At 71.8% G+C, this 109596-nt stretch carries 104 protein-coding genes and 1 tRNA gene (1 of these 105 only partly in view); 53 read left to right on the forward strand and 52 right to left on the reverse strand.

Going from position 1 to position 109596, the window contains the following annotated elements; all coding sequences use genetic code 11:
- The first annotated feature begins 65 nt into the window (after nt 1-65).
- Entirely contained in the window at nt 66-1073 is a 1008-nt protein-coding gene (locus ACSBPG_RS00005; protein ID WP_435535028.1) for a tyrosine-type recombinase/integrase, read from the forward strand.
- Nucleotides 1074-1230: 157 nt separating this feature from the next.
- Here ACSBPG_RS00005 and ACSBPG_RS00010 read toward each other — a convergent pair whose 3' ends face one another.
- A complete protein-coding gene (locus tag ACSBPG_RS00010) occupies nt 1231-1824 on the reverse strand; it encodes a DUF6988 family protein (protein ID WP_435535029.1) in 594 nt (197 codons plus the stop codon).
- Nucleotides 1825-2211: 387 nt separating this feature from the next.
- On the opposite strand from ACSBPG_RS00010, the gene ACSBPG_RS00015 reads away from it, so the two are divergent.
- The 4 genes from ACSBPG_RS00015 (at nt 2212) to ACSBPG_RS00030 (ending at nt 6132) form a co-directional block, all read left to right on the forward strand.
- Entirely contained in the window at nt 2212-3009 is a 798-nt protein-coding gene (locus tag ACSBPG_RS00015) for a BRO-N domain-containing protein (protein ID WP_435535030.1), read from the forward strand.
- Between the two features lie 664 nt (nt 3010-3673).
- Nucleotides 3674-4006, forward strand: coding sequence for a hypothetical protein (locus tag ACSBPG_RS00020; RefSeq protein ID WP_435535031.1), 333 nt, complete (start codon nt 3674-3676; stop codon nt 4004-4006).
- Nucleotides 4007-4172: 166 nt separating this feature from the next.
- Nucleotides 4173-4697, forward strand: coding sequence for a hypothetical protein (locus ACSBPG_RS00025; RefSeq protein WP_435535032.1), 525 nt, complete (start codon nt 4173-4175; stop codon nt 4695-4697).
- An 865-nt stretch (nt 4698-5562) separates the two neighbouring features.
- Nucleotides 5563-6132 carry a recombinase family protein gene (locus ACSBPG_RS00030; RefSeq protein ID WP_435535033.1) on the forward strand — a complete coding sequence of 190 codons (570 nt, stop codon included), beginning with the start codon at nt 5563-5565 and terminating at the stop codon, nt 6130-6132.
- A 268-nt stretch (nt 6133-6400) separates the two neighbouring features.
- Here ACSBPG_RS00030 and ACSBPG_RS00035 read toward each other — a convergent pair whose 3' ends face one another.
- From ACSBPG_RS00035 to ACSBPG_RS00050, 4 genes are all read right to left on the reverse strand, one after another.
- On the reverse strand, nt 6401-7408 hold the full coding sequence (locus tag ACSBPG_RS00035) for a DUF2971 domain-containing protein (RefSeq protein WP_435535034.1): 1008 nt from the start codon (nt 7406-7408) through the stop codon (nt 6401-6403).
- 217 nt (nt 7409-7625) lie between these two features.
- Nucleotides 7626-7716, reverse strand: a tRNA-Ser gene (locus ACSBPG_RS00040).
- Between the two features lie 45 nt (nt 7717-7761).
- Nucleotides 7762-7983 carry a DUF2061 domain-containing protein gene (locus tag ACSBPG_RS00045; RefSeq protein WP_435535035.1) on the reverse strand — a complete coding sequence of 74 codons (222 nt, stop codon included), beginning with the start codon at nt 7981-7983 and terminating at the stop codon, nt 7762-7764.
- Nucleotides 7984-8086: 103 nt separating this feature from the next.
- Nucleotides 8087-8860: an alpha/beta hydrolase family protein gene (locus tag ACSBPG_RS00050; RefSeq protein ID WP_435535036.1), complete on the reverse strand. Its 774-nt coding sequence runs from the start codon at nt 8858-8860 to the stop codon at nt 8087-8089.
- Between the two features lie 39 nt (nt 8861-8899).
- Between ACSBPG_RS00050 and ACSBPG_RS00055 the strand changes: the two genes are divergently transcribed.
- From ACSBPG_RS00055 to ACSBPG_RS00085, 7 genes are all read left to right on the forward strand, one after another.
- Nucleotides 8900-10120, forward strand: coding sequence for a glycosyltransferase family 4 protein (locus ACSBPG_RS00055; protein ID WP_435535037.1), 1221 nt, complete (start codon nt 8900-8902; stop codon nt 10118-10120).
- Nucleotides 10121-10303: 183 nt separating this feature from the next.
- Complete coding sequence (gene thrS, locus ACSBPG_RS00060; protein ID WP_435535038.1) at nt 10304-12253, forward strand: threonine--tRNA ligase; 1950 nt, start codon at nt 10304-10306, stop codon at nt 12251-12253.
- Nucleotides 12254-12340: 87 nt separating this feature from the next.
- A complete protein-coding gene (gene infC, locus ACSBPG_RS00065; protein ID WP_435535496.1) occupies nt 12341-12868 on the forward strand; it encodes a translation initiation factor IF-3 in 528 nt (175 codons plus the stop codon).
- Between the two features lie 125 nt (nt 12869-12993).
- Nucleotides 12994-14181, forward strand: coding sequence for an MFS transporter (locus ACSBPG_RS00070; RefSeq protein WP_435535039.1), 1188 nt, complete (start codon nt 12994-12996; stop codon nt 14179-14181).
- Between the two features lie 14 nt (nt 14182-14195).
- Nucleotides 14196-15347 carry an alanine racemase gene (locus ACSBPG_RS00075; RefSeq protein WP_435535040.1) on the forward strand — a complete coding sequence of 384 codons (1152 nt, stop codon included), beginning with the start codon at nt 14196-14198 and terminating at the stop codon, nt 15345-15347.
- Between the two features lie 30 nt (nt 15348-15377).
- A complete protein-coding gene (locus tag ACSBPG_RS00080) occupies nt 15378-16136 on the forward strand; it encodes an SDR family NAD(P)-dependent oxidoreductase (protein WP_435535041.1) in 759 nt (252 codons plus the stop codon).
- 60 nt (nt 16137-16196) lie between these two features.
- The gene (locus ACSBPG_RS00085) at nt 16197-17426 is read left to right on the forward strand and encodes a hypothetical protein (protein WP_435535042.1); all 1230 of its coding nucleotides are present in this window, start codon (nt 16197-16199) and stop codon (nt 17424-17426) included.
- A 134-nt stretch (nt 17427-17560) separates the two neighbouring features.
- Here the strand turns inward: ACSBPG_RS00085 and trxA are convergent, their stop codons facing one another.
- The 6 genes from trxA to tsaE form a co-directional block, all read right to left on the reverse strand.
- Nucleotides 17561-17884: a thioredoxin TrxA gene (trxA, locus tag ACSBPG_RS00090; RefSeq protein ID WP_435535043.1), complete on the reverse strand. Its 324-nt coding sequence runs from the start codon at nt 17882-17884 to the stop codon at nt 17561-17563.
- A 78-nt stretch (nt 17885-17962) separates the two neighbouring features.
- On the reverse strand, nt 17963-21487 hold the full coding sequence (addA, locus tag ACSBPG_RS00095) for a double-strand break repair helicase AddA (protein WP_435535044.1): 3525 nt from the start codon (nt 21485-21487) through the stop codon (nt 17963-17965).
- Entirely contained in the window at nt 21484-24474 is a 2991-nt protein-coding gene (gene addB / locus ACSBPG_RS00100) for a double-strand break repair protein AddB (RefSeq protein ID WP_435535045.1), read from the reverse strand. The genes addA and addB overlap by 4 nt, the downstream gene beginning before the upstream one ends.
- A gap of 123 nt (nt 24475-24597) precedes the next feature.
- Nucleotides 24598-25341 carry a nucleotidyltransferase family protein gene (locus ACSBPG_RS00105; RefSeq protein ID WP_435535046.1) on the reverse strand — a complete coding sequence of 248 codons (744 nt, stop codon included), beginning with the start codon at nt 25339-25341 and terminating at the stop codon, nt 24598-24600.
- A complete protein-coding gene (locus ACSBPG_RS00110) occupies nt 25338-26357 on the reverse strand; it encodes an aminoglycoside phosphotransferase family protein (RefSeq protein WP_435535047.1) in 1020 nt (339 codons plus the stop codon). The genes ACSBPG_RS00105 and ACSBPG_RS00110 overlap by 4 nt, the downstream gene beginning before the upstream one ends.
- A complete protein-coding gene (gene tsaE / locus ACSBPG_RS00115) occupies nt 26354-26836 on the reverse strand; it encodes a tRNA (adenosine(37)-N6)-threonylcarbamoyltransferase complex ATPase subunit type 1 TsaE (RefSeq protein ID WP_435535048.1) in 483 nt (160 codons plus the stop codon). Before tsaE ends, ACSBPG_RS00110 begins: the two co-directional genes overlap by 4 nt.
- Nucleotides 26837-26989: 153 nt before the next feature.
- Between tsaE and ACSBPG_RS00120 the strand changes: the two genes are divergently transcribed.
- Nucleotides 26990-28009, forward strand: a complete 1020-nt coding sequence (locus ACSBPG_RS00120) for an NAD(P)/FAD-dependent oxidoreductase (protein WP_435535049.1) — start codon at nt 26990-26992, stop codon at nt 28007-28009.
- Between the two features lie 99 nt (nt 28010-28108).
- Here ACSBPG_RS00120 and ACSBPG_RS00125 read toward each other — a convergent pair whose 3' ends face one another.
- Nucleotides 28109-28675 (reverse strand): Spy/CpxP family protein refolding chaperone, encoded by a 567-nt coding sequence (locus ACSBPG_RS00125; RefSeq protein ID WP_435535050.1) that lies wholly within the window; start codon nt 28673-28675, stop codon nt 28109-28111.
- Nucleotides 28676-28893: 218 nt separating this feature from the next.
- On the opposite strand from ACSBPG_RS00125, the gene ACSBPG_RS00130 reads away from it, so the two are divergent.
- Nucleotides 28894-29637 carry a response regulator gene (locus tag ACSBPG_RS00130; protein WP_435535051.1) on the forward strand — a complete coding sequence of 248 codons (744 nt, stop codon included), beginning with the start codon at nt 28894-28896 and terminating at the stop codon, nt 29635-29637.
- Nucleotides 29634-31007: an ATP-binding protein gene (locus tag ACSBPG_RS00135; RefSeq protein ID WP_435535052.1), complete on the forward strand. Its 1374-nt coding sequence runs from the start codon at nt 29634-29636 to the stop codon at nt 31005-31007. The genes ACSBPG_RS00130 and ACSBPG_RS00135 overlap by 4 nt, the downstream gene beginning before the upstream one ends.
- A gap of 7 nt (nt 31008-31014) precedes the next feature.
- Here ACSBPG_RS00135 and ACSBPG_RS00140 read toward each other — a convergent pair whose 3' ends face one another.
- The 3 genes from ACSBPG_RS00140 to ACSBPG_RS00150 all read right to left on the reverse strand — a co-directional run bounded on the left by ACSBPG_RS00140 (nt 31015) and on the right by ACSBPG_RS00150 (nt 33813).
- Nucleotides 31015-32193 (reverse strand): sensor histidine kinase, encoded by a 1179-nt coding sequence (locus tag ACSBPG_RS00140; protein WP_435535497.1) that lies wholly within the window; start codon nt 32191-32193, stop codon nt 31015-31017.
- A 138-nt stretch (nt 32194-32331) separates the two neighbouring features.
- Nucleotides 32332-33189, reverse strand: coding sequence for a fructosamine kinase family protein (locus ACSBPG_RS00145; RefSeq protein WP_435535053.1), 858 nt, complete (start codon nt 33187-33189; stop codon nt 32332-32334).
- Between the two features lie 150 nt (nt 33190-33339).
- A complete protein-coding gene (locus tag ACSBPG_RS00150) occupies nt 33340-33813 on the reverse strand; it encodes a low molecular weight protein-tyrosine-phosphatase (RefSeq protein WP_435535054.1) in 474 nt (157 codons plus the stop codon).
- Nucleotides 33814-33903: 90 nt separating this feature from the next.
- Between ACSBPG_RS00150 and cobB the strand changes: the two genes are divergently transcribed.
- From cobB to ACSBPG_RS00165, 3 genes are all read left to right on the forward strand, one after another.
- Nucleotides 33904-34617, forward strand: a complete 714-nt coding sequence (cobB, locus tag ACSBPG_RS00155) for a Sir2 family NAD+-dependent deacetylase (protein ID WP_435535055.1) — start codon at nt 33904-33906, stop codon at nt 34615-34617.
- 220 nt (nt 34618-34837) lie between these two features.
- The gene (locus tag ACSBPG_RS00160) at nt 34838-35167 is read left to right on the forward strand and encodes a hypothetical protein (protein ID WP_435535056.1); all 330 of its coding nucleotides are present in this window, start codon (nt 34838-34840) and stop codon (nt 35165-35167) included.
- A 151-nt stretch (nt 35168-35318) separates the two neighbouring features.
- On the forward strand, nt 35319-35735 hold the full coding sequence (locus ACSBPG_RS00165; RefSeq protein WP_435535057.1) for a hypothetical protein: 417 nt from the start codon (nt 35319-35321) through the stop codon (nt 35733-35735).
- Nucleotides 35736-35820: 85 nt separating this feature from the next.
- Here ACSBPG_RS00165 and acs read toward each other — a convergent pair whose 3' ends face one another.
- Nucleotides 35821-37764: an acetate--CoA ligase gene (gene acs, locus ACSBPG_RS00170; RefSeq protein WP_435535058.1), complete on the reverse strand. Its 1944-nt coding sequence runs from the start codon at nt 37762-37764 to the stop codon at nt 35821-35823.
- Nucleotides 37765-38100: 336 nt separating this feature from the next.
- On the opposite strand from acs, the gene ACSBPG_RS00175 reads away from it, so the two are divergent.
- A complete protein-coding gene (locus ACSBPG_RS00175) occupies nt 38101-38367 on the forward strand; it encodes a methyl-accepting chemotaxis protein (protein ID WP_435535059.1) in 267 nt (88 codons plus the stop codon).
- A gap of 45 nt (nt 38368-38412) precedes the next feature.
- Here the strand turns inward: ACSBPG_RS00175 and ACSBPG_RS00180 are convergent, their stop codons facing one another.
- From ACSBPG_RS00180 to ACSBPG_RS00195, 4 genes are all read right to left on the reverse strand, one after another.
- Nucleotides 38413-38826, reverse strand: a complete 414-nt coding sequence (locus tag ACSBPG_RS00180) for an EVE domain-containing protein (protein ID WP_435535060.1) — start codon at nt 38824-38826, stop codon at nt 38413-38415.
- 12 nt (nt 38827-38838) lie between these two features.
- Nucleotides 38839-39123 carry a YciI family protein gene (locus ACSBPG_RS00185; RefSeq protein ID WP_435535061.1) on the reverse strand — a complete coding sequence of 95 codons (285 nt, stop codon included), beginning with the start codon at nt 39121-39123 and terminating at the stop codon, nt 38839-38841.
- A 100-nt stretch (nt 39124-39223) separates the two neighbouring features.
- Nucleotides 39224-39616 (reverse strand): hypothetical protein, encoded by a 393-nt coding sequence (locus ACSBPG_RS00190; protein ID WP_435535062.1) that lies wholly within the window; start codon nt 39614-39616, stop codon nt 39224-39226.
- A gap of 7 nt (nt 39617-39623) precedes the next feature.
- The gene (locus tag ACSBPG_RS00195) at nt 39624-40631 is read right to left on the reverse strand and encodes an NAD(P)H-dependent glycerol-3-phosphate dehydrogenase (RefSeq protein WP_435535063.1); all 1008 of its coding nucleotides are present in this window, start codon (nt 40629-40631) and stop codon (nt 39624-39626) included.
- A gap of 141 nt (nt 40632-40772) precedes the next feature.
- Here ACSBPG_RS00195 and ACSBPG_RS00200 point away from each other — a divergent pair, with 141 nt between their 5' ends.
- Entirely contained in the window at nt 40773-41462 is a 690-nt protein-coding gene (locus tag ACSBPG_RS00200; protein ID WP_435535064.1) for an OmpA family protein, read from the forward strand.
- Nucleotides 41463-41464: 2 nt separating this feature from the next.
- Here the strand turns inward: ACSBPG_RS00200 and tsaD are convergent, their stop codons facing one another.
- Nucleotides 41465-42535, reverse strand: a complete 1071-nt coding sequence (tsaD, locus tag ACSBPG_RS00205) for a tRNA (adenosine(37)-N6)-threonylcarbamoyltransferase complex transferase subunit TsaD (protein WP_435535065.1) — start codon at nt 42533-42535, stop codon at nt 41465-41467.
- A gap of 71 nt (nt 42536-42606) precedes the next feature.
- Here tsaD and ACSBPG_RS00210 point away from each other — a divergent pair, with 71 nt between their 5' ends.
- A complete protein-coding gene (locus tag ACSBPG_RS00210) occupies nt 42607-43452 on the forward strand; it encodes a class I SAM-dependent methyltransferase (protein WP_435535066.1) in 846 nt (281 codons plus the stop codon).
- A 10-nt stretch (nt 43453-43462) separates the two neighbouring features.
- Here ACSBPG_RS00210 and ACSBPG_RS00215 read toward each other — a convergent pair whose 3' ends face one another.
- The 3 genes from ACSBPG_RS00215 to ACSBPG_RS00225 form a co-directional block, all read right to left on the reverse strand.
- Entirely contained in the window at nt 43463-43654 is a 192-nt protein-coding gene (locus ACSBPG_RS00215) for a hypothetical protein (protein WP_435535067.1), read from the reverse strand.
- On the reverse strand, nt 43651-43815 hold the full coding sequence (locus ACSBPG_RS00220; protein WP_435535068.1) for a hypothetical protein: 165 nt from the start codon (nt 43813-43815) through the stop codon (nt 43651-43653). The genes ACSBPG_RS00215 and ACSBPG_RS00220 overlap by 4 nt, the downstream gene beginning before the upstream one ends.
- A 149-nt stretch (nt 43816-43964) precedes the next feature.
- Nucleotides 43965-44225 carry an usg protein gene (locus tag ACSBPG_RS00225; RefSeq protein WP_435535069.1) on the reverse strand — a complete coding sequence of 87 codons (261 nt, stop codon included), beginning with the start codon at nt 44223-44225 and terminating at the stop codon, nt 43965-43967.
- A 336-nt stretch (nt 44226-44561) separates the two neighbouring features.
- Between ACSBPG_RS00225 and groES the strand changes: the two genes are divergently transcribed.
- The 9 genes from groES (at nt 44562) to ACSBPG_RS00270 (ending at nt 52773) form a co-directional block, all read left to right on the forward strand.
- Nucleotides 44562-44852, forward strand: coding sequence for a co-chaperone GroES (gene groES / locus ACSBPG_RS00230; RefSeq protein ID WP_435535070.1), 291 nt, complete (start codon nt 44562-44564; stop codon nt 44850-44852).
- Between the two features lie 57 nt (nt 44853-44909).
- Nucleotides 44910-46559, forward strand: a complete 1650-nt coding sequence (groL, locus tag ACSBPG_RS00235) for a chaperonin GroEL (protein ID WP_435535071.1) — start codon at nt 44910-44912, stop codon at nt 46557-46559.
- Between the two features lie 140 nt (nt 46560-46699).
- The gene (locus ACSBPG_RS00240) at nt 46700-47104 is read left to right on the forward strand and encodes a HEPN domain-containing protein (RefSeq protein WP_435535072.1); all 405 of its coding nucleotides are present in this window, start codon (nt 46700-46702) and stop codon (nt 47102-47104) included.
- The gene (locus ACSBPG_RS00245; RefSeq protein ID WP_435535073.1) at nt 47088-47474 is read left to right on the forward strand and encodes a nucleotidyltransferase domain-containing protein; all 387 of its coding nucleotides are present in this window, start codon (nt 47088-47090) and stop codon (nt 47472-47474) included. Before ACSBPG_RS00240 ends, ACSBPG_RS00245 begins: the two co-directional genes overlap by 17 nt.
- Nucleotides 47471-48700, forward strand: coding sequence for a TIGR03862 family flavoprotein (locus tag ACSBPG_RS00250; protein ID WP_435535074.1), 1230 nt, complete (start codon nt 47471-47473; stop codon nt 48698-48700). Before ACSBPG_RS00245 ends, ACSBPG_RS00250 begins: the two co-directional genes overlap by 4 nt.
- A 104-nt stretch (nt 48701-48804) precedes the next feature.
- On the forward strand, nt 48805-49470 hold the full coding sequence (locus ACSBPG_RS00255) for a sulfite oxidase-like oxidoreductase (RefSeq protein ID WP_435535075.1): 666 nt from the start codon (nt 48805-48807) through the stop codon (nt 49468-49470).
- A 152-nt stretch (nt 49471-49622) separates the two neighbouring features.
- A complete protein-coding gene (locus ACSBPG_RS00260; protein WP_435535076.1) occupies nt 49623-51341 on the forward strand; it encodes a 2-oxoacid:acceptor oxidoreductase subunit alpha in 1719 nt (572 codons plus the stop codon).
- A gap of 17 nt (nt 51342-51358) precedes the next feature.
- Nucleotides 51359-52243: a 2-oxoacid:ferredoxin oxidoreductase subunit beta gene (locus ACSBPG_RS00265; protein ID WP_435535077.1), complete on the forward strand. Its 885-nt coding sequence runs from the start codon at nt 51359-51361 to the stop codon at nt 52241-52243.
- Complete coding sequence (locus tag ACSBPG_RS00270; protein ID WP_435535078.1) at nt 52240-52773, forward strand: ferritin-like domain-containing protein; 534 nt, start codon at nt 52240-52242, stop codon at nt 52771-52773. The genes ACSBPG_RS00265 and ACSBPG_RS00270 overlap by 4 nt, the downstream gene beginning before the upstream one ends.
- A gap of 31 nt (nt 52774-52804) precedes the next feature.
- Here the strand turns inward: ACSBPG_RS00270 and ACSBPG_RS00275 are convergent, their stop codons facing one another.
- The gene (locus ACSBPG_RS00275) at nt 52805-53725 is read right to left on the reverse strand and encodes a helix-turn-helix domain-containing protein (protein WP_435535079.1); all 921 of its coding nucleotides are present in this window, start codon (nt 53723-53725) and stop codon (nt 52805-52807) included.
- Between the two features lie 169 nt (nt 53726-53894).
- Here ACSBPG_RS00275 and ACSBPG_RS00280 point away from each other — a divergent pair, with 169 nt between their 5' ends.
- From ACSBPG_RS00280 to ACSBPG_RS00305, 6 genes are read left to right on the forward strand one after another with little or no spacing between them, the layout of a single operon-like run.
- Nucleotides 53895-55040 carry an amine dehydrogenase large subunit gene (locus ACSBPG_RS00280; protein ID WP_435535080.1) on the forward strand — a complete coding sequence of 382 codons (1146 nt, stop codon included), beginning with the start codon at nt 53895-53897 and terminating at the stop codon, nt 55038-55040.
- Complete coding sequence (locus ACSBPG_RS00285) at nt 55037-55570, forward strand: MauE/DoxX family redox-associated membrane protein (protein WP_435535081.1); 534 nt, start codon at nt 55037-55039, stop codon at nt 55568-55570. Before ACSBPG_RS00280 ends, ACSBPG_RS00285 begins: the two co-directional genes overlap by 4 nt.
- A gap of 30 nt (nt 55571-55600) precedes the next feature.
- Nucleotides 55601-56209, forward strand: a complete 609-nt coding sequence (mauD, locus tag ACSBPG_RS00290) for a methylamine dehydrogenase accessory protein MauD (RefSeq protein WP_435535082.1) — start codon at nt 55601-55603, stop codon at nt 56207-56209.
- A 22-nt stretch (nt 56210-56231) separates the two neighbouring features.
- The gene (locus ACSBPG_RS00295; RefSeq protein ID WP_435535083.1) at nt 56232-56774 is read left to right on the forward strand and encodes a methylamine dehydrogenase light chain; all 543 of its coding nucleotides are present in this window, start codon (nt 56232-56234) and stop codon (nt 56772-56774) included.
- Complete coding sequence (locus ACSBPG_RS00300; protein ID WP_435535084.1) at nt 56771-57298, forward strand: c-type cytochrome; 528 nt, start codon at nt 56771-56773, stop codon at nt 57296-57298. The genes ACSBPG_RS00295 and ACSBPG_RS00300 overlap by 4 nt, the downstream gene beginning before the upstream one ends.
- A gap of 2 nt (nt 57299-57300) precedes the next feature.
- Nucleotides 57301-57777, forward strand: coding sequence for a c-type cytochrome (locus tag ACSBPG_RS00305; RefSeq protein WP_435535085.1), 477 nt, complete (start codon nt 57301-57303; stop codon nt 57775-57777).
- Nucleotides 57778-57957: 180 nt separating this feature from the next.
- Here ACSBPG_RS00305 and ACSBPG_RS00310 read toward each other — a convergent pair whose 3' ends face one another.
- The 3 genes from ACSBPG_RS00310 to ACSBPG_RS00320 are packed head-to-tail and all read right to left on the reverse strand — an operon-like array spanning nt 57958 to nt 60950.
- Nucleotides 57958-59337, reverse strand: coding sequence for a TRAP transporter large permease (locus ACSBPG_RS00310; RefSeq protein ID WP_435535086.1), 1380 nt, complete (start codon nt 59335-59337; stop codon nt 57958-57960).
- A gap of 3 nt (nt 59338-59340) precedes the next feature.
- Entirely contained in the window at nt 59341-59934 is a 594-nt protein-coding gene (locus ACSBPG_RS00315) for a TRAP transporter small permease subunit (protein ID WP_435535087.1), read from the reverse strand.
- A gap of 53 nt (nt 59935-59987) precedes the next feature.
- Nucleotides 59988-60950, reverse strand: coding sequence for a PDR/VanB family oxidoreductase (locus tag ACSBPG_RS00320; protein WP_435535088.1), 963 nt, complete (start codon nt 60948-60950; stop codon nt 59988-59990).
- 417 nt (nt 60951-61367) lie between these two features.
- Here ACSBPG_RS00320 and ACSBPG_RS00325 point away from each other — a divergent pair, with 417 nt between their 5' ends.
- From ACSBPG_RS00325 to ACSBPG_RS00350, 6 genes are all read left to right on the forward strand, one after another.
- Nucleotides 61368-62474 carry a TRAP transporter substrate-binding protein gene (locus ACSBPG_RS00325; protein WP_435535089.1) on the forward strand — a complete coding sequence of 369 codons (1107 nt, stop codon included), beginning with the start codon at nt 61368-61370 and terminating at the stop codon, nt 62472-62474.
- A 255-nt stretch (nt 62475-62729) separates the two neighbouring features.
- Nucleotides 62730-63824: a Rieske 2Fe-2S domain-containing protein gene (locus ACSBPG_RS00330; protein WP_435535090.1), complete on the forward strand. Its 1095-nt coding sequence runs from the start codon at nt 62730-62732 to the stop codon at nt 63822-63824.
- Nucleotides 63825-63901: 77 nt separating this feature from the next.
- The gene (locus ACSBPG_RS00335; RefSeq protein ID WP_435535091.1) at nt 63902-65074 is read left to right on the forward strand and encodes a CaiB/BaiF CoA transferase family protein; all 1173 of its coding nucleotides are present in this window, start codon (nt 63902-63904) and stop codon (nt 65072-65074) included.
- On the forward strand, nt 65064-65813 hold the full coding sequence (locus ACSBPG_RS00340; RefSeq protein WP_435535092.1) for an enoyl-CoA hydratase/isomerase family protein: 750 nt from the start codon (nt 65064-65066) through the stop codon (nt 65811-65813). The genes ACSBPG_RS00335 and ACSBPG_RS00340 overlap by 11 nt, the downstream gene beginning before the upstream one ends.
- A gap of 60 nt (nt 65814-65873) precedes the next feature.
- On the forward strand, nt 65874-66785 hold the full coding sequence (locus ACSBPG_RS00345; RefSeq protein WP_435535093.1) for a LysR family transcriptional regulator: 912 nt from the start codon (nt 65874-65876) through the stop codon (nt 66783-66785).
- Nucleotides 66786-66957: 172 nt separating this feature from the next.
- Nucleotides 66958-67212 (forward strand): DUF6455 family protein, encoded by a 255-nt coding sequence (locus ACSBPG_RS00350; RefSeq protein ID WP_435535094.1) that lies wholly within the window; start codon nt 66958-66960, stop codon nt 67210-67212.
- A 193-nt stretch (nt 67213-67405) separates the two neighbouring features.
- Here ACSBPG_RS00350 and ACSBPG_RS00355 read toward each other — a convergent pair whose 3' ends face one another.
- Entirely contained in the window at nt 67406-67990 is a 585-nt protein-coding gene (locus ACSBPG_RS00355; RefSeq protein WP_435535095.1) for a vitamin K epoxide reductase family protein, read from the reverse strand.
- A 220-nt stretch (nt 67991-68210) separates the two neighbouring features.
- Between ACSBPG_RS00355 and ACSBPG_RS00360 the strand changes: the two genes are divergently transcribed.
- On the forward strand, nt 68211-70484 hold the full coding sequence (locus tag ACSBPG_RS00360) for a sensor histidine kinase (protein WP_435535096.1): 2274 nt from the start codon (nt 68211-68213) through the stop codon (nt 70482-70484).
- Between the two features lie 167 nt (nt 70485-70651).
- Here the strand turns inward: ACSBPG_RS00360 and ACSBPG_RS00365 are convergent, their stop codons facing one another.
- From ACSBPG_RS00365 to ACSBPG_RS00380, 4 genes are all read right to left on the reverse strand, one after another.
- Complete coding sequence (locus ACSBPG_RS00365; RefSeq protein WP_435535097.1) at nt 70652-70996, reverse strand: hypothetical protein; 345 nt, start codon at nt 70994-70996, stop codon at nt 70652-70654.
- Between the two features lie 196 nt (nt 70997-71192).
- Complete coding sequence (locus tag ACSBPG_RS00370) at nt 71193-71354, reverse strand: DUF1289 domain-containing protein (RefSeq protein WP_435535098.1); 162 nt, start codon at nt 71352-71354, stop codon at nt 71193-71195.
- A gap of 92 nt (nt 71355-71446) precedes the next feature.
- Complete coding sequence (locus tag ACSBPG_RS00375) at nt 71447-72223, reverse strand: OmpA family protein (RefSeq protein WP_435535099.1); 777 nt, start codon at nt 72221-72223, stop codon at nt 71447-71449.
- Nucleotides 72214-72648: a DUF4398 domain-containing protein gene (locus ACSBPG_RS00380; protein WP_435535100.1), complete on the reverse strand. Its 435-nt coding sequence runs from the start codon at nt 72646-72648 to the stop codon at nt 72214-72216. Before ACSBPG_RS00380 ends, ACSBPG_RS00375 begins: the two co-directional genes overlap by 10 nt.
- 171 nt (nt 72649-72819) lie before the next feature.
- On the opposite strand from ACSBPG_RS00380, the gene ACSBPG_RS00385 reads away from it, so the two are divergent.
- Nucleotides 72820-73497, forward strand: a complete 678-nt coding sequence (locus ACSBPG_RS00385; RefSeq protein WP_435535101.1) for an NnrU family protein — start codon at nt 72820-72822, stop codon at nt 73495-73497.
- Nucleotides 73498-73508: 11 nt separating this feature from the next.
- Nucleotides 73509-74078 carry a DUF2249 domain-containing protein gene (locus ACSBPG_RS00390; protein WP_435535102.1) on the forward strand — a complete coding sequence of 190 codons (570 nt, stop codon included), beginning with the start codon at nt 73509-73511 and terminating at the stop codon, nt 74076-74078.
- Nucleotides 74079-74171: 93 nt separating this feature from the next.
- On the opposite strand, the gene ACSBPG_RS00395 is transcribed toward ACSBPG_RS00390, so the two are convergent.
- Nucleotides 74172-77624 (reverse strand): FAD-dependent oxidoreductase, encoded by a 3453-nt coding sequence (locus ACSBPG_RS00395; RefSeq protein ID WP_435535103.1) that lies wholly within the window; start codon nt 77622-77624, stop codon nt 74172-74174.
- Between the two features lie 126 nt (nt 77625-77750).
- On the opposite strand from ACSBPG_RS00395, the gene ACSBPG_RS00400 reads away from it, so the two are divergent.
- Nucleotides 77751-78839 (forward strand): COX15/CtaA family protein, encoded by a 1089-nt coding sequence (locus ACSBPG_RS00400; RefSeq protein ID WP_435535104.1) that lies wholly within the window; start codon nt 77751-77753, stop codon nt 78837-78839.
- A gap of 32 nt (nt 78840-78871) precedes the next feature.
- Here the strand turns inward: ACSBPG_RS00400 and ACSBPG_RS00405 are convergent, their stop codons facing one another.
- The 6 genes from ACSBPG_RS00405 to pip form a co-directional block, all read right to left on the reverse strand.
- A complete protein-coding gene (locus tag ACSBPG_RS00405) occupies nt 78872-79255 on the reverse strand; it encodes a response regulator (protein WP_435535105.1) in 384 nt (127 codons plus the stop codon).
- 187 nt (nt 79256-79442) lie between these two features.
- Nucleotides 79443-81851: a phenylalanine--tRNA ligase subunit beta gene (gene pheT / locus ACSBPG_RS00410; protein ID WP_435535106.1), complete on the reverse strand. Its 2409-nt coding sequence runs from the start codon at nt 81849-81851 to the stop codon at nt 79443-79445.
- Nucleotides 81852-81864: 13 nt separating this feature from the next.
- Entirely contained in the window at nt 81865-82935 is a 1071-nt protein-coding gene (pheS, locus tag ACSBPG_RS00415; RefSeq protein WP_435535107.1) for a phenylalanine--tRNA ligase subunit alpha, read from the reverse strand.
- 136 nt (nt 82936-83071) lie between these two features.
- The gene (gene rplT, locus ACSBPG_RS00420) at nt 83072-83440 is read right to left on the reverse strand and encodes a 50S ribosomal protein L20 (RefSeq protein ID WP_435535108.1); all 369 of its coding nucleotides are present in this window, start codon (nt 83438-83440) and stop codon (nt 83072-83074) included.
- A gap of 19 nt (nt 83441-83459) precedes the next feature.
- The gene (gene rpmI / locus ACSBPG_RS00425) at nt 83460-83660 is read right to left on the reverse strand and encodes a 50S ribosomal protein L35 (protein ID WP_435535109.1); all 201 of its coding nucleotides are present in this window, start codon (nt 83658-83660) and stop codon (nt 83460-83462) included.
- A gap of 189 nt (nt 83661-83849) precedes the next feature.
- Nucleotides 83850-84800 carry a prolyl aminopeptidase gene (gene pip / locus ACSBPG_RS00430; RefSeq protein WP_435535110.1) on the reverse strand — a complete coding sequence of 317 codons (951 nt, stop codon included), beginning with the start codon at nt 84798-84800 and terminating at the stop codon, nt 83850-83852.
- Between the two features lie 166 nt (nt 84801-84966).
- Here pip and bufA2 point away from each other — a divergent pair, with 166 nt between their 5' ends.
- From bufA2 to ACSBPG_RS00445, 3 genes are read left to right on the forward strand one after another with little or no spacing between them, the layout of a single operon-like run.
- Entirely contained in the window at nt 84967-85239 is a 273-nt protein-coding gene (bufA2, locus tag ACSBPG_RS00435; RefSeq protein ID WP_435535111.1) for a BufA2 family periplasmic bufferin-type metallophore, read from the forward strand.
- Nucleotides 85240-85243: 4 nt separating this feature from the next.
- Entirely contained in the window at nt 85244-86089 is an 846-nt protein-coding gene (gene bufB / locus ACSBPG_RS00440; RefSeq protein WP_435535112.1) for an MNIO family bufferin maturase, read from the forward strand.
- Nucleotides 86086-86874 (forward strand): HvfC/BufC family peptide modification chaperone, encoded by a 789-nt coding sequence (locus ACSBPG_RS00445; protein ID WP_435535113.1) that lies wholly within the window; start codon nt 86086-86088, stop codon nt 86872-86874. The genes bufB and ACSBPG_RS00445 overlap by 4 nt, the downstream gene beginning before the upstream one ends.
- A 91-nt stretch (nt 86875-86965) precedes the next feature.
- On the opposite strand, the gene ACSBPG_RS00450 is transcribed toward ACSBPG_RS00445, so the two are convergent.
- From ACSBPG_RS00450 to ACSBPG_RS00460, 3 genes are all read right to left on the reverse strand, one after another.
- Nucleotides 86966-88540 (reverse strand): DUF3369 domain-containing protein, encoded by a 1575-nt coding sequence (locus tag ACSBPG_RS00450; protein WP_435535114.1) that lies wholly within the window; start codon nt 88538-88540, stop codon nt 86966-86968.
- Between the two features lie 112 nt (nt 88541-88652).
- Nucleotides 88653-89600, reverse strand: a complete 948-nt coding sequence (locus tag ACSBPG_RS00455) for an SH3 domain-containing protein (RefSeq protein ID WP_435535115.1) — start codon at nt 89598-89600, stop codon at nt 88653-88655.
- Nucleotides 89601-89697: 97 nt separating this feature from the next.
- Nucleotides 89698-90567: a LysR substrate-binding domain-containing protein gene (locus tag ACSBPG_RS00460; RefSeq protein ID WP_435535116.1), complete on the reverse strand. Its 870-nt coding sequence runs from the start codon at nt 90565-90567 to the stop codon at nt 89698-89700.
- Nucleotides 90568-90881: 314 nt separating this feature from the next.
- Here ACSBPG_RS00460 and ACSBPG_RS00465 point away from each other — a divergent pair, with 314 nt between their 5' ends.
- Both ACSBPG_RS00465 and ACSBPG_RS00470 read left to right on the forward strand, forming a co-directional pair.
- Nucleotides 90882-91427, forward strand: coding sequence for an FHA domain-containing protein (locus ACSBPG_RS00465; protein ID WP_435535117.1), 546 nt, complete (start codon nt 90882-90884; stop codon nt 91425-91427).
- 171 nt (nt 91428-91598) lie between these two features.
- On the forward strand, nt 91599-92369 hold the full coding sequence (locus ACSBPG_RS00470) for a hypothetical protein (protein ID WP_435535118.1): 771 nt from the start codon (nt 91599-91601) through the stop codon (nt 92367-92369).
- A 28-nt stretch (nt 92370-92397) separates the two neighbouring features.
- Here the strand turns inward: ACSBPG_RS00470 and ACSBPG_RS00475 are convergent, their stop codons facing one another.
- The 7 genes from ACSBPG_RS00475 to glgC all read right to left on the reverse strand — a co-directional run bounded on the left by ACSBPG_RS00475 (nt 92398) and on the right by glgC (nt 105063).
- A complete protein-coding gene (locus ACSBPG_RS00475) occupies nt 92398-94098 on the reverse strand; it encodes a methyl-accepting chemotaxis protein (RefSeq protein WP_435535119.1) in 1701 nt (566 codons plus the stop codon).
- A 363-nt stretch (nt 94099-94461) separates the two neighbouring features.
- Nucleotides 94462-95148, reverse strand: a complete 687-nt coding sequence (locus tag ACSBPG_RS00480; protein WP_435535120.1) for a hypothetical protein — start codon at nt 95146-95148, stop codon at nt 94462-94464.
- A 100-nt stretch (nt 95149-95248) separates the two neighbouring features.
- Nucleotides 95249-97051 (reverse strand): translation elongation factor 4, encoded by a 1803-nt coding sequence (gene lepA / locus ACSBPG_RS00485; RefSeq protein ID WP_435535121.1) that lies wholly within the window; start codon nt 97049-97051, stop codon nt 95249-95251.
- A 69-nt stretch (nt 97052-97120) separates the two neighbouring features.
- Nucleotides 97121-98047 carry a diguanylate cyclase gene (locus tag ACSBPG_RS00490; RefSeq protein ID WP_435535122.1) on the reverse strand — a complete coding sequence of 309 codons (927 nt, stop codon included), beginning with the start codon at nt 98045-98047 and terminating at the stop codon, nt 97121-97123.
- Nucleotides 98048-98049: 2 nt separating this feature from the next.
- The gene (locus tag ACSBPG_RS00495; RefSeq protein ID WP_435535123.1) at nt 98050-102183 is read right to left on the reverse strand and encodes a response regulator; all 4134 of its coding nucleotides are present in this window, start codon (nt 102181-102183) and stop codon (nt 98050-98052) included.
- A gap of 103 nt (nt 102184-102286) precedes the next feature.
- Entirely contained in the window at nt 102287-103780 is a 1494-nt protein-coding gene (gene glgA / locus ACSBPG_RS00500; RefSeq protein WP_435535124.1) for a glycogen synthase GlgA, read from the reverse strand.
- Nucleotides 103780-105063, reverse strand: a complete 1284-nt coding sequence (gene glgC / locus ACSBPG_RS00505) for a glucose-1-phosphate adenylyltransferase (protein WP_435535125.1) — start codon at nt 105061-105063, stop codon at nt 103780-103782. The genes glgA and glgC overlap by 1 nt, the downstream gene beginning before the upstream one ends.
- A 574-nt stretch (nt 105064-105637) precedes the next feature.
- Between glgC and ACSBPG_RS00510 the strand changes: the two genes are divergently transcribed.
- Both ACSBPG_RS00510 and ACSBPG_RS00515 read left to right on the forward strand, forming a co-directional pair.
- Nucleotides 105638-106945 carry an ammonium transporter gene (locus tag ACSBPG_RS00510; protein WP_435535126.1) on the forward strand — a complete coding sequence of 436 codons (1308 nt, stop codon included), beginning with the start codon at nt 105638-105640 and terminating at the stop codon, nt 106943-106945.
- A gap of 163 nt (nt 106946-107108) precedes the next feature.
- Nucleotides 107109-107633 carry a DUF1003 domain-containing protein gene (locus ACSBPG_RS00515; protein WP_435535127.1) on the forward strand — a complete coding sequence of 175 codons (525 nt, stop codon included), beginning with the start codon at nt 107109-107111 and terminating at the stop codon, nt 107631-107633.
- A gap of 18 nt (nt 107634-107651) precedes the next feature.
- Here the strand turns inward: ACSBPG_RS00515 and ACSBPG_RS00520 are convergent, their stop codons facing one another.
- Together ACSBPG_RS00520 and ACSBPG_RS00525 are read right to left on the reverse strand one after the other, a co-directional pair.
- Complete coding sequence (locus tag ACSBPG_RS00520) at nt 107652-108878, reverse strand: methyltransferase (RefSeq protein ID WP_435535128.1); 1227 nt, start codon at nt 108876-108878, stop codon at nt 107652-107654.
- 108 nt (nt 108879-108986) lie between these two features.
- Nucleotides 108987-109596, reverse strand: the 3' portion of a protein-coding gene (locus tag ACSBPG_RS00525; protein ID WP_435535129.1) for an asparaginase. Its footprint extends 509 nt past the window's final position; only the last 610 of its 1119 coding nucleotides appear in the window; its start codon lies beyond the right edge, outside the window; the stop codon is at nt 108987-108989.

The following is a 109596-nucleotide window of genomic DNA, read 5'->3' on the forward strand; positions in this document are numbered from 1 at the left end:
CCGCTGTCCGCAGCCTCATCGACGGCGACTTCGCTATCGCCTGAACAACAGCTCGCGCCAACCCCGTGAGCAATTACCAGAAGGCAGCAGCGCGGGCCGGGATCGCCGATGAACGGGACCCCCGAATTGACGATCTCCCTGAGTACGAGGAAGCCCTGCGGTTCGTAAAGGTCGCCACAGGGCAGATCATCCGCACCGATGAACACCTTGAGGAATATCTGGCGACCCTCACGAACGAGGCAAAGACGGTGGATATGAAACGATCCACTATCCGCAAGTTCGCCGAGGTGTTCCCATACGTCCCCGACATTCAAAGAAAAGCTATTCAGCGATGGGTCAATAGCATGGCCCAAGAAGGAAAGGCCGGAAAGACCCTGCGCCGCATTCTGTCCGAAGTTCGAGGGTACTGGACCTATCTGATCTCCATCGAAGCGGCATCCGAGAACAATATGCCCTTTGAGAAGCTAACCATTCCCAAGGGGACGAAGGTGGAGACCGGCAACGGAAGCCGAAAACCCTTCACCCCTGCCGCTGTAGTCTCCCTTCTGAACGCCGCAATCACCAAGGAGGACGCGGCACTTGCCGACCTGATTCGGTTGGGTATGTGGACCGGGTGCCGCATTGAGGAGCTTTGTGCCCTGAAGGTCTCGAAGGTGGGGGATGGGTTCTTTGACGTGGAAGACGCGAAGACCGCGGCCGGATGGCGTCAAGTGCCGATCCACTCCAAGCTGTTTCCAACCATGACGCGCCTCATCCAGGCCAGTAAGAAGGCCGGTTCCCCCTATGTCCTCTCGGGGCTCACCGCGAACAAGTACGGGGATCGCAGCAACGCCGTGGGGAAACGATTCGGACGCCTGAAGTCGGATGAGGGGTTCACAGAGGCGCACGTCTTCCATTCCATCCGGAAAACCGTCGCCACCCTCTTGGACAACGCGGGTGTCCCTGAGAACGTCGCCGCGGACATCCTTGGGCACGACAAGCCCACAATGACGTATGGGCTGTACTCGGGTGGTTCATCGTTGGCCGTGAAGGCTGCTGCCCTGGAGAAGATCGGATATCCGGAGCCAAGCTAGTGCTCAGACGCATTCAGATAGTATACAACCCCAGTGGCAGCTCAGACAATTCAATCTATTAGATGAAGCTCGCGTGCACCTTCTGTCCGCGTCTGAACACTAACTCATGAAGGTCGGGACATTGTTAGGATTACCTGATATTAACCTCCAATAAACACTATCGGTCGTCTCCAAATTTGGAGAGTATCTTGAGCGCCACATCTCCATTTTCGGATATGTTACATATCCCTATGGCGGACAAAAAACTAAATTGTCGGACAAAATTCATAATCATAACAATTTCTTCCTCTGAATAGCTCAACTCCGTCGCACCTTCCTTATAGCGACGCAATATTGCTTGCATACCAGTATGGGCAAAACTGCACATGTCGTTCCATCGCGCAGCTTTTATCGCACTCAGCACATTTTGACTTGCCGTTACTTTCCCCTCAATAGCGCTTATCATATCACCTATGGGCAACGGTTTGTCATTTTTGAACCTAGAAATCTCATCTTCGGTTGCGCAGTGCTCCAACCACATACCCCTTATGGTAGATTCATATACGCTGCGATACAAAGAAAACGCAGATCCATACACCCCAGCCTTTACCAGCAAATGGATCGCCCCTTGATGCTCCATAGAAGCATGGTAACATCCAATAGCAAGTCGCTTTCTATCATTAACGCCATTCGCTTGAATGCCATCAATATGTTCCCAAATCCACCTATAATTCTTAAGAAACTTGTCACACTCTTCAGCAATACGATCCATTTCTCTCCCCCTTGTCTCATTATAAAAGCACAAGATTCTTCAGCATTTAGCCGACGTAACTGACAGCCTACAATCGGGCAAGCATTTACATACCGGGGGATCATACCAGCACCACGCTGCGTTTGGCCAGAGACGCGAAGCTCATCCGGAGAAGATCGGCTATCCGGAACCGTCCCCCTGGTGGCCCGTGCGTCAACGCCGTTCGTCGGCCCGGTGTAGCCACTATACCCAACGCACGGGCCATGGCAGGGCAACCGCCGTGCTCCCCGCCGTCAGCCGAGAGGGTGCCCCGCCCGTGGGTGCGCCGGGGACCGCTGGGTAAGTCGGTAGCGCCGGGAACCCGGAAGGCACTGGCGCGGCGAATGTGACCACGCCACGGCCAATCCCATGAACACCTTCACGACTTTCAACTTCCGGGACAACAGCGTCCGCGTGGTGACCCTCGACGGGAACCCGTGGTTTGTGGCGGCCGACGTGTGTAAAGCCCTTGGCTACAACGTCAAAGCTGATGGGAGCGTCAACGTCTCCCAAGCCCTGAAGCCGCTCCAGGCGGACGAGGTAACCACTACTCAGATTAGTGGTCAGCGTGGGCTTCCAATGAAGCTCATCTCCGAAAGCGGTCTCTACAAACTCGTCCTCCGGTCCGACAAGCCCCAGGCCCGCGCCTTCCAGGATTGGGTCACCCGCGAAGTCCTCCCCGCCATCCGCAAGGACAGGATGTATGTCGCTGGCGAGGAGAAGGTGCGGACGGGGGAGATGAACGACCTCATCCCCCTTCACGAAATCCAAGGTGAACCGCGGGTTCTGGATACGGAACTCGCAACGGCACTTGGGATGGCGAACGTCTACAAGATCCGCGGTCTTATCCGAGACCACGCCGACGAACTGGCATCGTTCGGGGACATTTCTCCCCGCCGAGGAGAAATCCGCGGACCCGGCCTTCCTTCCACCTTCTACTACCTCAACGAGGAGCAAGCCCTTCTCGTCTGCACCCTCGCCCGCACCGAGCGGGCCAAGCAAGTCCGCGCCATGCTCATCAAGGTCTTCGTGGCGTGGCGCCGCGGTGAACTGGTGGAGCCCGAGAAGCCCACCCTACCCGACTTCACCAGTCCGGCCGAGGCCGCCCGTGCTTGGGTGGCGGTGGCCTGTACCTGGCTCCCAGGTGAACCCCGCCGGGAGCTATGACGGTCCCGCCCGTGGACGCGGGGAGGCTACCGGGGCACCCCGATGTACCGGCCGAGGGTCAGAACGCACAGACGGAGGGAATGGGTACAGCTAACGGCGGTTTCTGTGGCAGTATCAGTCGAAGAAACGACAGTCGGTTAGGAAATCACGCGCCACTACCCCGATCACGTTTTGTTATATCCTGAAATATAGATCCCCATTAGCGGGACCGACTTGCTGTTTCCCGCGAAATTTACCTAGGCGGCAGCGACGGCATACCTACGTTCCCGTTGATCCATTGCGCGGTTCCATCGGTATAGTGACTACACCTGTGGCCTCCCTTCCTGGGAACCGGCAATCACCTGCTCCGTCTGTTGCGGCATCATGATCGCGGTTGGCGATTTGGGTGACCCTTTACAGAGACGAGACCGCCCATCTCAACGGACACGGCAATTAGGGACCGCCTTAAGAGGGACCCTAGGTCTCCTAGTATAGTGATCCATGGGGGACTATAGGGGGAAACTCAGGTTGTCATAAGTGACACTTACGTTTCCGCCTTACTTTATCCTCATCCATCTACCTAACTAGGTCTTCTTCAGGTGCAGTCACTGCACCAGGCCTATCCCAACCCATCCTCCCAGCAGCCAGCAATCTGCACCGCCTTCGGTGTCGGAAACGGAGAACCATGCTCATAGCTCAGCTTGAAGGGCCGACCTGTTCGGTTCCTTCCCTCGGGATGTCGGTCACCCGGAAATCGGGATGCCCGATCTTCTCCCTGTGTCGTGCCCTCATCAACGCCGGTCACCCTGACCAACCCTTGACCGTCATGCGTGGCGACAAGCCCGCCATGAACATCCGCAGCATCGCCCACACGGCAACCCGAACCGTCAAGGAAGGGATCGACGGAACCCCGCGGATCGTGAAATACAACCCGCCAGCGTTCAATAGGGGCGATGAAGAGGATGAAGTCGTGATCGAGAAGCACGACATCGACAAGGCTTGGTATGCCTCTGCCTGAGGCGTCTCTACGCCTCGCCATATCTTCTGCGGTGGTTGACAATCTCCCCTTCGATAAGATCGCAGACAGGTTATGGCGAGAAGATCAAGAGCGGGTTCGCCAGATCCATGACCAAGTTGTCATACAGCGCCTTGATCTGGCTTCCGTATCATTCTGGCACAGGAGGATGGAAAAAGAGCAGAGCAGGAAGCCACCGGTGCGGCTGAACAAGGTGGGGATGACAGTCAAGGACATCGCATCACTCCATTCCATCCGCAGTTCAACCCTCGTTGCCCTTCTGGAGCACCATGGGTTCCTTGAGTTGGCTCCCTATGGTGGACGGCAGAACAGGCGCTTAGTCACCGATGCTGCCTTCCGCGGAGAGTTCGGCCACAACGTCATTCCTGAGAACCGTATCGGTCACCTGGAGGGTTTCAACCGTTCCTGCGTCTTCCCGGTCTTCTACCCCGAGAGGATCGACCGCATTCTGTGGTGTCTCGACCTGGATGGGATCAAGAATGAGGCCGAAGCGCAGGGGACGAAACGCAAGCGCATGGCATGGTTGCTGGAGAACCATCCGTACCTGCCGAATGAGGAGATCGCTGACATTGCCAGATGTAGCGTCAGCGGTGTCAAGCAAGGGCGGAAAAGACGCTCTGCCCCAATAACTCCTGGGGACAGTTTTCCAGCCCTGGTCTCTCCCCCTCCCTGATAACTTACGAGGACACATTTGCCACCGGCAGGGTGATCCTCGCCGCGGCTCCTTTGGTTTCCTACGGGTTACCTGCGGGGCACGGCGGGGAACGCCATCAATGACCTGGCATCGGTGCAGTCACTATACCGATCTCCAGATGGCTCAGGGCTCGCTGGCATTTTCCTTTCGGGACGATCCTCGGGGCAACACTCACAGCCCGTGATGGCTTCTTGATGGACGAGCGGCGACCCGGTTTGTTTTCGGCAGAAATTTCTCAAGTGGCATCTGATATTAGAGGAAGCGCACATTCCCCCCGGTACCCCACCCGACCTACAGGCAGTGGCGGAACCGTGGACACCCCATGCCCGGTGCGCGGGTTGCCGTCGTCCATGCGTTCTGGCGGGTTGCCCTACCTCGTGGCCTTGGTGGACGCCCGGCGGTATTCGCTGGGGCAACCGTCATAGCCCGCCAGCATCGGGAGAGGATGCCGAGGAAGGACGAGCGAGGAGGACGTGCCCATCCGTTTCCCTGCGGTCCCCTACCGTCCCCAGCGCAGCGGCCAGAGATCCACGAAGGCGCTGTGCGGGATGCCCGTTGCCGTCTCCCATGCGTCCTGTCCGATGCCCCTATGCCGACACCAGCGGGAAGCCCGGCGGCATCCTGGAGGGGAACCGTCACAGCTCGCGGGGTCTCCAGTCGAGCGGTAGGGGAACGGTGGGGGTCAGCGCCGCACCATCCGTCCCATTGTCTCACAAGGCTTGGTCTAGCGAGTCGTTCCGCACTGGCAGCATCATTGTCTCACACGAATGGTGTTGACATATTTGAGACGGGAGAGGCATAACGTCTAAGGGTTCATTGAGACACCTGGACGACGGAGACACCCATGCTGATCGGCTACGCGCGCACCTCCACCCTGGACCAGAAGGCCAGCATAGAAGCCCAAGAGCGGGACCTTAAGGCCGCCGGGTGTGAGAAGGTGTTCCGGGAACAGGTGTCCTCGGTGGACGTAGTGAACCGGGAACAGCTTGCCGGTGCCCTGGAGTTCATCCGGGAAGGGGATACTCTGGTGGTCACGAAGCTAGACCGCTTGGCCCGCTCCGTGGCGCACCTTCTGTCCATCCTGGAGACCCTGAAGGGCAAGGGCGCCGACCTGCGCATCCTGAACATGGGCATCGACACCAGCACCCCCACGGGCAAGCTGATGCTGACCATGCTCGGGGGTGTGGCGGAGTTTGAGCGGGAGATCATGTTGGAGCGGCAGCGCGAGGGGATCGCCAAGGCCAAGGCCGAGGGGAGGTACAAGGGCCGGAAGCCCACTGCCCAGGCCAAGGCCGATGACGTGAAGGCCCTTGCCGCGGAAGGGGTGGGAGCCACGGAGATCGCAAGCCGACTCGGGATCGGCCGGGCCAGCGTCTACCGCATCCTTCAGGCGACCGACTGCATGGGGCGATAGGAGCGACGGAAGGGCAACGGCGGGGGAGACCAGCAGACCAGCGAGGGGCTTCCCCTTCCTGGTCCACCAGCGGAGCGCCCGCAAGGCCCTTGCCGTGTACCGCTGGCCCCGTGGATGCGTTCGGAGGGGTGGCCCGCGTCAACACCTACCGGGGAAGGCAGGGGCCACCTACGGGGGCAATGGGGAGGGAGGGGCAATCACCCCTTAATCTACACGTTCAATTCGTTTAATGAGGTGTATCTGTTGTTTTCCAACCCACGAACAGCTCTTAGCGTAGTCTACATTCAGACCGATCAATCTTCACATCCCCCAAACCCGCCATGTCTAGAGCCTCGCGCGCATCCTTCAAGTCATCCTCAGAGACACCGCTGCCAGCTATTACTCTGAAGATGGGGAGGTAAGTGTGCCCTGGAAACTTGTGATGGGTGGAATGCAATTGAAACCTGATTATTTCTCTTTTTTCTCCACGAACGTCCACAACATCTGTCGCCCACGGCCATACCCCAGGAACTACAACGGCTCGCCATTCTTTTTCATTAGCAAATGTTTGGTTTTTGTAAAATGGCAGGGTCGGCAAGGCGGAATAAAAGAACCGCTCCTCAGCCCACTCCATGCAGCCGCCAAAGTTGAGGCCACAAGACAGCATGTACCTTATGTATGATATGCATAGGTCAAGCGCGCCATCAACTATAGCTTGCTTCTCTCTTCTAGCATATCTACACGGGCCAAATCTGTAATTTAAGTAGTGGGATGCATTGTGCAGGTGGCGTGCTGAGAAGCCGATTGCAAACCCCCTCCCCTTTACAGACCTATGTTGCGATTGCTCCGAGTAGTTCAGCCATTGGCTGGAACTGTCACCGTCCTCGGAAAACGAAACGGTATAAATGTTGAATTTTTGCGGTGGGGTCCAACGGCTGTCGAAGTAAGAGCACATCAATTTTCTGAATACGTCGTCATCCTCAGCTTCACTACCCGGTTCCTTTGTAGCCTCAAGCCCCTCGCTGCCGATCCGAAGACACTCTTTAATCACTCGCGCGCCATCATGCATTTCGTCAAGATCATTGAGCGTGTGCGCAGGTGACGCCCACAGGCAACTGCTAGACAAAATCCCGTGAAATCCCTCAATACTACAATAATGATAGATTATGCCATCTTCTGGAAGATCACCTATGTTGCTTTTCCTGAAATAAGGCTCTAGTGGATCGCCGGCATATTCCATATAGCGTAAATGTCTATACAAATCTTCTCGGCTGTACGGAGCCAATGGATCTGCCATCGCTTCCCTCCCACGCTTCGCTTGGCAGATGCGCAGACCAGCGCCACAAGTGCTCTGCGTACGGCCACTGTGCTTCTAGGCATCAGCGAGAACAGACTAACCCAAGCTAGTCCCGCCTCCAAGGCGACAAAGCGTGTGTGGAAAGCGTGTGTGGAAGCCCACCGCAGCGGCCCGCTAAGGGGCTGATTTTGCTAACGATTTAGGGCTTGAAAGAGAATGGCGGAGGGAGAGGGATTCGAACCCTCGATACCCTTTTGGGGTATACTCACTTTCCAGGCGAGCGCCTTCGACCACTCGGCCACCCCTCCGCGGAGCCCGGAACATACCGATCCGGATGCGCCCGCGCAAGCCCTTTACGTCGCCGAGAAATGCAGGCCGCAACCGGCCGCCGGGGCGGCCTCGCGGCGCGTCGACAGGGCCGCCCACGCCTTCTCGTGCAGGTGATAGGCCACCGTGTTGACCAGCGGCTCGACCAGCGCCACCAGCCCGCCCACGGCGACGCTGCCGGTCAGCAGATAGCCGACGGTGAAGGCGACGGTGAAGTGCACGCACGCGAAGCTGACGGTCTTGGTCATGGCCCGATCTCCCCACCCGATGGCCGGTTCGTGATGGGTGAATCTTGGCAAGCCCGATCGCCGCGGTCCAATCGATTGTCCCGCCGGTTCCGATCGGCCCTGCCTATTCCGTCAGCTCGCCCACCGTGGCGGCGATCAGCGCCAGGTCGGCGTCGCGGGACAGGCGGTGGTCGCCGTCCTTCACCAGGGTGAGGCGCACGTCCGCGGTGGTCAGCGCCTCGGCCAGGCGGACGCTGGTCTGCCACGGCACGTCCTCGTCGCGCAGCCCGTGCAGCAGCCGCACCGGGCCGGCGAAGGGAATGGGGCCGCGCAGCAGCAGGTGGTCGCGGCCCTCCTCGATCAGCGCGCGGGTCACCGGCTTGGGCTCGCCGAAATACTGGGAGGGGCGGAACCACCGCCCCTCGCGCAGGATCACCTCCCGGGTGGCGGCGTCGAGGCGGCCCCAGATCAGGTCCTCGGTGAAGTCGGGCGCCGAGGCGATGCCGACCAGCCCGGCCACCCGCTGCGGCCGGCGCCGCGCCGCCAGCAGCATCATCCAGCCGCCCATCGAGGAGCCCACCAGCACCTGCGGCCCCCGGGTCGCCGCGTCCAGCACCGCCACCGCGTCGTCGGCCCAGGCGCCGACCGTGCCGTCCTCGAAGCGGCCGGAGGAGGCGCCGTGACCGCGGTAGTCGAAGCGGGTGAAGGCGAGGCCGCGCGCCACCGCCCAGGCCTCCAGGGCGCGCGCCTTGGTGCCGGTCATGTCGGACATGAAGCCGCCGAGGAACATCACGCCCGGCGACCGGCCGGGGGTGTGACGATAGGCTATGGTGGCGTCGCCACGCGACAGGCTATGGTGCGCGCCGCCTTCCGGAGCGGCCGCGGCGGTGTCGGTCATGGTCGGGTTCCGGACGGTTCAAACGACGCGAGCGCCTCCATGGAAGCGGACAGCCACCTTAGCACCGGCCCGGACGGGCGCAACCCGGAGGGCCCGCTGGCCGGCGTCTTCGGCGGCCCCGGCCGCCGCCCGCCGGTGGTGCTGCAGGTGCTGCCCAGCCTGGTCACCGGCGGCGCCGAGCGCGGCTGCATCGACGTCGCCCTGGCGCTCGCCGAGGCCGGCGCCACGCCGCTGGTCGCCTCGCAGGGCGGGCCGATGGTGCGCGAGCTGGACCGCGCCGGCATCCCCCACCTCGTCCTGCCGCTCGCCTCCAAGAACCCGCTGGTGATCCGCCGCAACGCGCGCCGGCTGGAGGGCATCATCGCCGACTTCGGCGTCGACATCGTGCACGCCCGCTCGCGCGCCCCGGCGTGGAGCGCCTGGCTCGCCTGCCGGCGCACGGGTGCCCGCTACATGACCACCTTCCACGCCCCCTACAACTATTCCAACCGCCTGAAGCGCTGGTACAACTCGGTCATGGCGCGGGGCGAGCGGGTGATCGCCATCTCCGAGTTCGTGCGCGACCACATCCTCGCCCACTACGCGGTCGACCCCGCGGTGATCCGCGTCGTCCACCGCGGCATCGACCCCGCGGTGTTCGCGCCCGAACGGGTCGGCGCCGCCCGCGTCATCCAGCTCGCCACGCAGTGGCGGCTGCCCGAGGACCGGCCGGTCGTCCTGCTGCCCGGCCGGCTGACCCGCTGGAAGGGGCAGACCGTGCTGATCGACGCCCTGGCCCGCCTGGGCCGGCGCGACGTCCTCTGCCTGCTGGTCGGCGCCGACCAGGGCCGCACCGCCTTCCGCCAGGAGCTGGTGGAGCAGGCCAGGCGCCTCGGCGTGGACGGCCAGGTGCACATCACCGACCATTGCAACGACATGGCGGCGGCCTACCGGCTGGCCACCGTCGTCGTCTCCGCCTCGCGCGAGCCGGAGGCCTTCGGCCGCGTCATCGTCGAGGCCCAGGCCATGGGCAAGCCGGTGATCGTCACCGCCACCGGCGCCTACAAGGAGACGGTGGTCGAGGGCGAGACCGCCTGGGTGGTGCCGCCCGACGACCCCGCCGCGCTGGCCGCGGCCCTCGACGAGGCGCTGTCCCTGCCGGACGCCGTGCGCGACGCCATCGGCGAGCGCGCCCGCGCCTTCGTCGCCGGCCGCTACACCCGGCAGCGCATGTGCGCCGACACCCTTGCGGTCTACGCCGAGCTGCTGCCCGCCGGGTGAAGGGGGCGGGGCGGTTTTCGGCTGGCGGGCCGGCGGCCGGGGCCCTAAATTGGCGGCATCCCGACCGTGCCGGAGCCGCCGGAAGCCGTGGCCGCTGCGCTTGACAGCGCGGGCAGCGCCTTTACAGTTCCCCGACCCGGCACGGCGCCGGGATGCGTTGCAACGGTGAATACGGTGAACCCGGTGTCGTCCAACATTGCCATCACGCTGCCCGACGGCAGCGTGCGCGAATTCGACCGTCCGGTCACGGGGGCGGAGGTCGCCGCCGCGATCGGCCCGCGCCTCGCCAAGGACGCGCTCGCCGTCAAGGTCGACGGCACGGTGCGCGACCTGACGGCACCGATCACCGGCAACGCCCGCATCGAGATCGTCACCCGCAGCCACCCCGACGCGCTGGAGGTGATCCGCCACGACGCCGCCCACGTGCTGGCCGAGGCCGTGCAGAGCCTCTACCCCGGAACCCAGGTGACCATCGGCCCGGCGATCGCCAACGGCTTCTACTACGACTTCGCCCGCGACGAGCCGTTCACGCCCGACGATCTGGAGAAGATCGAGGCGAAGATGCGCGAGATCGTCGCCAAGGACACCCCCATCGTCCGCGAGGAGTGGGACCGCGACCAGGCGATCCAGCACTTCAAGGACATCGGCGAGAAGTACAAGGCCGAGATCATCGCCGACCTGCCGGACAGCGAGGTCATCTCGGTCTACCGCCAGGGCCCGTGGCTCGACCTCTGCCGCGGCCCGCACGCGCCGTCGACCGCCCGGGTCGGCACCGCCTTCAAGCTGATGAAGGTGGCCGGCGCCTACTGGCGCGGCGACCACCGCAACGCCATGCTGCAGCGCATCTACGGCACGGCGTGGCGCGACGAGAAGGAGCTGAAGGCCTACCTGACCCAGCTCGAGGAGGCGGAGAAGCGCGACCACCGCCGGCTGGGGCGCGAGATGGACCTGTTCCACCTGCAGGAGGAGGCCGCCGGCTCGGTCTTCTGGCACGCCAAGGGCTGGCAGTTCTGGCGCACGCTGGAGACCTACATGCGCACCAAGCTGGAGCGCGCCGGCTACATCGAGGTGAAGACGCCCCAGCTCATCGACCGCACCTTGTGGGAGCAGTCGGGCCACTGGGAGAAGTTCCGCGAGAACATGTTCACGGTGGTGGCCGACGAGGACCGGACCCTCGCCGTCAAGCCGATGAACTGCCCCGGCCACGTGCAGATCTTCCGCCAGGGGCTGAAGAGCTACCGCGACCTGCCCATGCGCATGGCCGAGTTCGGCGCCTGCCACCGCAACGAGCCGTCGGGGGCGCTGCACGGCATCATGCGGGTGCGCGCCTTCACCCAGGACGACGCGCACATCTTCTGCTCGGAAGAGCAGATCACCGCGGAGAGCATCGCCTTCTGCAACCTGCTGCTGTCCATCTACAAGGACTTCGGCTTCGAGAACGTGCTGGTGAAGTTCTCCGACCGGCCGGCCAAGCGCGCCGGCTCGGACGCGACCTGGGACAAGGCGGAGGCCGGCCTCAAGGCGGCCTGCGAGGCGGCCGGGCTGGCCTACGAGCTGAACCCCGGCGAGGGCGCCTTCTACGGGCCGAAGCTGGAGTTCACGCTGGTCGACGCCATCGGCCGGCAGTGGCAGTGCGGCACCCTGCAGCTCGACTTCGTGCTGCCGGAGCGCCTCGACGCCTCCTACATCGGCGAGGACGGGCAGCGCCACCGCCCGGTCATGCTGCACCGCGCCGTCCTCGGCTCCTTCGAGCGCTTCATCGGCATCCTGATCGAGCACTACGCCGGCAAGTTCCCGCTCTGGCTGGCGCCGGTGCAGGCGGTCGTGGCGACCATCACCAACGACGCCGACACCTACGCCGGCGAGGTCCTCGCCGCCCTCAAGGCGCGCGGCGTCCGCGCGGCGCTCGACACCCGCAACGAGAAGATCAACCTGAAGGTCCGCGAGCACAGCCTGCAGAAGGTGCCGGTGCTCATGGTGGTGGGCAAGCGCGAGGCGGAGGAGCGCACCGTCGCCCTGCGGTACCTCGGCGGGAAAGACCAGGAAGTTCTTGCTCTCGACGCCGCTCTGGATAAATTGGTAGAGAGCGCGCGGTCGCCCGCCGGGGCGCCCTCGCTCGATTCGCCGTTCTGATGACCTCCTGCCTGCGAACGGGCCACCGCATGGGGCGGCGGCCTGCGCGGGCTGCAACCAGCTAAGGGAGAAGAGTCCATAGCCAGGATACCGACCGAAGCCGCTCCGACCCGCGAAGGGCCGCGGGTCAATCGGGAGATCACGGCGCGCTCCGTCCGTCTCGTCGGCGCCGACGGCGAGATGGTGGGCGTTGTTTCGCTGCGCGACGCGCTGCTGGCCGCCGAAGACGCGAATCTCGACCTGGTCGAGGTGGCGCCCCAGGCCGAGCCGCCGGTCTGCAAGATCCTCGATTACGGCAAGTTCAAGTTCGAGGCCCAGAAGAAGGCCGCCGAAGCCCGCAAGCGTCAGAAGATCATCGAGGTGAAGGAGATCAAGCTCCGTCCCAACATCGATGACAACGACTACGACGTGAAGATGCGGGCCGCCCGGCGCTTCCTGGAGGAGGGCGACAAGGTCAAGGTGACCATGCGCTTCCGCGGGCGCGAGATGGCGCACCAGGATCTGGGCATGAACGTGCTGATGCGCGTGCGCGACCAACTGGACGAGCTGGCCAAGGTCGAGCAGATGCCGAAGCTCGAAGGCCGCCAGATGGTCATGGTCATGTCCCCCCGGTAAGGGATGCGGCCTCGCCTCGACGCGCCTCCGCCCGGACCGGCCATCGGGTGTCCGGGCGTCCTGGCGTTCGGTCTGTTCGCAAGGAGCCCGCCCCCGCCGGCGGGCTCTTTTGCTGCGGGGAGCCCATGACACAGGAAGCCCGGACCGTCGCCCTGCTGGCGCTGTGCATGGCGCTCGGCATGAGCGCCACGGCGCTGATCTTCACCAGCGCCGCCGTCGCCGGCACGGTGATCGCGCCGGACCGCAGCCTCGCCACGGTGCCGATCGCGGCGATGATGCTGGGGCTGATGGCGACCACCCTGCCGGGGGCCTGGCTGGTGCGGCGACTCGGCCGGCGCACCGCCTTCGTCGCCGGCGCGCTGGCCGGGATGACCGGTGGCGCCGTGGCCTTCCTGGCCGTGCTGTGGGCCCAGTTCTGGCCGTTCTGCGCCGGCATGGCCCTGCTCGGCGTGTCGGCCGCCTTCACCCAGCAGTACCGGTTCGCCGCCGCCGAGGTCGCCGCCCCGGCGTGGCGGGCGCGCGCCATCTCGCTGGTGACCGCCGGCGGCCTCCTGTCGGCGTTCCTCGGGCCCAGCCTCGCCACCTGGACCAAGGACCTGTTCGCCCCGGCCCAGTTCGCCGGCACCTTCGCCATGCTGGTGCCGCTGCAGGCCGTCGTGCTTCTGATGCTGGCCTTCGTCCCCCTGCCCGAGCGCGGCGCCACGGCGGCCGACGGCCCCGCCCGGCCGCTGCGGCGCATCGCCGCACAGCCGGCCTTCCTCGCCGCCGTCGCCGGCGGCGTGGTCGGCTACGCCGGGATGAACCTGGTGATGACGCCGACGCCGCTCGCCGTCATGGACTGTGGCTACGGCTTCGCCGACGCCGCCTTCATCCTGCAATGGCACATCGTCGGCATGTACGTGCCGGCCTTCTTCACCGGCAGCCTGATCGCCCGCGTCGGCGCCATCCCGGTGATGCTGGCGGGGGCCGGCCTCTACGCCGCGTGCACGCTGCTCAACCTGGCCGGCGACGACCTGCTGCTGTCCTTCTGGCCGGCGCTGGTCGCCCTGGGGATGGGCTGGTCGTTCCTGTTCGTCGGCGGCACCACCCTCCTGACCGAGACCTGCACCCCGGCCGAGCGGGCGCGGGTGCAGGGGACCAACGACTTCGTCGTGTTCTCCGCCGTCGCCCTCAGCGCGCTGTCCGCCGGCGGCGTCTACGCCGGGTTCGGCTGGGCCGGCAACAACCTGGTGCTGCTGGCCCTGGTCCTGTCGGCGGCGCTGGTGCTCGTGTGGGCGCTGCGGGCGCAGGCACCGCTGCCGGCCGCCACCTGAGGGAAGGAGAAGGCATGGAACGCACGGGAGCGGCGGCGCTGAACGCCCCGCTGGTGGGCCGCCCCGGGTCGCGCTGGGAGCTGGAGACGCCGGCCCTGGTGCTCGATCTCGACGTGGCCGAGCGCAACCTCGCCGCCATGGCGGCGCGCGCCGCCGCCCGCGGCGTGGCGCTGCGGCCGCACGGCAAGACCCACAAGTGCCTGGCCCTGGCGCGCGCCCAGATCGAGGCCGGCGCCATCGGCCTGTGCGCCGCCAAGCTGGGCGAGCTGGAGGTCTTCCACGCCGGCGGCGTGCCGGGGCTGCTGCTGACGGCGCCACTCGCCAGCCCGCGCAAGATCGCCCGCCTCGCCGCCCTGGCGGCGTCCGGCGGGCGGATCACCGTGACGGTCGACCGCCTCGACCTGATCGAGGCGCTGGAGGTGGCGTGCGCCGCCGCCGGCGGGCAGCTCGACGTGCTGGTCGACGTCGACCTCGGCCAGCGCCGCACCGGCTTCGGCGATCCGGCCGCCGCCGTGGCGGCGGCGCGGCGGCTGGCGAGCTGCGGGCGCCTGCGCTACGCCGGCGTCCAGGCCTACGCCGGCCACCTGCAGCACGAGCCCGCCCTGGCCGATCGCCGGGCCCGCCTCGACGCGGAGATGGAGCGGCTGCGCGCCGTCATCGCCGCCCTGGCCGGGGCCGGCCTGCCACCCGCCATCGTCAGCGGCGGCGGCACCGGCAGCCACGCGCTGGACCTGGAGGCGGGCGTCTTCACCGAGCTGCAGGTCGGCTCCTACGCGGTGATGGACAACGGCTACGCCGCCGTCGAGCTGGACGGCGCGGCGGTCCCGCCCTTCGCCACGGCGCTGTTCGTCCACGCCACCGTCGTCGCCCACACCGGCGACGGGGCCGCCACCACCGACGCCGGCACCAAGAGCTTCGGCCTCGACGGGCCGCCGCCGCTGCCGGTGCACGGGGCGCCGGCGGGGTCGCGCTACGACTTCTCCGGCGACGAGTTCGGCCGGCTGACGGTGCCGGACGGCGCCGCCCTGCCGCCGGTGGGCGCGCGGATCGTCTGCACGGTGCCGCACTGCGACCCGACGGTGAATCTCTACGACGTGTTCCACACCGTGCGCGGCGACCGCCTCGTCGGCTTCTGGCCGATCGAGGCGCGCGGCCGCGCCGACTGACGACGGATCGCACCAAGGGAGGGACGGAGCATGAGCGAACTGGACGGCAAGGTGGCGCTGGTGACCGGGGCGTCGCGCGGCATCGGCCTGGCCGCCGCCGCGGCGCTGGCCGAGGCCGGGGCGACGGTGGTGGCGCTGGCCCGCGGCACCGCCGGTGCCGACGAGCTGCGCCGGCGCCTGGAGGCGGCCGGACGGCCGCACCGGCTGGCGGCCTGCGACGTCGCCGACTGGCCGGCGGTGGAGGCGGCGGTGCGCGACGCCGTGGAGGCGTTCGGCGGCGTCGACGTGCTGGTCAACAACGCCGGGGTGATCGCGCCGATCGGCCGCCTCGGCGACACCGACCCGGCGGAGTGGACGCGCAACATCGCCGTCAACCTGGGCGGCGCCTACCACATGGCGCGCGCCTGCCTGCCCAGCCTGCTGGAGCGGCGCGGCGCCGTCGTCAACATCAGCTCCGGGGCGGCCCACCGCGCCCTCGAGGGCTGGTCGGCCTACTGCAGCGGCAAGGCCGGGCTGGCGATGCTGACCCAGGCGCTGGCGCTGGAGTACGGCGGGGCCGGCCTGCGCGTCTTCGGCCTGCAGCCCGGCGTCGTCGACACCGAGATGCAGGTGGCCATCCGCGCCTCCGGCCTCAACGAGGTCAGCCGGCTGAAGCGCGAGACCCTGGCCCGGCCCGAGGACCCGGCGCGCGCCATCCTCTATCTCTGCACGGCCGCCGCCGCCGACCTCGCCGGCCAGGAACTGACCATCCGCGATCCCGACCTGCGGCGGCGCATCGGCCTCGACTGAGGCGCCGGGAAAGGGCTGGGAAAGCCGGGGCACCCGCGTATACTGGCGCCGATGTCACGCATGCTCTTCCTACGCGACATAGACGGCGACGTCCGCATCCGCTGCCTCTCCTGCGGACACGAGGGGCGGCTGCTGCGCGCGGATCTGGTGCGGCGGTTCGGGCCCGGCTATCCGGTGCTGTCGCTGGCCCCGCACTTCCGCTGCTCGCGCTGTCATTCCCGCGATACGGAGAGCCGGCCCTTCGCCGCCGCGGCCCCCCCTCAACCGGCCGCCGAACCGCCCGCCACGCCGGCCGCGGTGCCGTGGACCGCCGACACCTTGCTCAACAGCCTCCTGGAATCCCTGGACGAGCCGGACGTCCCGGCGCCGGCCGCCGCCGAGGACGAGGACGAGGACGAGGCGGAGGAGATCGCCGGCGAGGACGAGCCCCGCGACCTCCCCTTCGCCCGGCCGGCCGCCGCGGAGCCGGAGGGCGAGGAAGAGGATGAAAAGGAGGAAGAAGGGGAAGAGGGCGCGGAAGAGGACATCGCCGTCGACCGCACGCTCGCCGCCCTGCGCGCCTTCATCGGCGACGGGATCGGCGACGGCGTCGGCCCCGGCGACGTCGAGCCTTCCGAGGAGCCGGCGGCCGGCACCGGTGCGGTGGCGGCCGAGGGGCCCGCTGCCGAGGACGGCGGATTCCCGCCCGACGCCGACACGCCGGAGGCCTTCTTCCGCGGCCTCGGCCGGCAGGACGAGGGCGGGGCCGCGCCCGAGGAGAGCACCGCCGCCGCGGAGGCCGGGGAGCCGGTGGAGGGGGAGCCGGAGGCGGAAGAGGTGGAGGAGGTCACCGACGAGGAGATCCTCGACTTCGCCATCCGCGACCGCGAGGCGCCGCCGGCCGCGGACGAGGAGAACGAAGAGCCGCCGCTCGACCTCGTCGACGTGGTTCCGGAGGGGGAGGACGATCCCGCACGCCCCGACCTCTTCGCGGAGACGCTCGCCAACCTGCGCGACCTGGTCGGCGACGACGGCAAGGACGAGCGCAGGGACGAGCCGGCGCCGGGCCGCCCGGAAGAGGCGGAGGAGGTCCGGCCGGCGCCGGTGCGGGCCGCGCCGCTGTCGATGGCGGCCAGCCTCGCCGCCCTGCGCGAGCTGGTGGAGAAGGCGGCGCAGGAGGACGAGCCGCCGGCCCGGCCCCGCCGCCCGCCGCCGCCCAAGCCCCGCCCGCCGGAGCGCCCCTTCAGCGAGACCCTCGCCGCCCTGCGCGGCATGCTCGACCTCGACAGGGACGAGGAGCCGAAGCGGTAGGGCAAGATTCACGCTTTTGGCCGCTCCGGCATGACAACGCCCCGCCGGCGCCGGCGAGGCGTTGTCATGCCGGGAAACGCGCTTTGCCCCATCCGCACCCTCCCCCGCCTTCGCAGGGGAGGGGCATCGGTGGATCACAGCGAGCCCTGCACCCACTCCTGGAGCTGCTTCTTGCCGAGCGCGCCGATCTTGGTGGCGGCGACGTTGCCGTCCTTGAACAGCATCAGGGTCGGGATGCCGCGCACGCCGTACTTGTTCGGCGTGCCGGGGTTGTCGTCGATGTTGAGCTTGGCGACCGTCACCTTGCCACCGAACTCCGCCGCGAGCTCGTCCAGCGCGGGGGCGATCATCCGGCACGGGCCGCACCACTCGGCCCAGAAGTCGACCAGGACCGGGCCGGGCGCGTTCAGCACGTCCTGGTCGAAGCTGTCGTCGGTGACCTTGATGGTGTTGCTCATGGGACCTCTTCATGGGTTCAGGGCGGTTCGCCGGCGGCCTGCGGCCGGCCGGCCCTGACGCGATTTCGAAGAGAAAAGTTATGGCGTGTTTTGCGCGCCGGTCAAGCCGCCCGCGCGCAGGGCACCGTCCAGCATCGGCGATGGCAGTTCCATGGGGAACGGCCCGTCGGTCCACACCAGCACGCAGCGCACGGCACGGCCGGGATAGACCGCCGCCAGCGCCGCCCGGTAGGCCGCCATCTGCCGCACGTAGACCGCCGGCACGCCGTCCAGCGTGCGCGGCGGCGGCCGGTTGGTCTTGTAGTCGGCGATCCACACCGCCTCGTCGGTGACCGCCAGCCGGTCGATCTGGCCCGCCAGGGCGCGGCCGAGGACGACGCCGACCACCGGCACCTCGGCCCGGCTGCCCGGGCCGAACAGATGGCCGAAGGCGGGATCGGCCAGCACCGCCAGGGTCTCGGCGGCGATCTCCTCCTGCTGCGCCGGCGTCAGCTCGTGGGCCCGGCCGGCGAGATAGCGCCGGCAGGCGGCGGCGCGGGCGTCGGGCGCCAGCTCGGGCAGGGTCTGCAGCAGGCGGTGGACCAGGGTGCCGCGGCGGAAGTGCTGCCCGTCGTCGCCGCCGAGCGGCGAGCGGACCGCCGGCTCCGCCGCGTCGGGGCGCGACGGGGTCAGGGGACGGGACGGCTCCGGCTCCGCGGCGGCGGCGGCGGCGACCCAGGGCGGCAGGGCGTGGCCGCCCGCCTCCACCACGCCGCCCGCCCCGTCGTCGCGCGGCGGCACGATCTGCGCGTCGGCGAGGCGCCAGCCGGGGCCGGCCCAGCCGTCGGGGCCCAGCGCCGTGAAGTCGAAATCGTGCGGCGCGCCGACGTCGCGCATCGCCTCCTCGACCAGCCGGTACCAGCAGCCCTCCGACGGGTCCTTCTTGCCCTGCCAGCCGCAGACGTAGAGGCGGTCCTCGGCCCGCGTCAGGGCGACGTAGAGCAGGCGGCGGTACTCCTGGTCGCGCCGGCGGTTGGCGCGGCCGCGCACCTCGGCGCACAGCCCGTTCTCCTGGCCGCGGCGCGGCGCGAACAGCGGCACGGCGCAGCCGTCGTCGGGCCACAGGATGGGCGGGCTCTGGGTCGGCAGGCCGCAGGTGTCGGGCAGGAAGACGATGGGCGCCTGCAGCCCCTTGGAGCCGTGCACGGTCATGATGCGCACGTGCCCGCCGCCCTGCTCCAGCTCGCGCTTGATCTCCGCCTCGCTGGCGGCCAGCCAGGCGAGGAAGCGCTGCAGCGACGGCGCCTCGGTGCGCTCGTAGCCCAGGCACACCGCCAGGAACTCGTCGAGCGGGTCCTGCGCGTCGGGACCGAGCCGGCGCAGGATGGCGCGCCGCCCCGAGCCGGTGTCGGCCGGGCACGGCGCGCTGAGCACGCCGGCGAACAGCTCGTAGGGCGGCACGAAGTCGGTGCGCGCCAGCAGGTTGCCGAGGTAGCGCCGCGCCGGCCGGTAGGCGGGGTCCTCCTCCGCCCGGCGCACCAGCGCCGCCCACAGGGTGCCGCGCCGGCGGTGGGCGAGCGCGAACAGCTCCTCCTCGGTCAGGCCGATCAGCGGTCCCTTGAGCACCGTGGCCAGGGTCAGGTCGTCCTCCGGCAGCAGCAGGAAGTCGGCCAGCGCCATCAGGTCCATCACCGCGAGCTGCTCGGTCAGCACCATGCGGTCGACGCCGGCCACCGGCACGCTGCGCTCCTTCAGCGCGCGCACCAGCTCGCCGACGAAGCCGGTGCGGCGGCGCACCAGCACCATGACGTCGCCGGGCTGCACCGGCCGGCCGCGCGCCGCCAGGGTCTCGCCGCGCTCCAGCCAGCCGCGCACCGTGTCGGCGATCACCGCCGCCAGCCGGGCCGAGGGCGAATCCGCCGCCTCGCGGGCCACCGGCGGCGCCCAGGCCGGCGGGTCCGGCCGCTCCTCCGGCTTCACCGGCGGCCACACCTCCACCAGCCCGGCGTGGCCGCGGCGGAAGGCGCGGTGGCGGATCGTCGGGTGGCCGTCGGACGCCACGCCGTCGCGCGCCTGGGGCAGCGCGAAGACGGCGTCGACCGCCTGGAGGACGGCCGCCGTGGAGCGGAAGGAGATGTCCAGGTCGATCTGCGCCCAGTGCTTCTCCGCCGCCTCGACCTGCGCCTGGAAGTGCCGGCGCATGCGGGCGAACTCGGCGGGATCGGCGCGCTGGAAGCTGAAGATCGACTGCTTCTCGTCGCCCACGGCGAACACCGTGCGCACGGCACCGCGGGCCTCGCCCGCCCCCATCCCGGCGAAGAAGTCCTCGGCGATGGCGGCGACCGCCTGCCACTGCTCCGGGTTGGTGTCCTGCGCCTCGTCGATCAGGATGTGGTCGAGGCCGCCGTCCAGCTTGTAGAGCACCCAGGGCACCGCCGGCCGCCCCTCCTGCCCGCGCAGCAGGTGGTTGGCGTGCAGGATCAGGTCGTCGTAGTCGAGCAGCGCCCGCGCCCGCTTGCGCGCGGCGTAGGTCTCCACCAGCGCGTCGGCGAGCGTCAGCAGCGCCGTCGTCGACGCCGCCACGCCGGCCGCCTTGACCCGCTCCATCAGCACCACCAGCCGCGCCGCCTCCTCCTCCAGCGCCCGCAGGGCGTGGGGGAAGGTGGTGGCCGGCTTCTTGGTGAGCAGGGTCTTGCGCGGCTCGCCCTTGTCGGTGAGGAACAGGCGGACGTAGGCGTGGAAGGCGTCGACCCGGCGTTCCGCCTGGTCCAGCCATTGCTGGATGCCGATGCCGCGCTCCTGGTCGGTGGCCGAGCCGGCGGCCAGCGCGGCGCAGGCCTCGCGCAGGGTCGGCACGTCGAAGGCGTGGTCGTGACAGGCCGCGGTCAGGATGGCGGCCTCGCCGGCGCCGGGCGGGACGCCCAGCGCGTCGTGCACGGCGGCGATCGTGCCGGACAACCCTTTGTGCAACTCGAACAGCCGCTCCAGCCGGCCGCGCTCGCCGGCCAGCTCGGCCATGATGGCGGCGAAGTCCTCGGCGTTGAGGTCGGCGGTCAGGCGGGCGAAGGCGCGGCCGAGCGGCGTGTCCGGCTCCCGGCGGGCCTCCAGCAGCATGGTGTCGCGCGCCTCGTTCAGCAGGGCCGCGGCGGTGCGCTCGTCCATCACCTCGAAATGGGGGGCGAGGCCGGCCTCCAGGGGGAAGCGGCGCAGCAGCGACTGGCAGAAGGCGTGGATCGTCTGGATCTTCATGCCGCCGGGACAGTCGACCACCCGGGCGAACAGGCGGCGCGCCGCCGTCAGGGTGTCGCGCGACGGCCGCTCGCCGCAGAGGTCGGCGAGACGGTCCTCCAGGGCGGCGTCCGGCAGGGTCGCCCACAGGCCGAGCGTGCGGTTGATGCGGATCGCCATCTCCGCCGCCGCCGCCTTGGTGAAGGTCAGGCAGAGGATGCGGGCCGGCGCGGTGCCCGCCAGCATCAGCCGCAGCACCCGGTCGGTCAGCACCTTGGTCTTGCCCGAGCCGGCCGAGGCGCCGACCCACACCGAGGCCTGCGGGTCCGAGGCGCGGCGCTGCGCCACGTTGGGGTCGAGGGGCAGCTCGCCCTGCAGGGACATGGTCAGGCTCATTCACCGCCTCCCGAGCCGCCGGCCGACCATTCCTGGACGCGGGCGAGGTGCGCGTAGTCGGTGTAGCGCGGCGCCATGGCCGGCCGCGGGCAGGAGCGGTAGGGGGTCGCCGGGTCGTCGAAGGCGCGGATCAGCGCCTCCAGCCCGGCCCGCGCCGCCGCCGCCAGCGCCGCCACGTCGCCCTTGACTGGCCGCACCTCGCCCGCCGGATCGCCGCCGGTGAGGCGCCAGAAGGCGATCTCCGCGACCTCCCCGGCGGGCACGCCGGCGAAGCCGCCGGCCGCCGCGATGGCCGCCTCCAGCGGCAACTGCGGGGCGAAGCCCAGCTCGATCTCCCGCGCCGAGGGTGGCAGGCCGGTCTTGTAGTCGACGACGACCAGGCCGCCGGCGCCGTCGCGGTCGACGCGGTCGGCCTTGGCGGTCAGCGTGAAGGGCCCGCCGGGGCCGGCGAGCTCCAGGGTGCCCGACAGCTCGGTGGCCAGCGGCCGGACGGTCAGGCGGCGCTCCTGCTCCAGCGCCACGAACCAGGCGGCGATGCGCTCGAAGCGCGGCCACCAGAAGGCCCAGACGTCGGGGTGGGTGTGCAGCAGCTCGCCGAACGCCGCGCGCCCGCAGGCGAGGAGGCGCTGCAGCGCGTCCGCCGGCAGCGGGCCGGGGTGGTCGCGCACGAAGGCGTCGAGGGCGGCGTGGATGAACTGGCCGCGGTCGGCGGCACCGGGATCGGCGGCGATCGGATCGAGCTTGAACAGGCGCAGGACGTGCTGGGCATAGACGGCGTAGGGGTCGCGCATCCAGGTCTCGACCCGGGTGACCGACAGCTTGCGCGGCCGGGCGGCGAGCGGCGGCCGCGGCTCCGGCGGCGGCACCGGCCGCACCGCGTCGGGCTCGTCGAGGGCGCGGGCGTAGGCCAGCCAGGGCCGCCCCGCCGCCTCCACCCCGTCCTCCAGCCCGAGTGCCCGCAGCACCGTCTCCAGGCGCAGCAGCCAGCGCGACGGCACGGTCGGCGTGCCCTCCACCCGCTCGGCCCGGGTCAGCACCACCGCCGGCGCGCCGCAGGCCTGGGCGAAGTCGTGCGCCGACAGGCCGATCATGCGCTCCGGGCTGGGCAGGCCGAAGTCGCGGCGCATCGGCCGCGACATCCAGGGATCGGCCGCCGGGTCGGGCGGCCAGGTGCCCTCGTTGAGGCCGCCGAGGATGGTCAGGTCGTGGTGCTGCAGCCGCGCCTCCAGCGGCCCCAGGATGTCGAGGCGGGGGTGCAGGCCGAAGCGCGGGCGCACCGCCCTGCCGGCCATCAGCGCCTCCAGCAGCGCCGGGTACTCGGTCCCCGGCACCGCCGGAAAACCGCTGGCGGCGCGGCGCAGCTCGTCGACGAAGGCGGCGGCCGCCTCGCCGTCGTCGTGCCGCCACAGCCGGTCCGCCCCGGCCTCGCCGGCGCTGCGCGCGAGGTCCTCGGCGAAGCGGACGTGGGCGTCCAGCAGGTCCTTGAGGTCCGCCGTGCCGGCCAGCCGCGCCACCAGGGGCTCGGCCAGCGCGCCGATGCCCTCGACCCACTCCAGCAGGATGGCGCGCTGCTGCGGGTGCTCGAAGCGGTCCTCGGCGGCGGCGCGCAGGGCCGCGGCGATGCCTGCGAAGCCGTCGCCGGGGCGGGGGCCGCGCAGCAGGGTGCGCTCCAGCGCGCGGGCGGCGTGGCGGAAGTCCGACGGGTCGCGCCCGCCGGCCGCCAGCGGGTGCTTGGCGAGCGCCAGGAAGGCCAGGGGATGGGCGCGGCTGGCGGCGACCTCGGCGGTCAGGCGCAGGTAGGTGCCGACCGCCGTGTCGGCCAGCGGCCGCCCCGCGGAATCGTCGACCTCGACGCCCCAGCGGCGCAGCGCCATGGCGACGCGGCGCGCCAGGCTGCGGTCGGGGGTGACCAGGGCGGCCCTGCGCTCCGGCGTCTCCAGGGCGTGGCGCATGAGGAGCGCGATGGCCATCGCCTCCTCCTCCGGGCCGGCGGCGTCGATGCGGGTCAGCCCGTCGAGGGCGTCGGCCCCCAGCCCCTCCAGGACACGCCAGCCCTCGGTGGTGGCGGCGGGGCGCATCGCCTCGGCGATCAGCCGGCCGCGGGCGGCCCGGCCGTCCGGCGCCTCGGTCCACCGGCCGACCGCGGCGCGGGCGACCCCCAGCCGGTCGAGCAGACGGGACAGCCCGTGCTGCGGGTGGGCCTCGTCGGCCTTCACCGCCTCCCAGGTGGCGTCGTCGGAGCCCTGGTCGAGGCCGGGCAGCACCACCGCACCGCGCGGCAGGCCGGCGACCACCGCCAGCAGGTCGGCGGTGGCGGGGATCGAGCCGGTGGTGCCGGCGGCGATCACCGGCCCGGCCGGCGGCCGTTCCGCCCACAGGCGGGCCTGCGCCTCCAGCACCCGGTTGCGCCGCGCCGCCGGGTCGAGCGCGCCGCGCTCGGCGAGGATGGCCGGCCAATGGCCGGTGACGATCTCCAGGAACCGCAGCGTGATCTGCCAGTGCTCGGCGTAGTCCTCCGGCACCAGCCGGGCGAGCCCGTCGAAGGTCAGGCGCTCGGTCCACACCTGGTCGATCAGCCGGCCGAGGTCGGCGGCCAGCCGCACCGCCTGCGCCGTCGTCGCCGACACGCCCGGCGCCCGGAGGATCAGGCTGGCCAGCAGGAGCTGCCGCTCCGCCCCCGAGACCGCGTCAGGCAGGTCGAGGGTGGCGGCGAGGTCCGGCAGCTCCTCCGCGCCCAGCGCCAGCGCCTCGGCGTCGAGGTCGCCGAGCGGGCTGAGCCGCGGCAGCAGGGTCGGCCGGCCGCCGGAGCGGCGCAGGAACGCCTCGCGCAGCGCGCGGCAGGCGCGGCGGGTGGGCAGCAGGACGGTGGCCTCGGCGAGCGCCAGCGGCTCGTCGCCGACGCGGGCGGCGATGCCGGCGGCCAGGGCGTCGACGAACGGCACGCCGGGCGGGATCGTGAAGACGCTGCGCGACAGCGGCGCCGTCATCGCCGCCCCTCCGAGCCCGCGCGGCGGTCACCCGTACGGTCCCCCTCTCCCCGGCGGGGAGAAGGCTTTTCCAGCCAGGCATCCGGAGTGCATTCGCCGGTTCGCCGCACCTCCATCGACCCCTTACGGCCAGAGCCAGCGGACGCCGGCGGTGTCGAGCAGCGCCTCGGCCTCGTGCAGGCCGTCGGGCGTGCCGATGTGGAACCAGGCGCCGTCGTGGGCGAGGCCCCACAGCCGGCCGGCGTCGCGCGCGCGGTCCCACACCAGGTTGGTGGAGAAGGGCCCGTCGGGGCCGTCGCGGAACAGCTCGGGCTTGACGATCTGCACGCCGGCGAAGACGAAGGGGGCGATCTCGGACTCGCCGCGCCGCTCCAGGCGGCCCAGCGGGTCCATCTGGAAGTCGCCGCGCCCCTCGTAGCCGACCGCCCTGGTGGTCGCCATCAGCAGGAGCAGGGCGTCCATGCGCTCGGGGTCCCACTGGGCGGCGAGGCGCCCCAGCGCCGGCGTCGGCCCGTCCAGCCACAGGATGTCGGCGTTGACGGCGACGATCGGCTCCGTGCCGAGGTGCGGCAGCGCCTGGCGGATGCCGCCGCCGGTCTCCAGCGGCGTCTCCTCCATCGACAGGACGATGCGCGGCGCGGTGCGGCCCTTCAGGTGCTCCGCAATCATTTCGCCCTTGTAATGGGCGTTGACGACGGCGGTCCCGATGCCGGCCGCCTCGAGCCGGTCGAGGGCGTGGTCGATGAGCGCCCGGCCGCCGACCGGGATCAGCGGCTTCGGCCGGTGCAGGGTGAGCGGTCGCATGCGCAGGCCCAGGCCCGCGGCCAGCACCATCGCCGTCTTCGGCCTGTACGGTGCGTCGGTCATCGTTTCGACTCCGGAACTACGAACTCCGCGCGCGAGGGCGGCGGCAGGTGGCGGTCGAACCAGTCGGCCACCGGGGCAAGGACGGGGTCGCGCAGCCGGCGCTCCAGGAGGCGCCAGACCCGCGGCAGGTGGGCAAGGTAGGCGGGTTTGCCGGCGCGGGCCAGCCGCACGAAGATGGCGGCCACCCGGGCGTGCCGCACCGCCGCCAGCACCGCGTAGGAGCGGCGGAAGGCGGCCGGATCGGCCGGCGGGTGGGCGGCGAGGTAGCGGGCGATCATGCGCTCCGCCCGGTCGTCCGGGACGTCGCGCCGGGCGTCCTCGAGCAGCGACATCAGGTCGTAGGCGACCGGGCCGAAGCCGGCGCCCTGGAAGTCCAGCAGGCCGGCGGCGCGCAGGCCCGGCCGGTCGAGCCGCATCAGGTTGTCGACGTGGTAGTCGCGCAGCAGGATCGAGGACGGCCCGGCGCAGGCCGCCGGCAGCACCGCCCGCCACGCCGCCGCCAGGGCGTCGCGCTCGCCGCCGGCGAGCGGCCGGCCCGTCGCGGCGGCGGGACAGACGTCGGCGAACAGCATCACCTGGTCGAGGAACCGGCCGGCATCGTAGACCGGCAGGTCGAGGCGCACCGCCTCGGCCGGCGGGAAGCGGCGGTGCAGCTCCGCCAGCACGTCGGTGGCGAGCGCGTAGAGCGCCTCGGCGTCCTCGCCGGCGTCGAGCAGGCGCGTGAAGGTGGCGTCGCCGAAATCCTCCAGCAGCGCCAGCCCGGCCGCCTCGTCGGCGGCGAAAACCCGCGGGACGGAGAAGCCCAGGCGGGCGAGGACGGCGCCGATGGCGATGAAGGGGGCCAGGTCCTCGGCCGGGTGGGGCGTCTCGACGAGCAGGCGCGGCACGCCGTCGGCCCCCGCCAGCCGCGCGTAGCGGCGCGCCGAGGCGTCGCCGGCGAGCGGCCGCAACGCAGCGCCTCCCAGGCCGTTACGCTCCAGGAACAAATCGCGGGCCGCCGGGGCGTGGGCGCTCACGGCGCCGCTCCGAACGCGGCCAGCCGCGCCGCGGCCGCGCCGAAGCCGGCCAGCTCGGCGCGCCGGCTCCCCGCCGTCGGGCCGGCGGCCAAGGTCAGCTCGAAACGGTTGCGCGGCAGCAACGGTCCGAGACGGTCGGGCCACTCGACCAGCGCGACGCCGTCGGCGGCCTCGTCCCAGCCCAGCTCCTCGACCTCCTCCGGCCCCGACAGGCGGTAGAGGTCGAAGTGCCACACCGGGCCGGCCGGGGTGTCGTAGGTCTGCACCAGGGTGAAGGTGGGCGACGGCACCTCGGCCTCGCCGTCGCCGGCCAGGGCGCGGATCAGGGCGCGCGCGAAGGCGGTCTTTCCGGCCCCGAGATCGCCCTTCAGCAGCAGCACGTCGCCGCGCCCGAGATGGGGCGCGAGGCGGCGGGCGAGCGCCTCGGTGGCGGACTCGTCGGGCAGGTCGAAGGTGCGGTGGTCGGGCGGGTTCGGCATGGTCGCCGATTGTGGGCGAACCGGCCCCGGCCCCGCAAGGCCGCGTTGCGGCATCGCCCGCCGGGAGCGGTCCGTGCGGGCTTGATCGGGGACGCGAAACCGGACATGAAAGGCGCGTCCGGATTTTTCTTCTTGCGCCAGAACGGAGTCCCCATGTCGGCCATCACCCACCGCACCGATGTCGCCATCGTCGGCGCCGGCCCGACCGGCCTGTTCGCCGTCTTCGAATGCGGCATGCTGAAGATGAGCTGCCACGTCGTCGACGCGCTCGACATGGTGGGAGGCCAGTGCGCGGCGCTCTATCCGGAGAAGCCGATCTACGACATCCCCGGCCACCCCGCCATCGACGCCGCCGACCTCATCGACAACCTCGCCAAGCAGGCCGCGCCCTTCGCGCCGACCTACCATCTCGGGCAGCAGGTGCAGCGCCTCGCCCGCACCGAGGAGGGGCGCTGGCTCCTGGAGACCAGCATCGGCACCCGCATCGACGCCCGGGCGGTGATCATCGCCGCCGGCGCCGGCGCCTTCGGGCCCAACCGGCCGCCGCTCGACGGGCTGGAGGCCTTCGAGGGCACCTCCGTCTTCTACATGGTGCGCCGCCGCCAGGACTTCGCCGGCAAGCGGGTGGTGATCGCCGGCGGCGGCGATTCCGCGGTCGACTGGACCCTGTCGCTGGCCGACGTGGCGGAGAAGGTCTACGTCGTGCACCGGCGCCCCAAGTTCCGCGCCGCGCCCGAGAGCGTGGCGCGCATGGAGGCGCTGGCCCGCGAGGGCAAGGTGGAGATGGTGGTGCCCTACCAGCTCGCCGGCCTCGACGGAGCCGACGGCCGGCTCGCCGCCGTGCGCGTCGCCACCCTGGACGGCGAGGAGAAGGCGCTGCCGGCCGACGCCATGCTGGCCTTCTTCGGCCTGTCGATGAATCTCGGGCCGATCGCCGAATGGGGGCTGGGTCTGGAGCGCAGCCACATCGTCGTCGATCCCGCCACCAGCGCCACCGACACGCCGGGCATCTTCGCCGTCGGCGACATCGCCACCTACCCCGGCAAGCTGAAGCTGATCCTCTGCGGCTTCGCCGAGGCGGCCCAGGCGGCGCACGCCATCCACCCGCTGGTCCACCCGGGCGAGGCGCTGCACTTCGAGTACTCCACCAGCAAGGGCGTGCCGGGGGCGTGACGCCGGGCCGGCGGCGGCGGCACCGGCGCCGCCTCACGAAAAAGGGCCGCCCCGAAGGGCGGCCCAGTGTCGCGGGGCAGACGGGCGCGGCGGCGCGGCTCAGTCGGCCGGACGGCCGGGGCCGCCCGGGCCGCCGGGACCACCCTGCGGGCCGGGGCCGCCGGGACCGCCGGGACCGCCCGGACCGCGGCGGTCGCCCATGGGACCGTGGCGCATCATCTGGTCGACGGTCTTCTGCTGGTCGGGCGTCAGCTGCCCGTACATCTCCTTGACCGCCGGCACCACCGCCTCCATCTGGGCGGCGCGGGCCGACATCATGGTCTGCATGCGCTCCAGGCGCTCCGGCAGGGTGGCCGGCCGCTCCTTGCCCTTGAACTGGTCGCAGGCCTGGGCGACCGGCTGCTGGCTGGAGCGCACCGTGTCGGCGAACTTGGTCCAGGCGGCCTCCTGCTGCTGGGTGATGTCCAGCTTCTCCTTGGCGAAGGCCAGCATGCCGGCGACGCGCGCCTCCTGGTCGTCGCACATCCGCATGAAGCCGCCGGGACCGCCGTGGCCGAACCCGAAGCCGCCGTGGTGCATGCCGCCGGAGCGGGCGCTGGCGGCCATCGGCAGGGCGACGGCGAGGCCGAGGCCGAGGGCGGCGGCGGTGAGGGCGAAGCGTTTCATCCTGAGGATCTCCCTGGTGACTGGGGGGGTGCCGGGCGACCGGCGTTCCCGATGACGCCGATCCTGGGCGCCGAACTTTGCCGCTTGATGTCCGCCGCCGGGGCGTTTGGTAACACTGTGTAACGGCCGGGCCGGCGGTAACGTCGCGTAACAATTTTCCCCTTAACCCGCGGCACCGGCCGGCCGATGATCGAAGCGCCGACCGCCTGGGGACATCGATGGACCGCACGCCGCACCTGCTCGTCGTCGACGACGACCGCGACATCCGCACGCTGACCGCGCAGTTCCTGACCAAGCACGGCTACCGCGTCACCGCCGTGCGCGACGGAACGGAGATGATGAGGACGCTGGAGACGGCGCGCATCGACCTGATCGTGCTCGACCTCATGCTGCCGGGCGAGGACGGGCTCAGCCTGTGCCGCCGGCTGCGCGCCACCTCCGCCATCCCCATCGTCATGCTGACCGCCATGGGGGAGGAGACCGACCGCATCGTCGGGCTGGAGATGGGGGCCGACGACTATCTCGCCAAACCCTTCAGCCCGCGCGAGCTGCTGGCCCGCGTCAAGGCGGTGCTGCGCCGGGTCAACGCGCCGCAGACGGTGGGCGACGGCGAGGGGGCGAAGGTGCTGCGCTTCGAGGGCTGGTCGCTCGATCTGACGCGGCGCGAGCTGCGCTCCCCCGACGGCGTGCTGGTCCAGCTCTCGGCCGGCGAGTACGACCTGCTCGTCGCCTTCGCCGAGCACCCGCAGCGGGTGCTGAACCGCGACCAGCTCCTCGACCTGGCGCGCGGCCGTGCCGCCGTGCCCTTCGACCGCTCGGTCGACGTGCAGGTCAGCCGGCTGCGCCGCAAGATCGAGCCCGACCCCGCCGAACCGGCCCTGATCAAGACGGTGCGCGGCGGCGGCTACATGTTCACGCCGACGGTGACGGCGGGCACCGCGCCGCTGGGAGAGAGCCCGTGACCGCCGCCGTGCGCCGCATCCTGCCCGACAGCATCGCCGCGCGCACCGCGCTGACCGTGGTGCTGGCGCTGCTGCTGACGCAGGTCATCAGCGCGCTGGTCTACCTCGCCGACCGCCGCGACGGGCCGCAGGCCCACAGCCCGCGGGTCCTGGTGCAGCGGGTCGCCACCATCGTCCAGCTCGTCGAGGCGACGCCGCCGCAGGAGCGGCCGCGCCTGGTGCGCGCGCTCGACGACCCCATCCTCGGCGTCGAGTGGGGCCGCGACGGCCCGAGGGTGCGGGACTCCCGGCACGGCTTCCCCTACGAGGTGCTGCGCCGGCGCATCCGCCAGGCGCTGGACGATCCCGACCGCGAGGTGGTGGTGAAGCTGCAGCACCATTCCGCCGGCCTGATGGGCGGGCCGCCGCTGCCGCCGCCGCGCGACGAGCCCCACTGGACCGGCAACGCCCGCCTGTCGGTGCAGCTCAAGGACGGCTCCTGGCTCACCTTCGTCTCGGGCGACCCGTCGGAGGCGACCTTCCGGGTGATCCGCTTCGGGTTGTGGATGGCCGGGATCGTCGCCATGATCGTCGTGCTGTCGCTGCTGGCGGCGCGCCGGCTGACCGCGCCGCTGGCCCGCTTCGCCGCCGCCGCCGAGCGCCTGGGCGTCGACGCCGAGGCGCCGCCCCTGGAGGAATCCGGCCCGCAGGAGCTGCGCGCCGCCACCCGGGCCTTCAACCGCATGCAGGAGCGGCTGCGCCGCTTCGTCGACGACCGCACGCAGATGCTGGCCGCCATCAGCCACGACCTGCGCACGCCGCTCACCCGCCTGCGCCTGCGCGCCGAGCTGGTCGAGGACCCGGAGATGCAGCGGCGCATGCTGTCCGACCTCGACGAGATGCAGGCGATGATCGCCGCCACCCTGGCCTTCGCCCGCGAGGACGCCAAGCGCGAGCCGCGCGGGCCGCTCGACCTCGCCGACCTGCTGCAGAGCCTGGTGGAGGACCGCGGCGACGCCGGCCACGCCGCGACCTACGAAGGGCCGGCGCACGCCACCGCCGAGGGGCGGCCGGTGGCGCTGCGCCGGGCCTTCGCCAACCTGTTGGACAACGCCATCGCCTACGGCGGCGGCGTGCGGGTGCGGCTGGAGCGCGCCGACGGCCACGCCCGCGTCCTCGTCGACGACGACGGGCCCGGCATTCCCGAGGAGGAGTTCGAGAAGGTCTTCGCCCCGTTCTACCGCCTGGAGCGCTCGCGCTCCCGCGACACCGGCGGCGTCGGCCTCGGCCTGTCGACGGCGCGCACCATCGTGCGCGGGCACGGCGGCGACGTCACGCTCGCCAACCGTCCGGAGGGGGGGCTGCGGGTCACCGTCGTGCTGCCGCTGTGAACCGGACTCACGCGGCCCGCGGCAGGACCAGCGTCACCGTGGTGCCGCAGCCGGCGGCGCTGTCGAGGAGGACGCGGCCGCCGAGCGGCCCGGTCACCGTGTTGTAGACGATGGTCAGGCCCAACCCCTTGTGGCCGCGGCCGCGGGCGGTGGTGAAGAAGGCGTCGAACAGCCGCGCCCGCGCCTCCTCGGGGATGCCGACCCCGTCGTCGCGCACGCTGAGCGCCCAGCCCGGCCGGCCGTCGTGCAGCGCCGGCGCCAGCGCGACCGCCACCGTGCCGGCGACGCCCGGCGGGTAGGCGTGGGCGGCGGCGTTGGCGAACAGTTCGAACAGCGCCCGCTCGAGATGGACGCGGGGCCCGCGCCAGCGGCAGGGGACCGGCCCGCTCACCGCGACGGCCAGGCGGGCGTCGGCGTGGTCCATGGCGAACAGGGCGGCGGCGTGCTCCACCGCCTCGACCAGGTCGAGGGTTTCCGGCGGTTCGGCCTGGGGGCCGGCGGCGATGGCGGTGAAGGCCTCCACCAGCGACACCGCCCGGCCGAGGTTGGCGCGCAGCAGGCGCGCCGGCTCGACCAGGTCCGCCGCGCCGGCCGTCCCGCCCCGCGCCTCGACCAGCGCGTCGATGTGGCTGGCGGTGGTGACGCAGATGCCCAGCGGCGTGTTCAGCTCGTGCGCCAGGCCGGTCACCGCCTGGACGATGCCGCGGTGGCGGGCGAGCTCGGCTTCCGCCGCCCGCATCCGGCCCTCCAGATCCTCCTGGGCCAGCCGTTCCGAGGCGTCGCGGACCTTGCGGCTGAGCTCGCGCAACAGCTTGGCGAGCAGGACCGGCGACGGCGCCACCAGCTCCAGGAACGCGGCGCGGTCCAGCACGAAGGTGCGCAGCCGGGTCACCGCCGCCACGGTGGCCGACCGCGGCGCCCCGTCGACCAGCGCCATCTCGCCGAAGCAGTCGCCGGCGCGGCGGCGCGCCACCTCCACCGGATTGCCGGCGGGGTCGCGGCGCAGCACCCGCACGACGCCGTCGAGCAGGACGTAGAGCGCGTCGCCCTCCTCGCCCTCGCGCACCAGCACCGTGCCGGGCTCGACCGCGACGACGCGGCCGCGCGCCGCCAGCGCGGTCCGCTCGTCCGGGGTGAAGCTGTCGAACAGCGCGATTCCGTCGAGGACGCCCTGCGGGGCGGGCATGGTCAAGACGACCTCCGGTTCGGGAAGACGCCCAGCATACCCCATCCACGCGCAGCCTGTCGCCGTCCCCGGCGCGCGGGCGCCGGCGGCCGGTCCGCGATGCCGCGCCGGTGTCCGAGCACACCCCTTTGCAGCGGATCACCGGCCGCCGGCGAAGCGCTGCACGGTCCGTCGCACCGAGCCGACGTAGGAGCCGCCGAACAGGCGCACGTGGACGAGCAGCGGATAGAGGTTGTAGAGGTCGCGCCGCACCTCGAAGAAGCCCGGGCGCAGCGGCCGGATCTCGCCGTAGCGGCGGAAGAACGGCGCGCCGAAGGTGCCGAACAGGGTGGCGAAGGCCAGCTCGATCTCGGGATCGGCGTGGTAGAGGGCGGGGTCGATGAAGGCGGCGATGCGGCCGCCCCGCGCCAGCACGTTGCCGCCCCAGAGGTCGCCGTGGATCAGCGCCGGCGGGGCCGGCGTGCCGATCAGCTCGGGCAGCCGCGCCGCGACGCGCTCCAGCCCGGCCATCAGCGCGCCGTCGATCCGCCCGTCGGCGAGCGCCGCCCGCCCCATGGCGAGCAGCCGGCGGTCGCGCAGGAAGGCGATCCAGTCGCCGTCCTCGCCGTTGGGCTGGGGCAGCGGCCCGATCGCCGTGTCGCGGGGAAAGCCGTAGCGCAGCGCCGCGATCGCGTGCAGGTCGGCGACCAGCTCCGCCGCGTGCTCCTGCGCCGCCGCCGAGAGGGCGTCGCCGCCCTCCACGAAGTCCATCAGCAGCAGCCGGTCGTCGCCGTGGTGCAGCGCCGGCACCGGCAGCCGGCTGCGCGCCGCCAGATGGCGCAGCATGAACGCTTCCGGCTCCAGCCCCCGCCCCACCTTGGCGACCAGCCGCCGCCCGTCGGCCAGCTCGAGCCGGAGGAGGGTGGCGTTGTGGCCGCCCGACAGCGGCCGGACCGCGGCCACGGCGCTGCCGGCGGCCCCCTCGACGAGGGCGCGCTGCTCGGCCGTCAGGGCCATGGACGGGCTCCGCGGATCACGGCCACGATGCGCGCTGCCGGGTCCCCATTCCCCGGGACGGGACGGCGGCGACGGATGCGCATGCGATCGCCTCGGGACCTCGGCGACGGTGGGTCATGGACACCATATCGGGGCCGCCGCCGCGCCCGTCTACATCCGTTCGCGACGGATGTGCTCCAGCAGGCCGCGCGCCCCCTCCTCGACGAGGTCGAGCACTTCGGTGAAATGGCTGCCCTGGCCGTAATAGGGATCGGGCACCTCGCGCCGCGCCGCCCCGGGCGCGTAGTCGAGGTACAGGCGCACCGTGGCGGTCGCGTCGGCCGGGGCGAGACGCCGGAGCTGGGCGAGATGGCCGCGGTCCATGGCCAGCACGTAGTCGAAGGCGCGGAAGTCCTCCGGCGTCACCCGCCGCGCCCGCAGGTCGGAGAGGTCGACGCCGCGGGCGCGGGCGGCCTCCTGGCTGCGCGGATCCGGGGCCTCGCCCGTGTGGTAGTCGGTGGTGCCGGCGGAATCCGTGGCGATGCGGTCGTCCAGCCCGGCCGCGCGGACGAGGTGACGGAACACCCCCTCGGCGGTCGGCGAACGGCAGATGTTGCCGGTGCACACGAACAGGACCCTCACCATGCCGGTCTCCAAGGGGGGGCTTTCGGCGACGCCGGGTGCGTGCCATCTTCGCTCACGCCAAGCTCTACCACAGCGACCGCCGGGGTGCCCATGCCGCTTCACCGCAACGCCTCCATCGTCGTGCTGACCGGGGCCGGCATCTCGCGCGAATCCGGGCTGCACACCTTCCGCGACGCCGACGGCGTGTGGGCCCGGGTGCGGCTGGAGGACGTCGCCACGCCCGAGGCGTTCGTCCGCGACCCGCGCCGGGTGCACGACTTCTACAACGACCGCCGCCGCGGCCTCGCCGACCCGGCGGTGCAGCCCAACGCCGCCCACCACGCCCTGGCGGAGCTGGAGCGGGGCTGGCCGGGCACGGTGCTGCTGGTCACCCAGAACATCGACGACCTGCACGAGCGTGCCGGCAGCCGCAACCTCGTCCACATGCACGGCGAGCTGCTGAAGATGGTCTGCGCCCACTGCCGCACGGTGGAGGCCTGCCGCGGCGACCTCGCGGTCGAGGACGTCTGCCCGCGCTGCGGCCGCAAGGGCGGCCTGCGCCCCGACGTCGTCTGGTTCGGCGAGATCCCCTACCACATGGAGCGCATCGAGGCGGCGTTGGCCGACTGCGACCTGTTCGTGTCCATCGGCACCTCGGGCAACGTCTATCCCGCCGCCGGCTTCGTCGCCGAGGCGCGCCGCCACGGCGCCCACACGGTCGAGCTGAACCTGGAGCCGTCGGCCGGCGCCAGCCGCTTCGCCGAGAGCGTCCACGGACCGGCGACCGAGGTCGTCCCCGCCTTCGTGCGCGCTCTTCTGGACTAAGCAGGCTTGCCCAGGCCGGGCCGCAGACGGCCCGGCCTGGGCAAGCCTGCGGACTCTCTGGTCTTGCAGGTTTTCCGAGCCCGCCCAAATGTGGGCGGGCTCGGAAAACCTGCTTAGGCCTGAAGGGCGCGTTCCGCCCCGCGGCGGAAAGTCCGGAACCCCTCGGTGGCCGTCCTGTTGCTGGGCAACGACGACGGAGCAATCCGAAGGAGGTTTTCCGATGCTGAAGCAGACCATGACCGCCACCGCCGCCCTGATGCTGGCCCTCGGCCTGGGCACCGCCCCGGCCATGGCCGCCGACGACGGCGTCCACGACAACGACGCCGGCATGGCGGCGGAACGCGGCCTGACCGACGATCCGGCCCTGGGCAGCGACGACGGCATCCTCGACACCGATGAGGGCTTCGCCGACGACGAGGGCATGCTCGAGAACGACGAGGGCTACGCCGAAGGCGAGGGGCTGACCGACGACGGGGCCGTCGGGGACGATGGCTACGCCGAAGGCGAGGAGTCCGGCATCCTCGATGACGAAAGCGAGATCGAGGAATAGGCCGGATTTGATCCGCATTCCTCAAGACGAAGGCCGGGGGTTCCATCCCCCGGCCTTCGTGCGTTGTGGAGCAGTCATGGAACAGAGGGGCACCGGTCGGCGTTTGTTGGAGCAGATCCCTTGTGAATGCAGTCTTTGAAGGAGCCCTTCAATGCGAAAGGCTTTGCCCACCCTGTTCGCTTTTACCGCCTTGACGTTCGGGTCCTTGGCCGCTCCCGCGTTCGCCGCGGACGACGACGCCGCTGCGGCGACGCCGTCGGCGGCGGAAAATCCCGCACCGGTCCAGGAATCCTGGATGGCCGGCCCGCAGAAGGCCGAGCCCTCGACCGGGGAGGACCCGTCCAGCGCCGAGGCGGTCGACGAGTCCGACGTCGACGATTCCGCGACCGACGACCCGAAACTGATCGAGCCCGACAGCCTCGCGCGGGGCGGCGACGGCCGCTGGATCGATCCCGACGCCGACATCGCCACCGCCCCGCCGGAGGAGCTCGGCGTGAAGGAGCACAAGGTGGAGATCTACAAGCCGCTGGGCAACGCCCCGCCGGCGGCCCTGCTCGACGCAAAGTGAGCGGACGGCCGCCTCGGCCCGGCGGAAACGGAACCGGGGGCCCGTGCGGGGCCCCCGGACCGGTCTCGTCCGCCGGGCGCGCCGGTCAGCCGCGGTTCATGCGGTTCTCGACCAGCTCGCTGACGACGGTGGGGTCGGCCAGGGTCGAGGTGTCGCCGAGCGCGTCGTGCTCGTTCGCGGCGATCTTGCGCAGGATGCGGCGCATGATCTTGCCGGAGCGGGTCTTCGGCAGGCCGGGCGCCCACTGGATCAGGTCGGGCGAGGCGATCGGCCCGATCTCCTTGCGCACCCAGGCCACCAGCTCCTTGCGCAGCTCCTCCGACGGCGTCTCGCCGGCGTTGAGCGTCACGTAGGCGTAGATGCCCTGGCCCTTGAGGTCGTGCGGGTAGCCGACGACCGCGGCTTCCGCGACCTTGGGATGGGCGACCAGCGCGCTCTCCACCTCGGCGGTGCCCATGCGGTGGCCGGACACGTTGATGACGTCGTCGACGCGGCCGGTGATCCAGTAGTAGCCGTCGGCGTCGCGCCGGCAGCCGTCGCCGGTGAAGTACTTGCCGGGGAAGGTGGAGAAGTAGGTCTGCACGAAGCGCTCGTGGTCGCCGTACACGGTGCGCATCTGGCCGGGCCAGCTGTCGGCGATGCAGAGGTTGCCCTCGGTGGCACCCTCCAGCACGGCGCCCTCGTTGTCGACCACCACCGGCGCGACGCCGAAGAACGGCTTGGTGGCGGAGCCCGGCTTCTGGCCGATGGCGCCGATCAGCGGGGTGATGAGGATGCCGCCGGTCTCGGTCTGCCACCAGGTGTCGACGATCGGGCAGCGGCCGTCGCCGACCACGTTGTGGTACCACAGCCAGGCCTCGGGGTTGATGGGCTCGCCCACCGATCCGAGGACGCGCAGGCTGGCGCGCGACGTCGTCTTGACCGGGCCCTCGCCCTCGCGCATCAGCGAGCGGATGGCGGTCGGCGCGGTGTAGAAGATGTTGACCTTGTGCTTGTCGATGACCTGCCAGAAGCGCGACACGTCGGGATAGGTCGGCACGCCCTCGAACATCAGGGTGGTGGCGCCGTTGGCGAGCGGCCCGTAGACGATGTAGCTGTGGCCGGTGACCCAGCCCACGTCGGCGGTGCACCAGTAGATCTCGCCGTCCTTGTAGTCGAAGACGTACTGATGCGTCATCGAGGTGTAGACGAGGTAGCCGCCGGTGGTGTGCAGCACCCCCTTCGGCTTGCCGGTGGAACCGGAGGTGTAGAGGATGAAGAGCGGGTCCTCGGCGCTCATCTCCTCCGGCGGGCAGTCGGCGGTGACGGTCGCCGCCTCCTCGTGCAGCCACACGTCGCGGCCCGGGGTGAAGGCGACGTCGCCGCCGGTGTGCTTGACCACCAGCACCGTCTTGACGCCCGGAGCGGCCGCCACCGCCTTGTCGGCGTTGGCCTTCAGCGGCACCTTGCGGCCGCCGCGCAGGCCCTCGTCGGCGGTGACGACGAAGTGGCTGTCGCAGTCGACGATGCGGTCCTTCAGGCTGTCGGGCGAGAAGCCGCCGAACACCACGGAGTGGATGGCGCCGATGCGGGTGCACGCCAGCATGGCGTAGGCCGCCTCGGGGATCATCGGCAGATAGATGGTGACGCGGTCGCCCTTCTTGACGCCGTGCTTCTTCATCACGTTGGCGAAGCGGCAGACCTGCTCGTGCAGTTCCCTGTAGGTGATCGACCGGGAAACCGAAGGATCGTCGCCCTCGAAGATGATGGCGACCTGATCGCCGCGGGTCGCCAGATGGCGGTCGATGCAGTTGGCGGAAACGTTCAGCGTGCCGTCGTAGAACCAGCGGATGTGGACGTCGCCGTTGAAGTCAACGTCCTTGACCTTGGTGTACGGCTTGATCCAGTCGACCCGCTTGCCCTGTTCGCCCCAGAAAGCATCGGGGTCGGCGATCGACTGCTCGTACATACGCGCGTAAGCAGCCTCGTCCACCCAGGCGGCCTTGGCGACTTCGGGACGGACCGGAAAGAAAGTGTTGCTGTCGGTCATTGGTACGCGTATCCCCCGCTGACTTCTGGTTCGCCCCTTCGGGCATTCGGGATCAGCCAGTCGCCGTCCCCGTTTGGCCGGCATTATCCACACAAGGCCCAACCGCCACAAGGGAGACGGGAGCAGCGATGCGCCGCACGAGCGGTTGGCGCCACCGATTTTGCTGCGCCGCAATGTCGGCACGGCAGGCAAGTCGCCGTTGCAACGCACACGGGGATGCGACGCCATGCCGCACCCCGTCCGGCCTTGCCGCCGCCGCACGCCGCTTAACGTGCCCTTAACCGACCGGGCGTAGCGTGACGTCCGTTCGACGCCCCCAGCACCACGACACGATCCATGACCACCAGCACCACGGCGGACGGCAGCACGGGCGGCAGCGACCTGACCGGCCGGCTGACCCAGATGACCAACCGCACCAACCTGATGGTGATCGACGCGACGCTGAACGCCCTGCCGCCGGCCGCGCCCGGCGAGGACGGCCAGGGTTACGCCGTCGCCGCCGCCGAGGTGCGGGCGCTGGCGCGCCGGATGCTGCGGGCGGCCGGCGACTTCGCCGAGACCATCGGCACCGAGGCGGTGGGGGCCGGCCGGGAGCCGGTTTAGACCCGGCGACGCCGGCCGGAGACCGGCCGGCGCAGGGCGTTCCGTCTACGCGGCGATTCCCGCCAGCTGGCAGATGTGCGCCCATTCGGCGTCGGTCACCGGGCACACGGAGAGGCGCGACTGGCGCACCAGGGCCATGTTGGCGAGCAGCGGATCGTCCTTCATCCGCTTGAGCGTCACCGGCGTGGCCACCGGCATGACCGCCGCCACGTCGACCATGCCGAAGCGCCCGGCGGGGTCGGAGGGATCGGGGTAGTACTCCCGCGCCACCTCGACCACGCCGACGATCTCCAGCCCCTCGTTCGAGTGGTAGAAGAACGCGCGGTCGCCGCGCTTCATGGCCTTCAGGTTGTTGGCGGCCTGGTGGTTGCGCACGCCGTCCCAGTGGGTGGTGCCGTCGGCGACCATGCGCTCCCAGGAATACTTGAAGGGCTCCGACTTCAGCAGCCAGCGGGCCATGCCGACGTCTCCTCAGCCCTTGGGATAGACCCGGCGCCAGGGCCGGATCTCGACGCTCTCGAACAGGCCGGCCTTGGCGTAGGGGTCGGCGGCGGCGAAGGCGTCGGCGGCGGCGCGGTCGGCGCACTCGACGATCAGCAGGCTGCCGACCATGCCGGCGCCGTCGTCCGACAGCAGCGGCCCGGCGACGACGATGCGGTCGCGGTTGGCCTCGAGATACTCCAGGTGGGTGGCGCGGTTGGCGGTGCGGATCTCGGCGGCACCGGCCTTGTCGACGCAGTGGAACATGAACAGCATGGGATCTCCCTCCCCTTTCGGTCGGGCGACCCTAGCGCAACCGGTGGCGGGGCGGAAGCCGCGGCGTGCCGGCGAGCGGCCCGCCGCGGCTTCCGCCCCCTCAGCGGGTCAGCATGGCGCTGTCCTTGCCGCACATCACGAAGACGCGGGCGTAGACCTTGAGCAGCGCCTGGATCAGGGCGTCGACGGGGGCGCTGCGCAAGGCCCTGGGGTGGGCCGGGTCGACGTGCAGCACGGCGCTGTCGGGGGTGTCGTTGAACCAGGCGAGCGCGTGGATGCGGTCGGGGCGCAGGTCGTCGGGGAAGGCCTCGTCCATCAGCCAGAAGCACTCGAAGTTCCGGCAGGACGGCGGGCGCTCCGCGTAGACGGTGCAGCCGCTGCCGCGGTCGCAGGCGTCGCACCAGCGCGCCGCCGGCTTCTTCAGTTCGGGGACCCCCATCAGCTTGCAGCACAGCGTGCAGTCGCCGCAGGTCCGCTTGTTCGCTTCGTCCATTCGTTCCTTATCCCTCTTCCTCGCGGAAGGGCCGCGACAGCAGGCCGCGGATGGTGTCGTCGAGGCCGGCGCCGCCGTTGAGGATGGCGTCGACGGCGCGGCAGATCGGCATGTCGACGCCGAGCCGGCCGGCCAGCCCGACCACGGCGCGGGCGGTGTAGACGCCCTCGGCCACCGAGCGGCGTTCGCCCAGCACCTCGGCCAGGGTCCGCCCCTCCCCCAGCGCCGCGCCGAGCGACATGTTGCGCGACTGCAGGCTGGAGCAGGTCAGGGTCAGGTCGCCGAGCCCGGACAGCCCCATCAGTGTCTCCGCCCGGCCGCCCAGCGCCACGGCGAGACGGGTGATCTCGGCGAGGCCGCGGGTGATCAGGGCGGCGCGCGCGTTGTCGCCGAGCCGGCGCCCGACGACCACGCCGCAGGCGATGGCCAGCACGTTCTTGACCGCCCCGCCGACCTGGGCGCCGACCAGGTCGTCCGTCAGATAGGGACGGAAGGTCAGGCTTCCCAGCGCTTCCCGCAGACGGGGCCCGAGCACCGGGTCGGCGCAGGCCAGGGTCACCGCGGTGGGCAGGCCGCGCGCCACCTCCGCGGCGAAGGTCGGCCCGGACAGCACCGCCAGCGGGGTTCCCGCCGGCAGCGCCGCGCCCACCGCCTCGGTCATCAGGGCGGTCGTCTCGATCTCGATCCCCTTGGCGCAGATCACCGCGGGCGCCCCCGGCCTGAGGTGCGGCGCCAGGCGCCCGGCGACGGTGCGCAGGTGCTGGGCCGGCGTGACCAGCAGCACCGCGTCGCAGCCGGCGAGATCGGCCAGCTCGGCGGTCGCCGCCAGCTCCGCCGGCAAGGCGACGCCCGGCAGGTAATCGGGGTTCTCGCGGTCGCGGGCGATCGCCGCCGCCACCGCCGGCTCGCGCGCCCACAGCAGCGTCTCGCGGCCGGCGCGCAACGCCGCCAGCGCCATCGCCGTGCCCCAGGCGCCGCCGCCGACGACGCCGACCCGCCGAACATTCTCCATCATGCCCATGCCTCCCCGTCCGCGCTCCGCCATGCATAGGCGACCGGGCGGACGACCGCAAAAGCAAAACAAACCGGCGGCTGGAGCGTTGTAGGTCGAAGTCCGCCCGCGTCCCGGCGGACCGCGAAGAACACGGAGGAGATCATGCTGCACCGCAAACCCGTCGCCGCCGCCCTGATCGCCGGCGCGCTCGCCACCGGAATCGCCGGCTGCGCCCAGCAGGGCCCCTACGGCCAGCAACAGGGCGGCATCGGCAACACCGGCGGCGGCGCCGTGCTCGGCGCGCTCGGCGGCGCCGCGGTCGGCGCCCTGGTCGGCGACGGCGCCGTCGACCGCCGCCAGAAGGCGCTGATCGGCGCCGGCATCGGCGCGCTGGCCGGCGGTGCCGCCGGCTACTACATGGACCGCCAGGAGCAGCAGTTCCGCCAGGAGCTGGCCAACACGCAGGTCAACGTGCAGCGCCAGCAGGAGACCATCGTGCTGACGGTGCCGAGCGGCATCACCTTCGCCCACGATTCGGCGGTGCTGCTGCCGCAGGCGCAGCAGTCGCTGAACGACGTCGGGCGGGTGCTGTCGCAGAACCCGCAGACCACCATCGACATCATCGGCTACACCGACGACACCGGCGCCGACGCCTACAACCAGACCCTGTCGCAGCAGCGCGCCCAGGCGGTCGCCGACTTCCTGGTCAGCCGCGGCGTGCAGCCCGCCCGCATCCTCACCGCCGGCCGCGGCGAGGCCAACCCGGTCGCCACCAACGCCACCGCCGAGGGGCGCGCCATGAACCGGCGCGTCGAGATCCGCGTCAACCCCTACCAGCAGCCGACCGCGTAGGGCTACGCCTTCACCCCCGCCCCGACGTCGGGGCGGCCGATGGCCGGCCGGGCCGTCGGGTCGAGGGGCCAGCGCGGGCGCGGCGCGAAGTCGAGGGGGTCGGTGTGGCCGAGGCGCAGGCGCTCGATGCCGGCCCAGGCGATCATCGCCGCGTTGTCGGTGCACAGGCGCAGCGGCGGCGCCACGAAGGGCAGCCCCTCGGCCGCCGCCAGCTCGGCCAGGCGACCGCGCAACGCCCGGTTGGCGGCCACCCCGCCGGCCACCACCAGGGCGCCGCCCTGCGGGTGGTCGCGGCGGAACTGGCGGATGGCGCGGCGGCAGCGGTCGGCCATGACGTCGGCGACCGCCGCCTGGAAGGCGGCGGCCAGGTCGTTGCGGTCGGCCTCGGCCAGCGGATCGGGCAGCCCGTCCACCGTCCGCCGCACCGCCGCCTTGAGGCCGGAAAAGGAGAAGTCGCAGCCCGGCCGCCCCAGCATCGGCTTGGGCAGGGGGAAGCGGCCGGGATTGCCGGCCGCCGCCGCCCGCTCCACCTGCGGCCCGCCGGGATAGCCGAGGCCGATCAGCTTGGCGGTCTTGTCGAACGCCTCGCCCACCGCGTCGTCGATGGTGGTGCCGAGGCGGCGGTAGCGCCCGACCCCTTCCACCACCAGCAACTGGCAATGGCCGCCCGACACCAGCAGCAGCAGATAGGGGAAGTCGACGCCGTCGGTCAGGCGCGCGGTGAGGGCGTGCCCTTCCAGATGGTTGACGGCGACGAAGGGGAGGCGCCGGGCGGCGCAGATCGCCTTGGCCGTCAGCACGCCGACGATGACGCCGCCGATCAGGCCGGGGCCGCCCGTCGCCGCCACCGCGTCGAGGTCGCCGAGCCCCACGCCGGCCTCGTCCAGCGCCCGCCGGACCAGGCCGTCGAGATGGTCGAGGTGGGCGCGCGCCGCCACCTCCGGCACGACGCCGCCGTAGGGCGTGTGGTCGGCGATCTGCGAGAGGACCACGTCGGCGCGGACGACGCGGCCGTCGGTGACGACGGCCGCCGCCGTCTCGTCACAGCTGGTTTCGATGCCGAGAACGATCATGGCCGCACCCTAGCCGGTTTCACCGGAGCGGGTATAGGGTCTTGCCCAATCACCCGGGAGAGCCGTTCCCCATGAACAAGGACGTGCCGGCGACCGACGCCACGATCCTCTACTACGACGCCGAGTTTCCCTCGCTGGAGGAGGGCGCGGTGCGCGCCGAAGACGTCGCCCGCCTGGCGCGTCTCGGCGTCCTCGGCGACGTCGCCTTCTACAAGGAGACGGCGCGCCGCGCCGCCGCCGGCCGGCGCGGCCCGGTGCTGGAGGTCGGCTGCGGCACCGGCCGGCTCGCCATACCGCTGGCCCGCATGGGGCTGGAGACCTACGCCGTCGACGTGAACGAGGCGATGCTGGACCGGCTGCGCGCCAAGCTGGCGGCCGAACCGGCGGAGGTACGCGCCCGCGTCCACGTGGTGCGCCAGGACGGTGCCTGCCTCGACCTGCCGCGCCGCGACTTCGCCTTCGCCGCCCTGCCGTTCAACGTGCTGATGCTGATCCCGGCCTTCGCCGAGCAGCGGCGGACGCTGGCGGCGCTGGCCGCCCACCTCGCCCCCGGCGCGCTGCTGGCGCTCGATCTCATGAATCCGCTGACCCTGCCCTTCGAGGCGCAGGGCTCGCCCGGCATCTCCGAGCCGCGGCGCAACCCGGCGACGGGGAACAGCTACGTCCGGCACTCCCTGCACAGCCGCCTCGACGACGAGCAGCGCCAGCGCGTCTACGGCGTCTACGAGGAGATGCTGGCGGACGGCACGGTGCGGATCACCGAATACGGCTTCTCCTGGCGGATGATCTTCCGCTGGGAGGCGGAGCTGATGCTCGACGCCGCCGGCTTCGCGGTGGAGCGGGTCGCCGGCGACTTCGAGGACGCCGACTGGTCGGCGGGCAGCCGCCGCATCGTCGTCACCGCGCGGCGCACCTGACCGGTCGGGCTCAGTCGAGCCAGCCGAACAGGCGCAGCAGATACGCCGCGGTGGCGAGCAGGGCGAGCACGCCGCCCGCCATGGCCACCGCCAGGAAGGTCTCCGCCGAGGCGGCGGCGCGGTCCGGCCCGTCCGCATCTCCCTTCCGGCCGTCCGGCGGCGGCCCCTCCCCGCCGTCCGGCGGCGGCCCGCCGCGCGTCACGCCGGCAGGTCCTTCAGCGCCTGGACGAGGAAGAACAGCCCGAACAGCAGGGCGAACACGCCGGCCAGGGTGGCGAACTCCAGCACCACCTCGCTCAGCCAGGGATCGGACCGCTCCTCGTCGGGACCGACCCGGTGCATCCCGCCCGTTCCGTCACCCATTCCCGCCCCCTCCGCCGGTCGCCGCGCCCACGGGCCTCCGGGCGAACGGCGGCCGGCGCGATTGCCTAAAATTTTAGACAATCGCGCCGGCGGCGGCTGTGACGGCCGTCACAGCGGCGTGGGTTTTGTGTGCGGGCGGGGAGCCCCGGTCAGTGCAGGCGCCACTCCGCGGCGACCCGCAGCTCGGCCTGCGAGACGATGGTCCGGCTGCCCAGGCGGACCGAGTGCAGCCGGCCGTCGAGGTTGGCGTGCCAGAAGTCGAGGAACCGCCGCAGCACCGGGTAGCGCGGGGCGAGGTCGAGGTCCTGCCAGACGTAGCTCTGCAGGAGGCCGGGATGGTCGGGCATGTGGTAGAGGATTTCCGCCGTCGTCAGGCGGTAGTCGCGAAGCTGGAGAGCCAAATTGGCCATGCGCAGTCTCCTTCGATGCCACCGGGGCATGGGCACGTACGTCCGTCCGGCAGACGTCCTCCTGAGGCGCTGCGCGCCGCCGGAGAACGTGTCACTTTGCCCGAATCGTGCCATTGCCCAGGTCAACGCGCAAGACCGTTTGTTGTTCCTTTTCAATGCTTTAGCAGCATGGCGCCAGGTCTGCTGCCAGGAGCTGGCGGATTTCGTCGCACACGGCTCTTGAATCCGCGACGGTACTCCATTAGCTGTCTGGCACTCACCGGGGGAGAGTGCTAACAACACCCGCCATCCGGCCCGCATTCCTTAAAGCGCCTTGATACCCAGGAGGCAACCATCATGAAGTTCCGTCCGCTGCACGACCGCGTCGTCGTCAAGCGTCTGGAGTCCGACACCAAGACCAAGGGCGGGATCATCATCCCCGACACCGCCAAGGAGAAGCCGCAGGAGGGCGAGATCGTCGCCGTCGGCCCCGGCGCGCGCGACGAGAACGGCAAGATCGTCGCCCTCGACGTCAAGGCGGGCGACCGCATCCTGTTCGGCAAGTGGTCGGGCACCGAGGTGAAGATCGACGGCGAGGACTACCTGATCATGAAGGAGTCCGACATCATGGGCATCATCGAGGCCTGAACGGTCTCTGCTGCTCCTGAGTGTCCAACCGAATAGCGAATTCAGAGGAATCAACGAATGGCTGCCAAGGACGTCAAGTTCTCCACGGGCGCTCGCGAGAAGATGCTGCGCGGCGTGGACATCCTCGCCGACGCCGTGAAGGTGACGCTGGGCCCGAAGGGCCGCAACGTGGTCATCGAGAAGTCGTTCGGCGCGCCGCGGATCACCAAGGACGGCGTGACCGTCGCCAAGGAGATCGAGCTGGCCGACAAGTTCGAGAACATGGGCGCCCAGATGGTGCGTGAGGTCGCGTCGAAGACGAACGACCTGGCCGGCGACGGCACCACCACGGCGACGGTTCTCGCCCAGGCCATCGTCCGCGAGGGCGTCAAGGCCGTGGCCGCCGGCATGAACCCGATGGACCTGAAGCGCGGCATCGACATGGCCGTCGAGGCCGTCGTGAACGACATCAAGGCGCGCGCCAAGAAGGTCACCACCAACGGCGAGATCGCCCAGGTCGGCACCATCTCCGCCAACGGCGAGGCCGAGATCGGCGCGATGATCGCCCAGGCCATGGAGAAGGTCGGCAACGAGGGCGTCATCACGGTCGAGGAGGCCAAGTCGCTCGAGACCGAGCTCGAGGTCGTCGAGGGCATGCAGTTCGACCGCGGCTACCTCAGCCCGTACTTCATCACCAACGCCGACAAGATGATCACGGAGCTGGAGAACCCCTTCATCCTGCTCCACGAGAAGAAGCTGTCCGGCCTGCAGGCCCTGCTGCCGGTCCTGGAGTCGGTGGTCCAGTCGTCGCGTCCGCTGCTGATCATCGCCGAGGACGTCGAGGGCGAGGCGCTGGCCACCCTGGTGGTCAACAAGCTGCGCGGCGGCCTGAAGGTCGCGGCCGTCAAGGCGCCGGGCTTCGGTGACCGCCGCAAGGCGATGCTCGAGGACATGGCCATCCTGACCGGCGGCCAGGTCATCAGCGAAGACCTCGGCATCAAGCTCGAGAACGTCACCATCGACATGCTGGGCACCGCCAAGAAGGTCGTGATCTCCAAGGAGAACACCACGATCGTCGACGGCGCCGGCGGCAAGGAGGACATCCAGGCCCGCTGCACCCAGATCCGCGCGCAGATCGAGGAGACCACCTCGGACTACGACCGCGAGAAGCTGCAGGAGCGTCTGGCGAAGCTGGCCGGCGGCGTGGCCGTCATCCGCGTCGGCGGCGCCACCGAGGTCGAGGTGAAGGAGCGCAAGGACCGCGTCGACGACGCCATGCACGCCACCCGTGCGGCCGTCGAGGAGGGCATCGTCGCCGGCGGCGGCACCGCGCTGCTCTACGCCGCCAAGGCGCTCGACGCCCTGAAGCCGGCCGACGACGACCAGCGCGTCGGCGTCGACATCGTCCGCCGCGCCCTGCAGGCGCCGATCCGGCAGATCGCCTACAACGCCGGCACCGACGGCTCGATCATCGTCGGCAAGCTGCTCGAGCAGGGCGACGCCAACTACGGCTACGACGCCCAGAAGGGCGCCTACTGCGACATGGTGTCGGAAGGCATCATCGACCCGGTGAAGGTGGTGCGCACCGCGCTGCAGGACGCCGCCTCGGTGGCCGGCCTGCTGATCACCACCGAAGCCATGGTGGCCGAGAAGCCGGAGAAGAAGGCCCCGGCGATGCCGGGCGGCGACATGGGCGGCATGGGCGGCATGGGCGACATGGGCTTCTAAGCCCGCGTCGTTCCGTCCACCGACCGAACGGAAGGGGGCGCTCCCGCGAGGGGGCGCCCCTTTTCGTCCGGGTTCCGCTATGCCCGCTTGACAGGGAGGACCGGACGCGTTGCCCTGAGGCGCTTCGCAAGGAGGTCGCCATGTCCGAGCGCGTTGCCGCGTGGGTCCGGCAGTCGCAGGCCGATCTGACGCACGCCCGCAGGGCGCTCGCGGACGGCAGCAACGACTGGACCTGCTACGCCGCGTCGCAGGCGGCGGAGAAGATGCTCAAGGCGGCGCTCCTGGCGCTCGGTGCGGACATGGTGTGGGGGCACAACCTGGTGGCCCTGCTCGACCGCATCGGCGGGGAGGCGGGGCTGGACCTTCCTCGAACGGCGCTGGACGATGCCCGCGTGCTCACCCAGTTCAACGTGATGGCACGTTATCCCATCGGCGACGAGACGATCGCCCCGTCCGACCTGCTGACCCGCGCGCAGGCGGTCGAAGCGGTCGCCGCCGCCGAGCGCCTGGTCGACCTGGTGCAGTCCCATGTCCTCGGCCGTTGACCGTCTTCCCCCGGCGACCGCCGCCGCCCGCCGCCGCCGCCGCGAGGCGGTCATCGCGTCGTTGCGGAATGCCCTGGCGGCCCGCGCGCCGCAGGGCGTGCGCGAGGTCGTCCTCTTCGGGTCCTGGGCGCGCGGCACCTTCGACGGGCACTCCGACATCGACCTCCTCGTGGTGACGGACGACGAGGCGGTGGTGTTCGACGCCCGGGGGCTGCCCGGCGCCGAGCGGACCGACGTCGTGGTCGTTCCAGCCGCGCGTCTGGCCGGCTTCCTGGCCGAGGGGCACGGCTTTTACGGCAAGGCGGTGGCGGACGGCGTGCGGGTTTATCCCGTCCCCCCCGCTTCCGATCGTCCAGGACCACTCCCTTGAACGACTCCCTCCAGTGCGACGTTGCGGTGGTCGGCGCCGGCCCGGCCGGGTTGATGGCGGCCGAGGTGCTGGCCGGGCACGGGCTGGCCGTGCGGGTGTTCGAGCGGATGCCGACGCCGGCGCGCAAGCTGCTGCTGGCCGGCCGCGGTGGGCTGAACCTCACGCATTCCGAGCCGCTGGACGCCTTCCTCGGCCGCTACGGCGAGCGGCAGGCCGCGATCCGCGCGTGGCTGGCGGGGTTCTCGCCGGACGACCTGCGGGCCTGGGCGGCGGGGCTGGGGGTGGAGACCTTCGTCGGCAGCTCCGGCCGGGTGTTCCCGGTGCAGATGAAGGCGTCGACCTTGGTGCGGGCGTGGCTGCGCCGCCTCGCCGACCGCGGGGTGACGCTGCACACCCGCCACCGCTGGCTCGGCTGGGGCGACGACGGGGCGCTGCGCTTCGACGCGCCCTCCGGCGCCGTGGCGGTGCGGGCGCGCGCCGCGGTGCTGGCGCTCGGCGGGGCGAGCTGGCCGCGCACCGGCTCCGACGGCGCCTGGACCGAGCTGCTGGCCGGCCGCGGCGTGGCGCTGGCGCCGCTGCGCCCGGCCAACGTCGGCTTCGAGGTGCCGTGGTCGGACCATCTGCGCGAGCGCTTCGAGGGGCAGCCGGTCAAGCCGGTGGCCCTGGCGTTCGGCGAGCGCCGGGTGAAGGGCGAGTTCGTCGTCACCGCCACCGGCATCGAGGGCGGCGCGGTCTATGCCCTCGGCGCTCCCCTGCGCGACGCGGTGGAGCGCGACGGCTGGGCGGCTCTCACCGTCGACCTGCTGCCCGATCTGGCGGCGGCCGAGGTGCGGCGGCGCCTCGACCGGCGCGGCGCGGAATCCCTGGCGACCTTCCTGAAGAAGGCGTTCGCGCTGACCGGCGTGCGGGCGGCGCTGCTGCGCGAGTTCGCGCCGCGCGAGGCGCTCAACGACCCGGCGGCGCTGGCCGGGCAGCTCAAGGGGCTGTCCGTGGTGATCACCGGGGTGCGGCCGCTCGACCGCGCCATCTCCACCGCCGGCGGCGTGCGCTTCGCGGCGGTCGACGGCGGGCTGATGCTCGAGGCCCTGCCCGGCGTCTTCGTCGCCGGCGAGATGCTGGACTGGGAGGCGCCGACCGGCGGCTACCTCCTGCAGGCCTGCTTCGCCAGCGGCGTCCGCGCCGCCCGCGGGGTGACGGATTGGCTGGCGGACGGCGTGCGGATCTAGAACGCGAAGGATGGAAGGATGAACGATGCTTCCATACTTTCATTCTTCGCGTTTTGTCCCAGCACCCTTTCCGCCAGCCGACACGCGAACCGAGGGAGCCCGGCATGTCCGACGAGATCAACCGCAAGCTGATCGAGACCAAGGAGAAGTGGGCCCGCGAGGGGCGCGGCCTCACCGGCGGAACCGCCGACCCGCGGCGCGACCGCCTGCCGCCCGGCCAGCACCTCGTCACCAACTGGCCGGTGCTCGACCTCGGGGTGCAGCCGCGCATCGACCCGCGGCTGTGGCGCCTGACGGTCGACGGGCTGGTGGAGACACCGCTGGTGTGGAAGCAGGACGACGTCGCCGCCCAGCCGCAGACCGACAGCGTGTCGGACATCCATTGCGTCACCACCTGGTCGCGCTACGACAACCGCTGGCGGGGGATCTCCGCCCGCCACCTGCTGTCGGCGGTCCGGCCGCGGCCGGAGGCGCGCTTCGTCCTGTTCCAGTCCTACGACACCTACACCACCAACCTGCCGCTGTCGGCCTTCGACGACGACGACGTGCTGCTGGCGACCCACTGGCAGGACGCGCCGCTGGAGCTGGACCATGGCGGGCCGCTGCGGGTGGTCGTGCCCAAGCTCTACTTCTGGAAGAGCGCCAAGTGGGTCAAGCGCATCACCTTCGCCGCCGAGGACCAGCCGGGCTATTGGGAAGTCCGCGGCTACCACAACCACGGCGATCCCTGGACCGAGGAGCGCTACGCCGACGACGGCGATCCCGCCTGACCGCGGCGGCTGCGAGCGATTCGCATCGCCTGCGGCAATTCGCGGCCTTTTCCGATTGCGTTGCTCCAGATCATTTCCTTGCTCCCAAGAAGCCGCGTAGGACCTGAACCGTCGCGGATGGACCTTGGCACGAGGGGAGGAAGGACGCAGCGATGACGGTGGATTCGGTCACGATCGCCCTGGTGGGCAGCGGCGGCGCCGGCGTCATGACGGCCGGGCAGATGCTGCTGGACGCGGCGGCCAACGTCGGCTGGTACGGGCTGATGTCGCGCTCCTCCGGGCCGCAGATCCGCGGCGGCGAGGCGGCCGCCTTCGTCCGTCTGTCGCCGCGGCCGGTGCACGGGCCGGGCGACCGCTTCGACCTGGTCGTCGCCTTCGACTGGCAGAACGTCGAGCGCTTCACCGCCGAGCTGCCGCTGACCGCCGACAGCGTCATCGTCACCGACCCCGCCCAGGGCGAGGTGCCGGCGGCGCTGGCCGCCAGCGGCGCCCGGCGGATCGAGCTGCCGATCAAGGAATGGGCCGCGTCGATCCCCGGCGGCCGCGTCAACATGGTGGGGCTCGGCGCCATCGCCGCCATCGTCGGGCTGCCGCGCCGCGGCATCGAGGCGGTGGTCGACCGGGCGCTGGGCAAGAAGGGGCCGGCCGCCGTGCAGGCGTCGCTCGCCGGCGCCGAGGCCGGCGCCAAGGCGGTCGCCGGCTGGCATCTCGGCCTCGAGCTGGCGCCGCCGCAGCCGGCCGCGGACGCGGTGCGCTGGAACATCTCGGGCAACGAGGCGGCCGGCTTCGGCGCGCTGAAGGCCGGGGTGCGCTTCTGCGCCGCCTATCCCATCACCCCGGCGACCGAGATCCTGGAGTGGCTGGCGCCCAACCTCGCGCGCACCGGCGGCACGCTGGTGCAGGCCGAGGACGAGTTGGCCTCCATCAACATGTGCATCGGCGCCTCGTTCGGCGGCGTGCCCTCGCTCACCGCCACCGCCGGCCCCGGCCTGTCCCTGATGATCGAGGCGCTGGGCCTGTCGCAGGCCTCCGAGACGCCGGTCGTCGTCGTCGACGTGATGCGCGGCGGCCCCTCCACCGGCATCCCGACCAAGTCGGAGCAGTCCGACCTCAACATCGCCGTCTACGGCCTGCACGGCGACGCGCCGCACCTGGTGGTGGCGCCCAACTCCATCGCCGACTGCCTCACCGCCACCCAGTGGGCGGTCCACCTGGCCGAGGCGCTGCAGAGCCCCTGCGTCGTGCTGTCCGACCAGGCCATGGGCCAGAGCCGCGCCGTGGTCGACAAGCCGGCCGAGATCCCCCACCGGGCCGAGCGCCTGCTGGCCGACGGCCTCGCCGGCGGCTTCAAGCGCTACGCCGTGACCGAGAGCGGCGTCTCCCCCACGGCGATCCCCGGCATGCCGGGCGGCGAGCACACCGCCGACGGGCTGGAGCACGCCGAGAGCGCCCTGCCCTCCAGCCAGGCGTCGGACCATCACACCCAGCTCGACAAGCGCCTGCGCAAGCTGGAGCGCCACGACTACGGCGCCCTGTGGGCCGACGTCGAGGGCGAGGGCGAGGTGGCGGTCCTCACCTGGGGCTCGGTCACCGGGGCGGCGCGCGAGGCGGCCGCCCGCCTGCGCGCCGAGGGCAGGCGGGTGCGCCTGGTGTCGCTGCGCCTGCTGGCGCCCTTGCGGACCGCGGCCCTGGCCGAGGCGCTGGCCGGCGTCACCACGGTGCTGATCGTCGAGCAGAGCCACGGCGCGCAGTTCCACAAGTACCTGCGCGCCCACATGGACCTGCCGGGCCGGGTGGCGGTGCTGAGCCAGCCCGGGCCGCTGCCGATCCGCGCCGACGCGGTGCGCGAGACGCTCGTTTCCCTGATGTGACCGCCGGGAGCACGGACATGGACACCCACCTGAACGACCAGGCGGTCGCCGCCGGCCAGCCCGCCGCCCCCACCGCCGCCCCCCCGGCCGCCCCGGCCGCCCACGACTACAAGTCGGCGGTCAAGCCGATCTGGTGCCCGGGCTGCGGCGACTATTCGGTGCTGGCCGCGGTGACCCGCGCCTTCGCCACCATGGGTCTGCAGACGCACGACACGGCGGTGGTGTCGGGCATCGGCTGCTCGTCGCGCATCCCCGCCTACACCGCGGTGTACGGCTTCCACGGCGTCCATGGCCGGGCGCTGGCCGCCGCCTCGGGCCTGAAGCTGGCGCGCCCCGACCTGACGGTCGTGGTGTTCGGCGGCGACGGCGACGGCTTCTCGATCGGCGGCAACCATTTCCTGCACGCCTGCCGGCGCAACATCGACCTGACCTACGTGGTCATGGACAACCAGGTCTACGGCATGACCAAGGGCCAGGCGTCGCCGACCACCGAATCCGACTGGTGCGAGAGCAAGCTGACCCCCACCGGCCCCGGCGTGTCGCCGATCCAGCCGGTGCAGCTGGCGATCGCCTGCGGCGCCAACTTCGTCGCCCGCGGCTTCGCCGGCGACCCCAACGGCGTCGCCCGGCTGATCGTCGAGGCGGTCCGCCACCCCGGCTTCTCGGTGGTGCAGGTGCTGAGCCCCTGCGTCACCTTCCGCCCGGAGCAGCGGGCCTGGAAGAGCACGGTGCGCCCCTACGGCCGCGAGCCGGCGGCCGATCCGGCCATGGCCATGCGCAACGCCCTGGAGGACGACGGCTTCGGGCTCGGCGTGTTCCTGGCCGGCAACCGCCGCCCCTACCGGCCCGAGCATGCCGCCACCGCCACCATCGCCGAGATCGAGGGAGGGTTCGCGGTATGACCGTCAAGGTGACGAGCGGCGCGGCCAGCGTCGGCCTGTTCCTCGCCCACGCCGTCGAGCTGGAGACCGAGGCGGCGGACCGCTACGAGGAGCTGGCCGACAGCATGGAGGCGCACAACAACGTCGACGTCGCCGCGCTGTTCCGGGAGATGGCCGGGTACTCGCGCAAGCACCGCGACGAGGTGCTGGGGATCGCCGAGGCCTTCGGTCCGCTGCCGGCGGTGGCACCCTGGGAGTTCGAGTGGGACGCGACGGCGGAGTCGCCCGAAGCGGCGGCGTTCGAGCACACCCATTACCTGATGACCGCCCACCACGCCCTGCGGATGGCGCTGCGGTGCGAGACCCAGGGCAGCAAGTACTACGCCGCCGTCGCCGCCGCGACCAAGGACCCGCGGGTCGCCGAACTGGCCCGCAGCTTCGCCGACGAGGAGGCGGGGCACGTCGAGCTGGTCAAGCGGTGGCTGCAGCGCTACCCCGCCCCGCCCGAGGGGTGGGACGACGACCCCGACCCGCCCAACATCTCGGACTGACGGACGGCGCCGGCCCGGGCGGCGGCCGGCCTCACCCCGCCGCCCGCCGCACCGTCTGCGACGGCGTCTCGCCGTACTGCGCCGCGTAGTAGGCGGAGAAGCGGCCGAGGTGCCAGAAGCCCCACTTCATGGCGACCTCCGACACGGTGGTCGCCGCCCCGGCCGACACCGCCAGGTCGCGGCGCGCGCCGTCCAGGCGCTGCTGGCGCAGCCAGGTGCCGGGTCCCACCCCCACCGACACGAGGAACGCCCGGCGCAGCGCCTCGGTCGACACGTCCAGCCGCCGCGCCAGGCCGGCGATGGTGTGCGGGTCCTCGCGCTCCTCGGCGACCAGCTCGCGGGCCCGCAGGAACAGGCGGAAATCGGCGCGCGTCGCCGGATCGGCGGCCCGCCCGCCGGCGGCGATGCGGTCGAAGAGGTGGGCCAGCTTGTCGGCGACCAGCCCCACCAGCACCTGGGTGTGCTCGGCCGCCGCCGGCACCTCCCCCACCGTGTGGCCCAGCAGCAGCGACAGGAACCAGGCGCCCGCCAGCTCGGCCTCGGGAAAGCTGCGGGCGAAGCGCAGCGGCGACGCGCGGCGGCGCGGCGGCGGCAGCAGGGCGTCGTCGACGGTGACCAGCAGCAGATCGCTGTCCGCGGCCACCGATACGTGCACCTCGTCGCCGCCGTGCAGCATCATCACGCTGTCGCCGGCGATGCGCGTGGCGTTGGTGCGGCAGTCCGTGGCCGGCGACAGGGGCTGGACGAACACCGTCCGTCCGGCCGGCGCGGCGACCCGCTCCTCCACGGCGACGCTGATCCGCTCCCGGACGATCGACACGCCCGGCATGCGCAGGGTCTCGATGGAACCGGAATAGCCGCCGGGCTTCAGCTGGGTGTAGCGCTGCCACCAGCCGTCGAGGCCGCGCTCCTGCTCGCAGGCGTCCCCGTAGTTCCGACGAACGTACTCCATGCCCGGCCTCCGGCGGACTCCCATAAGCGTTTACTGAAGTGGACGCCCAATATTTCGTCAAGTCAAATCAATGCCCAAAAATTGGGCTCATTGGTCCGCGAAAATTGGATAGCGGGACCGTCGATGGCGCGCGTACCGTCGTTCGCAGTCCAAGCATGGAGGCATCGACGTGGTCCAGTTGGAACGACTCGCCCTGTGCGCCCTAATGGCCGTCGCCAGCGCGCCGGCCCTGGCCCAGCAGGCGGACTTCAAGCCTGAACAGCTCACCGTCAAGGCGGCCATCGATCCCGGCCCCAACGTCCTCGTCTACCAGCAGGAATGGAAGGGGGCCGGGTCGGTCGCCGTGTTCGGCAAGGACGATCTCGCCTTCAAGGGGCTGATGACGAGCGGCGCCATGGGGCAGATGCTGGTGGCCCCCGACGGCAAGACGGCCTACAGCCAGTCCACCTTCATGAAGCGCATCGTCTACGGCGACATCGAGCAGGTGGTCCAGGTCTACGACGTCGGCACCCTGTCGGTGGTCAAGGAGATCGCCCTGCCGCCCAAGGCGGCCATGGTGCTGGGCTACACGCCGCTGTTCGAGCAGAGCGCCGACGGCAAGTTCCTCTACGTCCAGAACGCCACCCCGGCGGCTTCGGTCACGGTCGTCGACACGGCCAAGGCCGCCGCCGTCCAGGAGATCCCGACGCCGGGCTGCTGGGGCATCTATCCCACCGCCGCCGGCCACGGCTTCTCCACCATCTGCGGCAACGGCACCTTCGCCAGCTTCGCCCTGGGCGACGACGGCGCGGCGGCCGGCAAGACGCAGAGCGCCAAGATCTTCGACGTCGACGGCGATCCGCTGTTCATTCCCGCGGCGCGCGCCGGGGGCGACCTGTTGTTCCTGTCCTACAACGGCACCATCCACCGCCTGTCCGACGCCGACGGCACGGTGAAGACGGTGGAGACCCTGAAGATCAACGACGGCGTCGAGGGCGCCTGGGCGCCCGGCGGCTACAACATGGTCGCCTACAACGACAAGGCCGGCGTGCTCTTCGTCGGCATGCACGCCAACGCCGGCGACGGCAGCCACAAGAACGCCGCCGAGGAGATCTGGGCCTACGACGTCAAGGCCAAGAAGCTGCTGTCGCGTTCGCCGGTCGAGCACGTGTCCTCCTTCACCGTCAGCGCCGACGAGGCGCCGGTCGTGTTCGGCCTGAGCGAGGAGCCGAAGCTGTTCCGCTTCACCACCGACCCCAAGGGCGGCTACGCCCTGGCCAAGGCCGGCGAGACGGGCCTGACCGGCTTCGTCTCGGTGGTCGCGGTGACGCCATGACCGGGGAGGCGTGGAGCGGCCTCGTGTCGGGCACGGCCGTGGTCTTCACCACCCTGCTGTTCGCCCGCGCCGCCCTGCACAAGCTGTGGGACTTCACCGCCTTCACCGGCTACGTCGCCGACTACCGGCTGGTGCCCGAGGCGTGGTCGCGCGGCGCCGCCCTGGCGGCGGTGGCGGCCGAGCTGCTGGCCGTCGCGGCGCTCGTGCTCCCCGGCGGCCAGGCGGTGGGAACCGCGCTCGCCATCGCCCTGCTGCTCGGCTACGCCGGCGCCATGGCGGTCAACCTGCGGCGCGGCCGCGACCGCATCGAATGCGGCTGCGGCGGCGCGGTGCAGCCGATCGGCCGCGGCCTGGTGCTGCGCAACCTGGTGCTGAGCGCCGTCGCCGCCGCCGGCCTCGGCGGCGCGCCGTTCGCCCTGCCGGCGGCGGCCGTGGTCGCCACGCTGCTGGCCGGCTGCACCCTGTGGATCGGCTACGCGCTGGTCGAGCAGCTCCTCGCCAACGCCGCCTACCTGCGCCGCCGCGCCTGACGCGGCCGCTCGCGAAAGAGGAAGAGAGACATGGATACCGTGAGCGTGCTGATCTTCGCCGTGGCCGTGCTGTGGCTGGTGGTGATCGCGCTGATCGTCGCCCTGTTCGCGATGGCCCGGCAGGTCGGCGTCCTGTTCGAACGCATCTCGCCCATGGGGGCGCTGATCAACGATTCCGGGCCGAAGGTGGGGGACGCGACGCCGCGCTTCGCCCTGCCCAGCCTGACCGGCGGCGAGGTGGTCATCGGCCCGAAGCCGGAGCGGTCGACCCTGGTGTTCTTCGTGTCGCCGACCTGCCCGGTGTGCAAGAAGCTGCTGCCCGTGCTGCGCTCGGTCCGCCAGTCCGAGCGGGCCTGGCTCGACGTCGTGCTGGCCAGCGACGGCGAGGAGGACAAGCACCGCCGCTTCATCGAGACCGCCGACCTCGCGGCCTTCCCCTACGTGGTCTCGACCGAGCTGGGCCTCGCCTACCGGGTCGCCCGCCTGCCCTTCGCCGTGCTCATCGACAGCGCCGGCACCGTCCGCTCCAAGGGGCTGGTGAACAACCGCGAGCAGCTCGAGAGCCTGTTCAACGCCCACGAGATGGGGGTCGGCTCGATCCAGAGCTTCCTGGACGGCGCCGCACCGGCCCGCACCTGACCATCGGAAAAGGAGGATCGACGTGATCAACCTGTTCGACGCCATCCTGGAGCGCTTCGACCGGCTCACCGAGCGCGGCGCCCGCGCCATGGCCAAGAGCAACGGCCGGCGCAGCTTCCTCGCCCGCACCGGCACGCTGATGCTGGGCGGCGCGGTGATGCCGCTCCTGCCCTTCGACCGCACCTTCGGCCAGGCCTTCGCCGCCACCACCGAGCCCGGCGGCGACGAGGCGCTGCTGTGCGAGTACTGGCGCTACTGCGCCCTCGACGGCAACCTGTGCAGCGCCTGCGGCGGCTCGCTGACGCAGTGCCCGCCGGGCGCCGAGGCGTCCAAGGTGTCGTGGGTCGGCACCTGCCGCAACCCCAACGACGGCAAGGACTACCTCGTCGCCTACAACGACTGCTGCGGCAAGCCGATCTGCGACAACAGCCCGTTCTGCCTGACCTCCAAGGGCGAGCGGCCGGGCTACCGCATGGGCCTGCACAACGACATCAATTGGTGCATGGCGAACGCCTCCAAGGGCTACCATTGCACGGTGGCCGTGCTGGTCGGCCTGGCCGAATGATGCGCCGGGCCCTGATCGCGGCGGTGGCGGCGGGGATGGCGGCGGGGATGGCGGCGGGGATGGCCTCGTCGGCGGCCCTCGCCGCCGACGGTCAGCGGGTGTCGGCGGCCCTCGCCGCCGACGGTCAGCGGGTGTCGGCGGCCCTCGCCGCCGACGGCCAGCGGGTGTTCGAGGAGGTGTGCGCCGCCTGCCACCAGCCCGGCGGCGTCGGCGCCCCCGGCCTGGCGCCGCCGCTGGTCGACGCGCCGTTGTGGCAGCGGCTCGGCGACGCGGCGCCGAACTACGTCGCCGGCGTCCTGCTGGGCGGCCTGTCCGGCACCATCGAGGTCGGCGGCGAGCGCTTCGTCGGCCTGGTGATGCCGCCGCAGAACGCCCTCGACGACGACGCCCTGGCGGCGGTCGCGACCTACGTGCTGAAGGGCCTGAACGGCGTCGACCGGACGGTCGAGCCGTCGCTGATCGCCCGGACGCGCGGCGACGTGCCGTCCCACGGCGCGCTCCGGGAGATGCGCAAGGGAGGCTGAGCATGAGGGGGCACCGGAAGGCCGCGGCGGTCGCCGCCGCGCTGGCCGGGGCGATCGCCCTGGCGGGAGCGATGGCGACGCCGGCGGTGGCCGGCGAATTGAAGCCGCGCACCAACTACATCCTGCGCTGCACCGGCTGCCACGGCATGGACGGCGCCGGCAGCGCGATCGGCGGCATCCCGGATTTCCGGGGCATGGTGGGCGCCTTCGCCGGCGACGACGAGGGCCGCACCTACCTCCTCCACGTCCCCGGCGTCATCGGCGCCAGCCTGAGCGACGCCGAGATCGCCGGGGTCCTCAACTACATCATGGAGAACTGGGCCGGCGCGTCGCTGCCCGCCGACTTCCGCCCCTTCACCGCCGCCGAGGTGACGGACCGGCGGGCCCGGCCGGTGGCCGACGTCGTGGTCCTGCGCCGGCGGATCGTCGCCCGCCTCGGGGAGAGCGGCATCGCGACGGCCGACTATCCCTGGCCGTAAGCAGGATTCCCCGGATTGGACCACCACGGCCCGGCCCGGAGAATCCTGCGGACACCGGCCCTGGACCCGCATCCGGCAGCAAGCGGTGTGCCGGTCGGCCAAGCGCTGCTTCAACGGTGGCAACCGGCCGCCGGCAACGTCGACCGACAGGATGAGGCATCCGCCTGACCAACCAAGTTCTCAGAATATCTGGTGTGGCAACCACGTGGCGAGGATCGGAAATGCGGCGAGGATGCCGAGACCAAGGACCTGCAGCATCACAAAAGGCACGACACCCTGGTAGATCTCGGTGGTGCGGACCTCCGCCGGGGCGGTGGCACGGAGATAGAACAGGCACCAGCCGAAAGGCGGCGTGAGGAAGCTGGTCTGCAGGTTCATGCCGATCATCACCCCGAGCCAGATCGGGTCGATTCCGGCCGCCAGCAGCGCCGGGGCCACCAGGGGCACGACGATGAAGACGATCTCGACGAAGTCGAGGATGAAGCCCATGAGGAACATCAACAGCATGATGATCATCATGGCCGTGCCGACGCCACCCGGCAGGTTGTTCAGCACCTCGTGGACGAGGTCGTCGCCGCCGAAGCCGCGGAAGGTCAGCGAGAAGACCGAGGCGCCCAGCAGGATCGTATAGACGTTGCAGGTCATGCGGGTGGTCACTCGCGCTACCTCGCCCAACATGGCCGGCGCCAGCGTGCGCTTGGCGCCGGCCAGCAGCACCGCACCAACGGCGCCGAAGGCAGCGGCCTCCGTCGGCGTCGCCACGCCGCCGATGATCGACCCCAGCACCGCCACCACCAGGAACACCGGCGGGACCAGTGCGCGCAGCACGGTTACCGCCAGGTCCAGCCGGGCTACGCCCTTCTCGTAGTAGGGGGGGCAGGCGCGCGGACGGACGACCGCCACGCCGACGAGATAGGCGATGTAGAGGCCGACCAGCAGCAGGCCTGGAATGAGCGCGCCGATGAACAGGTCGATCACCGAGACCGGCTCGACCATGAAGTTGCCCTGGGCGAGCTGGGTTTCCATGTGGATGTTGCCCAGCATGTCGCCGAGCAGCACCAGGGCGATGGACGGCGGGATGATCTGGCCGAGCGCGCCGGACGCACAGATTACCCCCGTGGCGAGCCGCCGGTCGTAGCCTGCCTGGAGCATGCTCGGCAGGCTGAGCAGGCCCATGGTGATCACCGTGGCGCCGACGATGCCGGTCGAGGCCGCCATCAGCATGCCAACCAGCGTGACCGACAGGCCGAGCCCGCCGGGCAGCGCGCCGAAGCACTGACCCATGGCCTTCAGCAGGTCCTCGGCGATGCGCGAGCGCTCCAGCATCACGCCCATGAAGATGAAGAGGGGGACGGCCAGCAGAACCTCGTTGGTGACGCCGCCAAACAGCCGCGACGGCAGCGCCGACAGGAAGAACAGGTCGAACTGCCCGGTCGCCACGCCGAGCAGCGACACCAGCAGCGATGATCCGGCCAGCGCGAAGGCCACGGGAAAGCCGGTGATGATCGCTCCGCCGGCGGCCAGCAGCAGGGCGACGCTGAAGAGGTGGGCGGGTTCCATGCCTCATGCCCTCCGTTGCAGCCGGTGCGGAAGGTGCTGCGGCATCGCCTCGGCGGCGGCCCCGCGTCCACCGGAAGCCCGCCGCCGGGCCCTGGCCTCGGCGATGACGGAGGCGCTGCGCAGCGCCGTCGCCAATCCCTGGAGCGCCATGAGCACGCAGAACACCGGGATCATCGTCTTCAAGAGGAACAGGCCCGGCAAACCGCCCGCCTGACCGGAGCCCTCGAGACGCTCCCAAGCCATGGCGACGTATCCGGACGCGGTCCAGGCCACCAACCCGCAGGTGGGAAAGAGGAAGAACAGCGTGCCCAGCAGGTCGACCCACGCCTTGCCCGCCGGGCTCGCCGTCCCGTAGAGGAAGTCGCAGCGCACATGCCCGTCGTGGCGCAGCGTGTAGCCGGCCCCGGCGAGCACGACGAAGGCGTTGATCCAGACGTAGGATTCCTGCAACCACACCCATCCCGTGCTGAAGCCGTAGCGCAGGACGGCGACGGCGAAGGTGATCAGCACCGTGCCGACGGTCAGCAGGGAGACGACCCTGCCGACCCCTTCGTTGAGGCGGTCGATCGCCCCGGCGATGGAGTCCGTGTACCGCATGTTCCTTGTGTCTCCTCCCGTTTCCACTGCCTGTCCGGGCGGGTTGGCCCGCCTCACACGTCGATCACGAGTTCGCCGCTCCGGGCGCGGGAACGGCAGATCAGCAGGTACTGCCGGCGGTCTTCCTCGTCGAGAACGCTGTCGCGGTGGTCCGGCTCGCCGGCGACGTAGCGGGTGAGGCAGGTGCCGCAGTATCCGTCCTCGCACATGGTGTCGACCGCCACGCCGTTGGCGCGCAGCACCTGGACGATGCTGCGGTCCGGCGGCACGGTGAAGCACTGCCCCGTGCGGGCAATGCGCACGGTGAACGCGATGTCCTCGGCCGGCGCGGCCGGCGTGTCGGCGGGGGCGGAGAAGTACTCGCAGTGCACCGTCCCGCCCGGCCAATGGGCGCAGGCCATGCGTACGGCGCCCATGAAGCCGCCCGGCCCGCAGTAGTAGACATGGGCGCCGGCGGGGGGCTTGCGGAGCAGGCTGGCGAGGTCGAGGCCGCGCGCGGGGTCGCCGCCGTCGTGATGGAGCAACACGCGGTCGCCGAGACGGCTGGCCAGTTCCCCGGCGAAGGCGGTGCCCGCCGGGGAACGCGTGCAGTAGTGGAGGACGAAGTCGGCGCCACGACGGTCCAGTTCGTACGCCATGGCAAGCAGCGGCGTCACGCCGATCCCGCCCGCCAGCAAAAGATGGAAGCGTGCGCCGTCGATGAGGCGGAACAGGTTGCGCGGCGTGGAGACGCGCAGGACGTCGCCGGGCCGCACCCGCTCGTGCAGCGCCTGCGAGCCGCCGCGGCTGCCCGCCTCGCGCAGCACGGCGATTCGGTAGTGACCCCGCTCCGCCGGGTCCTGGGCCAGAGAATACTGCCGAACGATCCCGTCGCCGAGCTCGACGTCGACGTGTGCCCCGGCCTCGAACGGCGGAAGCGGCCGCCCGTCGGGGTCAACCAGTTCGAAGCTGAGTATGCGGTCCGCCTCGCAACGGACGGTGCGCACAAGGACGCGATGGGTGTCGGCCGGCGTCATCTGCCCTCCCCCTTGGTGCCGTCCGGCCCGTGCCGTCGAGCACGGCCGGTGATGCGGTCTGCGTTGCCCGCCGGGACATCCGACGATGCCCGGTCCGTCGGCAGCGGTCATTTGTAGGAAAGTACGAATCACCAACAATCCGTTCAAACGATAAAACCGCATGTCGTTGGATCGGGAAATCCGATGTGAGCGTGAAGATCCGATGTCGGCGTGAAAAAAGTTGTCCCCGTCGATCGAAATGCGCGGATGCGCATCGGAAATCCCGATGGGAACTATTCGGAAAAACTCGATTGATCGGCCTCACGGATTGTCAGCATCATTTCGTATTGCGCACCCGAACGTGCGGCGCCGTGGGTGGCACGTACGCGCACAAAGCGCAGGGAACAGCGGGCGCGCCAACGCGCAGGGAGGAATCTCATGAAACGCAGGACGATCTTGTCGGGCACGCTCGCCGCCGGTGCCACCGCGGCCGCCGCATCGAGCTTTCCCGCCCCCGCCATCTCCCAGAACCGCCGGCGCTGGCGCCTGGTGACGACCTGGCCGAAGAACCTGCCGGGGTTGGGTACCGGGGCGCAGTATTTCGCCGACATGGTGACGCGCTGTACCGACGGCCGCCTCACCGTGCAGCTCTTCGCTGCCGGCGAGGTGGTGCCGGCCTTCGAAGCCATCGACGCCGTCGGCGGCGGCACCGTCGAGATGGGCCACGGCTCGCCCTATTACTGGAAGGGCAAGGCGCCGGCCAGCGAGTTCGTCAGCAACATCCCCTTCGGCCTGACGGCACAGGAATACCACGGCTGGTACCATTTCGCCGGCGGCAAGGACCTGTGCGATGAGGTCTACCGATCGCAGCTGAACTGCAAGTTCTTCATCTGCGGCAACACCGGCATCCAGTTCCCGGGCTGGTCGACCCGCGACGTCAACTCCATCGACGACATCAAGGGGCTCAAGGTCCGCATGCCCGGCATCGGCGGCGAGATCATGCGCTCGCTCGGCGCCACCGTGGTCAACCTGCCGGGTGGGGAGGTGGTCAGCGCGCTGGCGGCCGGCGCCGTGGAGTGGGTGGAGTGGAACAATCCCTACGGCGAGGCCGCGATGGGGTTCTGGCGCCACGCCAAATACTACTATTCGCCGGGGTGGCACGAGCCGGGGACGGTGCTGGAGCTGTTCGTCAACGCCAAGGCCTGGGACGACCTCCCCAAGGACCTCCAGGCCATCGTCGAGCAGTGTGCCTATTCCACCACCCACGTCATGCTGGCCGAGTTCACCGCCCGCTCGGCTCCCGTCATGGCAAATTTCATCAAGGAGCACGGCGTCGTCCAGAAGCGCCTGTCCGACGAGATCGTCACCGAGCTCGGCAACGCCGCCGGCCAGGTGCTGGGCGAACTCGCCTCCAAGGACCCGCTCGCCGGCAAGGTATTCGCCAGCCTGTCGAAGTACCGCGCCCAGCACATGGAATACTCCGCGGCGACCGAGAGCGACTTCCTGCGCGCCCGCGCCCTCCCCTACAAGTATCCGGCAGGGTGAGGGGGCGAACTCGTCACACTGGTTCCCCGTCCCGACCTCCCCCACGCCGCGAGCGGAGGAGAAGAGCCCTCCCCCGCGTCGTGGGGGAGGGTTGCGCGGAGGCCCGGCACAACCATGCGGCTCCCCGCAAGAGGATCACCGGGCCGTGATGCATCGGCAAATCCGATCAAAACACTCCAAAATAACTCGTTTGAATTGATCCGTGCACCCGATCATCATTTTCACGCACTCAAAAACACAAGACAGGAGGAGACGATGTCTTTGCTGCGACCCGTCAAGAACACGTGGTACGCAGCCGGATTTTCCGAGGAATTTCCGGCGCGGAAACTGACCGGCCACACCATCGTCAACCAGCCCGTGGTTATCTGGCGGACCGAGGACGGTGCCGTCGTCGCCTTCGACAACCGCTGCGCGCACAAGCGCTTCCCCCTGTCGGAAGGCCGCCTGCTCGACGACGGCACCATCGAATGCGCCTACCACGGCCTGTGCTTCGACACCGCGGGACGCTGCGTGGCCATCCCCTCGCACCCCGACGGACCGATCCCGCCACAGGCGCGCATGCGCCCGGTGCCGGTGGTCGAGCAGGATGGTATCGTCTGGGTATGGTCGGGCGATCCCGCGAAAGCCGGCACCGTCAAGCCGCCGCGCACGCCCGAACTGGTCGACCCCGAATGGGAATCCATCGGCTCGGAGCCCATGGACGTCCCGGCCAACTACCTCCTGCTGATCGAGAACCTTCTGGACATCACCCATTTCTATCCGCTGCACGACGGCAACATCGGGGACGTCGCCAACAGCCGCATCCCGATCCAACTCGAGGAGGGAGAAGTCGATGGCAACCGCTACGTGAAGACCACGCGGCGGGTCAGCGGCTACCGCCAGCCGCCGTTCCTGATGGAATGGTTCCATTACGAGGAGGTGGACCGCGTGCACACCCACCACCTCGTCTCCCCCGGCCTGACGCGGGTGGAGATGCGGGTAGCGCCGCCGGGCCGGCTCGGCCAGGGTATCGACCGCGGCTATGTGCTCTACCACACCCACACGCCGGTGGACGACGCCAACCATGTCTGGCGCTGGCGGGCCAACTGCCGGGCCGACCACACCTCGCGCAGCGACCCCACGGTGTCGGCGGCGAAGCGGGTGGCGGAGATGTTCCCCTCGGTGGTGGCGCAGGACCGCTGGGCGCTGGAGCGTCAGCAGCGCATGTTCGCCTACGCCGACAACGGCTATTCCGAACTGTTCCTCAAGCCCGACCTGGCGCTGCGCCGAGCCCGCCAGATCATCGCGACGATGCTGCGCGAGGAAGAGGAGCCGGCCCCGGCCGCCGTCGGGACGGTCGCCGCGGAATGACGGGGCGGGAGCGGCGGCCCGCCGGGCACCCGGCCGCGTCGCCGCCCCGACGACGGGAACAAGGGATGGGGAAGATCATGGCATCCGCCACATTGCTGGACGGCGTGCGTGTGCTGGAGTTCGGACAGATCGCCGCCGGTCCGTTCTGCGGGTCGTTGCTGGCCGATCTCGGCGCCGACGTGGTCAAGGTCGAGCGACCGGACGGCGGCGACGGCATGCGGGACTGGCCGCCCTACGCCACCAACGAGCGCAACGACTCGTTCAGCGAGAACTTCGCCTCGCTGAACCGCAACAAACGGTCGCTGACCGTCGACCTCAAGGACGCCGGCGCCGTCATCCGGCTGCGCCGCCTGTGCGCCGCCGCCGACGTCGTGGTGGAGAACTTCCGCCCCGGCGTGCTGGCCCGGCTCGGCCTCGGCCACGAGGCGTTGCGGACGGACAACCCGCGGCTTGTCTACTGTTCCATCTCCGGCTACGGCCAAAGCGGGCCCTATGCCGCCAAGGGCGCCTTCGACGTGACCGTGCAGGCGATGAGCGGCCTGATGAGTGTGACCGGCAACGAGGGTGAGGCCCCCGTCAAGTGCGGCGTCCCGGTCGGCGACTTCTGCGCCGGCCTCTACGCCGCCTACAGCATCGCCGCGGCCCTGCTGGCCCGGGGACGCAGCGGCGAGGGGGCGGTGATCGACTGCTCCATGCTGGGCAGCCTGATCGGCGTCGCCGCCTTGCAGACCAGCGAGTTCTTCGGCACCGGCACGACGCCGCGGGCGCTGGGCTCCGCCCATCCGCGCAACGCACCCTACCAGGCCTTCCCCGCCGCCGACCGCCCCTTCGTCATCGCCGCCGGCAATGGCAAGCTGTGGCGGGAGGTGTGCGAGGCGGTGGGCCTGCCCGAGCTGGCCGACGACCCGCGCTTCGCCACCCAGGCTCTGCGTGCCCGCAACCAGAAGGAGCTGGTCGCCGTCCTCGTCCCACGCTTCCGCGAGCGCACCGCCGAGGCGTGGCTGCGCGAGATGGACCGGCGCGGCGTACCCTGCTCCCCCATCAACACCTACGCCGACATCCTGGCCGATCCCCATGTCGGGCACTTGGGCCTGGTGCGCGACCTCACGCTTCCCAACGGTGTCACGACCCGCACCACCGCCTTCCCCGTCGCCATCGCCGGCCACGACTTCGCCATCCGCCGGCCACCGCCGCCGCTGGGAGCCGACACCGACGCCGTCTATTCGGAGTGGCTGGACCATGACGCATGACGCCGCTCCGCTGATCGTCGAACGGGCCGGGCCGGTGACCCGGCTCACCCTCAACCGTCCGGAGCGTGGCAACGCGCTCGGCCCCGACCTGGTGGAGGCGCTGCTGGACGCGGTTGCCTCCGCCGCGGAGGACGGCACCCGCCTCCTCGTCCTCGAAGGCCGCGGGTCCAGCTTCTCCACGGGCTTCGACTTCACCGGCATCGAGGGACAGAGCGACGCCGACCTGGTGCTGCGCTTCGTTCGCATCGAGACGCTGCTCCAGGCCGTCCACCACGCGCCCTTTGCCACCCTGGCGCTGGCACACGGCCGGGTGTTCGGGGCCGGCGCCGATCTCGTGTGCTGCTGCACCCACCGGGTGGCCACTCCGGATGCGCAGTTCCGCATGCCCGGCCTGCGCTTCGGCGTCGTGCTGGGGACCCGCCGCTTCGTCGCCCGCGCCGGCGAGGCCGGGCGCCGCATCCTCCTGGAGGCCCGCGCCTTCGACGCCTGTAAGGCGTTGGAGGTCGGCTTCGTCCAGGAGGTGGAGGACCGCGACGGCTGGCCGGCCATCGTCGAGCGCGCCGCCGCCGCCGCCGCCCTGCTCGACCCCACCACGGCGGCGACCCTGCTCGGCGTCAGCATCGCCGACACCCGCGATGCCGACTTGGCCGACCTCGTCCGCTCGGTGCAGCGGCCGGGCCTCAAGGACCGCATGATCGCCTACCGCACCGTCACGGCACGCCAGCGCCCCCCGGCTTGAACACCCACCCGCTCCGCACGATAGTTCGGGAAGGCGCAGCGCATGTCGGAAAGCGGAGCCGTGAACCTTCGGCAGATCGAGACCTTCTACTGGGCCGCCAAACTCGGCAGCTTCACGGCGGCGGCGGAGCGCCTCTACGCGACCCAGTCCACCGTCTCCACCCGCATCCAGGAGCTGGAGCACCGCTTCAACGTCGTGCTGTTCGACCGCTCGCAACGGGCGGTGCGGCTGACGCCGAAGGGGCGGGAGTTGCTGGCCTACGCCGAGCAGCTCCTACGCATCGCCGGCGACATGCAGGAGCGCATCTCGGCGTCCGAGGCGCTGCCCGGCATCGTCCGCCTCGGCGTCGTCGAGGTGGTGTCGGTGACTTGGCTGCCGCGGCTCATCAAGCTGCTGCACCAGCGCTATCCCAACCTCATCCTGGAACTGGACGAGGCGCTGACCGGCGATCTGGTGGAGCGGCTGCGCAACGGAGCGCTCGACATCGTCCTGGCACCGGGCGAAGTCAGCGATGTCAACCTGTCCAACCATTCCCTCGGCACCGTCGGGCTGGCCTGGATGGCCAGCCCCGATCTGGACCTGCCGGACGAGCCGCTGACCCCGCTCACGCTGCAGCGCTGGCCGATCATCTCGCTGTCGCGGGAATCCTACCACTACAGCCGCATGGAGCGGTGGTTCCACGCCGGCGGCGCCAACTGCTCGCGCGTCGACACCTGCAAGAGTTTCGGCGTCGCCGCGTCGCTAGCCATCGCCGGGCTCGGACTCACCCTGCTGCCGCCACGCTGCTTCGCGCGCGACCTCGCCGAGGGTCGGTTGCGCGTGGTGCCGACCGATCCGCCGGTGCCGCCGGTGCCGTTCAGCGCCATGCTGCCCACCGACACCTCGATTCCCCTGATCCGCCGCATCGCCAACGCCGCGGTCAAGGTCAGCGACTTCGACCGCCCACGTTCCGCCGAAACAGCGCCGTACTGAACCGGCCGCTCTTAGCATCATTCTGTTTTTCTATGGATGAACATCAGAACACCCTATGTCCGGCTTTTTCTCCACGAACGAATATTCCTTTCGAGAATTTGACACGCGTCAAACGCCTTCCGTCCGATGCCGGGTAGGCTTCGGATAAGACGATGCATCGCAAGAGACGGCCATGTTTGCGCATTCTGCCAAGCGCTCAGATCTCATGGGCGCGATGATCCGCCGGCTCGACATTGACGTCGCGGCGGTGGTCGCCGCCGGCCAAACCGCCTGGCTGAGCTCCGCCGGCCTGATCTGCGTGGGATGCCCCGCCGCGGACCGTTGCCGCGCTTGGCTGACCTGCGGTTCCGTCGCTACGGCCTATCGGGAATTCTGCCCCAACGCCGCCATGTTCGACCGCATGCGTGCCTCCCGGCAGCCGGCTTGAAACCCTGCGGCCATCGACGAGAACCTGATGGCCGCGCGCTCTGCCGTCTTCCTGGCGCTGGTCGGCGACGCCCCGCCCTCTTTCCCGACCGGTGGCCGGGCAGCCGACCAGCTCCAGGTCTTGCAGGCTTTCCGAGCCCGCCCATGTGTGGGCGGCGTTCGGAAAATCCGCTTGGGCGGCATCCGGGCGCGCGTCAGCGCCCCAACCCCATGCCGCGCGGCGCCCGGCGGGCGGCGCGCAGGCCCCCGACGGCCTGGGCCGCCTCGGTGAGGGTGAAGGCGAAGGTGCCGAAGTGCATCAGCGCGTCGGTCACGCAGTAGGGGCACCACGCCCGGTCCACCTTGGGCATGGTGTGGAACAGGTACTTCGCCGCCACCGCCGCCTGGGCACCGGAGAAGACGGCGGCGGCGATGGGCAGCCACGGTCGGGTGCGCACCCGCTCCGGCGGCCCGGCGGCGGCGAGCACCAGGTTGGCGGCGTGCATGGCGAGCGTGATCGGCCCGTCGGGCATGCCGTAGCCCCACGCCTCGTCGCTGCCGTTGACCTTGGCGGTGTCGAAGTGGGGCCGCCGGGTCGGCGGGTCGGGCAGGCGGCGGATCACCCCGGTCTGGAACAGCGTCACCGCCGCCATGCTCGCCATGCCGACCAGCGAGGTCGCCACGGTGGCGCGGCGCAGCGCCATCTCCGACCCTCGCCCGCGCTGGACGCGCCGCCGCAGCTCCTGCGGCGGCAGGCGCCCGGCGAACGAACGGTGCACGACCTGCTTCACGTCGCTCATCGGTCTCCTCCGGCGGATGTCGTCCCCCGAAGCCAACAGGCGGGCGCGGCGGAGGTCACGGCTGCGCGCGGTCCTTGCGCATTCCCAAAGGCCGGTGCAGCGTCTATGCTCGGCCCCGCCCGGCCTCCCCTCGACCGGGCGGCGCAGCCAGGGAGGAGAGCGGGTGCCGAGGAGTCCGCAGCGCGATGGATCCGCAGGCGGGCGCGGCGAGCCGGTTCCCGTGCGGCGCGGCCGCAAGCCGCGCCTGCAGACCGTCGCCGTCGCCGTCGCCCTGGCCATGGCGTTCCTGGTGGCCGGGCTGAGCTGGAGCATCGGCGGCGCCTTCCAGCGCGTGCTGAGCGTGGCCGAGGAGGCCCAGACCGCCATCATCCCGCGCATCAACCGGCAGCAGGAATACGCCGTCTTCGCCGCCCGCATGGGCCAGCTCGCCGAGGCGGTGCTGAGCGCCCGCTCCCCCGAGGCGCGGCGGCGCGCCCTGGCCGAGGTCGACGCGCTGGCCGGCCGGTTCGCCGCCGACATCGCCCCCGACCTGCTGGCCCGCCTCGACCTCGCGGTCAACGCGGTGCGCCGCGCCGCCGAGCGCGCCGACCTGATCGACACCCTGGCAGCGCGGGCGGCCGCGGTGCGCGAGCGCGCCGACCGGATCTTCCTGCGCCTGTTGGGGTCGGGCACGGCGCTGGCGGCGCAGGAACCCTTCTTCCGCATCCTGGAGGTGCTCGGCGAGGCCGCCGCCGCCCCCGACGTGACGCGCCTCGGCGCGCTGGAGGAGCGCTACCGCACCCTGGCGGCGGCGGTGCGGATGGCGCTCGGCTCGCCCGCGGGCATGGACGCCGGGCCGCTGTCCGCCGATCTCGACGGGCTGGCCGAGCTGTTCGCCCAGCGCCGCGCCATGCTCGCCAACGAGGCCGACATGGCGCTGGAGACCGAGACCGCCCACGCGCTGCTGCGCGAGATGACGGAGAACCTGCGCGCCGACGCCGCCTCGGGCACCGACCGCATCGCCGAGCTGCTGACCGCCTACGGCCGCCACGGCCTCCTCGTCGTCGCCATCGGCCTGGCGGCGGCGGCGGCGGTGCAGCTCGTGCTGTTCGTCCTGCTGCGCACCCATGTGGTGCGGCCGATCCGCCGCGCCAGCGAGGCGCTGGCCGAGGTGCAGCGGGCGCGCCGGGTGGTGCGCCTGCCGCCCGCCCTGTTCGCCGAGATCGACTCCATCACCACCGGCGTCGAGCGCTTCGGCGAGGCGCTGGTGGACGCCCACGAATACGCCGACGCCCTGAAGGCGGGCGAGGCGCGGCTGCGCACGATCCTCTCGGCCTCGCCCTTCCCGGTGGTCATCGCCCGGGTGTCCGACGGCTCGGTCCTGTTCTACAACCGCCAGGCGGAGGCCCTGTTCGGCACCGACGGCGCCCGGCTGACCCTGACCCGCGACGCCCGCTTCTTCGCCGACCCGCGGGACGCGCACCGGCTGATGCACCGGCTGGAGGAGGACGGCGCGGTGGACGATCTGGAGATGCGCCTCGCCGGCGCCGACGGGCGGCCGTTCTGGGCGCTGCTGTCGGCCGTCGAGATGCGCGACGGCGACGAGCCGGCGTTCCTGGTCGCCATCAACGACATCACCCAGCAGAAGCGCTCGGAGGAGGAGGCGCACGCCGCCAAGCAGCGCGCCGAGCAGGCGCTGAGCGACCTGCGCCATGCCCAGGAGACGCTGATCCAGTCGGAGAAGATGGCGTCCCTGGGCGCCCTGGTGGCGGGGGTGGCGCACGAGGTCAACACCCCGGTCGGCGTCGCCCTGACGGGCATCACCCACCTCGCCGACGCGACCCGACAGTTCCGCCGCCGCGTCGCCGACGGCGCGGTCCGGCGCGCCGACCTGGCGGACTACATCGACACCGCCGCCGAGGTGTGCGCCCTCATCGAGACCAACCTGCACCGCGCCGGCGAGCTGATCCAGAGCTTCAAGCAGACCGCGGTCGACCAGACCAGCGAGGAGCGCCGCTGCTTCGACCTCAAGGCCTATCTCGACGACGTGCTGACCAGCCTGCACCCGCGCCTGAAGAAGATGCAGCACGGCGTCGCCGTCGACTGCCCCGAAGGGGTGATCGTCGACGGCTATCCCGGCGCCCTGTTCCAGGTCCTGACCAACCTGACCATGAACGCCCTGACCCACGCCTTTCCCGAAGGCCAGGCCGGGCGCATCGAGATCTCCGTGACGCCGGCCCCGCCGGGCGAGGTGGAGCTGCGCTTCGCCGACGACGGCTGCGGCATCCCGGAGGCCAACCGGCTGCGCATCTTCGACCCCTTCTTCACCACCCGGCGCAGCGCCGGCGGCAGCGGGCTCGGCCTGCACATCGTCTACAACATCGTCACCAAGCGGTTGCGCGGCTCGATCCGGGTGGAGAGCGAGGAGGGGCACGGCACCACCTTCGTCATCCGCTTCCCCCTGACGATGGCGCCCGCCGCCATCGGCCGCGAGGAGCCGGCGCCGGCCGCCTGAAGCGGCCCTGAAACGCCCGCGCGGCGAGGCCGCGGCATAAAAAACGCGGCGAGGCCGCGGCATAAAACGCGGCGAGGCCGCATGGGAACCCCCATGCGGCCTCGCGTCCCATCACGGTCCGGCCGGACCGGACCAAGCGGCGTCGGTCCGGCCGGACGGCCGCCGCATCACTGGCCGGAGCCGGCCCCGCCGCCGGAACCGCCGACGCCGCCGCCGCCCCGGCTGCCGTCCGAGCCGCCGGAGATGCCGGTGGTGGTGCCGCCGGAGACGTCGCCCGGCGCGCAGTTCTCGCGGCCCGGCGGGCAGTTGATGCCGGTGCCGGGCTCGTCGCGCAGCGGCGACACGTCGGAACTGGTCGCCGTGTTGCTGTCGAGCGAATCGTCGTTCGTCGTCGCCGAATCGTTCAAGGTCGACGCGCCGGCGGCGTCGTTCTTGTGCATGGCGTCGCCCGCCATGGCGGAGCCGGCCGTCAGCACCAGAGCCGAAACGGTCGCGATCATCAGGTTGCGCATGGTCTTCTCCCAATTCGATTTCGTCGGGGCCGATCGTCGTTGGGGTCGATCGTCGTTGCGAGCCCGCCCGCCGCCGGGCCGGCGACCGCAGCGCATCCGCCGTCGGGGCGAAGGCTCTGGGCACCCCAACATCGCCACGCGCCAACCGTCCCATCGTCAAAGGAGGTAGCGGGCGCCGTTCGATCGGGAGAAGGGGTCAGGCGCCGGTCGGGGCCGGCGCGCCGGGAGGGTCGGCGCGGGAGCCGGTCCGGGAGTCGGCGGGCGGACCGTGGATCTCGTCCTCGCTGCGGCCGCAGCCGACGCAGCGGCCGTCCTCGCCGATCATGCACACGCCCACGCAGGGGTCGTCCTCGTCCATCGTGTCCTCGCTTCCGGGCAGGCGTTCTTCCCGGGCGGGACGTAGCGGGACCGGCCGGCGCGGTCAAGGGCGCCGGCCGGTTCCCGGCCGGATCAGCGGTTCTCGGCGAACGTGCCCTCGTCGGGGATGACGATCTCCACCCGGCGGTTGGCCTGGCGGCCGGCGTCGCTGGAGTTGGACGCCACCGGCTGGGCCGCGCCGTAGCCCACCGCGGTGATGCGGGACGGGCTGATGCCGCGGGCGACCAGCGCCTGCTGCACGGCCGCGGCCCGCTCCTCCGACAGGTGCAGGTTGGTGGCGGAGCCGCCGGTGCTGTCGGTGTGGCCCTCGATGCGCACGGTGCGCGCGGGGTAGCGCTGCAGGAAGGCGGCGAGGCGGTCGACGCGGTTCATCGCGCCGGGCGTCAGATCGGCCCGGCCGGTGGCGAACAGCACGTCGCCGAGCGTCATCACCAGACCGCGCTCGGTCTGCTCGGCCTGCAGCTCGCGGATCTGCCGCTCCAGCTCGGCGTTGCGGACCTGCAGCCGCGTCGTCTCGGCGCCCTCCACCGTCTCGCGCGCGCTCTTCAGCGCCGCCGTCTCGCGGGCCACCTGGGCCTGCCGGGTGGCGATGTAGGCCTTGTTCGTCACCTCCTCGGAACCGGCGCCCTCCTCCTGGGCCTCCTGCGCCTCGCGCAGGGCCTGTTCCGCCTTGCGCAGCTCCAGGGGGGCCCGCTGCGCCACCGTCGGGTCGGTGGCGGCGGCGGTGTAGGCCTCGCGGGCCTGCATCACCGCGGTGGGGTTGCCGGCGTCCGAAGCGCAGCCGGCCAGCAGCGCGGCGCCCAGCGCCACGGCGGCGAGGGCGGCGGGGCGCGGTGTCGTCATTGCCATGTCGAGCCTCCGGAAACGGGGGGATAGGTGGAGCCGCCGGGGATCACCGGGGCGGTCGAGCCCCCGCTGAGCACGCCGGTGTCGCGGCTGACCGCGACGGCGGCCTCGCGGGCGGCGGCCTGCTCGGCGCGCACCGCGGCCAGTTCGGCGTCGGCGCGGGCCTGCTCGGCGAGGCGGCGGGCTTCGCCGCGCTCGTCGTCGCGCATGGCGGCGTCGGCCGCGGCCAGCTTGTCGCGCGCGCTCTGCAGCTCGACCGGAGCGTGCTCCAGCGCGCCGGCGCGTTCGGCGGTATCGATGGCCTGTTCGGCCGCCCCCATCTCCGCGGTCGGCGGCGGCGGTCCGCCGGCGCAGGCGGCGAGGCCGAGGGACAACAGGGTGGCGGCGAGCGTCGCGCGACCGCCCCCCAGGATGCGGCACCGTGTCATGGTTCGACTTCCCTTTCGCAATCGTGTGCCGGAAACGGGTTCCGCGGCGAGGAACGTGACAACCGTGCGAAAGTTCCGGACACGCGGAGCCGAGCTTGACGGCCGTCAAGACTGGACGAGGCCGCCGCGTGTTCCATGTGGGGAAGGTTCCAGAGCGAAACGCGCCCGCCGATGTCGACGCCTCTCTATCTCGCCAGCGCCCTCCTGCTGTTCGCCAGCCACGCCGTCCCCTCCTGGCCGGGGGTGCGGCCGGCGCTGATCGCCCGCATCGGCCGCACCGGCTTCGTCACCCTGCACTCGCTGCTGTCGGTGGCGACGCTCGCCCTGTTCGTGCACGCCTACGCCACCGTGGAGGTCAGCGGCTGGGTGTTCGTCCCGGCGGCCTGGGCGCCCATGCTGGTGGTCGCCCTCATGCCGGTGGCCGTCTTCCTCGTCGTCGCCCGGCTGATGCGCCGGGCCGGCGCCCCGCAGGCGCCGCTCCCGCCCGCCGGCGTCTACCGGATCACCGGCCACCCCGGCAGCGTCGGCATCCTGCTGTGGGCGCTTCTCCACCTGCAGGCGACCGGCGACCTGCGCCGGGTCATCCTGTTCGCCACCATGGCGGCCATCGCCCTGTTCGCCATCGTCAAGAACGACTGGGTTCTGCGCCGCGCCGGCACGCCGCAGGCCGACGCCTTCCGCGCCCGGACCTCCGTCATCCCCTTCGCCGCCATCCTGGCGGGGCGGCAGCGCCTGGCGCCGGCCGAGATCGGCGCCCTGCCGGTGCTCGCCGCGCTGGCGACCTACGCCGCCATCCTGTTCGTCCATCCCTGGCTGTTCGGGGTGGATCCCCTGTACTGGCTGCCGTGAGACCCCCCGCCATGCCCTCCGAGACCGACTGGTTCGCCCAAGCCGAACGCCGCGGCGGCCCGCCCCTGGACGTCCGCCCCCTGCTCGCCGGCGGCCAGGACCCCTTCGCCGCCGTCATGGACGCCGCCGCCGCGGTGGGACCCGGCGACTTCCTGGTCCTCGACGCCCCCTTCGACCCGGCGCCGCTGCGCCGGGTGCTGGCCGGCAAGGGCTTCACCTCGCTGGGCCGCCAGGTGGCGGCCGGCCACTGGCGCATCTGCTTCCGCCGCGACGGCGGGGACGGCGGGGACGGCGCCGGCGCCGGGAACGCCGCGCCGGCGGCGCCCGCCGCCCGCCTGCCCGGCGAGAGCTGGCGCGAGGGGCAGGTCACCCACATCGACCTGCGCGGCCTCGCCCCGCCGGGCCCGCTGACCGCCGTGCTCGGGCTGATCGACGGCGGCGAGGCGGAGATCATCATGGTCCACCACGACCGCGACCCCGCCCTGCTCTACGCCGAGCTGGAACCGCGGGGCTGGGAATGCGTCGCCCGGCAGCGGCACGGCGACGAGATCCGCCTGATCCTGCGGCGGATCGGGAGCTGAGCACGCTTGCCCGGATCGGGCCCCCAGGCCCGGCCCGGGCACTGTGCGGACGTCCTGCGCGGGCGTCCCTGCTTGGGCGTCGTCGAGGACGGCCTACCCCCTGACCCCCATGCGGCGCAGGCAGCGGTCGACCCACTGGGCGGTCAGCTTCTCCTGCACCGCGTTCTGCCGCAGGCGCTGGTTCAGGTTGGCGAAGTCGACCCGGTCCAGCGCCTGGTCCTGGTCGGCGCAGGAGAACACCACGGATTCCGCCCCCGTCGCCGGGTCGGTGTGGCGCTGCAGGCACTGGGCGCAGATCTCCTTCATCATGCACTGCATGGGGGAGTTGATGGAGCCGATGGCGACGTGGCCCGGCTTGAGGTGCGCCGCGAGCGGGCCGTGCCGGGCCGCCGTCACCGCCGCCATCATGCGGTCGGAGCCGATGACGATCAGGCGGTCGACCTCGCCGAGCGGGATGCCGGGATCGCCGAGCCGCCCCTCGGCGTGGTCCACCATGGCCTGGACGATGGTGCCGACGACGCTGGCGTCGCCCGGCCGGCCGGGTTCGAAGCCCGGCGCCTCGTCGCAGCACCAGACCACCCGGTCGGCGGCGGCCTCGATCTCCGCCACCTTGTAGCGGTCGCGCCGGGCCTTGTAGCCGGCGAAGTAGAGGACGCGGCAGCCCTGGGCCCGGCACGCCCGGCCGATGGAGAACAGCACCGCGTTGCCGAGGCCGCCGCCCACCAGGCACACCGTCCCGCCCCGCGGGATCTCGGTGGGCGCCCCCGTCGGCCCCATGACGACCACGGGATCGCCCGGCTTCAGCACGGCGCACAGGTCGGACGAGCCGCCCATCTCCAGCACGATCATCGACAGCAGGCCGCGCTCGGGATCGGCGTGGGCGCCGGTCAGCGCCAGCCCCTCCATGGCCATCGCCGTGCCGTCCACCCGCCGCGCCAGGGTCTCGTAGTTCTGCAGGCGGTAGAACTGGCCGGGCCGGAAGCGCCGGGCGGCGGCCGGCGCCTCGACCACCACCTCGACGATGGTCGGGGTGAGGCGCTCGACCGCGTGGACGCGCGGGCGCAGGTCGCGGTTGAGGGCGGCCACCAGCCGCTCCGGCGCCACCGCGGTGGGGGAGCGGCGCCCCAGCACCCGCGTCACCACGGGATAGCCGCGCTTGGCCCCGCCCATCGCCTTGACCACGTTGCCGGAGAAGGACGGGTGCAGGTCGCCGAAGAAGGAGAGGAAGCGGCCGTCGGGCGCGCGCGCCATCAGCACGTGCGCCGCCGCCGGCTTGGCCAAGCGCTCCGGCGTCACCGGACGGCCGTCCTCGTCGATGGCGCGGAAGGTGCGGCCGTCGAGCACCGCCCAGCCCGGCTCCTCGCGGGCCAGCACGGTGTTCGGCTGGGTGCCGGCGGCGACCAGCACGGTGCGCGCCGGCAGCCGCACGGCGTTGCCGCCCGGGCCGGAGAGCCGGACGGCGCAGGCCGCCCCGTCGCCGTCGGTCTCGACCTCCAGCGGCGTCACCCCCTCGACGAAGCGGATGCCCTCGGCGAGGCCGTGCGCCACCTCCTCGTGGTTGAGGGTGTAGGCCGGCGAGTCGACGAGGCGGCGGCGGTAGGCGATGGTGACGCCGCCCCACGCCCGCAGCAGGGCGGCGTGGTCCGCCCCGGGGGCGCGCAGCGCCCGGGCATGGGCGAGGAACTCGTCGGCCAGCGCCGCCTCCTCGGCCGTCCAGCGGGCGCGCACCGCGGCCTCGCCGCGCTCGGCCGCCAGCGCCTCGTAGCGCTCCAGGACCTTCGCCACCTGCACGGGGTAATAGGCGAGCGCCTCGGTGGCGGTGTCGATCGCGGTCAGGCCGCCGCCGATCACCACCACCGGCAGCCGCACCTGCAGGTTGGCGAGGCTGTCCGCCTTGGCGGCACCGGTGAGCTGCAGCGCCATCAGGAAGTCCGAGGCCTGGCGCACGCCGCGGGCCAGCCCGTTGGCCATCGGCACCACGGTGGGCCGGCCGGCGCCCATGCACAGCGCCACGTGGTCGAAGCCGCGCGCGAACGCCTCGTCGACGCCGAGCGTGCCGCCGAAGCGCACGCCGCCGATCACCGTCATGCGGTCGCGCCGCTCCAGCAGCAGCCGCACGATCTTGAGGAAGTTCTTGTCCCAGCGCACGGTGATGCCGTACTCGGCGACCCCGCCGAAGCCGGCCATGATCCGGTCGTCGAGACGGTCGTGCAGGTCGCGGACGTCGTGGACGGGGCGGAACGGCACGCGGGCGCCCGACGGCAGCGTTCCCGAGAGGTCGGCGGGCAGCGGCTCGATCTTCAGCCCGTCGATGCCGACCACGGTGTGGCCGTCGTTCATCAGGTGATGGGCCAGGGTGAACCCGGCCGGCCCCAGCCCGACCACCAGCACCTTGCAGCCGCTGTCCGGCCGCGGCAGCGGCCGCGCCACGTCGAGCGGGTTCCAGCGGGTGAGCAGCCCGTAGATCTCGAAGCCCCAGGGCAGCGCCAGCACGTCCTTGAGGATTCGCGTCTCGGCCTGCGGGATGTCGACGGGCTGCTGCTTCTGGTAGATGCAGGCCTTCATGCAGTCGTTGCAGATGCGGTGGCCGGTGGCGGCCAGCATCGGGTTGTCGACGACGGCGACCGCCAGCGCCGCCACCGGCAGGCCGCCGGCCTTCAGCGCGTGCATCTCCGAGATCTTCTCGTCGAGCGGGCAGCCGTGCAGGGCGACGCCGAAGCCGTTGCGCGCGTAGGCGCCGGTCTTGCGGTCGACCAGCCCGTGGGAGCAGGAGTCCTTGCCCTGGTTGTGGCACCAGATGCAGTAGTTGGCCTGGTCGAGGCAGCCGGCGAGGCCGGTTCCCGGGTCGGTCAACGCGAACCCGGCGCGCCGGCGCCGCCGGCCGGGCGGCGCCACGAAGGCGGACAGCCCCGGCGCCACCTCCTCGCTCTCCAGTGCCACGAGGTGGAGCGGGTCGGTCCGCTGCGGCAGCTGGAACAGCAGCCCGGCGCCGTGGCGGGCGCGCCCGGCCTCGGCGTGCAGGGCCCAGGCGGCGTAGCGCAGGGCCGTGTCGAGGCGCTCGGCGTTGGCCGTCTCGTCCGCCATCCAGGCGAGCACGGCGCGGGCGAAGGCCGGCTCGCTCGGCGGCTCGCCCAGCCACGCCTCCAGGCGCGCCGCCAGCGCGGCCCCGTCCAGCGCGGCGGCCTCCTCCGGCGCCAGCGCCTTGGCGGCACGGCGCTGCACGAACAGCCGCTTGGCGGTGTAGAGCGGGGCCAGCGCGTCCTGGGCGGCGCGCAGCCCGTCCAGCGCGGCGCCGACGCCGAACAGGGCGGCGAGGAAGTCCTCCAGGTGCGGCGCGAGCGCCGCCAGCAGGTCGCCCAGCGCCTTGGCGTCGAGCGCCGTCGGCGCGGCGCGGGCCGCGGCGAGGCGCTCGGCCAGCCCCGGATCGTCCCGCCCGAGGCACTCCAGGAACCGCGCGTCGAGCCGCAGCAGGCCGTCGCGCCGGTAGAGATCGGCGAATTCCAGACCGAACCCGAGCACGAGATCCTTCATGGCCGCCCCGACCATCGTCCCATCCCTCACCCGACGACTGTAGCACCGCGACGGCGGCGGCCGGTGCGGGGATTTGACGCTGGGCCCGCGATCCCCCATGTTGCGGGGGTACCCCTCCCGTTCGCCCGGACCCCGCCGACCGTGACCGCCCTCGCCGAGACCGCTCCCGCCCGCGCCGTCCCCTCGCCGCGCCCCGTCGCCCTGTGGCTGCTCGCCTGCTGCGCCATGGTGTTCGCCATGGCGGTGATCGGCGCCATCACCCGCCTCACCGAGTCCGGCCTGTCGATGGTCGAGTGGAAGCCGCTGATCGGCATCCTGCCGCCGCTGTCGGAGGCGGAATGGAACCGCGTCTTCGGCCTCTACCAGGCGACGCCGGAATACCGCATCTACAACGCCTGGATGGACCTCGACGGGTTCAAGCGGATCTTCTTCTGGGAATGGTTCCACCGCCTGTGGGGCCAGCTCATCGGCTTCGTCTTCCTCATCGGCTTCGTGGTCTTCCAGGCGCTGGGGGCGGTGCCGCGCGACACCAGGCCGAAGCTGTGGGGCCTGTTCGCGCTGGGCGGGCTGCAGGGGGTGATCGGCTGGTACATGGTGATGAGCGGTCTGGTCGACCGTCCCGACGTCAGCCACTACCGGCTGGCGCTGCACCTGTCGGTGGCGATCCTCATCTACGCGCTGATGCTGCGGGTGGCGCTCGGCCTGCTCGACCCCGCCCCGCTGTCGGGGTGGCGCAACGACACGGCGCCTCTGCGCCGGCACGCCCGGATCGCCCTCGCCATGGTCGGCGTCACCATCGTCTGGGGGGCGTTCGTCGCCGGCATCGACGCCGGCCGCGCCTACAACACCTTCCCCACCATGGAGGGCGCCTGGATCCCGCCGGAGATCGCCAACCTGGAGCCGTGGTGGCTGAACCCGTTCGAGAACACCGCGGCGGTGCAGTTCATCCACCGCTGGCTCGCCCTGGCCACGGCGGCGGTGGTGCTGGCGCTGGCCGCGCGGGTGCGCGCCGCCGCCCTGCCCGGCCGCGCCGGCGGGGTCGCCGGCCTGCTCGGCCTGATGGTGCTGGCCCAGGTCGGCCTCGGCATCGCCACCCTGCTGAGCGTGGTGTGGATTCCCGTGGCGGCGGCGCACCAGGCCGGCGCCCTGCTGGTGGTCACCCTGCTGGTGTGGCTGCTGCACGAGCTGCAGCCGCTGGAAGCGCGCCGGGCACGGGCCCGCCGCGCCTAAAGAGTGGTGTCGGCCGCGGGGCGCCGCGCCCGTCAGCCGATCATCTCCTCCAGCGCGCTGCGCAGGGCGGTGGGCAGCACCGGCTTGTGCAGCAGCCGGTAGCCGCCGGCGGCGGCCTCGTCCTGGCGCTCCGGCGCGGTGTCGCCCGTCAGCACGATGGCCGGCACGCGGGCGCCGCAGTGGCTGCGCACCATCTCCACCGCTTCCCCGCCGGTGTGGCCGCCCGGCAGGAAATGGTCGGCGAGCACCAGCGCCGGCGTCGCGCCGAGGTCGCCGAGGCGGCCCTGCAGATCGCCCACCGACTGGGCGGTGAACACATCGTAGCCCCAGGTCTCCAGGATCATCCCGAGTCCTTCGACGATCGACGGGTCGTCGTCGACGACGACGATCAGGCCTCCGGTTTCCGGGTTGCCCATGATGTCCCCCAATCCGTAAGGGTTATCCGCCGCCGTACCATGAACGGGGCCGCTGCGGTCGGTGTGGAGGGTGCGCGAAAATGCGAAGACGGGAGTCCGCTTTAGCGGATGCGGAGTTGCCGGCTCAATCCGTCCTTACGGCATATGCGGCGGACGGCGGGGGCGCCGGGGCCCCCGCCGCGGGGCGTCACGCCCGCAAGGTGCCGCCGGTGGCCTTGGCGACCGCGGCGACGATCTTGCCGCCGACCTCCTCGATGTCCTTGTCGGTGAGGGTGCGGTCGACCGGCTGCAGGGTGACGGTGATGGCCACGGACTTGCGGCCGTCCTCCACGCCCGGCCCCTGGTAGACGTCGAACACGCCGACCTCGCGGACCAGCGCCTTGTCCGCCCCCTTGGCGGCGCGGACGATGCGGTCGGCCTCGACGCCGGCGTCGACCAGGAAGGCGAAGTCGCGCTCCAGCGGCTGGAAGGCCGAGAGCTGCAGGAGCGGCTTGGCGGTGCCGCCCTTCCTCTTGGGCAGCGGCACGGCGTCGAGGAGCACCTCGAAGCCGACCACCGGCCCCTTGACGCCGAGCGCGTCGAGCACCGCCGGGTGCAGCTCGCCGAAGCGGCCGAGCACCGTCGGCCCCAGGCGCAGCGTGCCGGAGCGGCCGGGATGGTACCAGTCCGGCGCGTCGGTGGTGACCTGCAGATTGCCGGCCGGCGCGCCGGCCGCCTCCAGCACCGCCAGCGCGTCGGCCTTGGCGTCGTAGACGTCGACGGCCCGGGTCGGCCCGCTCCAGTGGCGCGGCGCCGCGTTGCCGCTGCGGATGCCGGCGGCCACCGTGTCCTGGCCGGCGGGCGTGGCGTCGCGGTAGGCGGGGCCCACCTCGAACAGGGCGGCGTCGGCGAAGCCGCGGTCGGCGTTGCGCCCGGCCGCCTGGATCAGGTTGGGCAGGATGCTGGGCCGCATGACGTCGAGGTCGGCGCTGATGGGGTTGAGCAGGCGCAGGCCCGGGTCGCGCCCGCCGAACCGCTCGGCCACGGCCCCGGACAGGAACGACCAGGTCACCGCCTCGCTCATGCCGCGCGCCGCCAGGGTGCGCTTGGCCAGGCCGACGCGGCGCTGGGCCGGGGTCAGCGCCGGCTTGGGCACGACGCCGACCCGCTCCATCGGCGTCGCCGGGATGGCGTCGAAGCCGTGCACGCGCAGCACCTCCTCGACCAGGTCGGCCTCGCCGTGGATGTCCTGGCGCCAGGAGGGGATGGCGACCGACAGGGTGCCGTCCTCGGCCTCGCGCAGGCCGCAGCCCAGCGCCGCCAGGATGCGCGTCTGGGCGTCGCGCGGCAGATCGACGCCGCCCAGGTGCCGCACCCGCGACGGCCGGAAGCGCACCGCGCGCTGCCAGTCCGGTTCGGCCCCGGCGACGACCAGCTCGGACGGCTCGCCGCCGCAGAGCTCCAGGATCAGGCGGGTGGCGCGCTCCATGCCGGGGAACACGGCCGCGGGATCGACGCCGCGCTCGAAGCGGTAGCGGGCGTCGGACTCGACGCCGAGGCGCCGGCCGGTGGCGGCGATGCGCACCGGGTCGAACAGCGCCGCTTCCACGAAGACGTCGGTGGTCGTCTCGGTGCAGCCCGTGGATTCGCCGCCGACGATGCCGCCCAGCCCCAGCGGGCCCGTGTGGTCGGCGATGACGACCATCTCCGGATCGAGGGTGTAGTCCTTGTCGTTCAGGGCCCTGAACGCCTCGCCGGGGCGGCCCATGCGGACGAGGATCCCGCGATCCACCTTGGCGGCGTCGAAGACGTGCAGCGGACGGGCGGCGTCGAAGGTGAGATAGTTGGTGATGTCGACCAGCGCCGAGATGGGGCGCAGGCCGATGGCCGTCAGCTTGTCCTGCAGCCATTTCGGCGAGGGGCCGTTGCGCACGCCGCGGATGAGGCGGCCGACGAACAGCGGGCAGGCCTCGGGCACCTCGATGGCGACCGACAGCGGGCTGGGGAAGCGGCCCGGCACCGGGGTGGCGTCGAGCAGCCCCTCCTCCAGCGGCTTCAGCCGGCCGAGCCCGGCGGCGGCGAGGTCGCGGGCGATGCCGCGCACGCCGGCGCAGTCGGCGCGGTCGGGGGTCAGCGCCACGTCGATGACGGGGTCGCCGAGCCCGGCGTACTCGGCGAACGGCGCGCCGACGGGGGCGTCGGCCGGCAGGTCGACGATGCCCTCGTGGTCGTCGGAGAGCTGCAGCTCGCGCTCCGAGCACATCATGCCGTTGGACTCGACGCCGCGGATGACGCCCTTCTTCAGGGTCAGGTCGGCGCCGGGCACGTAGGTGCCCACGGGGGCGAACACCCCCTTCATGCCGGCGCGCGCGTTGGGCGCGCCGCACACCACCTGGACGGTCGCGGTCCCGGTGTCGACGGTGAGCACGCGCAGCTTGTCGGCGTCGGGATGCTTCTCGGCGCTGACGACGCGGGCGACGACGAAGGGGGCCAGCGCCCGCGCGCGGTCCTCGACCCCCTCGACCTCGAGGCCGAGCATGGTCAGCCGCTCGACGATCGTGTCGAGGGAGGCGTCGGTCTCCAGGTGGTCCTTCAGCCAGGACAGCGTGAACTTCATGGAACCGGCTCCTTCAGCGGGTCAGGCCTTGCGCGGGCGAGGGAACGTCGAGGGGCACGAAGCCGTAGTGCTTCAGCCACCGCAGGTCCGCTTCGAAGAAGGTGCGCAGGTCGGGGATGCCGTACTTCAGCATGGCGATGCGCTCGATCCCCATGCCGAAGGCGAAGCCCTGGTAGCGGCTGCTGTCGATGCCGCAGGCCTCCAGCACGTTGGGATGGACCATGCCGCAGCCGAGGATCTCCAGCCAGTCGCCGTAGTTGCCGAGCTTCAGTTCGCCGCCCTTGCGCGAGCAGCCGATGTCGACCTCGGCCGACGGCTCGGTGAAGGGGAAGAAGCTGGGGCGAAAGCGCAGCGGCAGGTCGTCGACGTCGAAGAAGGCGCGGCAGAAGTCGACCAGGCAGCCCTTGAGGTGGCCCATGTGGGTGGACTCGTCGATGACCAGCCCCTCCACCTGGTGGAACATGGGCGTGTGGGTCATGTCGTAGTCGGAGCGGTAGGTGCGGCCGGGCGCGATGATGCGGATCGGCGGCTTGGCGTTGAGCATGGTGCGCACCTGCACCGGGCTGGTGTGGGTGCGCAGCAGCATGCGCGCGCCGTCGGCGCGGTCGGGCAGGTAGAAGGTGTCGTGCATGTCCCGCGCCGGGTGGCCGGGCGGGAAGTTGAGGGCGGTGAAGTTGTGGAAGTCGTCCTCGATGTCCGGCCCCTCGGCCACCGCGAAGCCCATCTCGGCGAAGATGGCGACCAGCTCGTCGACGGTCTGGCTGATGGGATGGATGCGGCCCTGGGTCTCCGGGCGCACCGGCAGGGTGACGTCGACCCGCTCGGCCTCCAGCCGGGCGGCGAGGTGGGCGGCCTGGAGGCCGGCCTTGCGGGCGTCGATGGCGGCGGCGATCTCGTCCTTCAACGCGTTCAGCGCGGCACCGCGCGCGCGCCGCTCGTCGGGGGAGAGGCCGCCCAGTTCCTTCATCAGGCCGGTGACGCGGCCCTTCTTGCCCAGCGCGGCGACCCGGACCTCCTCCAGCGCGGCCAGATCGGGCGCCTCGTTCACCAGGGTCAGCAGTTCGTTCTTCAGGGCATCCGGCATGGTGTTCGTCGCTCCGCTGGCCGGGGTCGGCTCCCCGGCTGCCGATGGAAAGGGCCCGACGCGAAAAGGGAGCCGATCCGCGAGGACCGGCTCCCTTGGACTGTCAGGCGTGCGGACCCGGCCGTGGTGGCGCGGATCAGGCGGCCTTCGCGCTGAGAGCGGCCTGGGCGCGGTCGACCAGGGCCTTGAAGGCGTCCGGCTCGCGCGCGGCGATGTCGGCCAGCACCTTGCGGTCCATCTCGATGCCGGCGAGCTTGATGCCGTTGATGAAGCGCGAATAGGTCAGGCCGTGCTGGCGCACGCCGGCGTTGATGCGCTGGATCCACAGGCCGCGGAAGTCGCGCTTCCGGTTGCGGCGGTCGCGGTAGGCGTACTGCAGCGCCTTCTCGACCTTCTCGATGGCGATGCGGAAGCAGGTGGAGTTGCGGCCGCGGTAGCCCTTGGCCAGCTTCAGGATCTTGCGGTGACGGGCGTGGGTGGTGACGCCCCGCTTGACACGAGCCATGGTTCAGTTCTCCTCGAAATCAGGCGTTGCGCAGCCAGTTCTTCAGCACGATGCGACCATCCGGCTCCGCCAGGGTCATCATGCCGCGGGCCTGGCGCTTCATCTTCGAGGATTTCTGCTGCAGGCAGTGGCGCTTGTAGGCGGCGGCGGCGCGCACCTTGCCGGTCCCCGTCACCTTGAAGCGCTTCTTCGCGCCGCTCTTGGTCTTCAGCTTGGGCATTTTCGTCCTCACGTCAGGGGTCGATACGGGGCGGGTGGGCATGCCCCGGGCACACGGCCCGGCCTCGCCGCCCGTCGGAGCGTGGGGTTATACGCGCCCCCCGAGCCCAAGGCAAGCGGCCCGTTGGCCGGCCGCCCGCGCCGCGCGTATACGCCCCATGCCCCCGGAGACCGCCGCCATGCGCCCCGCCTACCGCAGGTCCTTGAAGCGCTCCGTCGCCTGCACCAGGGCGGCACGGATTCCGGGTTCCATGGCGGAGTGGCCGGCGTCGGGGACGATGCGGTAGTCGGCCTCGGGCCAGGCGCGGCGCAGCTCGTCGGCCGAGACGATGGGGCAGACCACGTCGTAGCGCCCCTGGACGATCACCGCCGGCAGATGGCGGATGCGGTGGACGTCGCGCAGCAGCCGGTCCTCGGGCGTGAAGCGGTTGGCGCGGAAATAGTGCGCCTCGATGCGCGCCAGCCCCAGCGCATGGTTGTCCTCGCCCGACGCGGCGATCAGGTCGGGCGACGGCAGCAGCGACGAGCAGGCGCCCTCGTACATGCTCCACGACCGCGCCGCCGCCATGCGCACGCCGCGGTCGGGGGAGTCGAGGCGGCGCCAGTAGGCCTCCAGCAGATCGCTGCGCTCGGCTTCCGGAATGAGGTTGGCGAACGACGACCACGCCTCCGGGAAGATCACGCGCATGTGATAGAGGAACCAGTCGATCTCGGCGCGGCGCATCAGGAAGATGCCGCGCAGGATCAGGCCGAGGCAGCGGTTGGGGTGGGCCTGGGCGTAGGCCAGCGCCAGGGTCGAGCCCCAGGAGCCGCCGAACAGCAGCCAGCGGTCGACGCCGAGATGGCGGCGCAGCGCCTCGATGTCGTCGATCAGCAGGTCGGTGGTGTTGCGCCGGACCTCGCCCAGCGGCGTCGACCGCCCGGCGCCGCGCTGGTCGAACACGACGATGCGGTAATGCTGCGGGTCGAAGAAGCGGCGGTGGGTGGGCGACGCCCCGGCCCCGGGGCCGCCGTGCAGGAACACCACCGGCACGCCGTGCCGGTTGCCGCACTGCTCCCAGTGGATCGTGTGCAGGTCGTCCACGGCGAGCCGGCCGGTCTCGAACGGCTCGATGGGCGGGAAGAGCTCGGTGCGCGGCATGCGGACGGTCCTGGTGGTGGGGCGGGAAGTGTAAGGGCGTCCGGCGCCCGCCGCCAAGCCTCGGCGCAACGTCTCCTTCACCGCGACATCATCGACATGTGAACACCGCTTGATCGGAAAGGAGATTACCCTGCCGCCATCGCAATCCGAAACGGGAGGGTTCGTCATGTCCCACATCGCCAAGCCGTCGGGCGTCGTCGTGGCCGCCGCCGCGGCCGCCCTGTTCGCCGCCGGCGCCGCCGTCTCGCTGGCCGGCTCGCCCGCCGCGGCCGCCGACGGCGTCAAGTGCGTCGGCGCCAATTCCTGCAAGGGCCACTCCGAGTGCAAGTCGGCCATGAACGAGTGCAAGGGCCTGAACTCCTGCAAGGGGCACGGCTGGATCACCACCAAGAGCGCCGCCGACTGCACCAAGGCCGGCGGCACCGTGCAGTCGAGCTGAGGCGATGACGCGGGCGCGGACGGAAGCGGCGGTGCGGGGCTTCGGCCTCGGCCTGCGGCCGGCCCATTACGAGGCCATCGCCGCGACGCGCCCGCGCGTCGACTGGTTCGAGGCGCTGACCGAGAACTATCTCGGCCCCGGCGGGTCGCCGCTGCGCTGGCTGGAGCGCATCCGCGCCGACTGGCCGGTGGTGCTGCACGGCGTCGCCCTCGACGTCGGCGGCGCCGATCCCCTGGACATGGCCTATCTGCGGGCGGTGCGCGCCCTCGCCGACCGCATCGCGCCGGCCTGGATCTCGGACCATCTCTGCTGGACCGCCGCCGGCGGCACGCCGCTGCACGACCTCTACCCGCTGCCCCACACCGAGGAGGCGGTGGCCCACGTCGCCGAGCGGGTGGCCCGGGTGCAGGACGCGCTGGGCCGCCGCATCCTGCTGGAGAACGTCTCCAGCTATCTCGACTGGCGGGCCTCGGCGATGCCGGAGTGGGCGTTCCTGGCGGCGGTGGCGGAGCGCGCCGACTGCCTGATCCTGCTGGACGTCAACAACGTCTTCGTCAGCGCCTGGAATCACGGCTTCGACCCGCAGGCCTATCTCGCCGGCGTGCCCGCCGCGCGGGTGGCGCAGATCCACCTCGCCGGCCACAGCGACGCCGGACCGCTGCGCATCGACACCCACGACCGGCCGGTCATCGACCCGGTCTGGGATCTCTACGCCGCCGCGGTGCGGCGCTTCGGCGCGGTGCCGACGATGATCGAACGCGACGACGCCATTCCCCCCCTGGAGGAGCTGGTGGCCGAGCTGGACCGCGCCCGGTCCGTCGCCGCCCGGGCCCTGGAGACCGCGGCGTGACCGGCCTGGCCGACGCGCAGGCGCGGCTCGGCGCTTGGCTCCTCGGGCGCGGGGACGCGCCCGCCGACCTGGTCGCGTCCGGCGCCGGCGCCGGCGCCGATGCCGCGTCGCGGCTGGCGGTCTACCGCGACGCCCACGGGCTGCGGCTCGTCGCCGCGCTGCGCGAGAACCACCCCGTCGTCCACACGGTGCTGGGCGACGCGGCGTTCGCCGAGCTGGGCCGCGCCTACGCCGCCGCCTGCCCGTCGCGCGATCCCTCCATCCGCTGGTTCGGCGACCGCCTCGCCGGCTTCCTCGCCGACCACCCGGCGTGGGCCGGCCATCCCTGGCTGGCCGAGCTGGCGGCCTTCGAATGGGCGCTCGGCGCCGCCTTCGACGGGCCGGACGCGGTGCCGGCGGATGCCGCGGCGGTGGCCGCGGTGCCGCCCGGGGCGTGGGCCGGGCTGCGCTTCGAGCCGCTGGCGACGGCGCGGCTGCTGACCCTGCGCTGGAGCGTCGTCGCGACCTGGCGGGCGGTGCAGGCCGGCGACGCCGCGCCGCCGCGCCCCCACCGCCTGGACGCGCCGGTGACGTGGGCGGTGTGGCGCCCGGCGGAGCGGACGCTCTACCGCTCCCTGGAGGAGGACGAGGGCGAGGCGCTGGCGGCGCTGGCCGCGGGCGCGCCCTTCGGCGCCCTGTGCGACCGGCTGGCCGAGCGCCACGGCCCCGAGGCGGCGGCCGGCCGGGCCGCCGGCCTGCTCGGGCGTTGGCTGGCCGAGGGGCTGATCGGCGCGGTGCGCCGCTGAGGACCGATCGGCGCGGTGCGCCGCTGAGGACCGATCGGCGCGGTGCGCCGCTGAGGACCGATCGGCGCGGTGCGCCGCTGGGGGCCGGTCGTCAGCGCGGCGCGACGTCGTCGGCGACGGCCAGGAAGGCCTCGACCACCTGCGGATCGAAGCGGACGCCGGCGGCGCGGCGGATCTCCTCGACCGCCCGGGCGTGCTCCAGCGCCGGACGGTGCGGCCGCGGCGAGGTCATGGCGTCGTAGGCGTCGGCCACCGCGGCGACCCGCGCGGCCAGCGGGATGGCGGTCCCCCGCAGGCCGTCGGGATAGCCGCTGCCGTCCCAGTTCTCGTGGTGGTGGCGCGCCACCGCGGCGCCGAGATGGAGCGGCGTGCGCGCCTCGCAGCGGCGGCCGGCGCGCTCCAGCATGGCGGCACCGGCCGCGGCGTGGGCCCGCATGGCCGCCCGCTCGGCATCGTCCAGCGGGCCGGCCTTGCCCAGCACCGCCGGGTCGACGGTGGCGTTGCCGACGTCGTGGAGCAGGCAGGCGAGGCCGATGTTCTCCAGGAACGGCTCGTCGACCCCCTCGGCCCCGGCGGCGGCCAGCCGCTCGGCGATCCGCTCGGCCACGAAGGCGATGCGCAGGGTGGGTTCGGCCGGGTCGTCGCCGACCGCCCGCCCTTCCGCCACGTCGGCCAGCAGCACCAGCGTCCCTTCCTGGGCGCGGCGGAGCTGGTCGTGCAGGTAGAGGTTGTCGAAGCCGACCGAGATCTTGGCGCAGAACAGCTCGATCAGGCTGCGGTCGAGCTCCGACAGCGGCCGGTCCGAGCGCAGGTAGACCACGTTCTCGCGGTCGTTGGGGGAGCGGATGTAGAGCGTGCAGTGGTCCGGTTCGTAGAAGTGCCGGCGCGCCTCCAGGCAGCGCAGGATGTCGGCCAGCACCGCCTGTTCGATGTGGTCGCCGGCGGGCTCGTTGATCAGCGGCTCGAAGCGGCCCGAGCCGGCCAGCACGTAGAGCCCGTCGCGGGTGCCGCCCAGCACCGGCCCGCGCTGCACGCACAGGATGGCGTCCGGCCCGACCCCGAGGATGGCGGAGAGCTGGGTCAGCACGCCGGCGGCGAACAGCTTCATCGAGCGCGCCTTGAACAGCGACGACGACGCCTCGATGATCTTCTCCAGCCCGCGGCGGTTGGTCTCGATCGCCATGATGTCTTCGTAGGAGCGCAGCGCCGCCACGGTGGTGGTGAAGAGCTGCTGCGCCGTGAGCTGGGTCTTGGCCTTGTAGTCGTTGATGTCGTAGTCGAGGATGACCGCCCGCTCCGGCGCCTGGCCCGGCTGGCCGGTGCGCAGGATGATGCGGACGTGGCGGTTCTTCAGGATCTCGCGGATGTGGTGGACGAGCTTCAGCCCGGCGTCGTCGGTCTCCATCACGACGTCGAGCAGGATGATGGCGATGTCCTCCTCGCGCCCCAGCAGGGCCCGCGCCTCGGCCGCCGAATAGGCCGACAGGAACTGCGCCGGCCGCCCCTTGTAGGAGAAGTCGGCGAGCACGAGCTTGGTGATCGAGTGGACCTCCGGCTCGTCGTCGACGATCAGCATCTTCCAGCGGGGCGAGACGGTGACGGGGGCACGTTCGCCGTGGCCGTCCTGATCGTCGAGGAACAGAAGATCGTCGTCGGCGTCGCTCATGGGAAAGGCTCTGTCGGAAAAACCGCTCGTCCGGCAGCAGGTTAGCACGCGGAAGCGGCGGCGGTGCGAAGAAAGTTTCGGCATCCCACGATCATGGGAGGCAACGCCCGGCTCAGAAGACGGCCAGCTCGGCCAGCGCGCAGTCGCGCCCGCGCCGGGCGAGCACGCTGCACACCCCGTCGATCTGACCGCGGTCGAAGGGACCGACCCCCATCTCGTAGACCGCGGTGCCGCCGCGGAACACCGGCCACACCATGGGCGGCCGGTCGCCCCACTGCGCGCCGGGCCCGGCGGTGAACTCGGTCCAGGCGCGCACGCCCTCGCCGTAGCTGACGTACTCGCCGAGCCGGGCGACGTAGACCGGCCCGATGCCGAGCGGCGGCACGCCCGGCAGCGGGTAGGAGGTGGCGATGCCGAGGAAGCCGTCGACGCCGGCGACCACCGGCGCGCGGCCCGGCAACGCCAGGGTGAGCCGGCCGTTGGTGACGTCGACCAGGCCCGCCACCTCGCCCTTGCGCACGGTGAGGTGGCGGCGCTTCTTGCCGTCCAGCAGCTCGGTGGCGCCGACGTTGCGGGTGGCGACCACGTAGCCCTGCGGCCCCCGCGGGCCGGCCGCCGCGGCCGCCGGGGCGGCCCCGCTCCACGCGTCGTGCGGCACGAGCGCGGCGGCCGCCGGCGCGCCGGCGCCCGGCCCGCCGGCGCCCGCCCCACCGGTCCCCGCCCCACCGGTCCCCGATTGCGGGCGCGGCGCATAGACCGGATCGAGCGCGTCCATGGGCACGTAGCCGATGGGGCGGCCGCCGATGGCCACCTGGGTCCAGCTGGTGCCGCGCGGCGTGCCCAGCGCGTTCAGCGCCTTGCCGCGCTGCAGGGTCAGCACGATGCGGGCGTTCTGGTCGGGGGCGGCGCGCACCTCGACGTCGCGGTTCAGCACCACCTCGCCTTCCAGCGGCGCGCCGACGGCGACCGGGCTCTGGGCCGGCGCCGCGGCGGCGGGCAGGAAGAGGGCGAGTGCCGCGGCGAGAAGGAGCCGTGCGGGGGTGAGCGGGTGCCGTGCCATGTCCGATGTCCTCGGGCCGGGGCCGCCATTGTGCCGCGGAAGCGCCGGCCCGGGCAACCCGCAGGGACGGCCGCAGGGACGGCCGCAGGGACGGCCGTCAGCGCGCCGGCGCGCCCAGCGCGGCGGCGATGGCGTCCTCCAGGCAGCGCACCGCCGCGGTCGCCGGCGCCGGGCCGCGCAGCAGGGCGATCTCCACCTCCGGCAGCCCGGGCAGCCCGTCGCCGGCGCCGACCACCCGCAGGCCGGGCGGGACCGTGCAGGCCTCCAGCGCGGTGACCGCCAGGCCCCCCAGCACCGCGCCGTGGATCGCCAGGACGCTGTCGCTGGCGAAGGCGACCCGCCAGGGCCGGCCCGCCCGCTCCAGCGCCGCCGTCGTCATGGCGCGGCACACGCAGCCCGGCGGGAACAGGGCGAGCGGCAGCGGCTCGGCCCGCTCGACCGCGGCGGCCGGCGGGGCGACCCAGACGAGCGGCTCGCGCCGCAGCGGCGTGCCGCCCGCCGCGCCGGGACGGCGGGTGACCAGCGCCAGGTCGTAGGCGCCGCGCTCCACCGCCGGCGCCAGGTCGGCGCTGTCGTCGCACACCACCTCGACCGCGACCTCGGGATGCGCCGCGGCGAGCGCTCCCAGCAACGGCGGCAGCAGCAGGGTGGCGTAGTCGTCGGGGGCGCCGACCCGCACCGGGCGCCCCGCCGTCCGGCGGCGGTGGCCGAACGCCGCCAGCGCCTCGTCGTTCAGGGCCAGCAGGCGCCGGGCGTAGGCGAGCAGCCGCTCGCCCTCGGGGGTCAGGCGCACGCCGCGGGGGTCGCGCTCGAAGACGCGGGCCCCCACCACCTCCTCCAGGCGCTTGACCTGCTGGCTGACGGCGGCCTGGGTGCGCAGCAGCTCGGCACCGGCGCGGGTGAAGCTGCGGGAATCGGCGACCGCCACGAAGGCGCGCAGCAGCTCGGTGTCGAGGTTGACGGGCATGGCGGCATTGAAGCAGAGCCCCCGCCCGCCGGCAAGCGCCGGCCGGGTCAGGCGCCGCCCCGGCGCCATCACGGACCGTGATCGCCGCCATAAGGCTTATTCGTTTCCACCCGCCGGCCGGCGGCCGCAGGCTCGCCACCGGGATGCCGGAGGAAGGGAGGGCGGCGATGTCGGTGTTCGCGGCGATGACGCGGGTGGTCGTGGTGGCGGCCCGGCTGCCCAATTCGCCCGAGGCGCTCATTGGGGCATGGAGTGAACGCGCGCAAACGGCTAGACTCGGCGGATCGACGCCACGGTCCCACGGAGGCCGCGCCATGAACGACGACGCCGACGCAACGCTGACCGCTCCGGGGGGCCGGCCGCCCGCCGCGGCCGGCGGCTGGCCGTTCGACGGCCGGCCGTTCCTCAAGATGGTCGGGGGACCGCTGCTCGGCCAGCGGGTGCGGCTGGACTTCGGCGAGACCACCATCGGCCGCGCCGAGGGGGCCGGCGTGGCGCTGCCCGACGCCAACGTGTCGCGCGAGCACGCCGCGCTGTTCTTCGACGGCCGCGCCTTCCGCATCGTCGACCGCGACAGCCGCAACGGCACCCTGGTCAACGGCCGCCCGGTGGAGGAACACACGCTGGCCTTCGGCGACCGCATCCTCATCGGCGCCTGCGAGATGGAGTTCACCTGCGAGGGCTTCGAGCTGGCCGCCAGCAGCCCCGACCAGGCGGAGCAGGCCTACCGCCGCACCCTCGACCGGCAGCCCGGCTTCGTCGCCGCCCTGTCGGCCCTGCGCACCGCCCTGGCGGTCCGGCCCGACCGCGGCGAGGAGGTGGCGGGCCTGGACCGGGATCTCGCGCGGCTGCGGGGGTAGGACGACCGGCCGCCGCGGCGCCCGCACGCGGCTTGCTCTTTTCCCGTCCCGGCCATAGCGTGCACCGCATCGCACCCCCTGCCCGGCCCGGTCATGGACGACATCGCCATCCCTCCGCCCCCGCCACGCCTCTGCGTCGAGCGCGACGTAGCCCAGCGCTATGTGAGCCGCATGTCCGCCATCTTCGGGCGGCCCGTCGGAACCCACGAACTCAAGCAGTCCACCCTCCTCCCCATCGATTTCCGCCGCCGCTACGTCGAGCACTACCTCAAGTCCACGTTCGGCCTGCGCGTGCAGACGGGCCCGTTCGCCGGCATGGAGTGCGTCGACGTGGTCGAGGGCTCCCTGCTGGCCCCGAAGATCCTCGGCACCTACGAGGAGGAGCTGCACCCGATCTTCTTCGCCAGCGACGCGTACCGGCGCTTCGTCGACGTCGGCTGCGCCGAAGGCTTCTACGCCGTCGGCGTGCGGCTGCGCGCGCCGTCCGTCGAGGTCCACGCCTTCGACACGAGCGCCGCCGCCCGCGAGGCGACCGCGGCGATGGCCCGCCTCAACGGCGTCGCCGATGCCGTCCGCATCGGCGGGCTGTGCTCCGGCGACACGCTGGCCGAGCTTTCCGTCCCGGGAACCCTGGTGCTGATCGACATCGAGGGGGCCGAGGTCGAGCTGCTGCAACAGACGCCGATGCAGCGGCTCGCGGCCAGCGACGTGATCGTCGAGACCCACCAGGTCGGCGAGGCGCTGACGACCGCGCGGGTGGTGGAGCGGCTCCGCCCGACCCACGACGTGACCGTCATCGCGCAGTCGGAGCGGCGCTGGTCGGCGTTCCCGGAGCTGGCGGTGCTGGGCCAGCTCGACCGGTTCCTGGCCCTGTGGGAGGGGCGCGGCGGCGGTCAGGTCTGGGTGTACGCCCGGTCGAGGCAGCGCGCGGCGGCCGGCTGACGGACGCCGCCGGCGCTGCCGGACCCCTCTACGCCGCCCGCACCCGGGCGATGAAGCCCTCCACCTCGGTCTTCAGGACCGAGCTCTCCCGCGACAGCTGGTCCGCCGCCGCCAGCACCTGCGTGGCCGCGGCACCGGCGTCGCGGGCGGCGGCGCTGACGCCGGCGATGTTGCCGGCCACCTCCTCGGTGCCGCGGGCGGCCTGCTGCACGTTGCGGCCGATCTCCCGGGTCGCGGCGTTCTGTTCCTCCACGGCGGCGGCGATGGCGCCGGCGATCTCGTTGATGCTGGTGACGGTGCGGCCGATGTCGCGGATCTCGTCCACGGCGCCGCTCGTCCGGCTCTGGATCTCCGCGATCTGGGCGGCGATGTCCTCGGTGGCGCGGGCGGTCTGGCTGGCCAGCGCCTTGACCTCGGTGGCGACGACGGCGAAGCCCTTGCCGGCCTCGCCGGCGCGCGCCGCCTCGATGGTGGCGTTCAAGGCCAGCAGGTTGGTCTGCGAGGCGATGTCCTGGATCAGGTCGACGACGTCGCCGATCCGCTGCGCCGCCGCGGCCAAGCCCTCGACCGTCGCGTTGGTGCGCTCCGCCGCCGCCAGGGCGTCGCTGGAGATGCGCGCGGAGTCGCTGACCTGCCGGCTGATCTCGGCGATCGAGCCGCCCAGCTCCTCCGAGGCGGCGGCGACGGTCTGGACGTTGGCCGAGGCCTGCTCGGTCGCGGCGGCCACCGCCGCGGACTGGCGCGTCGTCTGTTCGGCGACCGCCGACATGCTCCGGGCGTTGGCCTGGAGCTGGGTGGCGGCGGCCGAGACCGTCTCCACCACACCCTTGACGCTGCTCTCGAACTGGTCGGCCAGCTCCAGCATGGCGCGCCGGCGCTCGGCCCGGGCGCGCTTCTCCGCCGCCTCGGCCTCCGCCTCCATCTCGCGGTTGCGGATCAGGTTCGCCTTGAAGACCCGCGCCGCCTCGGCGATGGCGCCGACCTCGTCGCGCCGGTCGCTGCCGACCACGTCGGTCTCGAGATCGCCCGCGGCAAGGCGGCGCAGGCAGCCGACGATGGCGTCGAGCGGCCGCACCACGCCCTTCTGGGCGACGATCCAGCCGAGCAGCAGCCCCATGGCGATGCCGACGAGGGCGACGGCGACGAGAAGCGCGGTCTTGAGGTCGGCGAGATCGCCGGCCGACCGGGAAATCGCCTCCCCCTTGTCGTCGGTGTAGGCGACGAAGGCGCTGACGCTGTCGCGCAGGTCGCGCGCCTCGTCGCGGCTGTCCTCGACGGCGCGGACGACGGCGCTCTGGGCCTCGCTCAGGACGACCCCGGCGCGCAGGTGGCGGGCGGCGTCGATCGTCTGTTCGAGCGTCGCCGTGTAGCCGGCCAGACGCCCCTCGACGGCGTCGAGCAGCGCCGTCTGCTCCGGTCCGGCGAGGCGGCGCAGGTCGCCCAGCGTCTCGGCGATGCGCCGGCGCCGTTCGGCGATCGACGCCGACGCCTCCTCGAAGTGGGCGGGATCGGCGGCGATGGCGTACTCGTCACGGTTGAGTTCGACGACGAGCCGGTTGATCTGCGCGCCGAGGCGCACCTCCCGGGTGACTTGGTCGAGATGCTCGGTGGCGGCATCGAGTTGGCGGAAGCCGGCGATCGATATCCCGGTGATCACCACGCACACGCTCGACAACAGGCCGATGACGAACAGGATCTTGGTCGAGATGCGGTAACGTCCCAAGCCCATGGCGGGTCCCTTTGCCTATGATTTGCACGACGAACGAATTGGCTTCGTTTCCGGGTGTTCGACACGTTTTATATGGGCGCGGGGCAAGCGACGGATTTGCCGGATTTTGTATCTAGGAGAATTGGCGGAGCCTTCGGGGTCGCCCGCCCGACGCCTATGGCCTTCCGGATGGGGTAGGCCGAAAGAGAGGCCGCGGGGACGCGGTCGCCGGTGCGGCGCGAGCCGACGGGCGTTCGGTGTGGCCGCAGCGGCGCGTTCCGCGGTGCGCGGCGGCTTAAAGCGGGACCGCTCCAGGTGAAATCACCTGGAGCGTGAATCCCGCTCCAAACGCATTCGGCCGGATCGGCCGAAAGCGATCCTGCTCTAGGGAAGCGGGGTTTCCAGAGGAATGGGCCCGCCTTCGCCGCCCGCCGGCGGAACGGACGCCGCCGGCTCGCCGGCCGGCACCGGCTCGGGAGCCGGGATCTCCTGCACCTCGATCCGCGCGTCCGGCGCCGGTCGGGCCGGGGTCTCCGGCTCCGCCGGTTGGGCCAGGGTCTCCGGCTTCGCCGGTTCCGGGGAGGCCGGCCTCGCCTCCGGCTCCGGCGTGACCGAGTAGTCCGGCACCACACGGGCCTGGTTGCCGGTGATGACCAGCACCTTCTGGCCGATGGGGATCGGCGCCTCCTCCCTTTGCGTCACCGACAGCAGGTCGCCGTTGTCCTTGCGGACGATGTACTCCCAGCCGGTGGTGTCGCCGGTCACATGCTCGATCGACGTGCCGATCAGGCTGCCGATGGCGGTGCCGCCGACGGCCCCCAGGGCCGAATCGATGTTGAGGCCCTCGGCCTGCGAGCCGAGGATGCCGCCGGCGGCGCCGCCGGTGACCGCGCCGACGGTGCCGTTGGTGCTGATCTTGACCTCGCGGAAGCCGACCACCACCGCCCGTTCCACCTTGTTGGCCTGCTGGACGGCGTTGGCGGAATAGGTGCCGGGGGAATAGTCGCCGGCACATCCCGCGACGAGGACGGAGAGGACGGCGGACAGGACACACGAGACGGTGCGCGACACGGGGGAACGTTCCCTGGACTGCCTGGGCCTGTGATAGGCGATCCGGGCGCCGGAGTCATCCGCGAATTTGCGTCAAACCGTTGGCCCGCCGAACGATTCCCTACTCGTCACCCATCTTGAGGGCGGCGATGAAGGCGCTCTGCGGGATCTCCACCTGGCCGAACTGGCGCATCCGCTTCTTGCCCTCCTTCTGCTTCTCCAGGAGCTTGCGCTTGCGGGTGATGTCGCCGCCGTAGCACTTGGCGGTGACGTCCTTGCGCAGGGCCCCGATCGTCTCGCGGGCGATGACGCGGCCGCCGATGGCCGCCTGGATGGCGATCTTGAAGAGCTGGCGCGGGATGAGGTCCTTGAGGCGCTCGCAGAGCTGGCGGCCGCGGCGCTCCGACTGGCTGCGGTGGACGATCATGGCGAGCGCGTCGACCGGCTCGGCGTTCACCATGATGTTCATCTTGACGAGGTCGCCCTCCTCGTAGCCGTCCATCTGGTAGTCGAAACTGGCGTAGCCGCGGCTGATCGACTTCAACCGGTCGTAGAAGTCGAACACCACCTCGTTCAGCGGCAGGCGGTAGACCAGCATGGCCCGGCTGCCGGCGTAGGTCAGGTCGATCTGCACGCCGCGCCGCTCGGTGCAGAGCTGCAGGATCGAGCCGAGATACTCGTCGGGCACCATGATGGTGGCCTTGATCCACGGCTCCTCGATGCGGTCGATCTTGACCACGTCGGGCATGTCGGCGGGGTTGTGCAGGTCGTGCACCGAGCCGTCGGTCATGTGGAGCTTGTAGACCACCGAAGGCGCGGTGGTGATGAGGTCGAGGTCGAACTCGCGCTCCAGCCGCTCCTGGATGATCTCCAGGTGCAGCAGGCCGAGGAAGCCGCAGCGGAAGCCGAAGCCCAGCGCCGCCGAGGTCTCCGCCTCGTAGTGGAAGCTGGCGTCGTTCAGCTTCAACTTGCCCAGGCTGTCGCGCAGCCGCTCGAAATCGTTGGCGTCGACCGGGAACAGGCCGCACCACACCACCGGGATCGACGGCTTGAAGCCGGCCAGCGCGTCGGCCGCCGGCTTCTTGTCGTCGGTGATGGTGTCGCCGACCTTGGTCAGCGTGATGTCCTTGATGGCCGCCGTGATGAAGCCCATCTCGCCCGGCCCCAGCTCGCCGGTCAGCAGGGCCTTCGGCGTGAACTGGCCGACCCGGTCGACGTCGTGGCTGCTGCCGGTCGACATGAAGCGCACGCGCTGGCCGACCTTGAGGGTGCCGTCGACGACGCGCACCAGGATGACGACGCCGAGGTAGGGGTCGTACCAGGAATCGACCAGCAGCGCCTTCAGCGGCGCGTCCTTCTCGCCCTTGGGCGGCGGCAGGCGGGTGACGATCGCCTCCAGCACCGCCTCGACGTTGAGGCCGGTCTTGGCGGAGATCTCCACGGCGTCGGAGGCGTCGAGGCCGATGACGTCCTCGATCTGCTGCTTGACCCGGTCGGGCTCGGCGGCGGGCAGGTCGATCTTGTTGAGGACCGGCACGATCTCGTGGTTGGCGTCGATCGCCTGGTAGACGTTGGCGAGCGTCTGCGCCTCGACCCCCTGGCTGGCGTCGACCACCAGGATCGAGCCCTCGCACGCCGCCAGCGAGCGCGACACCTCGTAGGCGAAGTCGACGTGGCCCGGCGTGTCCATCAGGTTCAGGGTGTACTGCCGGCCGTCCTCGGCCTTGTAGAGCAGCCGGACGGTCTGCGCCTTGATGGTGATGCCGCGCTCGCGCTCGATGTCCATGCTGTCGAGCACCTGTTCGCGCATCTCGCGCGCGTCCAGCCCGCCGCACAGCTGGATCAGCCGGTCGGCCAGGGTCGATTTGCCGTGGTCGATGTGGGCGATGATGGAGAAGTTGCGGATGTGCGAGAGGTCGGTCATCGGGGCCCGGGATCCTGATTTGCCCGGAACATAGGGCGCACGGCAGCGGCGCGCAACGGCTGTCTGCGATCAGGGGGCGGCCGCGCCGGAGCCGCCGACCGCGCGGTTGCGGCCGCTCCTCTTGGCCGCGTAGAGGTATTCGTCGGCCAGCGCCAGCAGACGCCCCGGCGGCTCGTCGGCGAGCGGGATCAAGGTCGCGTGGCCCAGGCTGACCGTCACGTGCGGCACGACGGGCGATTGGGGATGGGGGATGGCCTGCCCCTCGACGGCGGCGCGCAGCGTCTCCGCCACGCGGGCGGCGCCGTCAGCGTCGGTCTCCGGCAGCAGGCAGACGAACTCCTCGCCACCGTAACGGGCCACCAGGTCGGCGGGGCGGTGCATCCGTTCGTCCAGCAGGCGGGCGACGGCGCGCAGGCAGGTGTCGCCGGCGTGATGCCCGCACAGGTCGTTGTAGGGCTTGAAGTGGTCGACGTCGATCATGATGGCCGACAGCGGCGACTGGCTGCGCCCGCAGCGCCGCCACTCGCGCAGCAGCACCTCGTCGAAGCGGCGGCGGTTGGCGATCCCGGTCAGCCCGTCGAGGAAGGACAGCTGGCGCAGCGTGTCGGCCTGCCGCTTCAGCAGGATGTGGTTGCGCACCCTGGCCTTCACGATGGGCGGGCTGATCGGCTTGGTGATGAAGTCGATCGCCCCGACCTCCAACCCGCGGGTCTCGTCCTCCACCTCGCCGCGGGCGGAGACGAAGATCACCGGGATGCCGCGGGTCGCCGGGTTCGCCTTGATGCGGCTGCACACCTCGTAGCCGTCCATGCCCGGCATCATGATGTCGAGCAGCACCAGATCGGGAAGCTGGGCCTGCACCAGGTCCAGCGCTCTGGCGCCGTCGGTGGCGAAATAGATCTCGTGCTCGTCCTTGAGGATGCGGCTCAGCACCTGGACGTTGCTCGGCACGTCGTCGACGACGAGGACCTTGGGGCGGGACGACGGCACGATCACGGTCACTCCTCCGCGGCCAGGGGCAGGTCGAGGTCGTCGGCGATGCGCCTGAGGGTCCCGCGGGCGCGCGCGAAGTCCAGCGCGTCGACGGCGTGGCCGACGGCGGCCACCAGCGCGGGGTCGGCCTGGCGGCCCAAGGCGTCGCGCAACGCCGGCCACTCCTCGGCGGCCGCGAAGTTGTTGTCGCCCAGCAGGCTCCACAGCCGTTCGGCGGCGGCGCCGAGGACCGCCCGGCGGGCCGGCGTCATCGGCTCCTCGGCGGCGCGGCCGGCCGGCGCGGCGTCGGGCGGTGCCAGCCGGCGGGCCGATTCCAGGAGCGCCGCCAGCTGGTCGCGCAGCACCGGCAGCGGCGCTTCGGCGGCGGCGCGGTCGCCGCGGCCGGCGGCGATCTGCACGGCGTCGGCGGCGGCGCTGAGGCGGCTGGCGCCGAGGCTGCCGGCCAGGCTCTTCAGGTCGTGCGCCGCGGCCTTCGCCGTCGCCAGGTCGCCGGCCGCCAGGGCGGCGACGATGACGTCGCCGACGTCGGCGTGGCCGGCGGCGAAGGCGGCCATCAGGTCGCGGTAGAGCACCGTGTCGCCCTGCACGCGATGCAGCGCGTCGGCCAGGTCGATGCCGGGAAGATCGGCCGGCAGGTCGCCGTATCCGTCGCGCCGGCCGCCGGCAGGCGGGGGCGCGGCGATTCCGATGTGGCGCGCCAGCGTGGCGACCAGACGGTCGGGATCGAGCGGCTTGGCGACATGGTCGTCCATGCCGGCCTCGCGGCAGCGGACGATGTCGGCCGGCAGCGCGCTGGCGGTGGCGGCGATGATGGGAAGCCGGGCGAAGCCGGGCAGGGTGCGCAGGAGGCGCGTCGTTTCGAACCCGTCCATCCCCGGCATCTGCACGTCCATCAGCACGGCGTCGAAGCGGGCGTCCCCGGATCGCGCCAGGGCCACCGCCTCGCCGCCGTCGCCGGCGGCGACGACGGCGGCGCCGTAGCGCTCCAGCGTCTCGCGGGCCACCTGCCGGCCGATCGGGTTGTCTTCGACCAGCAGCAGGCGGCGCCCGGTCAGAGGCCGGCTCTCGGACTCCGCCGGCGCGCGCGTCGCCGGCGCCGCCCCCGAGGAGCGGGCGTAGGCGGTGGTGACGCCGTCGAGCAGGGTGGAGGCGGTGACCGGCTTGACGATCACGCCGTCGAGATCCTGGTCGCCGGCGCTGGCCGCCAGGCGCTCGCGCCCGAACGCGGTGACCATGATGACCACCGGGGCCGACGCCGCATGGCTCTGCCGGATGCGGCGGCAGGCCTCCACCCCGTCCATGCCCGGCATCTGCCAGTCCATCAGGACGAGGTCGTAGGACTCACCGCACGCGGCGGCCCGCTCCAGCGTGGCGATCGCCGCCGTGGCGCCGGCGCAGGCGGTGGCGGACCAGCCCAGCCCGCTGACCAGGGACGACAGGCCTTCGCGCGCCGTCGGGTTGTCGTCGACGACCAGGACGCGCAGGCGACGGTGCAGCGGCAGCTCGGGCAGGTCCCGTGTTTCGGCCCCGGCCGCGCGGTCGAAGCGCACCATGAAGCGGAACTCGCTGCCGCGGCCGGGCTCGCTGGTCACCTCCATGGCGCCGCCCATCAGCCCCACCAGGCGCGTGCAGATGGCCAGCCCCAAACCGGTGCCGCCGTAGCGCCGCGTCGTCGAGCTGTCGCCCTGGGAGAACGCCTCGAACAGGTGCAGCTGCTGCTCCGCGGTGATGCCGATGCCGGTGTCGCGGACGGCGAAGAGCAAGGTGGCGTGGCCTTCGGCGACCTCCTGCGCGCGCACCGACACGACGACCTCACCCTGGTGGGTGAACTTGACCGCGTTGCCGGCGAGGTTGATCAGCACCTGCTGCAGACGCAGGGGATCGCCGATCAGGGTGCGCGGCACGTCCGGCGCCACCGAGAACAGCACCTCGATGTCCTTGTCGCGGGCCGACGCCGAAAGGATGGTCGCGAGGTTGTCGAGCAGCTCGTCGAGCCGGAACTCCACCCGCTCCAGCTCCATCTTGCCGGCCTCGACCTTGGAGAAGTCGAGGATGTCGTTGAGGATGCCGAGCAGCGACTGCGCCGACACGCGGATCTTCTGGGCGTAGTCGCGCTGGGACGCCGACAGCGGGGTCTGTTGCAGAAGATGGACCAGACCGAAGATGGCGTTCATCGGCGTGCGGATCTCGTGGCTCATGTTGGCCAGGAACTCGCTCTTCGCCCGGTTCGCCACCTCGGCGGTCCGCTTGGCCTCCTTGAGCGCCTTCTCCGTCGCCCGGAGGTCGCTGATCTCCATGATCACCGCGCCGACGTAAGGCACCGCGCCGTCCGCCACCACCGGGAACCAGCCGGTCAGCCAGTTCCGGTGCTCGCCGGGCCGCAGCGGCGTCTCGCCTTCGATCTCCTGGTTGGGCAGCGGCAGCCCGGTGGCGAAGACCCGATCGATGATCGGGCCGACGGCGGGCACGAGGGCCGGCAGCACCTCGCCGACGGGGCGTCCCAAGTGGGACGACGCGGGCAGGCCGTCGATCTCGGCCAGCGAATCGTTGACGCGCACGATCCGGTGGTCGGCGTCGAAGAAGGCGAAGCCGACCGGAGCGTTTTCCAGAAGGGCGTTGAGCTGGGCCAGCAGTTCGCTCTTTTCCCGGCTGGCGGCGGCCAGGGCCTGCTCGTTGCGGATCCGGCGGGTCACGTCGGCGACGTAGACGACGACGCCTTCCGGCGAGGGAAAGACGGTGCCCTCGTACCAGGCGTCGCGAAGCGCGTCATAGTCGGTGACCGACGCCGCCTCGCCCCGCTCCATGGCGGTGCGGTAGGCGTCCTCGAACACGGTGCCGGCGACCTCGGGGAAGACCTCCCAGAACGCCTGGCCGGCGAGGTCGCGGCCCTGCGCCAGCACGTCGCGGGCCCGCTGGTTCATGTAGATGAGGCGCCAGGAGCGGTCGAGGGCGAAGACCAGGTCGGACGTGCTCTCCAGCACTTGCGACAGGCGGGCCGAGGCCTCGCGCGCCGCCGCCTCCGCCGCCTCGGCGGCACGGCGCGCCTCGTCGACCTCGCGCTCGCGCGCCGCGAGGCGCTCGGCCATCCGGTTGAAGGCGGCGCCGACGGCGGCGATCTCCACCGGCGCGCCGTCGGTGTCGACGCGGGCCGCGGGGCCGATGCCGATCCGTTCCGCCGCGGCCACCAGCGCCTGGGTCCAGTTCAGCACCGAGGCGCGGGTGAAGCCCCATATCGCGGCGAATCCCAGGGCCGCCGTGACGGCGATCACGCCCAGGCCGAGCGCGAAGTCGCGCCGCGTCTCCAGCGCCAGCCCGCCCACCGGAACCCCGACGACGAAGGTGGTGCCGGTGCCGGCCAGGCGGCGGTAGCTCCAGATCCGCGCCGTACCGTCGGCGCCGACGGCCTCGAGAACGCCGTGGTCGTCGGCGAGCATGCGTTGGACGTGCGGATAGCCGGCGAGGCTGCGGCCGACCCACCGTTCCGGATCGGGCTGGCGCGCCAGGACGACCCCGTCGGCGTCGAGCACCGCCAGGCGGGTGCCGGTGTCGCCGGTCGGCTGGATCAGGTCCTCGTACCAGTCGAGGCTGATGCTGACGCCGATCACCCGCTCGACGGCACCGTCGTGCACCAGCGGCTGAACCGCCATCATGATCCGGTTGCCCGTGCGCCGGCCGACGATGTAGCCGCTCAGCACGAAATCGCCGGTGGCCACCGCGCGCCGGAAATAGTCTCGGTCGCCGAGATCGAGCCCGTTGCCGGGCCCCGTCGTGCCGCAGATCATCCGGCCGGACGGGTCGGCCACCCAGGCGCCGGTGGTCCACGGCTGGCGTTCCGGCAGGCGCCGCAGCAGCGCCACGCAGCCCGCGGTGTCGCCGGGACCGGCGCTGCGGATCTCCGGGACCAGCGACAGCACCGACAGCAGGGTGCGGGCGGACCCGATCAGCTCCTCCTGGCGGCGCACCCCCTGGTCGGCCAGGTCCGAGGCCATCGCCTTCGCGCCGCCGAGCCGGCGATCGGCCTCATGGTCGAGATAGAGGACGGCGCCGGCCAGCGGCACCAGGAGCGTTCCCAGCACGATGGCAAGGAGGCGCAGCCGCAGGCTCCTGGGCTGGAAACGGCGGAAGTGGCGCAGCGGCATAGACCTCGATCCGCCCGAACATCATACGGCAGTATGCATCCATACGCTGCACGGGAGCCCAGGTCCAAATGAATTTCCTGCGCCGACGTTGGAATTCGAGCGGCTACGCCGCCTGGCGCCGGCGTTCCGGCGCGATGGCCCGGTAGAGCTCCAAGTACTCCTCGGCCGGCTGCTGCCAGCCGAAGTCGCGGGTCATGGCGCGTTCGCGCAGGACCCGCCAGCGCCCCGGCCGCCGGTAGAGGGCGACCGCCCGGCGCAGCGCGAACAGCAGGTCCTGGGCCGAAGGCTGCGCGAAGGTGAAGCCGGTGGCGACGCCGTCGGCGACCGCCGCCGGGGTGGCGTCGATCACCGTGTCGGCCAGCCCGCCGGTGCGCCGGACCAGCGGCAGCGTGCCGTACTTCAGGGCATAGAGCTGGGTCAGGCCGCACGGCTCGGAGCGCGACGGCACCAGCAGCAGGTCGGCGCCGGCCTGGATGCGGTGCGACAGCACCTCGTCGTAGCCGATGCGCACGCCGATGCGGCCGGGGAACCACTCCGCGAGATAGCGGAAGCCGCGCTCGAACCAGGCGTCGCCGCTGCCCAGCACGACGAGCTGGCCGCCCAGCGCCACCCACTGGCCGGCGGTTTCCAGCACGAGGTCGAGGCCCTTGTGGTGGTTGAGGCGGCTGACCACGGCGGCCAGCGGGGCGTCGGCCCGGCGCTCCAGGCCGAAGGCGATCTGCAGCTCGGCCTTGCAGGCGGCCTTGCCGCCCCGGGCGAGACCGTCGGCGTCGTAGCGTTCGGCGATGTGCGGGTCGCGGGCGGGGTCCCAGACCCCGTAGTCGACCCCGTTGAGGATGCCGCTGAGGTCGTCCACCCGCGACGCCAGCAGCCCCTCCAGCCCCATGCCCTGCTCGGCGGTCTGGATCTCGTGGGCGTAGGTCGGGCTGACCGTGGTCAGGCGGTCGGCGTAGAAGCAGCCGGCCTTGAGATAGCCGATGCCGCCGTAGTACTCGACGCCGTTGACCGCGTAGGCGGCCGGCGGCAGGCCGACGGCGCCCAGCATCCACGGCGCGAACCGGCCCTGGTAGGCGATGTTGTGGATGGTCGTCACGGTGCCCGGCCGGAAGGGGCCGGCGAAGCGGTCCGGCCGCACGGCGAGATAGGCCGGCACCAGCCCGGCCTGCCAGTCGTGCCCGTGCAGCACGTCGGGACGCCACCACGGGTCGTAGGGCGTGGCCGAGGCGAAGCCGGCGGCGGCCCAGGCGAGCGCCGCGAAGCGCTCGGCGTTGTCGGGCCAGTCCTTGCCGTCGGGGCCGAGGTAGGGATTGCCCGGCCGGTTGAACAGCGCCGGCGCGTCCAGCGCGTAGGCGAGCGTGCCGTCGGGCATGGCGCCGATCACCAGACGGGCGCGCTCGGCGCCCGGCAGGTCGGTGACCAGCTCGCCGACGTCGTGCAGGTTGGCGAGCCCCTCCATCACCGCGGGGTACCCGGGCAGCAGCAGGCGGACGTCGACGCCCAGGCGGGTCAGCGCCGCCGGCAGGGCGGCGCTGACGTCGGCGAGTCCGCCGGTCTTGACCAGCGGGAAGACTTCCGAGGTGACGAAGAGGACGCGCATCAGGAGGACAGCCGTTCGATCATGTCGCGGGTGATGAGGCACACGCCGTTGTCGGTGCGCAGGAAGCGGGCGGCGTCGAGGGCCGGATCCTCGCCCACCACCAGCCCTTCGGGAATGGCGACGCCGTGGTCGACCACCACCTTGGTCAGGCGGGCACGCCGGCCGATGTCGCACTCCGGCAGCACCACGCACTCCGTCAACTCGCTGTAGGAGTTTACCCGGACCGACGAGAACAGCAAGGACTGCCGCACCGTGGCGCCGGAGATGATGCAGCCTCCCGACACCAAGCTGTCCACCGCCATGCCGCGGCGGTTGGCGTCGTCGAAGACGAACTTCGCCGGCGGCAGCTGCTCCTGGTAGGTGAAGATCGGCCAGTCGCGGTCGTACATGTTGAGCGCCGGCGTGACCCGGGTGAGGTCGATGTTGGCCTCCCAATAGGCGTCGATGGTGCCGACGTCGCGCCAGTAGGGTTCGCCCTCGGGCGTGTCCTGGATGCAGCTGACGGCGAAGTCGTGGGCCATCACCCGGGCCCGCGGCACCAGCCAGGGGATCAGGTCCTTGCCGAAGTCGCGCGACGACGCGGGGTCGGCGGCGTCGCGCTCGAGCTGGTCGTAGAGGAACTGGGCGTTGAAGACGTAGATGCCCATGCTGGCGAGCGCGCGGTCGGGCTTGCCGGGGACGGCCGGCGGGTCGGCCGGCTTCTCGACGAAGCCGATCACCCGCCCCTCCTCGTCCACGTGCATCACGCCGAAGCCGGTCGCCTGGTCGCGCGGCACCTCGACGCACGGCACCGTCACGTCGGCGCCGCGGGCGATGTGGTCGAGCAGCAGCGCCCCGTAGTCCATCTTGTAGACGTGGTCGCCGGCGAGGATCAGCACGTATTCCGGGTCGTGCCCGCGGATGATGTCAAGGTTCTGGTACACCGCGTCGGCGGTGCCCTGGTACCAGGCGGTCTCGCTGATGCGCTGCTGCGCCGGCAGCAGGTCGACGAACTCGTTCATCTCGCCGCGCAGATAGCCCCAACCGCGCTGCAGGTGGCGCAGCAGGCTGTGCGACTTGTACTGGGTCAGAACGCCGATGCGGCGGAAGCCGGAATTGATGCAGTTGGACAGCGCGAAGTCGATGATGCGGAACTTGCCGCCGAAATAGACCGCCGGCTTGGCGCGGCGGTCGGTGAGCTGCTTGAGCCGGCTGCCGCGGCCCCCCGCCAGGACCAGCGCGATGGCGCGCTTGGGCGCCAGACGCAGGTCCCGCTCGTCGAGCCTGTCTCCTCGGTGGTGCATCGCGTTTGGGTTCCTCGCCTATTCGTCGGCCGCCCGGGCGGACCGCTCTGGGATGGCTTGGCGCCGCGCCGCTGCGGCCCGATGGCGGGTCCTGCCGGGGCAAGCGCAGGCGAGACGGTGCCACAATTCGCGGCACCCGGCCAGAGCGGGCGCGGCATAGCGGGAACGGCCAGAGGGCATTCGGCCGCAGGCCATAGTCGGCCGGCGCGGCGGCCGAATCGTGCCTGCGCACCACGCGAATGCACAAAAAATCATCATTTCTCGTCGGAATGACGGAGCAAACCGGCATCGGATCGAGCAACGGCCGGCCAACTCCCGGCAATACCAAAGCAATCGGCGCCGCGCCCGGCCGCAAAACTGCACATTCCGTGGGCATTTTGCCGCAGGGACTCGGGCGGCGGGCGGTCGCTTCGGGCGCCGCACGCTCCGGCTGCCACCGGTTTCCTGCCCCTTTCGGACTGGCACGGAACTTGTAAGTCTTAGGGCGAACTGGCCCCGCCCGCCATTCGGCTTCGGCTCTTACGCGGGGGATGTGTCCGGGCCGGAGCGACTTTGGATATAAAGAGGAGCCTCGATGAGCCGTCTGTTCCTTCTCGCTGCGCCGGTCGCGGCGGTGACTCTGGGCTTGGCCGGCCTGCCTGGCGAAGCCCTTGCCCAGGAAGCGGCCGCGGAACCGACCTTGAGCCCGGGCGACACCGCCTGGATGCTGACGGCCACCGCGCTGGTCCTGTTCATGACGATCCCCGGGCTGGCCCTGTTCTACGGCGGCATGGTCCGCAAGATGAACGTGCTGGCGACGGTGATGCAGAGCTTCGCGATCTGCTGCCTGATGTCCATCCTGTGGGTGGTCGCCGGCTACAGCATCGCCTTCACCGAAGGCACGCCGTTCTTCGGCGGCCTCGAGAAGATGTTCCTCGCCGGCGTCGGCAAGGACAGCCTGTCGGGCGTCATCCCCGAGACGGTGTTCATCACCTTCCAGATGACCTTCGCGATCATCACCCCGGCGCTGATCGCCGGCGCCTTCGCCGACCGCATGAAGTTCTCGGCGATGCTGATCTTCATGGCGATCTGGTCGCTCGTCGTCTACGCGCCGATCACCCACTGGGTGTGGGGCCCGAACGGCTACCTGCTGAACGACGGCGTGCTCGACTACGCCGGCGGCACGGTGGTGCACATCAACGCCGGCGTGGCCGGCCTGGTGGCCGCCCTCATCATCGGCAAGCGCAAGGGTTACCCGACCGAGAACTTCGCCCCGCACAACCTGGTGCTGAGCCTGGTCGGCGCGGCCATGCTGTGGGTTGGCTGGTTCGGCTTCAACGCCGGTTCGGCGCTGGCCGCGGACGGCCGTGCGGGCATGGCCATGCTGGTCACGCAGATCGCCGCCGCCACCGCCGGCTTCTGCTGGATGCTCGCGGAATGGGCGGTCAAGGGCAAGCCCTCGGTCCTCGGCATCATCTCCGGCGCCGTCGCCGGCCTGGTCGCCATCACCCCGGCTTCCGGCTTCGTCGGCCCGATCGGCGCGCTGGTCATCGGCGCGGTCGCCGGCGTGGTCTGCTACTGGGGGGCCACCGGCCTGAAGCGCGCCATGGGCTACGACGACAGCCTGGACGCCTTCGGCGTGCACGGCATCGGCGGCATCATCGGCGCGGTGCTGACCGGCGTGTTCGCCCAGGAAGGCATCGGCGGCACCGCCGGCCTGCTCGAGGGCAACGCCTCCCAGGTGGTGACCCAGGTCTACGGCATCGCCGCCACCATCGTCTGGTCGGCCATCGCCTCGGCGGTGATCCTGAAGATCATCGACGTGGTCATCGGCCTGCGGGTGGACGAGGACGTGGAGCGCGACGGCCTCGACCTCGCCCTGCACGGCGAGACGGTCCACTAAGGGTTCTTTTCCGTCGACCCTCCCAACTGGCGCCGCCGGGGCTTCCCGGCGGCGTTTTCTTTTCGGCGCCGTCGACGCCGGCTGTTGAAGGGCGGCCCGATCGGGTTCAGCGTCGCAGGGGCTGCCCGAGCCCCGCCGCACCGCCCCTCACGAGAGCGCCGCCATGTCCGACCAGAAACAGGCCGACCAGAACCACGCCGGCCGTGCCACCGCCGCCGACCTCGAACGCCTGCACCATCTGCGCCGGCTGCGGCCGGCCCACCGGCGGGTGCACGAGGAGGCGCGTTCCGCCGGCGAACGGGTCGCCGACGCGGTGGCGGGCGGCGTCGGCTCCTGGCGCTTCATCGTCACGCAGTCGGCGGTGCTCGCGCTGTGGATCCTGGCCAACGCGCTGGCCTGGGCGGACCGCTGGGACCCCTACCCGTTCATCCTGCTGAACCTGGTGCTGTCCTTCCAGGCCGCCTACACGGCGCCGATCATCATGATGAGCCAGAACCGCCAGGCCGACATCGACCGCCGCAAGGCCGAGCAGGACTACGCCGTGAACCTCAAGGCCGAGCTGGAGATCGAGGCGCTGCATCGCAAGCTCGACCTGATGCGCGAGCAGGAGATCGCCCGCCTGACGAGGCTGGTCGAGGAGCTGACCGCCGAGCGCCGGGCCGACGGCCGTGCGGGCTCCGGACCCTGACGGCCGCCGCGGCGGGTCTCAGCGGCGCAGGTGCATCTTGCCGATGCCGTTGAGGGCGGCGAAGAGCTGGTCGAACTGCGCCTTGAAGGTGTCCCACGGCACCGCCCCGGCGGCCGCCTCGACGGCGGCGTGCAGGGCGCCGAGCGGCGTGCGCCCGTCGATGCGCGCCAGCATCGGCCCGGCCAGCCGCGGCAGCGCCAGCGACAGCCCGCCGCCGGGCAGGTCGGCCTTGAGGGTGGCGCCCGGGCGCAGGTCGCGGGCCAGCGCCGGCCCGTCGAGGTCGCGCAGCACCGGCACCGCCTGCGGGCCGTCGGCGGTCGCCACGGTGGTGCCGGCGCGCGCCCGCGGCACGAGATAGGCGATGTGCTTGGTCATGCTGCCGCACACCTGTTCGGCCCAGGCCGCCCGCTCCAGCCAGCCCAGGCCCTCCAGCCGCTTCAGCAGGCGCGGGTCCTTGACCCAGTGGGACGGTTCGTAGCGGGCCGGCTCGATCAGCGCGCACAGTGTCATGCCGGCGGACTCGGCCAGCCCGGCCAGCTCGGGCACCGTGTAGGGGCGGTCGCAGGAGTGCAGCAGCAGGTCGTAGAGGTTGGCGTCGGCCCCCTGGTGGTCGGTGATGAAGGGGTTGCGCTTCAGCCAGTTGGTGGCGGGCAGATGGGCGATCAGGCGGCGGGCCAGCGCCACCTGCTCGGCCGGCGCCAGGCCCGCGGTCATGCTCCGCAGGGCCGCCTGCAGCGGGTAGACGCCGGTCCGCCCGAGCGGCGCGTAGACCATGATCCCCATGCCGCCGTCCGGCGCCAGCGCCGCCGCCAGCGCGCGCAGCCCGGCCGGCGGGTCGTCGAGGTGGTGCAGCACGCCGCAGCAGTCGACGTAGTCGAAGGGTCCCAGCCCGCCGAGGTCGAGGAGCGAGCCGCGGCGGAAGTCGATGTTGGTCAGCCCGCGCGCCTCGGCCCGCGCCCGCGCCACCGCCATGGCGGCCTCGGACAGGTCGAGATAGGTGACGCGCCCGGCCTGGCCGGCGTCGGCCATCTGCTGGGCGATCATGATGGTGCCGTCGCCGGTGCCGCCGCCGGCCACCAGCACCCGCAGCGGCCGCGTCCGCTCGAGGCGGCCGGCGAAGACGTAGTGGACCACCTCGTCGAGATGGCTGGGCGAGCCGGCGACGAGGCGCTTGCGCTCGTCGGCCGGGTCGCGCGCCGGATAGGGATAGGCTTCGTACTGGTCGCGCAGGGCGTCGATGCTCATGGACTCGGTCGGGACGTCGGTTGCGGAAACGGCGGCGACGATAGCACCGCCGGGGCGGCGCTGTCGCGCGGCGGCTTCCCGACCGACCGACCGCCCCGGCCGGCGGCCTCAGCCTCCGCCCGCCAGGTCGGCCGTCCGCACCACGCCCGTCGCCACGCCGCGACGGTTGGTCAAGGGCTCCTCCAGCAGCGCCGGCGCCGCCTGCCACACCGCCTCGTCCAGGGCGGCGGTGGCGCGGATCAGCGCGGCCAGCGCGACGTCGCGGGCCCGCGCGGCGCCGTCCTCGATCTTCAGGGCGATGCCGACGCCCTGCTCCGGCAGCACCGCGCACCCCACCCCCTCGGCGCCGATCTTGGTGAGGACGCGGCCCCGGGCCGCCTGCATCATCCGCGTGTCGAAGGTGCCGCGGCCGCCGATCAGGTGGGGGTGGGCGGCCCAGGCGGCGCGGATGCGGGTCACCGCCTCGGCGCGGCGGTCGGGCAGGTCGGCCGGGTCGGCGATGCGCGCCATGGCGTAGGCGATCGCCCCCAGCGGGACGGCGACGGTGGGGATGGAGCAGCCGTCGATGCCCCACGCCGCCCCCGACAGGTCCTGCCCCGTCATCTGTTCGAGCACGCCGAGGATGCGCTGCTGCACCGGGTGGTCGTAGCGCACGTAGCCGCGCAGCGGCTCGCCCTTGTGGCGCGCCGTGGTCAGCATGCCCGCGTGCTTGCCGGAG

This window comes from Azospirillum sp. ST 5-10 (assembly GCF_051225715.1).
Classification (GTDB): domain Bacteria; phylum Pseudomonadota; class Alphaproteobacteria; order Azospirillales; family Azospirillaceae; genus Azospirillum.

Excerpts from the sequence above, each read along its gene's own strand:
- ACSBPG_RS00010 (WP_435535029.1), bottom strand. The coding sequence starts at position 1,824 with ATGGATCGTATTGCTGAAGAGTGTGACAAGTTTCTTAAGAATTATAGG.
- ACSBPG_RS00015 (WP_435535030.1), top strand. The coding sequence starts at position 2,212 with ATGAACACCTTCACGACTTTCAACTTCCGGGACAACAGCGTCCGCGTG.
- ACSBPG_RS00020 (WP_435535031.1), top strand. The coding sequence starts at position 3,674 with ATGCTCATAGCTCAGCTTGAAGGGCCGACCTGTTCGGTTCCTTCCCTC.
- ACSBPG_RS00025 (WP_435535032.1), top strand. The coding sequence starts at position 4,173 with ATGGAAAAAGAGCAGAGCAGGAAGCCACCGGTGCGGCTGAACAAGGTG.
- ACSBPG_RS00030 (WP_435535033.1), top strand. The coding sequence starts at position 5,563 with ATGCTGATCGGCTACGCGCGCACCTCCACCCTGGACCAGAAGGCCAGC.
- ACSBPG_RS00035 (WP_435535034.1), bottom strand. The coding sequence starts at position 7,408 with ATGGCAGATCCATTGGCTCCGTACAGCCGAGAAGATTTGTATAGACAT.
- ACSBPG_RS00045 (WP_435535035.1), bottom strand. The coding sequence starts at position 7,983 with ATGACCAAGACCGTCAGCTTCGCGTGCGTGCACTTCACCGTCGCCTTC.
- ACSBPG_RS00050 (WP_435535036.1), bottom strand. The coding sequence starts at position 8,860 with ATGACCGACACCGCCGCGGCCGCTCCGGAAGGCGGCGCGCACCATAGC.
- ACSBPG_RS00055 (WP_435535037.1), top strand. The coding sequence starts at position 8,900 with ATGGAAGCGGACAGCCACCTTAGCACCGGCCCGGACGGGCGCAACCCG.
- ACSBPG_RS00070 (WP_435535039.1), top strand. The coding sequence starts at position 12,994 with ATGACACAGGAAGCCCGGACCGTCGCCCTGCTGGCGCTGTGCATGGCG.
- ACSBPG_RS00075 (WP_435535040.1), top strand. The coding sequence starts at position 14,196 with ATGGAACGCACGGGAGCGGCGGCGCTGAACGCCCCGCTGGTGGGCCGC.
- ACSBPG_RS00080 (WP_435535041.1), top strand. The coding sequence starts at position 15,378 with ATGAGCGAACTGGACGGCAAGGTGGCGCTGGTGACCGGGGCGTCGCGC.
- ACSBPG_RS00085 (WP_435535042.1), top strand. The coding sequence starts at position 16,197 with ATGCTCTTCCTACGCGACATAGACGGCGACGTCCGCATCCGCTGCCTC.
- trxA (WP_435535043.1), bottom strand. The coding sequence starts at position 17,884 with ATGAGCAACACCATCAAGGTCACCGACGACAGCTTCGACCAGGACGTG.
- addA (WP_435535044.1), bottom strand. The coding sequence starts at position 21,487 with ATGAGCCTGACCATGTCCCTGCAGGGCGAGCTGCCCCTCGACCCCAAC.
- addB (WP_435535045.1), bottom strand. The coding sequence starts at position 24,474 with ATGACGGCGCCGCTGTCGCGCAGCGTCTTCACGATCCCGCCCGGCGTG.
- ACSBPG_RS00105 (WP_435535046.1), bottom strand. The coding sequence starts at position 25,341 with ATGACCGACGCACCGTACAGGCCGAAGACGGCGATGGTGCTGGCCGCG.
- tsaE (WP_435535048.1), bottom strand. The coding sequence starts at position 26,836 with ATGCCGAACCCGCCCGACCACCGCACCTTCGACCTGCCCGACGAGTCC.
- ACSBPG_RS00120 (WP_435535049.1), top strand. The coding sequence starts at position 26,990 with ATGTCGGCCATCACCCACCGCACCGATGTCGCCATCGTCGGCGCCGGC.
- ACSBPG_RS00125 (WP_435535050.1), bottom strand. The coding sequence starts at position 28,675 with ATGAAACGCTTCGCCCTCACCGCCGCCGCCCTCGGCCTCGGCCTCGCC.
- ACSBPG_RS00130 (WP_435535051.1), top strand. The coding sequence starts at position 28,894 with ATGGACCGCACGCCGCACCTGCTCGTCGTCGACGACGACCGCGACATC.
- ACSBPG_RS00140 (WP_435535497.1), bottom strand. The coding sequence starts at position 32,193 with ATGCCCGCCCCGCAGGGCGTCCTCGACGGAATCGCGCTGTTCGACAGC.
- ACSBPG_RS00145 (WP_435535053.1), bottom strand. The coding sequence starts at position 33,189 with ATGGCCCTGACGGCCGAGCAGCGCGCCCTCGTCGAGGGGGCCGCCGGC.
- ACSBPG_RS00150 (WP_435535054.1), bottom strand. The coding sequence starts at position 33,813 with ATGGTGAGGGTCCTGTTCGTGTGCACCGGCAACATCTGCCGTTCGCCG.
- cobB (WP_435535055.1), top strand. The coding sequence starts at position 33,904 with ATGCCGCTTCACCGCAACGCCTCCATCGTCGTGCTGACCGGGGCCGGC.
- ACSBPG_RS00160 (WP_435535056.1), top strand. The coding sequence starts at position 34,838 with ATGCTGAAGCAGACCATGACCGCCACCGCCGCCCTGATGCTGGCCCTC.
- ACSBPG_RS00165 (WP_435535057.1), top strand. The coding sequence starts at position 35,319 with ATGCGAAAGGCTTTGCCCACCCTGTTCGCTTTTACCGCCTTGACGTTC.
- acs (WP_435535058.1), bottom strand. The coding sequence starts at position 37,764 with ATGACCGACAGCAACACTTTCTTTCCGGTCCGTCCCGAAGTCGCCAAG.
- ACSBPG_RS00175 (WP_435535059.1), top strand. The coding sequence starts at position 38,101 with ATGACCACCAGCACCACGGCGGACGGCAGCACGGGCGGCAGCGACCTG.
- ACSBPG_RS00180 (WP_435535060.1), bottom strand. The coding sequence starts at position 38,826 with ATGGCCCGCTGGCTGCTGAAGTCGGAGCCCTTCAAGTATTCCTGGGAG.
- ACSBPG_RS00185 (WP_435535061.1), bottom strand. The coding sequence starts at position 39,123 with ATGCTGTTCATGTTCCACTGCGTCGACAAGGCCGGTGCCGCCGAGATC.
- ACSBPG_RS00190 (WP_435535062.1), bottom strand. The coding sequence starts at position 39,616 with ATGGACGAAGCGAACAAGCGGACCTGCGGCGACTGCACGCTGTGCTGC.
- ACSBPG_RS00195 (WP_435535063.1), bottom strand. The coding sequence starts at position 40,631 with ATGATGGAGAATGTTCGGCGGGTCGGCGTCGTCGGCGGCGGCGCCTGG.
- ACSBPG_RS00200 (WP_435535064.1), top strand. The coding sequence starts at position 40,773 with ATGCTGCACCGCAAACCCGTCGCCGCCGCCCTGATCGCCGGCGCGCTC.
- tsaD (WP_435535065.1), bottom strand. The coding sequence starts at position 42,535 with ATGATCGTTCTCGGCATCGAAACCAGCTGTGACGAGACGGCGGCGGCC.
- ACSBPG_RS00210 (WP_435535066.1), top strand. The coding sequence starts at position 42,607 with ATGAACAAGGACGTGCCGGCGACCGACGCCACGATCCTCTACTACGAC.
- ACSBPG_RS00220 (WP_435535068.1), bottom strand. The coding sequence starts at position 43,815 with ATGGGTGACGGAACGGGCGGGATGCACCGGGTCGGTCCCGACGAGGAG.
- ACSBPG_RS00225 (WP_435535069.1), bottom strand. The coding sequence starts at position 44,225 with ATGGCCAATTTGGCTCTCCAGCTTCGCGACTACCGCCTGACGACGGCG.
- groES (WP_435535070.1), top strand. The coding sequence starts at position 44,562 with ATGAAGTTCCGTCCGCTGCACGACCGCGTCGTCGTCAAGCGTCTGGAG.
- groL (WP_435535071.1), top strand. The coding sequence starts at position 44,910 with ATGGCTGCCAAGGACGTCAAGTTCTCCACGGGCGCTCGCGAGAAGATG.
- ACSBPG_RS00240 (WP_435535072.1), top strand. The coding sequence starts at position 46,700 with ATGTCCGAGCGCGTTGCCGCGTGGGTCCGGCAGTCGCAGGCCGATCTG.
- ACSBPG_RS00245 (WP_435535073.1), top strand. The coding sequence starts at position 47,088 with ATGTCCTCGGCCGTTGACCGTCTTCCCCCGGCGACCGCCGCCGCCCGC.
- ACSBPG_RS00255 (WP_435535075.1), top strand. The coding sequence starts at position 48,805 with ATGTCCGACGAGATCAACCGCAAGCTGATCGAGACCAAGGAGAAGTGG.
- ACSBPG_RS00260 (WP_435535076.1), top strand. The coding sequence starts at position 49,623 with ATGACGGTGGATTCGGTCACGATCGCCCTGGTGGGCAGCGGCGGCGCC.
- ACSBPG_RS00265 (WP_435535077.1), top strand. The coding sequence starts at position 51,359 with ATGGACACCCACCTGAACGACCAGGCGGTCGCCGCCGGCCAGCCCGCC.
- ACSBPG_RS00270 (WP_435535078.1), top strand. The coding sequence starts at position 52,240 with ATGACCGTCAAGGTGACGAGCGGCGCGGCCAGCGTCGGCCTGTTCCTC.
- ACSBPG_RS00275 (WP_435535079.1), bottom strand. The coding sequence starts at position 53,725 with ATGGAGTACGTTCGTCGGAACTACGGGGACGCCTGCGAGCAGGAGCGC.
- ACSBPG_RS00285 (WP_435535081.1), top strand. The coding sequence starts at position 55,037 with ATGACCGGGGAGGCGTGGAGCGGCCTCGTGTCGGGCACGGCCGTGGTC.
- mauD (WP_435535082.1), top strand. The coding sequence starts at position 55,601 with ATGGATACCGTGAGCGTGCTGATCTTCGCCGTGGCCGTGCTGTGGCTG.
- ACSBPG_RS00300 (WP_435535084.1), top strand. The coding sequence starts at position 56,771 with ATGATGCGCCGGGCCCTGATCGCGGCGGTGGCGGCGGGGATGGCGGCG.
- ACSBPG_RS00305 (WP_435535085.1), top strand. The coding sequence starts at position 57,301 with ATGAGGGGGCACCGGAAGGCCGCGGCGGTCGCCGCCGCGCTGGCCGGG.
- ACSBPG_RS00310 (WP_435535086.1), bottom strand. The coding sequence starts at position 59,337 with ATGGAACCCGCCCACCTCTTCAGCGTCGCCCTGCTGCTGGCCGCCGGC.
- ACSBPG_RS00315 (WP_435535087.1), bottom strand. The coding sequence starts at position 59,934 with ATGCGGTACACGGACTCCATCGCCGGGGCGATCGACCGCCTCAACGAA.
- ACSBPG_RS00320 (WP_435535088.1), bottom strand. The coding sequence starts at position 60,950 with ATGACGCCGGCCGACACCCATCGCGTCCTTGTGCGCACCGTCCGTTGC.
- ACSBPG_RS00325 (WP_435535089.1), top strand. The coding sequence starts at position 61,368 with ATGAAACGCAGGACGATCTTGTCGGGCACGCTCGCCGCCGGTGCCACC.
- ACSBPG_RS00330 (WP_435535090.1), top strand. The coding sequence starts at position 62,730 with ATGTCTTTGCTGCGACCCGTCAAGAACACGTGGTACGCAGCCGGATTT.
- ACSBPG_RS00335 (WP_435535091.1), top strand. The coding sequence starts at position 63,902 with ATGGCATCCGCCACATTGCTGGACGGCGTGCGTGTGCTGGAGTTCGGA.
- ACSBPG_RS00340 (WP_435535092.1), top strand. The coding sequence starts at position 65,064 with ATGACGCATGACGCCGCTCCGCTGATCGTCGAACGGGCCGGGCCGGTG.
- ACSBPG_RS00350 (WP_435535094.1), top strand. The coding sequence starts at position 66,958 with ATGTTTGCGCATTCTGCCAAGCGCTCAGATCTCATGGGCGCGATGATC.
- ACSBPG_RS00355 (WP_435535095.1), bottom strand. The coding sequence starts at position 67,990 with ATGAGCGACGTGAAGCAGGTCGTGCACCGTTCGTTCGCCGGGCGCCTG.
- ACSBPG_RS00365 (WP_435535097.1), bottom strand. The coding sequence starts at position 70,996 with ATGCGCAACCTGATGATCGCGACCGTTTCGGCTCTGGTGCTGACGGCC.
- ACSBPG_RS00370 (WP_435535098.1), bottom strand. The coding sequence starts at position 71,354 with ATGGACGAGGACGACCCCTGCGTGGGCGTGTGCATGATCGGCGAGGAC.
- ACSBPG_RS00375 (WP_435535099.1), bottom strand. The coding sequence starts at position 72,223 with ATGGCAATGACGACACCGCGCCCCGCCGCCCTCGCCGCCGTGGCGCTG.
- ACSBPG_RS00380 (WP_435535100.1), bottom strand. The coding sequence starts at position 72,648 with ATGACACGGTGCCGCATCCTGGGGGGCGGTCGCGCGACGCTCGCCGCC.
- ACSBPG_RS00385 (WP_435535101.1), top strand. The coding sequence starts at position 72,820 with ATGTCGACGCCTCTCTATCTCGCCAGCGCCCTCCTGCTGTTCGCCAGC.
- ACSBPG_RS00390 (WP_435535102.1), top strand. The coding sequence starts at position 73,509 with ATGCCCTCCGAGACCGACTGGTTCGCCCAAGCCGAACGCCGCGGCGGC.
- ACSBPG_RS00395 (WP_435535103.1), bottom strand. The coding sequence starts at position 77,624 with ATGGTCGGGGCGGCCATGAAGGATCTCGTGCTCGGGTTCGGTCTGGAA.
- ACSBPG_RS00405 (WP_435535105.1), bottom strand. The coding sequence starts at position 79,255 with ATGGGCAACCCGGAAACCGGAGGCCTGATCGTCGTCGTCGACGACGAC.
- pheT (WP_435535106.1), bottom strand. The coding sequence starts at position 81,851 with ATGAAGTTCACGCTGTCCTGGCTGAAGGACCACCTGGAGACCGACGCC.
- pheS (WP_435535107.1), bottom strand. The coding sequence starts at position 82,935 with ATGCCGGATGCCCTGAAGAACGAACTGCTGACCCTGGTGAACGAGGCG.
- rplT (WP_435535108.1), bottom strand. The coding sequence starts at position 83,440 with ATGGCTCGTGTCAAGCGGGGCGTCACCACCCACGCCCGTCACCGCAAG.
- rpmI (WP_435535109.1), bottom strand. The coding sequence starts at position 83,660 with ATGCCCAAGCTGAAGACCAAGAGCGGCGCGAAGAAGCGCTTCAAGGTG.
- pip (WP_435535110.1), bottom strand. The coding sequence starts at position 84,800 with ATGCCGCGCACCGAGCTCTTCCCGCCCATCGAGCCGTTCGAGACCGGC.
- bufA2 (WP_435535111.1), top strand. The coding sequence starts at position 84,967 with ATGTCCCACATCGCCAAGCCGTCGGGCGTCGTCGTGGCCGCCGCCGCG.
- bufB (WP_435535112.1), top strand. The coding sequence starts at position 85,244 with ATGACGCGGGCGCGGACGGAAGCGGCGGTGCGGGGCTTCGGCCTCGGC.
- ACSBPG_RS00450 (WP_435535114.1), bottom strand. The coding sequence starts at position 88,540 with ATGAGCGACGCCGACGACGATCTTCTGTTCCTCGACGATCAGGACGGC.
- ACSBPG_RS00455 (WP_435535115.1), bottom strand. The coding sequence starts at position 89,600 with ATGGCACGGCACCCGCTCACCCCCGCACGGCTCCTTCTCGCCGCGGCA.
- ACSBPG_RS00460 (WP_435535116.1), bottom strand. The coding sequence starts at position 90,567 with ATGCCCGTCAACCTCGACACCGAGCTGCTGCGCGCCTTCGTGGCGGTC.
- ACSBPG_RS00465 (WP_435535117.1), top strand. The coding sequence starts at position 90,882 with ATGAACGACGACGCCGACGCAACGCTGACCGCTCCGGGGGGCCGGCCG.
- ACSBPG_RS00470 (WP_435535118.1), top strand. The coding sequence starts at position 91,599 with ATGTCCGCCATCTTCGGGCGGCCCGTCGGAACCCACGAACTCAAGCAG.
- ACSBPG_RS00475 (WP_435535119.1), bottom strand. The coding sequence starts at position 94,098 with ATGGGCTTGGGACGTTACCGCATCTCGACCAAGATCCTGTTCGTCATC.
- lepA (WP_435535121.1), bottom strand. The coding sequence starts at position 97,051 with ATGACCGACCTCTCGCACATCCGCAACTTCTCCATCATCGCCCACATC.
- ACSBPG_RS00495 (WP_435535123.1), bottom strand. The coding sequence starts at position 102,183 with ATGCCGCTGCGCCACTTCCGCCGTTTCCAGCCCAGGAGCCTGCGGCTG.
- glgA (WP_435535124.1), bottom strand. The coding sequence starts at position 103,780 with ATGCGCGTCCTCTTCGTCACCTCGGAAGTCTTCCCGCTGGTCAAGACC.
- glgC (WP_435535125.1), bottom strand. The coding sequence starts at position 105,063 with ATGCACCACCGAGGAGACAGGCTCGACGAGCGGGACCTGCGTCTGGCG.
- ACSBPG_RS00510 (WP_435535126.1), top strand. The coding sequence starts at position 105,638 with ATGAGCCGTCTGTTCCTTCTCGCTGCGCCGGTCGCGGCGGTGACTCTG.
- ACSBPG_RS00515 (WP_435535127.1), top strand. The coding sequence starts at position 107,109 with ATGTCCGACCAGAAACAGGCCGACCAGAACCACGCCGGCCGTGCCACC.
- ACSBPG_RS00520 (WP_435535128.1), bottom strand. The coding sequence starts at position 108,878 with ATGAGCATCGACGCCCTGCGCGACCAGTACGAAGCCTATCCCTATCCG.